General features: G+C 53.6%; 119 protein-coding genes, 2 tRNA genes, 1 pseudogene and 1 other annotated feature (2 of these 123 cut by a window edge). Of the genes and pseudogenes, 30 read left to right on the top strand and 92 right to left on the bottom strand.

Going from position 1 to position 114,872, the window contains the following annotated elements:
* From eptA to rnt, 5 genes are all read left to right on the top strand, one after another.
* Positions 1-1,448, top strand: the 3' portion of a protein-coding gene (gene eptA / locus A6U95_RS22625; RefSeq protein ID WP_065686114.1) for a phosphoethanolamine transferase EptA. Its footprint begins 187 nt before the window's first position; 1,448 of the gene's 1,635 nt are visible here — the last part of the coding sequence; the start codon falls outside the window, past its left edge; the stop codon is at positions 1,446-1,448.
* 229 nt (positions 1,449-1,677) lie between these two features.
* On the top strand, positions 1,678-2,283 hold the full coding sequence (locus A6U95_RS22620) for a TetR/AcrR family transcriptional regulator (protein ID WP_065686113.1): 606 nt from the start codon (positions 1,678-1,680) through the stop codon (positions 2,281-2,283).
* A gap of 81 nt (positions 2,284-2,364) precedes the next feature.
* On the top strand, positions 2,365-3,462 hold the full coding sequence (locus tag A6U95_RS22615) for an alkene reductase (protein ID WP_065686112.1): 1,098 nt from the start codon (positions 2,365-2,367) through the stop codon (positions 3,460-3,462).
* 329 nt (positions 3,463-3,791) lie between these two features.
* On the top strand, positions 3,792-4,199 hold the full coding sequence (gloA, locus tag A6U95_RS22610) for a lactoylglutathione lyase (RefSeq protein WP_021178093.1): 408 nt from the start codon (positions 3,792-3,794) through the stop codon (positions 4,197-4,199).
* Positions 4,200-4,268: 69 nt separating this feature from the next.
* Positions 4,269-4,949 (top strand): ribonuclease T, encoded by a 681-nt coding sequence (gene rnt, locus A6U95_RS22605; protein ID WP_021178094.1) that lies wholly within the window; start codon positions 4,269-4,271, stop codon positions 4,947-4,949.
* 85 nt (positions 4,950-5,034) lie between these two features.
* On the opposite strand, the gene A6U95_RS22600 is transcribed toward rnt, so the two are convergent.
* Positions 5,035-5,382 (bottom strand): Grx4 family monothiol glutaredoxin, encoded by a 348-nt coding sequence (locus A6U95_RS22600; RefSeq protein ID WP_172413932.1) that lies wholly within the window; start codon positions 5,380-5,382, stop codon positions 5,035-5,037.
* 409 nt (positions 5,383-5,791) lie between these two features.
* On the opposite strand from A6U95_RS22600, the gene A6U95_RS22595 reads away from it, so the two are divergent.
* Entirely contained in the window at positions 5,792-6,607 is an 816-nt protein-coding gene (locus A6U95_RS22595; RefSeq protein WP_065686111.1) for a C40 family peptidase, read from the top strand.
* 226 nt (positions 6,608-6,833) lie between these two features.
* Positions 6,834-7,412, top strand: coding sequence for a superoxide dismutase [Fe] (gene sodB / locus A6U95_RS22590; protein WP_021178097.1), 579 nt, complete (start codon positions 6,834-6,836; stop codon positions 7,410-7,412).
* 64 nt (positions 7,413-7,476) lie between these two features.
* Here sodB and A6U95_RS30850 read toward each other — a convergent pair whose 3' ends face one another.
* The gene (locus tag A6U95_RS30850) at positions 7,477-7,566 is read right to left on the bottom strand and encodes a YnhF family membrane protein (RefSeq protein ID WP_158006235.1); all 90 of its coding nucleotides are present in this window, start codon (positions 7,564-7,566) and stop codon (positions 7,477-7,479) included.
* Positions 7,567-7,890: 324 nt separating this feature from the next.
* Between A6U95_RS30850 and purR the strand changes: the two genes are divergently transcribed.
* Positions 7,891-8,916, top strand: coding sequence for an HTH-type transcriptional repressor PurR (purR, locus tag A6U95_RS22585; protein ID WP_024529899.1), 1,026 nt, complete (start codon positions 7,891-7,893; stop codon positions 8,914-8,916).
* Between the two features lie 57 nt (positions 8,917-8,973).
* Here the strand turns inward: purR and punR are convergent, their stop codons facing one another.
* Positions 8,974-9,894 (bottom strand): DNA-binding transcriptional activator PunR, encoded by a 921-nt coding sequence (gene punR / locus A6U95_RS22580; protein ID WP_065686110.1) that lies wholly within the window; start codon positions 9,892-9,894, stop codon positions 8,974-8,976.
* A 125-nt stretch (positions 9,895-10,019) separates the two neighbouring features.
* On the opposite strand from punR, the gene punC reads away from it, so the two are divergent.
* Both punC and cfa read left to right on the top strand, forming a co-directional pair.
* Entirely contained in the window at positions 10,020-11,225 is a 1,206-nt protein-coding gene (gene punC, locus A6U95_RS22575) for a purine nucleoside transporter PunC (protein ID WP_065686109.1), read from the top strand.
* A 340-nt stretch (positions 11,226-11,565) separates the two neighbouring features.
* Entirely contained in the window at positions 11,566-12,717 is a 1,152-nt protein-coding gene (cfa, locus tag A6U95_RS22570) for a cyclopropane fatty acyl phospholipid synthase (RefSeq protein ID WP_065686108.1), read from the top strand.
* 40 nt (positions 12,718-12,757) lie between these two features.
* On the opposite strand, the gene A6U95_RS22565 is transcribed toward cfa, so the two are convergent.
* A complete protein-coding gene (locus tag A6U95_RS22565; RefSeq protein WP_037374799.1) occupies positions 12,758-13,051 on the bottom strand; it encodes an I78 family peptidase inhibitor in 294 nt (97 codons plus the stop codon).
* A gap of 42 nt (positions 13,052-13,093) precedes the next feature.
* Positions 13,094-13,738, bottom strand: coding sequence for a riboflavin synthase (locus A6U95_RS22560; RefSeq protein ID WP_065686107.1), 645 nt, complete (start codon positions 13,736-13,738; stop codon positions 13,094-13,096).
* 335 nt (positions 13,739-14,073) lie between these two features.
* Between A6U95_RS22560 and A6U95_RS22555 the strand changes: the two genes are divergently transcribed.
* The 6 genes from A6U95_RS22555 (at position 14,074) to A6U95_RS22530 (ending at position 18,634) form a co-directional block, all read left to right on the top strand.
* Entirely contained in the window at positions 14,074-15,450 is a 1,377-nt protein-coding gene (locus tag A6U95_RS22555) for an MATE family efflux transporter (RefSeq protein WP_065686106.1), read from the top strand.
* 192 nt (positions 15,451-15,642) lie between these two features.
* Positions 15,643-15,719: transfer RNA gene (locus A6U95_RS22550), tRNA-Val, on the top strand.
* 21 nt (positions 15,720-15,740) lie between these two features.
* A tRNA-Val gene (locus A6U95_RS22545) sits at positions 15,741-15,817 on the top strand.
* Positions 15,818-15,944: 127 nt separating this feature from the next.
* Positions 15,945-16,250 (top strand): cupin, encoded by a 306-nt coding sequence (locus A6U95_RS22540; protein WP_065686105.1) that lies wholly within the window; start codon positions 15,945-15,947, stop codon positions 16,248-16,250.
* A 427-nt stretch (positions 16,251-16,677) separates the two neighbouring features.
* Entirely contained in the window at positions 16,678-18,090 is a 1,413-nt protein-coding gene (gene pykF, locus A6U95_RS22535) for a pyruvate kinase PykF (RefSeq protein WP_065686104.1), read from the top strand.
* 307 nt (positions 18,091-18,397) lie between these two features.
* Positions 18,398-18,634, top strand: coding sequence for a major outer membrane lipoprotein (locus A6U95_RS22530; protein ID WP_005165631.1), 237 nt, complete (start codon positions 18,398-18,400; stop codon positions 18,632-18,634).
* Positions 18,635-18,787: 153 nt separating this feature from the next.
* Here the strand turns inward: A6U95_RS22530 and A6U95_RS22525 are convergent, their stop codons facing one another.
* The 7 genes from A6U95_RS22525 to sufA form a co-directional block, all read right to left on the bottom strand.
* A complete protein-coding gene (locus A6U95_RS22525) occupies positions 18,788-19,807 on the bottom strand; it encodes a L,D-transpeptidase family protein (RefSeq protein WP_065686103.1) in 1,020 nt (339 codons plus the stop codon).
* Positions 19,808-20,087: 280 nt separating this feature from the next.
* A complete protein-coding gene (gene sufE / locus A6U95_RS22520; RefSeq protein ID WP_065686102.1) occupies positions 20,088-20,504 on the bottom strand; it encodes a cysteine desulfuration protein SufE in 417 nt (138 codons plus the stop codon).
* A gap of 17 nt (positions 20,505-20,521) precedes the next feature.
* On the bottom strand, positions 20,522-21,742 hold the full coding sequence (sufS, locus tag A6U95_RS22515; protein ID WP_065686101.1) for a cysteine desulfurase SufS: 1,221 nt from the start codon (positions 21,740-21,742) through the stop codon (positions 20,522-20,524).
* Positions 21,739-23,025: a Fe-S cluster assembly protein SufD gene (sufD, locus tag A6U95_RS22510; protein WP_065686100.1), complete on the bottom strand. Its 1,287-nt coding sequence runs from the start codon at positions 23,023-23,025 to the stop codon at positions 21,739-21,741. Before sufD ends, sufS begins: the two co-directional genes overlap by 4 nt.
* On the bottom strand, positions 23,000-23,746 hold the full coding sequence (sufC, locus tag A6U95_RS22505) for a Fe-S cluster assembly ATPase SufC (RefSeq protein WP_021804565.1): 747 nt from the start codon (positions 23,744-23,746) through the stop codon (positions 23,000-23,002). The genes sufD and sufC overlap by 26 nt, the downstream gene beginning before the upstream one ends.
* Positions 23,747-23,789: 43 nt before the next feature.
* Positions 23,790-25,289: a Fe-S cluster assembly protein SufB gene (sufB, locus tag A6U95_RS22500; RefSeq protein WP_065686099.1), complete on the bottom strand. Its 1,500-nt coding sequence runs from the start codon at positions 25,287-25,289 to the stop codon at positions 23,790-23,792.
* Positions 25,290-25,303: 14 nt separating this feature from the next.
* The gene (gene sufA, locus A6U95_RS22495; protein WP_021178114.1) at positions 25,304-25,675 is read right to left on the bottom strand and encodes a Fe-S cluster assembly scaffold SufA; all 372 of its coding nucleotides are present in this window, start codon (positions 25,673-25,675) and stop codon (positions 25,304-25,306) included.
* A gap of 475 nt (positions 25,676-26,150) precedes the next feature.
* On the opposite strand from sufA, the gene A6U95_RS22490 reads away from it, so the two are divergent.
* The gene (locus tag A6U95_RS22490; protein ID WP_065686098.1) at positions 26,151-26,555 is read left to right on the top strand and encodes a hypothetical protein; all 405 of its coding nucleotides are present in this window, start codon (positions 26,151-26,153) and stop codon (positions 26,553-26,555) included.
* Between the two features lie 171 nt (positions 26,556-26,726).
* Here the strand turns inward: A6U95_RS22490 and menI are convergent, their stop codons facing one another.
* Both menI and A6U95_RS22480 read right to left on the bottom strand, forming a co-directional pair.
* A complete protein-coding gene (menI, locus tag A6U95_RS22485) occupies positions 26,727-27,143 on the bottom strand; it encodes a 1,4-dihydroxy-2-naphthoyl-CoA hydrolase (protein WP_021178115.1) in 417 nt (138 codons plus the stop codon).
* The gene (locus A6U95_RS22480; protein ID WP_065686097.1) at positions 27,140-30,196 is read right to left on the bottom strand and encodes an FAD-binding and (Fe-S)-binding domain-containing protein; all 3,057 of its coding nucleotides are present in this window, start codon (positions 30,194-30,196) and stop codon (positions 27,140-27,142) included. The genes menI and A6U95_RS22480 overlap by 4 nt, the downstream gene beginning before the upstream one ends.
* Positions 30,197-30,572: 376 nt before the next feature.
* Between A6U95_RS22480 and ydiK the strand changes: the two genes are divergently transcribed.
* Positions 30,573-31,673, top strand: coding sequence for an AI-2E family transporter YdiK (ydiK, locus tag A6U95_RS22475; RefSeq protein ID WP_065686096.1), 1,101 nt, complete (start codon positions 30,573-30,575; stop codon positions 31,671-31,673).
* A gap of 419 nt (positions 31,674-32,092) precedes the next feature.
* On the opposite strand, the gene ppsA is transcribed toward ydiK, so the two are convergent.
* Positions 32,093-34,471, bottom strand: coding sequence for a phosphoenolpyruvate synthase (gene ppsA, locus A6U95_RS22470; RefSeq protein ID WP_065686095.1), 2,379 nt, complete (start codon positions 34,469-34,471; stop codon positions 32,093-32,095).
* 473 nt (positions 34,472-34,944) lie between these two features.
* Here ppsA and A6U95_RS22465 point away from each other — a divergent pair, with 473 nt between their 5' ends.
* The 9 genes from A6U95_RS22465 to A6U95_RS22425 all read left to right on the top strand — a co-directional run bounded on the left by A6U95_RS22465 (position 34,945) and on the right by A6U95_RS22425 (position 43,798).
* The gene (locus A6U95_RS22465) at positions 34,945-35,766 is read left to right on the top strand and encodes a pyruvate, water dikinase regulatory protein (protein WP_021804571.1); all 822 of its coding nucleotides are present in this window, start codon (positions 34,945-34,947) and stop codon (positions 35,764-35,766) included.
* Positions 35,767-35,935: 169 nt separating this feature from the next.
* Complete coding sequence (locus A6U95_RS22460; RefSeq protein ID WP_021178121.1) at positions 35,936-36,982, top strand: 3-deoxy-7-phosphoheptulonate synthase; 1,047 nt, start codon at positions 35,936-35,938, stop codon at positions 36,980-36,982.
* A 103-nt stretch (positions 36,983-37,085) separates the two neighbouring features.
* Positions 37,086-37,571, top strand: coding sequence for a glutathione peroxidase (locus A6U95_RS22455; RefSeq protein WP_065686094.1), 486 nt, complete (start codon positions 37,086-37,088; stop codon positions 37,569-37,571).
* Positions 37,572-37,726: 155 nt separating this feature from the next.
* Positions 37,727-37,921 carry a hemin uptake protein HemP gene (locus tag A6U95_RS22450; RefSeq protein WP_021804574.1) on the top strand — a complete coding sequence of 65 codons (195 nt, stop codon included), beginning with the start codon at positions 37,727-37,729 and terminating at the stop codon, positions 37,919-37,921.
* Positions 37,922-38,014: 93 nt separating this feature from the next.
* The gene (locus tag A6U95_RS22445; RefSeq protein ID WP_065686093.1) at positions 38,015-40,087 is read left to right on the top strand and encodes a TonB-dependent hemoglobin/transferrin/lactoferrin family receptor; all 2,073 of its coding nucleotides are present in this window, start codon (positions 38,015-38,017) and stop codon (positions 40,085-40,087) included.
* Between the two features lie 67 nt (positions 40,088-40,154).
* Positions 40,155-41,189, top strand: coding sequence for a ChuX/HutX family heme-like substrate-binding protein (locus tag A6U95_RS22440; RefSeq protein WP_065686092.1), 1,035 nt, complete (start codon positions 40,155-40,157; stop codon positions 41,187-41,189).
* Entirely contained in the window at positions 41,186-42,016 is an 831-nt protein-coding gene (locus A6U95_RS22435) for an ABC transporter substrate-binding protein (RefSeq protein WP_065686091.1), read from the top strand. Before A6U95_RS22440 ends, A6U95_RS22435 begins: the two co-directional genes overlap by 4 nt.
* The gene (locus A6U95_RS22430) at positions 42,016-43,020 is read left to right on the top strand and encodes an iron ABC transporter permease (RefSeq protein WP_065686090.1); all 1,005 of its coding nucleotides are present in this window, start codon (positions 42,016-42,018) and stop codon (positions 43,018-43,020) included. Before A6U95_RS22435 ends, A6U95_RS22430 begins: the two co-directional genes overlap by 1 nt.
* Positions 43,013-43,798, top strand: coding sequence for a heme ABC transporter ATP-binding protein (locus A6U95_RS22425; protein ID WP_065686089.1), 786 nt, complete (start codon positions 43,013-43,015; stop codon positions 43,796-43,798). The genes A6U95_RS22430 and A6U95_RS22425 overlap by 8 nt, the downstream gene beginning before the upstream one ends.
* 27 nt (positions 43,799-43,825) lie before the next feature.
* On the opposite strand, the gene A6U95_RS22420 is transcribed toward A6U95_RS22425, so the two are convergent.
* The 22 genes from A6U95_RS22420 to thrS form a co-directional block, all read right to left on the bottom strand.
* Positions 43,826-45,268, bottom strand: coding sequence for a YdiU family protein (locus tag A6U95_RS22420; RefSeq protein ID WP_065686088.1), 1,443 nt, complete (start codon positions 45,266-45,268; stop codon positions 43,826-43,828).
* 284 nt (positions 45,269-45,552) lie between these two features.
* Positions 45,553-46,290 (bottom strand): EAL domain-containing protein, encoded by a 738-nt coding sequence (locus A6U95_RS22415; RefSeq protein ID WP_065686087.1) that lies wholly within the window; start codon positions 46,288-46,290, stop codon positions 45,553-45,555.
* Between the two features lie 299 nt (positions 46,291-46,589).
* Complete coding sequence (locus A6U95_RS22410; protein ID WP_065686218.1) at positions 46,590-47,603, bottom strand: lipoate--protein ligase A; 1,014 nt, start codon at positions 47,601-47,603, stop codon at positions 46,590-46,592.
* A gap of 57 nt (positions 47,604-47,660) precedes the next feature.
* Positions 47,661-48,119, bottom strand: coding sequence for an NlpC/P60 family protein (locus tag A6U95_RS22405; protein WP_021178133.1), 459 nt, complete (start codon positions 48,117-48,119; stop codon positions 47,661-47,663).
* Between the two features lie 167 nt (positions 48,120-48,286).
* Entirely contained in the window at positions 48,287-48,676 is a 390-nt protein-coding gene (arnF, locus tag A6U95_RS22400) for a 4-amino-4-deoxy-L-arabinose-phosphoundecaprenol flippase subunit ArnF (protein ID WP_065686086.1), read from the bottom strand.
* Positions 48,673-49,017, bottom strand: a complete 345-nt coding sequence (arnE, locus tag A6U95_RS22395; RefSeq protein ID WP_065686085.1) for a 4-amino-4-deoxy-L-arabinose-phosphoundecaprenol flippase subunit ArnE — start codon at positions 49,015-49,017, stop codon at positions 48,673-48,675. Before arnE ends, arnF begins: the two co-directional genes overlap by 4 nt.
* On the bottom strand, positions 49,014-50,678 hold the full coding sequence (gene arnT, locus A6U95_RS22390) for a lipid IV(A) 4-amino-4-deoxy-L-arabinosyltransferase (protein WP_065686084.1): 1,665 nt from the start codon (positions 50,676-50,678) through the stop codon (positions 49,014-49,016). The genes arnE and arnT overlap by 4 nt, the downstream gene beginning before the upstream one ends.
* Positions 50,675-51,586, bottom strand: a complete 912-nt coding sequence (gene arnD / locus A6U95_RS22385) for a 4-deoxy-4-formamido-L-arabinose-phosphoundecaprenol deformylase (RefSeq protein WP_065686083.1) — start codon at positions 51,584-51,586, stop codon at positions 50,675-50,677. Before arnD ends, arnT begins: the two co-directional genes overlap by 4 nt.
* Complete coding sequence (arnA, locus tag A6U95_RS22380; RefSeq protein WP_065686217.1) at positions 51,583-53,565, bottom strand: bifunctional UDP-4-amino-4-deoxy-L-arabinose formyltransferase/UDP-glucuronic acid oxidase ArnA; 1,983 nt, start codon at positions 53,563-53,565, stop codon at positions 51,583-51,585. Before arnA ends, arnD begins: the two co-directional genes overlap by 4 nt.
* Positions 53,565-54,545 (bottom strand): undecaprenyl-phosphate 4-deoxy-4-formamido-L-arabinose transferase, encoded by a 981-nt coding sequence (arnC, locus tag A6U95_RS22375; RefSeq protein ID WP_065686082.1) that lies wholly within the window; start codon positions 54,543-54,545, stop codon positions 53,565-53,567. Before arnC ends, arnA begins: the two co-directional genes overlap by 1 nt.
* Positions 54,532-55,686 carry a UDP-4-amino-4-deoxy-L-arabinose aminotransferase gene (gene arnB, locus A6U95_RS22370; RefSeq protein ID WP_065686081.1) on the bottom strand — a complete coding sequence of 385 codons (1,155 nt, stop codon included), beginning with the start codon at positions 55,684-55,686 and terminating at the stop codon, positions 54,532-54,534. The genes arnC and arnB overlap by 14 nt, the downstream gene beginning before the upstream one ends.
* A 395-nt stretch (positions 55,687-56,081) precedes the next feature.
* The gene (gene btuD, locus A6U95_RS22365) at positions 56,082-56,837 is read right to left on the bottom strand and encodes a vitamin B12 ABC transporter ATP-binding protein BtuD (RefSeq protein WP_065686080.1); all 756 of its coding nucleotides are present in this window, start codon (positions 56,835-56,837) and stop codon (positions 56,082-56,084) included.
* Between the two features lie 16 nt (positions 56,838-56,853).
* A complete protein-coding gene (locus A6U95_RS22360) occupies positions 56,854-57,405 on the bottom strand; it encodes a glutathione peroxidase (protein WP_065686079.1) in 552 nt (183 codons plus the stop codon).
* Between the two features lie 70 nt (positions 57,406-57,475).
* The gene (btuC, locus tag A6U95_RS22355) at positions 57,476-58,483 is read right to left on the bottom strand and encodes a vitamin B12 ABC transporter permease BtuC (RefSeq protein ID WP_024485858.1); all 1,008 of its coding nucleotides are present in this window, start codon (positions 58,481-58,483) and stop codon (positions 57,476-57,478) included.
* 247 nt (positions 58,484-58,730) lie between these two features.
* Positions 58,731-59,027 (bottom strand): integration host factor subunit alpha, encoded by a 297-nt coding sequence (ihfA, locus tag A6U95_RS22350; RefSeq protein WP_004943604.1) that lies wholly within the window; start codon positions 59,025-59,027, stop codon positions 58,731-58,733.
* Positions 59,028-59,031: 4 nt separating this feature from the next.
* Entirely contained in the window at positions 59,032-61,419 is a 2,388-nt protein-coding gene (gene pheT / locus A6U95_RS22345) for a phenylalanine--tRNA ligase subunit beta (RefSeq protein WP_065686078.1), read from the bottom strand.
* A gap of 14 nt (positions 61,420-61,433) precedes the next feature.
* Entirely contained in the window at positions 61,434-62,417 is a 984-nt protein-coding gene (gene pheS / locus A6U95_RS22340) for a phenylalanine--tRNA ligase subunit alpha (protein WP_021804595.1), read from the bottom strand.
* Positions 62,418-62,556: 139 nt separating this feature from the next.
* Positions 62,557-62,681: a sequence feature (Phe leader region), on the bottom strand.
* Positions 62,631-62,675: a pheST operon leader peptide PheM gene (gene pheM / locus A6U95_RS31290; protein ID WP_121608962.1), complete on the bottom strand. Its 45-nt coding sequence runs from the start codon at positions 62,673-62,675 to the stop codon at positions 62,631-62,633. (Overlaps the previous feature by 45 nt.)
* 113 nt (positions 62,682-62,794) lie before the next feature.
* On the bottom strand, positions 62,795-63,151 hold the full coding sequence (gene rplT / locus A6U95_RS22335) for a 50S ribosomal protein L20 (protein ID WP_004963673.1): 357 nt from the start codon (positions 63,149-63,151) through the stop codon (positions 62,795-62,797).
* Between the two features lie 43 nt (positions 63,152-63,194).
* Entirely contained in the window at positions 63,195-63,392 is a 198-nt protein-coding gene (gene rpmI / locus A6U95_RS22330; RefSeq protein WP_024485856.1) for a 50S ribosomal protein L35, read from the bottom strand.
* A gap of 97 nt (positions 63,393-63,489) precedes the next feature.
* A complete protein-coding gene (infC, locus tag A6U95_RS30130; protein ID WP_071683678.1) occupies positions 63,490-64,041 on the bottom strand; it encodes a translation initiation factor IF-3 in 552 nt (183 codons plus the stop codon).
* A gap of 3 nt (positions 64,042-64,044) precedes the next feature.
* On the bottom strand, positions 64,045-65,973 hold the full coding sequence (thrS, locus tag A6U95_RS22320; RefSeq protein WP_021178149.1) for a threonine--tRNA ligase: 1,929 nt from the start codon (positions 65,971-65,973) through the stop codon (positions 64,045-64,047).
* Between the two features lie 304 nt (positions 65,974-66,277).
* On the opposite strand from thrS, the gene A6U95_RS22315 reads away from it, so the two are divergent.
* The 3 genes from A6U95_RS22315 (at position 66,278) to A6U95_RS22305 (ending at position 69,056) form a co-directional block, all read left to right on the top strand.
* Entirely contained in the window at positions 66,278-66,856 is a 579-nt protein-coding gene (locus A6U95_RS22315; protein WP_196062508.1) for a DUF2239 family protein, read from the top strand.
* 76 nt (positions 66,857-66,932) lie between these two features.
* Positions 66,933-68,297, top strand: a complete 1,365-nt coding sequence (locus A6U95_RS22310) for an MATE family efflux transporter (protein WP_065686077.1) — start codon at positions 66,933-66,935, stop codon at positions 68,295-68,297.
* Between the two features lie 72 nt (positions 68,298-68,369).
* Positions 68,370-69,056 (top strand): MarC family NAAT transporter, encoded by a 687-nt coding sequence (locus A6U95_RS22305; protein ID WP_065686076.1) that lies wholly within the window; start codon positions 68,370-68,372, stop codon positions 69,054-69,056.
* 37 nt (positions 69,057-69,093) lie between these two features.
* Here A6U95_RS22305 and A6U95_RS22300 read toward each other — a convergent pair whose 3' ends face one another.
* The 55 genes and pseudogenes from A6U95_RS22300 to A6U95_RS22040 all read right to left on the bottom strand — a co-directional run.
* Complete coding sequence (locus A6U95_RS22300) at positions 69,094-70,377, bottom strand: HAAAP family serine/threonine permease (RefSeq protein WP_065686075.1); 1,284 nt, start codon at positions 70,375-70,377, stop codon at positions 69,094-69,096.
* Positions 70,378-70,607: 230 nt separating this feature from the next.
* Positions 70,608-71,492, bottom strand: coding sequence for a PHP domain-containing protein (locus A6U95_RS22295; RefSeq protein ID WP_065686074.1), 885 nt, complete (start codon positions 71,490-71,492; stop codon positions 70,608-70,610).
* Positions 71,493-72,340: 848 nt separating this feature from the next.
* A complete protein-coding gene (locus tag A6U95_RS30125; protein ID WP_071683683.1) occupies positions 72,341-72,559 on the bottom strand; it encodes a DNA-binding transcriptional regulator in 219 nt (72 codons plus the stop codon).
* Positions 72,560-72,633: 74 nt separating this feature from the next.
* Complete coding sequence (locus tag A6U95_RS22290) at positions 72,634-73,812, bottom strand: phage late control D family protein (RefSeq protein WP_065686073.1); 1,179 nt, start codon at positions 73,810-73,812, stop codon at positions 72,634-72,636.
* Positions 73,809-74,294, bottom strand: a complete 486-nt coding sequence (locus A6U95_RS22285; RefSeq protein WP_065686072.1) for a phage tail protein — start codon at positions 74,292-74,294, stop codon at positions 73,809-73,811. Before A6U95_RS22285 ends, A6U95_RS22290 begins: the two co-directional genes overlap by 4 nt.
* A gap of 15 nt (positions 74,295-74,309) precedes the next feature.
* Positions 74,310-76,757, bottom strand: a complete 2,448-nt coding sequence (locus A6U95_RS22280) for a phage tail tape measure protein (RefSeq protein ID WP_065686071.1) — start codon at positions 76,755-76,757, stop codon at positions 74,310-74,312.
* Positions 76,750-76,887: a GpE family phage tail protein gene (locus A6U95_RS22275; RefSeq protein ID WP_065686070.1), complete on the bottom strand. Its 138-nt coding sequence runs from the start codon at positions 76,885-76,887 to the stop codon at positions 76,750-76,752. The genes A6U95_RS22280 and A6U95_RS22275 overlap by 8 nt, the downstream gene beginning before the upstream one ends.
* A 14-nt stretch (positions 76,888-76,901) precedes the next feature.
* Entirely contained in the window at positions 76,902-77,198 is a 297-nt protein-coding gene (locus A6U95_RS22270; RefSeq protein WP_065686069.1) for a phage tail assembly protein, read from the bottom strand.
* 63 nt (positions 77,199-77,261) lie between these two features.
* A complete protein-coding gene (locus A6U95_RS22265; protein WP_065686068.1) occupies positions 77,262-77,783 on the bottom strand; it encodes a phage major tail tube protein in 522 nt (173 codons plus the stop codon).
* Between the two features lie 14 nt (positions 77,784-77,797).
* Positions 77,798-78,967, bottom strand: coding sequence for a phage tail sheath protein (locus tag A6U95_RS22260; protein WP_065686067.1), 1,170 nt, complete (start codon positions 78,965-78,967; stop codon positions 77,798-77,800).
* 280 nt (positions 78,968-79,247) lie between these two features.
* Complete coding sequence (locus tag A6U95_RS22255; protein ID WP_065686066.1) at positions 79,248-79,673, bottom strand: tail fiber assembly protein; 426 nt, start codon at positions 79,671-79,673, stop codon at positions 79,248-79,250.
* A gap of 2 nt (positions 79,674-79,675) precedes the next feature.
* A complete protein-coding gene (locus A6U95_RS22250) occupies positions 79,676-81,922 on the bottom strand; it encodes a phage tail protein (protein WP_065686065.1) in 2,247 nt (748 codons plus the stop codon).
* Between the two features lie 13 nt (positions 81,923-81,935).
* A complete protein-coding gene (locus A6U95_RS22245) occupies positions 81,936-82,463 on the bottom strand; it encodes a phage tail protein I (protein ID WP_065686064.1) in 528 nt (175 codons plus the stop codon).
* Positions 82,456-83,364, bottom strand: a complete 909-nt coding sequence (locus A6U95_RS22240; protein ID WP_065686063.1) for a baseplate assembly protein — start codon at positions 83,362-83,364, stop codon at positions 82,456-82,458. The genes A6U95_RS22245 and A6U95_RS22240 overlap by 8 nt, the downstream gene beginning before the upstream one ends.
* 5 nt (positions 83,365-83,369) lie before the next feature.
* A complete protein-coding gene (locus tag A6U95_RS22235; RefSeq protein ID WP_065686062.1) occupies positions 83,370-83,717 on the bottom strand; it encodes a GPW/gp25 family protein in 348 nt (115 codons plus the stop codon).
* The gene (locus A6U95_RS22230) at positions 83,714-84,355 is read right to left on the bottom strand and encodes a phage baseplate assembly protein V (RefSeq protein WP_065686061.1); all 642 of its coding nucleotides are present in this window, start codon (positions 84,353-84,355) and stop codon (positions 83,714-83,716) included. The genes A6U95_RS22235 and A6U95_RS22230 overlap by 4 nt, the downstream gene beginning before the upstream one ends.
* 70 nt (positions 84,356-84,425) lie before the next feature.
* On the bottom strand, positions 84,426-85,910 hold the full coding sequence (locus A6U95_RS22225; protein ID WP_065686060.1) for a caspase family protein: 1,485 nt from the start codon (positions 85,908-85,910) through the stop codon (positions 84,426-84,428).
* A 56-nt stretch (positions 85,911-85,966) separates the two neighbouring features.
* Positions 85,967-86,419: a phage virion morphogenesis protein gene (locus tag A6U95_RS22220; RefSeq protein ID WP_065686059.1), complete on the bottom strand. Its 453-nt coding sequence runs from the start codon at positions 86,417-86,419 to the stop codon at positions 85,967-85,969.
* Complete coding sequence (locus A6U95_RS22215; RefSeq protein ID WP_065686058.1) at positions 86,412-86,879, bottom strand: phage tail protein; 468 nt, start codon at positions 86,877-86,879, stop codon at positions 86,412-86,414. Before A6U95_RS22215 ends, A6U95_RS22220 begins: the two co-directional genes overlap by 8 nt.
* Positions 86,842-87,132, bottom strand: coding sequence for an Rz1-like lysis system protein LysC (gene lysC / locus A6U95_RS31620; protein WP_241810711.1), 291 nt, complete (start codon positions 87,130-87,132; stop codon positions 86,842-86,844). The genes A6U95_RS22215 and lysC overlap by 38 nt, the downstream gene beginning before the upstream one ends.
* Positions 87,053-87,400, bottom strand: a pseudogene (lysB, locus tag A6U95_RS22210) (Rz-like lysis system protein LysB); the annotation flags it as partial. The gene lysC and the pseudogene lysB, both read right to left, overlap by 80 nt.
* Complete coding sequence (locus tag A6U95_RS22205) at positions 87,397-87,906, bottom strand: lysozyme (RefSeq protein WP_065686056.1); 510 nt, start codon at positions 87,904-87,906, stop codon at positions 87,397-87,399. The pseudogene lysB and the gene A6U95_RS22205, both read right to left, overlap by 4 nt.
* Positions 87,890-88,099 carry an HP1 family phage holin gene (locus A6U95_RS22200; protein ID WP_021178175.1) on the bottom strand — a complete coding sequence of 70 codons (210 nt, stop codon included), beginning with the start codon at positions 88,097-88,099 and terminating at the stop codon, positions 87,890-87,892. The genes A6U95_RS22205 and A6U95_RS22200 overlap by 17 nt, the downstream gene beginning before the upstream one ends.
* Positions 88,100-88,265: 166 nt before the next feature.
* The gene (locus A6U95_RS22195) at positions 88,266-90,521 is read right to left on the bottom strand and encodes a right-handed parallel beta-helix repeat-containing protein (protein ID WP_065686055.1); all 2,256 of its coding nucleotides are present in this window, start codon (positions 90,519-90,521) and stop codon (positions 88,266-88,268) included.
* A 12-nt stretch (positions 90,522-90,533) separates the two neighbouring features.
* A complete protein-coding gene (locus A6U95_RS22190; RefSeq protein WP_065686054.1) occupies positions 90,534-91,106 on the bottom strand; it encodes a tail fiber assembly protein in 573 nt (190 codons plus the stop codon).
* A complete protein-coding gene (locus A6U95_RS22185; protein WP_065686053.1) occupies positions 91,106-91,912 on the bottom strand; it encodes a phage tail protein in 807 nt (268 codons plus the stop codon). The genes A6U95_RS22190 and A6U95_RS22185 overlap by 1 nt, the downstream gene beginning before the upstream one ends.
* 16 nt (positions 91,913-91,928) lie before the next feature.
* Positions 91,929-92,555 (bottom strand): putative phage tail protein, encoded by a 627-nt coding sequence (locus A6U95_RS22180; RefSeq protein ID WP_065686052.1) that lies wholly within the window; start codon positions 92,553-92,555, stop codon positions 91,929-91,931.
* Entirely contained in the window at positions 92,552-93,613 is a 1,062-nt protein-coding gene (locus A6U95_RS22175) for a baseplate J/gp47 family protein (protein WP_065686051.1), read from the bottom strand. Before A6U95_RS22175 ends, A6U95_RS22180 begins: the two co-directional genes overlap by 4 nt.
* On the bottom strand, positions 93,613-93,957 hold the full coding sequence (locus A6U95_RS22170) for a phage GP46 family protein (RefSeq protein ID WP_065686050.1): 345 nt from the start codon (positions 93,955-93,957) through the stop codon (positions 93,613-93,615). The genes A6U95_RS22175 and A6U95_RS22170 overlap by 1 nt, the downstream gene beginning before the upstream one ends.
* Positions 93,958-94,011: 54 nt before the next feature.
* On the bottom strand, positions 94,012-94,665 hold the full coding sequence (locus A6U95_RS22165; RefSeq protein ID WP_065686049.1) for a phage baseplate assembly protein V: 654 nt from the start codon (positions 94,663-94,665) through the stop codon (positions 94,012-94,014).
* A complete protein-coding gene (locus A6U95_RS22160) occupies positions 94,655-95,869 on the bottom strand; it encodes a phage baseplate assembly protein (protein WP_065686048.1) in 1,215 nt (404 codons plus the stop codon). The genes A6U95_RS22165 and A6U95_RS22160 overlap by 11 nt, the downstream gene beginning before the upstream one ends.
* Complete coding sequence (locus tag A6U95_RS22155; RefSeq protein ID WP_065686047.1) at positions 95,853-97,172, bottom strand: DNA circularization N-terminal domain-containing protein; 1,320 nt, start codon at positions 97,170-97,172, stop codon at positions 95,853-95,855. Before A6U95_RS22155 ends, A6U95_RS22160 begins: the two co-directional genes overlap by 17 nt.
* Positions 97,169-99,367 carry a phage tail tape measure protein gene (locus tag A6U95_RS22150; RefSeq protein WP_065686046.1) on the bottom strand — a complete coding sequence of 733 codons (2,199 nt, stop codon included), beginning with the start codon at positions 99,365-99,367 and terminating at the stop codon, positions 97,169-97,171. Before A6U95_RS22150 ends, A6U95_RS22155 begins: the two co-directional genes overlap by 4 nt.
* Positions 99,368-99,500: 133 nt before the next feature.
* Entirely contained in the window at positions 99,501-99,887 is a 387-nt protein-coding gene (locus tag A6U95_RS22145; RefSeq protein ID WP_065686045.1) for a hypothetical protein, read from the bottom strand.
* The gene (locus A6U95_RS22140; protein WP_065686044.1) at positions 99,888-100,259 is read right to left on the bottom strand and encodes a phage tail protein; all 372 of its coding nucleotides are present in this window, start codon (positions 100,257-100,259) and stop codon (positions 99,888-99,890) included. It lies immediately after the preceding gene.
* A 13-nt stretch (positions 100,260-100,272) separates the two neighbouring features.
* Entirely contained in the window at positions 100,273-101,694 is a 1,422-nt protein-coding gene (locus tag A6U95_RS22135) for a phage tail sheath C-terminal domain-containing protein (RefSeq protein ID WP_065686043.1), read from the bottom strand.
* Positions 101,681-101,908 (bottom strand): hypothetical protein, encoded by a 228-nt coding sequence (locus A6U95_RS22130; RefSeq protein WP_083196444.1) that lies wholly within the window; start codon positions 101,906-101,908, stop codon positions 101,681-101,683. The genes A6U95_RS22135 and A6U95_RS22130 overlap by 14 nt, the downstream gene beginning before the upstream one ends.
* Positions 101,901-102,545 carry a DUF1834 family protein gene (locus A6U95_RS22125; RefSeq protein ID WP_065686042.1) on the bottom strand — a complete coding sequence of 215 codons (645 nt, stop codon included), beginning with the start codon at positions 102,543-102,545 and terminating at the stop codon, positions 101,901-101,903. Before A6U95_RS22125 ends, A6U95_RS22130 begins: the two co-directional genes overlap by 8 nt.
* Entirely contained in the window at positions 102,542-102,970 is a 429-nt protein-coding gene (locus A6U95_RS22120; protein ID WP_065686041.1) for a DUF1320 domain-containing protein, read from the bottom strand. Before A6U95_RS22120 ends, A6U95_RS22125 begins: the two co-directional genes overlap by 4 nt.
* Before the next feature lie 9 nt (positions 102,971-102,979).
* Positions 102,980-103,432 (bottom strand): HI1506-related protein, encoded by a 453-nt coding sequence (locus A6U95_RS22115; protein ID WP_065686040.1) that lies wholly within the window; start codon positions 103,430-103,432, stop codon positions 102,980-102,982.
* Positions 103,432-104,340 carry a Mu-like prophage major head subunit gpT family protein gene (locus A6U95_RS22110; protein WP_065686039.1) on the bottom strand — a complete coding sequence of 303 codons (909 nt, stop codon included), beginning with the start codon at positions 104,338-104,340 and terminating at the stop codon, positions 103,432-103,434. Before A6U95_RS22110 ends, A6U95_RS22115 begins: the two co-directional genes overlap by 1 nt.
* A 10-nt stretch (positions 104,341-104,350) precedes the next feature.
* Positions 104,351-104,734: a hypothetical protein gene (locus A6U95_RS22105; RefSeq protein ID WP_065686038.1), complete on the bottom strand. Its 384-nt coding sequence runs from the start codon at positions 104,732-104,734 to the stop codon at positions 104,351-104,353.
* Positions 104,727-105,869: a phage protease gene (locus A6U95_RS22100; RefSeq protein WP_065686037.1), complete on the bottom strand. Its 1,143-nt coding sequence runs from the start codon at positions 105,867-105,869 to the stop codon at positions 104,727-104,729. Before A6U95_RS22100 ends, A6U95_RS22105 begins: the two co-directional genes overlap by 8 nt.
* Before the next feature lie 222 nt (positions 105,870-106,091).
* Positions 106,092-106,643 carry a phage virion morphogenesis protein gene (locus A6U95_RS22095; RefSeq protein WP_065686036.1) on the bottom strand — a complete coding sequence of 184 codons (552 nt, stop codon included), beginning with the start codon at positions 106,641-106,643 and terminating at the stop codon, positions 106,092-106,094.
* On the bottom strand, positions 106,633-107,898 hold the full coding sequence (locus tag A6U95_RS22090; protein ID WP_065686035.1) for a phage minor head protein: 1,266 nt from the start codon (positions 107,896-107,898) through the stop codon (positions 106,633-106,635). Before A6U95_RS22090 ends, A6U95_RS22095 begins: the two co-directional genes overlap by 11 nt.
* Positions 107,885-109,459, bottom strand: coding sequence for a DUF935 domain-containing protein (locus A6U95_RS22085; protein WP_065686034.1), 1,575 nt, complete (start codon positions 109,457-109,459; stop codon positions 107,885-107,887). Before A6U95_RS22085 ends, A6U95_RS22090 begins: the two co-directional genes overlap by 14 nt.
* Positions 109,460-109,461: 2 nt before the next feature.
* Positions 109,462-111,120, bottom strand: coding sequence for a phage terminase large subunit (terL, locus tag A6U95_RS22080; RefSeq protein WP_065686033.1), 1,659 nt, complete (start codon positions 111,118-111,120; stop codon positions 109,462-109,464).
* A 43-nt stretch (positions 111,121-111,163) separates the two neighbouring features.
* Entirely contained in the window at positions 111,164-111,367 is a 204-nt protein-coding gene (locus A6U95_RS22075; protein WP_065686032.1) for a hypothetical protein, read from the bottom strand.
* Positions 111,360-111,860, bottom strand: a complete 501-nt coding sequence (locus tag A6U95_RS22070; protein ID WP_065686031.1) for a DUF1804 family protein — start codon at positions 111,858-111,860, stop codon at positions 111,360-111,362. The genes A6U95_RS22075 and A6U95_RS22070 overlap by 8 nt, the downstream gene beginning before the upstream one ends.
* Before the next feature lie 124 nt (positions 111,861-111,984).
* Complete coding sequence (locus A6U95_RS22065) at positions 111,985-112,287, bottom strand: phage holin family protein (RefSeq protein WP_065686030.1); 303 nt, start codon at positions 112,285-112,287, stop codon at positions 111,985-111,987.
* Positions 112,277-112,678: a putative holin gene (locus A6U95_RS22060; RefSeq protein WP_065686029.1), complete on the bottom strand. Its 402-nt coding sequence runs from the start codon at positions 112,676-112,678 to the stop codon at positions 112,277-112,279. Before A6U95_RS22060 ends, A6U95_RS22065 begins: the two co-directional genes overlap by 11 nt.
* Positions 112,675-113,298, bottom strand: a complete 624-nt coding sequence (locus tag A6U95_RS22055) for a hypothetical protein (RefSeq protein WP_083196443.1) — start codon at positions 113,296-113,298, stop codon at positions 112,675-112,677. The genes A6U95_RS22060 and A6U95_RS22055 overlap by 4 nt, the downstream gene beginning before the upstream one ends.
* A complete protein-coding gene (locus A6U95_RS22050) occupies positions 113,295-113,840 on the bottom strand; it encodes a glycosyl hydrolase 108 family protein (RefSeq protein ID WP_065686028.1) in 546 nt (181 codons plus the stop codon). The genes A6U95_RS22055 and A6U95_RS22050 overlap by 4 nt, the downstream gene beginning before the upstream one ends.
* Positions 113,841-113,927: 87 nt before the next feature.
* Positions 113,928-114,437 carry a hypothetical protein gene (locus tag A6U95_RS22045; RefSeq protein ID WP_065686027.1) on the bottom strand — a complete coding sequence of 170 codons (510 nt, stop codon included), beginning with the start codon at positions 114,435-114,437 and terminating at the stop codon, positions 113,928-113,930.
* 11 nt (positions 114,438-114,448) lie between these two features.
* Positions 114,449-114,872: the 3' portion of a Mor transcription activator family protein gene (locus A6U95_RS22040; protein WP_065686026.1), read on the bottom strand. The gene runs 11 nt beyond the window's last position; only the last 424 of its 435 coding nucleotides appear in the window; the start codon falls outside the window, past its right edge; its stop codon occupies positions 114,449-114,451.

Here is a 114,872-nt window from a genome sequence, read left to right as displayed (position 1 = left end):
TCTTCAGCGTATTAACCATTCCGTTCCTGCGTAAACCCCTGGTTATTCTGTTGCTGCTCGGTAGCGCGGCGGCCAACTATTTTATGTTCAGCTACGGCGTGGTGATTGATGGCAATATGATGCAGAACGCCTTCGAGACCAACCCGCAGGAAGCGACGGCGTTGCTCACCCCCCGTATGGGGCTATGGCTGCTATTGCTGGGCATCTTGCCTGCCGTTTTCGTGTGCTTTGTACGCATCAATAAAACCCGCCCTTGGTGGTATATGATTGGCCTGCGCGCGGCCAATGTGATGCTTTCCGTGGTGGTGATCCTGTTGGTTGCGGCGTTATTCTACAAAGATTACGCCTCGCTGATCCGCAACAATAAAAGCGTGGTGAAAATGCTCACCCCAAGCAATTTTGTGGCCGGCACCATCAAGTACGCTCAACACCGCTATTTCCACCAAAATCTGCCGCTGGTCAAGATTGGTGAAGATGCCCATTTAGGCCCGGTGATTAGCAGCCAGGCCAAGAAGACCCTGGTGATACTGGTGGTCGGCGAAACTGCGCGGGCAGAGAATTTTTCGCTAGGTGGTTACTCGCGCGAGACCAATCCCCGCTTAAAGCATGCCGATGTAGTTTATTTCAAAAATGCCAGTTCCTGCGGTACCGAAACGGCTATCTCCGTGCCCTGCATGTTCTCCAACATGCCACGCGGCGATTACGACGCCACCTTGGCCGCACACCAGGAAGGCATGCTGGACGTGATGGCACATGCCGGAGTCAACCTGCTGTGGCGCGAAAATGACGGCGGTTGTAAGGGGGCCTGCGATCGTATCCCACATATCGACATGACCAAGCTGAAGCTTTCACAGTATTGCGATGGCGATGTCTGCATGGATAACGTGCTGCTGCACAAACTGGACGATTATATCAACGGCCTGCAAGGGGACAGTGTGATCGTACTGCATCAGATGGGGAGCCACGGCCCGGCCTACTATCGCCGCAGTACGCCAGAACTACGTCAGTTCTCACCGACCTGTGACAGCAACCAGATCCAGGACTGTTCCCACGAGCAACTGGTGAATACCTACGACAATTCGCTACTGTACACCGACGCCATGCTGGACAGCACCATCAAGCTGTTGCAGCAATACAGCGGCAAATTCAATACGGCGATGGTCTATCTTTCCGATCACGGTGAATCGCTCGGGGAAAATGGTATGTACCTGCACGGTACGCCTTATATGTTCGCGCCCTCTCAGCAGACCCACGTGCCTTTTCTGATGTGGATGTCGGCCGATTATGAACGCAATTTCGGCATTAACCGCCAATGCCTGCAATCCTTGGCGGAGAACGATAAGGTTTCACAGGATAATCTGTTCCACACTCTGTTGGGCATGTTAAACGTGCAGACACGGCAATATCAGCCCAACCTGGATATTCTGCAGCGCTGTCGCAAGGCTTAACCTTAGCCGCTCCCTCTGGCACAATAGTTCTAAACGAACACCGCATGCGGCTAGACAAGCCGCTTTTCGGGCGCGGCATGCGGCGCCCCTACGGTGTTATGGAGCATGCAGCACCGCTACAGAGTGTAAGTTTGGCTGAAATGTTTACCTTCTGAGCCGGAATTTTTTCCCGGTTTTTTTTATCTGCGACTTGACCTAGACCAATCGGTCTATTATTCTCATTTTCATTATGACAAAACAGACGAATTGCAACGGGGATACCCGAGAACATCTGCTCGCTACCGGCGAAACGCTCAGCCTGCGCCTTGGTTTTACCGGCATGGGCCTCAGTGAGTTGCTCGCTACCGCTGGCGTGCCCAAAGGGTCGTTCTATCACTATTTTCGCTCGAAGGAAGCTTTTGGCGAAGCGATGTTGCAACGCTATTTTGCCCATTATGACGCTCAAATGCAGGCGCTGTTTGCCGACTCTCGTAGCGATGCGCGTAATCAGTTATTAAGTTATTACGCCCAGGCCATCAGCTTCCACTGCCGTAGTGAGTGCCATAACGCTTGCCTGGCAGTGAAACTCTCCGCAGAGGTCAGCGATCTTTCTGAACCTATGCGCCATGCGTTGGAAGCGGGCACCAGCCGCGTGATCGGTCATCTGCAAGACGCGATCGAACGCGGCATCCGTGAAGGTTCACTGGCTATCACCATGAGCCCGGCGGCCGCGGCAGAAACGCTGTACTCGTTGTGGTTGGGCGCATCGTTGCGGGCTAAAATCCGCCACTCGGTCGCTCCACTGACCTGTGCGCTGGAAAGTATCGAGTTGCTGTTGCGCCCAGCGCAGCCATAAACCCCCTTTTTTACCCGAAAGACATGTTAGCGATACTGTTTATCATCACTAGTCGACTGGTCTAATACTATAGGATGCACTATGAAGATTGAAAAATTGTTCTCTCCGCTCAAAGTTGGCCACACCACCCTCCCTAACCGTGTGTTCATGGCTCCGCTGACTCGTCTGCGCAGCATCGAGCCAGGTGACATCCCAACGCCGTTGATGGCGGAATACTATGCGCAGCGTGCCAGCGCAGGCCTGCTGATCACCGAAGCCACCCAGATTTCTTTCCAGGCGAAAGGTTATGCCGGGGCTCCCGGTCTGCATACCCCAGAACAAATCGCCGCGTGGAAAAAAATCACCCAGGCGGTACATGACAAACAGGGTCATATCGCTGTGCAGTTGTGGCACGTAGGGCGTATCTCCCACTCCAGCTTGCAGCCGGGCCAGCAGGCACCCGTCGCGCCTTCAGCGATCAATGCCGAAACCCGCACCACAGTGCGTGATGAAACCGGTGCCTGGGTTCGTGTACCAACCTCTACCCCACGTGCGTTGGAAACCGACGAAATCCCGGGGATCGTCAACGATTTCCGCCAGGCTGCTGCCAACTCGCGTGAAGCCGGTTTTGACTACATTGAATTGCACGCCGCGCACGGTTACCTGCTGCACCAGTTCATGTCTCCGGCATCCAACCAACGTACCGACCAATACGGTGGCAGCATTGAAAACCGTACCCGTCTGACGCTGGAAGTGGTCGATGCCAGCATTGCCGAAATCGGTGCCGATCGCGTTGGTATCCGTATCTCACCGTTGGGCCCGTTCAATGGCCTGGACAACGGCGAAGATCAGGAAGAAGCGGCGCTGTATTTGATCGAAGAGCTGAACAAGCGTGGTATCGCCTACCTGCATATTTCAGAGCCGGATTGGGCCGGTGGCAAGCCTTACTCAACCGCGTTCCGCGATGCAGTGAGAGCACATTTCCAAGGCGTGATTATTGGCGCAGGTGCCTACACGGCGGAGAAGGCAGAAGAGTTGATCGCCCAAGGCTTTATTGATGCAGTCGCCTTTGGCCGCAGCTATATCGCCAACCCAGATCTAGTGGAGCGCTTTAAACAACAGGCCCCACTCAACGAGCAGCGTGCCGATTTCTTCTACGGCGGCGGTGCCGAGGGTTATACCGATTACCCAACTCTGTAAGTGAATTAAATTGACTTTGCACTCAGCAAATTAGGTGCGCTAAATACCGCGACACCTCAGGCTGAGGTGGGTGGGAGCCATACAGGTTAGCCGACCGTTGAGCGCATGGACGCGCGATACGAGCCTCCATGGATGGGTCCACGGCGTGTCGGCGTTCTGCCTGGCTCCCGCCTGCCGCACTATTATCCGCCGTCATTTTTATTTGTGACAACGTCACCTATACCATCACCTACCACATGCGTTGAATTGCCTTATGCGACAAGGCTATACTGTCTGACGCTGTTCAAGTCATCTGCCGTCAGCCGCGGCATATCCAATCAGAGGAAATTATGCGCTTACTCCATACCATGCTCCGTGTCGGCGATCTGCAACGCTCCATCGACTTCTATACCAAGGTATTAGGCATGCGCTTACTGCGTACCAGCGAAAACACCGAGTACAAATACTCGCTGGCCTTCGTGGGTTATAGCGATGAAAGCGAAGGCTCGGTCATCGAACTGACCTATAACTGGGGCGTCGACAGCTACGACATGGGCTCCGCCTTTGGTCATCTGGCGCTGGGCGTCGATGATGTAGCCGCTACCTGCGACAACATCCGTCAGGCCGGTGGCAAAGTCACCCGCGAAGCCGGCCCAGTCAAGGGCGGTACCACCGTGATTGCCTTCGTCGAAGATCCGGACGGCTACAAGATTGAACTGATCGAGAACAAGCACGCAGGTCACGGCCTCGGTAACTGAGGTTTCTCCAGGGCGCACCCTGCGCCCTGCTTTCTATCTCCGCTGCACCAAGACAAGAAATTTGTCATAATGCGCGCTGAATTCGCTAAAGATAAGAAACTGATGGCCGAAAAAAGTGATCTTAACGCCCTGAGTGGCCGTTTCCGTGGGTTTTATCCCGTTGTTATTGATGTGGAAACCGCCGGGTTTCATGCTCAGACCGATGCGCTGCTAGAGATTGCCGCCGTCACGCTGAAAATGGATGAAAATGGTTGGTTGCAGCAGGATGAAACGCTGCATTTTCATGTAGAGCCGTTTGAAGGGGCGAACCTGCAACCGGAAGCGCTGGCCTTTAACGGTATCGATCCACATAACCCACTGCGTGGCGCAGTGAGTGAATATGATGCGCTGCATGCGATTTTCAAAGCCGTGCGTAAAGGCATTAAGGATCAGGGCTGTAACCGGGCAATCATCGTGGCGCATAATGCCAACTTTGATCACAGTTTCCTGATGGCCGCCGCCGAGCGCGCCAGCCTGAAGCGCAACCCGTTCCACCCGTTCGCCACCTTTGATACCGCAGCGCTTAGTGGGCTGGTATTGGGGCAGACGGTGCTGGCCAAAGCCTGTATTGCCGCTGGCATGCCGTTTGACAGCAGCCAGGCGCACTCAGCACTTTATGATACCCAGCAAACCGCCCAGCTGTTCTGTGAACTGGTCAACCGCTGGAAACGTCTCGGTGGCTGGCCGATTGCCAACGTTGAATCGCAATAGCTTGCAGGCAAACTGACAGACATAAAAAAAATCGGGCGGCACTGTTAAAGGTGCCGCCCGATTTTATTTGGAAAACCCTGTGCCATTAAGGCTGCTGGTCTTCCTGATCTTTATACTTCTCTGCCGTTTCTTTGATCAACGGCTGCAGTTCACCACGCTGGTACATCTCGATGATGATATCGCAGCCGCCAACCAGTTCGCCATCGACCCACAGCTGCGGGAAGGTTGGCCAGTTGGCGTACTTTGGCAGCTCGGCGCGGATGTCCGGGTTTTGCAGAATATCAACATAGGCAAAACGTTCGCCACAGGCTGAAAGCGCCTGCACGGCCTGAGCGGAGAAACCGCAGCTTGGCAATTTCGGTGAGCCTTTCATATACAGCAGGATCGGGTTGGCAGAAATTTGCTGCTGAATTTTTTCAATCGTCGTCATTATTGCTTCCTCAAGCCACATCATGGCTACAACATGCATCACACTGGCTATTGTAGCGGCAGGACCGGTGCCAAAAAACGCCATCTTTTGCAGGGACATTCTCTGATTGCCTCAGCAAAAGCGGCGGTCACAACGAACCGGTTAAAACATGGCCCCAGAATAACATTTTTAATCGGGACGTTTCACTATTATATTTGCGCTGCTCAATCCCGGAGAGCAATAAGCCAACCACATGATCTTTGTCGTTTTTTTAGGCACCAGGCGTTTGATTTTGCAACAATAAAAATGCCATTAACGTTTTCTCACAATATGGATTAGTATTTATGAGATCCACGCTGTTTTATAGGGTGAATTTCGGGAATACTGTGACTCATTCGATTTCTGTTTCGGAGCCAAGGTTGGTAACGTCGATATGCGGTTAATTATTACACTTTTTGTGCTGCTATTTACGCAGCTCTTCTTCAATTTGGCGCACGCTGCGCCACAGGCACGTGTTTCTGCCGAGCAGCGCAAGAGTCACGTTAATGAAGCACGGCCAGACGACCGCAAGAAAAAGAAAGCGGAGAAAGCCAATAAAAAAGTGAAGGCAGCCACCCCTCCGAAAACGCTAAAAACCAAACCAGCAACCTTAAAGACCGCCAAAAAAACCACCAGCGTTAAAACCAAAAGCCAGGCAACCAAAACGGCCAAGCTCAAAGTGACTCCGCCTAAAAAAGGCTATAAAAAAGGCTATGGTCGCCATCGTGAAGAAGGCAAAGCTACGGCAAAACTGGCAGGCCGCGAAAAACCGTTGAAACTTTCCGCCGCCCATAAAAAACGTTATCAGCACGCCAAGCAAACCGCCATGGCCAAGCTGATGGGGCAAATGGGTAAACCCTACCGCTGGGGTGGATCTTCACCTGGTACAGGATTCGACTGCAGCGGGCTGATTTATTACGCGTACAAAGACGTCGTGAAAATCAAAATGCCGCGTACCGCCAACGAAATGTACCACCTGCGTGATGCAGCGCCGATCAAACGTAATGAGCTGGAGAAAGGCGATCTGGTGTTCTTCCGCATCAACAACCGTGGCACCGCCGATCACGTTGGCGTCTATCTTGGTAACGGTAAGTTCATCCAGTCACCGCGCACCGGTGAAGAAATTCGCATCAGTCAGTTGGATAACGACTATTGGCAGAACCATTACATTGGCGCCCGCCGCGTAGTGACCCCGACCACCATTCGTTGACCTAGCACGGCTGAGCCAGCTGCTCAGCCGTGCCTTACTCCCCCAAAAATCAAAAACCGCTGCGACTTTAATCAATCAGCCACTTGGCACACTTTGGATGTTCTTTTCGCTCGGAAAGTTGTTAAGATTAATAACCATAACAAAAGTGGTGCAATTGCGTTTTTTCGCCCTCGGCCCCACGGCCCAAAGCGTCGGAGAGGCGTATTGTCTATAAAAGGAGAAAGCAATGTCGTTTGAATTACCTGCATTACCGTATGAGAAAAACGCTCTCGAACCGCACATTTCCGCAGAAACGCTGGAATACCACTATGGCAAGCACCATAACACCTATGTGGTTAACCTGAACAATCTGGTGAAAGGCAGCGAGTTCGAAGGCAAATCCCTGGTCGAGATCGTCAAGACCTCCACCGGCGGCGTGTTCAACAACGCCGCTCAGGTCTGGAACCACACCTTCTATTGGCACTGCTTATCACCGCAAGGTGGTGGCGAGCCAACGGGCGCAGTGGCAGAGGCCATCAATAAGTCATTCGGCTCCTTCGCCGCCTTTAAAGAGCAGTTCACCGATGCCGCCGTGAAAAACTTCGGCGCGGGCTGGACCTGGCTGGTGAAAAAAGCGGACGGTAGTCTGGCGATCGTCAGCACCTCGAATGCGGCAACCCCGCTGACCGGCGCAGACGTTCCGCTATTGACCGTTGACGTGTGGGAACATGCTTACTATATCGACTACCGCAATGCGCGGCCAAAGTACCTGGAAAACTTCTGGGCGTTGGTGAACTGGGCGTTCGTGGCAGAAAACCTGGCTTAACGGCGGGTGGCTAGCTAATAATAAGGCGCAGCATCAAGCTGCGCCTTTGTTTTTCTGCTGCGGATCAGTTCAATGCGGCAATAAAACTGAAAGCAATAATCATTGCCAAAGCACCCACGGTGGTGAGTAATGACATCTTCAAATTGGTATCCATATACAACTCCCTCTCAGATTGGCTTTTCCAGAGCATAAGCCACACAGTTTATACGTCAAATCATTTTCCCACAGTCCGTGATTAAAATCTTGTTTTGATTTCCCCGCTGATAATTACCGATTAGCTCTTCCACTTTTCTTCAATTTGCGACAAAATCCGCAGTTCACTACTGCGTACCGATAAACTGCCCCTCCCTGTTCAAGCGATTTACGACTTCAGCACTAAAAACTCAGTTTTCGCTTATCTGGGGAAGGATCTACGTAGGCAAACGATTAACATCATACTTACATGCTGTAACATGTGGGTTTAGGAGTCATTTTTTACATGGCAACGATTAAAGATGTGGCCAAACGCGCTGGCGTTTCTACCACTACCGTATCGCACGTTATCAATAAAACGCGTTTCGTCGCCGAAGATACCAAAACGGCCGTTTGGGCCGCCATCAAAGAGCTGCACTATTCACCCAGCGCCGTAGCCCGTAGTCTCAAGGTCAATCACACCAAATCGATCGGTTTGCTCGCCACCTCGAGCGAGGCCCCCTATTTTGCCGAAGTGATCGAAGCGGTTGAAAACAGCTGTTACAGCAAAGGCTATACCCTGATCTTGTGTAACTCGCACAATAATCTGGATAAACAGCAAGCCTATCTGGCGATGTTGGCGCAAAAGCGCGTCGATGGCCTGCTGGTGATGTGCTCAGAATATCCAGATCAGCTACTGGGCATGCTGGAAGATTACCGCAATATTCCCATGGTAGTGATGGATTGGGGTACCGCGCGCGGAGACTTCACCGATACCATTATCGACAATGCCTTCGAGGGCGGTTACCTGGCAGGCCGCTACCTGATCGAACGTGGCCACCGGGACATCGGTGCCATTCCTGGTCAACTGGCGCGTAATACCGGTGGGGGTCGCCACCAGGGCTTTCTGAAGGCCATGAAGGAAGCCAACATCGAAGTGCGCGAAGAATGGGTCGTGCAGGGGGATTTCGAGCCTGAATCTGGCTACAAAGCCATGCATCAGATCCTGTCGCAAAAGCATCGCCCAACCGCCGTTTTCTGTGGCGGCGATATTATGGCCATGGGGGCGATCTGCGCCGCCGATGAGCTGGGGTTGCGTGTACCGCAGGATATCTCGGTTATTGGTTACGACAACGTGCGTAATGCCCGCTACTTCACTCCCGCGCTGACCACCATTCACCAGCCTAAAGAGCGCCTGGGCGAGATGGCCTTTACCATGCTGTTAGATCGCATCATCAGCAAGCGTGAAGAGTCGCAGGTGATTGAAGTGCATCCAAAACTTATTGAGCGCCGCTCCGTGGCAGATGGTCCTTTTGTCGATTACCGCCGCTAAGTCCTGTTTCTTAACCCCATATTTCTCCGTAGGGGCGCCGCAATATGCCGCGCCCGATTAATCACCCGGCCCCTCTTCACTGAGCCATTCCTGATTCAGCGTTTCGCTGTCGCCAAGATAGTCCAACAGCCAGGCCATGGCCGGAGACTGGGCGTTTTGCTGCCAGGTCAGGCAGCAGGCGCTGGGCGGGAAAGGCTCATGCAGTGGTAACACCACCAGTTCGCCACTTTGTACCAACGGCAATACTCGATGCGCGGGCACCATGCCCACACACAGCCCGGCACGCAAACAATCTACCGCCGAAACCCAGTCCGGCACGGTCAGCCGCCGCTGGTTGTCCAGCGACCAGGTCACCCGCTTGGGTAAATTGCGCGAAGTATCCTCCAACAGCAACGAGGGATAAGGCCGTAGCTGATCGTCGCGCAGCTTTCCTTGCAAGGCGGCGAGCGGATGTTTAGCATGTACTACGCAGAGCCAATTCATAAAACCCATATCGCGAAAGGCAAAACCGCCGCCGACCGGCACCGCCCGCGTTGCACCAATGGCCATCTCAGCGCGACCATCGACCAGTGCATCCCACACGCCGTTGAATACTTCAGGCTGCACTATCAGTTCTACGTCGGGGAAATGGCGATAAAAATCCAGCACCAGTTGGCGGCTGCGCTGAGGTTTGACGATCAGATCAACCGCAATCCGCAATTGCCCGCGCCAACCGTTGGCCACCTGCTGACACTGTCGTCGGGTATCGAGCATTTTTTTGATAACAACCCGTGCTTCTTTAACAAACAGCGCCCCCGCTGGCGTGAGTTCCACATCGCGGTGACGGCGTTCAAACAGCGGCACCGCCAGCCATTGCTCCAGTTGGCGCACCGTATAGCTCACCGCCGAGGGAACGCGATGCAATTCCTGCGCCGCCGCGCTGAAACTACCGGTTCGCGCCACCGCATCTACCACATCGAGTGAATATTCAGACCACATAACTTTGCCTTCAAATTTTTTAACAGCACCTTGCAAATATTACCGTTTCACAAGCAGAGATCCAGCCGTATACACTTGCCGGCGCTTCAAAACCTGCGACAACATAATTTTAACGAGAAATAGCAATGCGAAATTTTGGATTTATGTTCTACCTGGCCGGCCTAAGTATGTTGGGCTATCTGGCTACCGATATGTACCTGCCCGCCTTTGGGGCCATGCAGCAGGATCTGCAAATCTCCGCTGGGGCGATCAGCGCCAGCCTGAGTATCTTCCTGGCAGGCTTTGCCTTCGCCCAGTTGCTGTGGGGGCCGCTGTCTGACCGCATTGGCCGTAAGCCCGTGTTATTGATTGGCCTGGCACTGTTCGCCGTCGGCTGTCTAGGTATGCTGTGGGTCGAAAACGTGGCACAACTGTGGTCACTGCGCTTTATCCAAGCCATTGGCGTGTGTTCCGCCGCCGTCACCTGGCAGGCGATCGTGGTCGATCGTTACCGCGATGGCAAAGCCAACCGCGTTTTCGCCTCCATTATGCCGCTGGTCGCACTCTCTCCGGCGCTGGCCCCGCTGCTAGGCGCCTGGTTGCTCAACCATATGGGATGGCGGGCCATCTTCGCCGTGCTGTTGGGGATTACCGCCCTGCTGCTGATCCCCACCTTACTGCTGAAAGACCGTAGCAGACTGGTACCTTCCGCCGATAAAAAGCCCAGCCTTGGCTTTATGCAGATCTTGAAATCCCCGGTCTTCAGCGGCAACGTGATGGTTTTTGCCGCCTGTTCTGCCGGCTTCTTCGCCTGGCTGACGGGCTCACCCTTTATCCTCGGCGATATGGGGTATAGCCCTAACGATATTGGCCTAAGCTATGTGCCACAAACGCTGGCTTTCTTATTGGGGGGTTACAGCTGCCGTAGCGCCTTAAATCGCATTTCTGGCAAAACCTTGTTGCCATGGCTGCTGGTAGCTTATGGCATCAGCATGGTAGCGCTGTATCTGATTGCCACCCTGAGCGAACCGACGTTGACCACACTGTTGATCCCGTTCTGCTTTATGGCATTAGTTAACGGTGCCAGCTATCCTATTTTAGTGGCCAATGCGTTGATGCCCTTCCCCAACAACAGTGGCAAAGCCGCTGCGCTGCAAAACACGCTACAGCTGGGATTATGTTTTATCGCCAGCCTGTTGGTTTCGGCATTTATCGCCCAACCGCTGTTAGCCACGGTTACCGTAATGGTTGCTACCGTATTTTTAGCAGCCTTGGGCTATCTGATGCAGCGTGGGAAAGGAACGGATGAAACGCAGGTAACACGGCAGGAGCGTGTCGACTCCGTGTCATAATTATCTCTGTAAATAGTCACTTAATGAAAATTCTTGCCGAGCGCGATTTGCAGTTGAGTCTACGCCTCGGCAAGCCTATACTCAAAAACGACCTTTTAGAATAACAGTTATACTAAGCTCTTATTGCAGCAACTGCTGCGTACGTGGATGGCATCACACTTTATTTAAGGTTGCATTTACCCGCGTCCTTTGACGCAGGGAGTCTCTTAAATTTCCTCTGTTCAAGTCGAATTTCAGACACCACGGTGAATTTTTACCGTAGGTATACGTATGTCCCTGTAGAAATTGGCTACATTAAATTCTGCAGGATCATAAGTCAGAAGAAGGTGATGGAGAAGCTATGAGTTCATCGTGTATAGAAGATCTGAGCATCCGGGATAACCATTGGTATCGTATCGCTCATGAAATGCTTAGCATGGCCGGTATTGAAATCAATGGTTCACGCCCTTTCGATATTCAGATCAATAATCCCAATTTCTTTAAACGCGTACTGCAAGACGGCTCTCTGGGGCTGGGCGAAAGCTATATGGACGGTTGGTGGGAGTGCGAACGGCTGGACATATTTTTTCAGCGGGTTGTCGCAGCTGGCCTGGAAAAGAAACTACCCCACCACCTTAAGGATATCTTGCGTATTGCCGCCGCCCGCCTGACCAATCTGCAATCCCAAAAACGCGCCTGGATCGTTGGCAAGGAGCATTACGACCTGGGTAACGATTTGTTTACCCAGATGCTGGATCCCTATATGCAATATTCCTGCGGCTATTGGCAACAGGCCACGACGTTGGAAGAAGCGCAAGAGGCCAAGCTACGGCTAATTTGCGAAAAACTGCACCTGCGGCCTGGTATGCGGGTATTGGATATCGGCTGTGGCTGGGGCGGCCTGTCTGCGTATGCGGCCAAGCACTACGGCGTTTCCATGGTGGGGGTCACCATCTCCGCAGAACAGCAGAAAATGGCGCAAGAGCGCTGTGCCGGTCTGGACGTGGAAATTCTACTGCAGGATTACCGTGATCTCCACCAGCAGTTTGACCGCATCGTCTCAGTCGGCATGTTCGAACACGTTGGGCCGAAGAACTACCGAACCTATTTCGAGGTGGTGGAACGCAATTTAAAACCCGATGGCATTTTCCTGTTGCATACCATTGGTTCCAACGAGACCGATATGAACGTTGATCCGTGGATCAATAAATATATCTTCCCCAACGGCTGTCTGCCGTCGGTGAAACATATTGCCCAGGCCAGCGAAGGCCGTTTCGTCATGGAAGATTGGCATAATATCGGCGCAGATTACGATCGCACCCTGATGGCCTGGTATGAACGTTTCAAACAGAGCTGGCCACTGCTGGCATCGCGCTATTCCGAACGTTTTGAAAGGATGTTCAGTTATTACCTTAATGCCTGCGCAGGAGCGTTCCGCGCTCGCGATATTCAACTTTGGCAGGTGGTATTCAGCCCTAAAGGCGTCGAAGGCGGTCTGCGAGTTCCCCGCTAAAATCCTTTACCCCAACCCACAGGGTTGGGGTAAAGGGTTATTAACCGCAATAAACGCGAATAATTTTGTCTTCACTGTCACCCAGGAAGTTCAAGCGCTTTAGATTGAAGTCCATGGTTACCATAGAGTTATAAGGAATAGTCCGTACCTGCTGGGGAATATTAACCCCGTCCAACGCAGACAACGGTTTACCCACATAATTCTGATACTGCGATGCACCGCAGGTATCATCTTCAGCCTCGGCAGACTGTGAGTTCGCCTGTTCTGGGGAGCTTGAACAGGCGGTCAGCGCCAACAGCGCCGCTAGCATCATCGTTTTCCCATAAAACTTCACGTTTGGCTCCTATGTAGGGTTATCGGTACAGGATTCTCAGGCTTAGGGTACTGGCGGCTTAGTGACAGCTAACGCAGCCTCACGATTGGCTAGCACACGCTCGACGGTATCCACCACCGCTTGAGTTTGCGGATCGATTTCTATATTGACCTTGTCGCCCAGGCGCTTTTTACCCAGCGTGGTGCGCTCAAGGGTTTCCGGGATCAAATGCACACAGAAACGGTTATTGACCACCTCGCCTATGGTCAGGCTAATGCCATCGATGCCGATGAAACCCTTATGCAGCACATATTTCATCAAATCGATATTCGGCATACGCAGCCAGATCTGGCGATTATTTTCCGAGGTATAAATCTTGGTGACTTCCGCGGTACAGATAATATGCCCGGACATCAGGTGCCCGCCGATTTCATCGTTAAACTTGGCGGCTCTTTCCAGATTGACCACATCACCCAGTTTAAGATCGCCAAGATTGGTCAGCCGCAGGGTCTCTTTGATCAGGTCAAAGCTGACGCGATTGCCTGCGATCTCCGTGACGGTCAGACAGCAGCCGTTGTGGGCCACCGAGGCCCCCAACTCCAGCCCTGGTAACAGCTCATCAGGCATTTCAACAACGTGGGTACGGAAGTTGGGTTTTTCATCAATGGCAACCAGCGGGGCGGTGCCTTGTACGATACCGGTAAACATGTTGGCCTCTTCTTTATGACTATGTTCAACGCGCTGTAAGCAGTTTGCCCCAGTTACGGCAGAAAACCAAACGCACAACGGCAAAAAAGCAGTGCTTGCCTAGTTTATATCCTGGGGTTAGCGTCCTCAGCCAACAACGCTGTAGTTTCAAGGCGACGGATAGATACTCGATGGATTTCAAGCTACAGCTTGAAAGACGGCCGGTATAACTATTTCGTTACAACCTTTGCTAAACCCCGGCTAGCAGGTACAATCTTTTTGGCATATTCCGCAGTTTTTAGTTGTTGCTGATGCAGCGACCCCCCTTCCCCATAAATAATTAGAAAGGTGTATACGTGCAGAAGTACTTTATTGAGGCGCGTAGTTTATTGGCCCTCGCAATTCCGGTCATCATCGCGCAAATATCCCAAACCGCAATGGGCGTGGTCGATACCATCATGGCTGGCTCTTACAGCGCCACGGATATGGCCGCCGTTGCCGTCGGGACCTCTATCTGGCTGCCGACCATTCTGTTCGGCCACGGTTTACTGCTGGCCTTGACCCCAGTAATCGCCCAACTCAACGGCGCGGGTCGCCGCGATCGTATCGCGTATCAGGTGCGCCAGGGCTTTTGGCTGGCATCAGGGGTTTCACTACTGATTATCGCCGTGATTTATAACAGCCAGTTGGTGATCGACATGATGCACAACATCGATCCGCTGCTGGCTGAAAAAGCCGTTGGTTTCCTGCATGCCATTATGTGGGGAGCTCCCGGCTATTTGTTCTTCCAGGTCGTCCGTGGCCAATGTGAAGGCTTATCCAAAACCAAGCCCGGCATGGTAATCGGCTTTTTGGGTCTGTTGATCAACATCCCGATCAACTACATATTGATTTTCGGCAAGTTTGGCATGCCGGAAATGGGCGGCGTCGGTTGTGGTGTCGCCACCGCCAGCGTGTATTGGATGATGTTCCTGATGATGCGCTGGTATGCCAAACGTGCGTCCTCGTTGCGGGATATCAAGCTGGAGCAAGGCGCACATCGTGGTCCGGACTGGCAGGCGTTAAAACGTCTGATCGGCATTGGCCTACCGGTTGCCTTGGCCTTGTTCTTTGAGGTGACGCTGTTTGCCGTGGTGGCATTACTGGTTTCACCGCTGGGTATCGTCGCGGTTGCCGGGCACCAGATTGCCCTGAACTTCAGCTCACTGATGTTTGTACTGCCGCTGTCGCTCGGCGTTGGGGCCACCATCCGCGTTGGGCACCGGCTGGGCGAGGGCTCGGTAGAGGGCGCTCGGATTGCCGCCTATGCGGCGATTGCCGTCGGCATCGCCATGGCCAGTTGCTCGGCGTTGTTCACCGCCGCATTCCGCGAGTCTATCGCCCTGCTGTATAACGATAACCCTGCGGTCGTGACCATGGCCTCCCATCTGATGCTGCTGGCGGCGATTTACCAGATATCCGACTCCATCCAGGTGATCGGTAGCGGTATTCTACGGGGCTATAAAGATACCCGGGCAATCTTCTACATCACCTTTGTGGCCTATTGGGTTCTCGGATTGCCAAGCGGCTATCTGCTGGCGCTGACGGACTACATCGTGCCGGCGATGGGGCCAAGCGGATTCTGGTTCGGCTTTATTATCGGCCTGACCTTCGCCGCCATCATGATGGTATTGAGGATGCGTTGGTTACAGCACCAACCCCCGGCGTTGATTTTGCAGCGTTCCACCCGTTAATAGCGTTCGCCGGTTTGTCACAGGCAAACCGGCGAGTTCCTCGCCAGCCATTGCAGAAAAAACCGCCTTACTGCACATAAGCTCAGCAATCGCGTGAAATACCAAATAAAATTGCGTTTTTCCCCTTGCCAGCGGCCGGGTTGCTCGTTAATATTCGTCCCCGCTGTCAGCCATGACAGAGAGGAAAAAGATGCGTCTGTAGCTCAGTTGGTTAGAGCACCACCTTGACATGGTGGGGGTCGATGGTTCGAGTCCATTCAGACGCACCAAATTCCTGAAAGTAGCACAGTGCGTCCGTAGCTCAGTTGGTTAGAGCACCACCTTGACATGGTGGGGGTCGATGGTTCGAGTCCATTCGGACGCACCACTTCTTGTTTTGTTTCGCTTCCCAGTATTATCTCTCGCCTAACGGTAACCCAATTTAACAGTAATACCGGACAGAGCGTCAGCCCGTCGCGTATCATCAGCGCAGTATCCTGATGGAGGTAATTTTGATGTCGGTTTTTAAATCACAGCTGCCGTTCGAACAACTCGACAATGGCCTCGCCCGCCGCCAAGGGCTAATGAGCGATGGGAGCACCGCCTGGGAAGTCAAGTTTGCCGCAGGCACCTTTGACCAACTGCAAAAACGCCCCTACCCCCAGCAAATCCGCATCCTTTCTGGGATCTTCGAGTTCACCGTCGGCAGCGACGTGCATACTCTGATGGCCCAGGAAACGTTGACGATCCCTGCCGCTACCGTATTTGGCTGTTTCTGTCTGGATGACGGAGTCCTGCTGGAAATCCAGCAAAGCGCTTGAAAGCGTGAAGTCCGTCACGTTATTTTTTCAAAACATAATCCGTTACAGTCATGCTATTTGCGCAACAAACCCGCTGCCAGGCGGCATATTTGCGCCACATTTGCTGGTTTTATGTACAAACCTGCCAGCGACTGCGGTTTTTTGTTTTGTTTCCAGCCGCATAGCCTTATAATGCGCAACGTCTTTCAGTTGAATGGTTTCAGCCCTTGATCTGCGAAAACGCAATTACAACAAATTCTCATCCTCGCTTTTTGCGCAGCCTACCCGCACCTGGGCATCGGCCGAATTTTTCCACCCCATTTCGACCAAGGTCACCTATCCTTAACTATGTTTTGCATTGCCAGGCACAGCCCAAATCCCTTACCGATGGCCTAGCCGCCGGTACCGTTAGTTTTATTATCCATCACAACTTGCAGAAAAAATCGTCATGAAAAAGACCAAAATTGTTTGTACTATCGGCCCGAAAACCGAGTCGGAAGAAATGCTGACCAGCCTGCTGAACGCGGGCATGAACGTAATGCGCCTTAACTTCTCCCACGGCGATTATGAAGAACACGGTAACCGCATCAAGAACATGCGTGCGGTCATTGCCAAAACCGGTAAAAACGCCGGTATCCTGCTCGATACCAAAGGCCCGGAAATCCGTACCATGAAGCTGGAAGGTGGCGTTGATGCAGCCCTGGTTGCTGGCCAGACCTTCACCTTCACCACCGACCAGAGCGTTATCGGCAACAAAGAGCGCGTTGCAGTGACCTACCCTGGCTTTGCTGCCGACCTGAAAATTGGCAACACCGTACTGGTGGATGATGGCCTGATCGGTATGGAAGTGACTGCGGTTACCGAAAGCGAAGTGGTTTGTAAGGTACTGAACAGCGGCGATCTGGGTGAAAACAAAGGCGTTAACCTGCCAGGCGTTTCCATTCAGCTGCCAGCGCTGGCCGAAAAAGACAAACGTGACCTGATCTTCGGTTGTGAGCAAGGCGTAGACTTCGTTGCGGCTTCCTTTATCCGTAAGCGTTCCGACGTGCTGGAAATCCGTGAGCACCTGAAAGCCCACGGCGGCGAAAACATTCAGATCATCTCCAAGATCGAAAACCAGGAAGGCCTGAACAACTTCGACGAGATCCTTGAAGCGTCTGACGGCATCATGGTAGCTCGTGGCGATCTGGGTGTTGAAATCCCGGTTGAAGAAGTGATCTTCGCGCAGAAGATGATGATCGAGAAGTGTAACCGTGCGCGCAAAGTCGTTATCACCGCGACCCAGATGCTGGATTCAATGATCAAGAACCCGCGCCCTACCCGTGCAGAAGCCGGTGACGTTGCCAACGCCATCCTGGACGGTACCGATGCGGTTATGCTGTCTGGTGAAAGCGCCAAGGGTAAATACCCGCTGGAAGCCGTTACCATCATGGCAACCATCTGCGAACGTACCGATCGCGTGATGCCTAGCCGTATCGACACCCTGAACGACAACCGTAAACTGCGTATCACCGAAGCGGTATGCCGCGGTGCGGTAGAAACTGCCGAAAAACTGGACGCGCCACTGATCGTGGTTGCCACCAGCGGCGGCAAGTCGGCCAAATCCGTGCGTAAGTACTTCCCTAACGCCGTAATCCTGGCCCTGACGACCAACGAAGTCACTGCCCGTCAGTTGATCCTGAGCAAAGGTATTACCACTCAGATGGTCAAAGAAATCGCTTCTACCGACGACTTCTACCGCATTGGTAAAGAAGTTGCTTTGGCGAGCGGCCTGGCACAGAAAGGCGACGTCGTAGTGATGGTTTCTGGTGCTCTGGTACCAAGCGGCACCACCAATACTGCCTCGGTTCACGTGCTGTAATAATAAACGTGACAACAAATCTGTGACCCAAACGCCGCTTAGCGGCGTTTTTTTTATCTGCAATACTGTACTTTCAGAAAAACGCAACCATTAAAGCGGTTTATTTCGCCAATTTCATTTGAGAGTTGTCCCATAGAATCAGGCTGTTTTCCTTCGATTTTTTAACTATTTTGCAAAACAAGATGCAAGTTTGAGCGAACGATCAAAATAAAGGGCCCTAATACAAAAAATTTATTCTCTTTCGAAAAAAGTTTGTGTAATACTTGTAACGCTACATGGAGATTAACTCAATCTAGAGGGTGTTATAATGAATCGTACTAAACTGGTACTGGGCGCGGTAATCCTGGCTTCTACTATGCTGGCTGGTTGCTCAAGCAACGCTAAAATCGATCAACTGTCTTCTGACGTTCAGACTCTGAACGCTAAAGTTGATCAGCTGAGCAACGACGTGAACGCAATCCGTTCTGACGTTCAAGCAGCTAAAGACGACGCAGCGCGCGCTAACCAGCGTCTGGACAACCAAGCACACGCTTACAAAAAGTAAGTTTGCTTCGGTTATTGAAAACGGTGCACATTGTGCACCGTTTTTTTTTGCCTCTCATTTCCCCCCCATGCAGGCAAAAAAAAGCCCGGCTCAACGCCAGGCTTCAGATTGGTGACACAAGGGGAATACCACGCCCTTGCACAATGCCGGAACTCAGTTCACCGAGCTAATCGGTGCCCCAGACTCGCCAGAGGTGACAGCTCCCTCACCAGGAAGCGCTGTAGACGGTGTAGCGACCTCAGAAGGCTCTTGCCCTACACTGACCAGCACTGGCATACCAGAACGCCGTACAATGGCGCTGTCGAGCATTGCCTTATCGGTTTGTGGATCGGCAGCAAAGGCTTTCTGATTTTTAGAAAGCGCGATCGGCATGGTCTGCGGATCGTCACTGGCCACTCTGGACAATGGCTGATGCACTTCTACATAGCGTTTGCCGTCTGGCTCAACGGAGACCTTCACCGGTTCATTGACGATTTGCACTCTGGTGCCTTGTGGCACCTGGTTGAACAGCGCTTCGATATCGTCCGGGCGCAGGCGGATACAGCCTGAGCTCACACGCATTCCGATACCAAAGTTGGCATTGGTGCCGTGGATCAGGTATTCACCGTGCCCCATGGCCAGACGCATGGCAAACAGCCCCATTGGATTCTCTGGCCCAGCCGGTATTACCGCTGGCAGGGTAACTCCCTGTGACTGGTAGCGCTTACGAATGTTGGCGGTGGGTGTCCAGGTTGGATTCGGGATCTTCTGGCTGACCGAGGTCACCTTCAGCGGCGTATTCATACCGGTCTGGCCAATACCGATCGGATAGACAATCACCTTATCTTCCCCTTTCGGGTAATAGTACAAGCGCAGTTCTGCCAGATTGACCACAATTCCTTCACGTGGAGTCTCCGGCAGTAGCATCTGTGTTGGGATCGTCAGCGCCGACCCCGGTTTAGGCAGATAGGGATCGGTACCCGGGTTGGCCTCCAGCATGCCCAACAGCCCAATCTTGTAGTCTGCCGCAATGGCTTCCAGCGAACGGCCATCGTTTGGCACGTTGTAAATTGTATTCTCACCAATCAGGCGGCTGCCTGGCGGCGGCAATGGGTATTCGTTCGCACTGGCGGCCTGGGTGCCGGTCAGTACGGTGGCGAATAACACGCCCATTAGAGTCAACGCACGTTTCATTCTGATCCCTATTGTTATTACGGTTCATTGCAAGGCTAGCGGTCGCTGGCCAGCAGGTAAATAAGACAAATACTCGTTCGATATTAGCAAGAACCTGTTTAAAGGCAATAAATTGTAAAAAATCAACATGTTATAACGTAATCAAACGCAGGAATTGTCAATACATCGTCAACGAGTAACTGACTGAAATAACTATGATTTGCGGAAAACCGGCGGAGTTTGGCAGGAATTGTAAAGGCTCATTGACATAACGTGCCGTCAATAAGCCTTGGGTGCCCGGTCAGGCGAGCTGGGCCGCTTTACTGCGAATAGCGCGGATCATCGCTTCCAAACCTTGAGAACGGGAAGGCGTCAGATGTTGGCTCAAGGCCAGTTCGCTGAAGAATGGGCGTACATCCAGATCGAGAATTTGCTGCGGCGTAAGCTGGTGATAAACAATAAACACCACCGCCAGCAGCCCCTTGACGATAGCAGCATCGCTATCACCATGAAACTCAACCTGCCCTTGCGCGTTGTTGCTCATCACGATCCAGACCTGGCTTTGGCAGCCAGAAATCAGGTTAGCCGCCTGCCGCTCGCTTTCATCCAGCGGTGGCAACTGGCTACCCAGTTCGATCACATACAGGTACTTCTCTTCCCAATTCAGGCAGCGGGAAAAATTACGCACCAATTTATCTTTGTCCGGCAAATGCGCCATGGGGCTCCCTTTAATGATTAGCCTAACAAGCTGTGGATGCGCTGCAAACCGGCGACCAGCCGATCCACTTCCTGGCGGGTATTGTACAACGCCAGCGAGGCACGGCACATACTTGGCACCCGGTAGAATTCCATCAGCGGCATGGCGCAGTGGTGTCCGGTGCGGATCGCAATGCCGTATTGATCCAGGAAACTGCCCACATCGTAGGCATGGTGTTCACCCAGGTTAAAGGCAATCACGCCGGCACGCTGTGCTGGGCCATAGATCTTCAACGTTGGCACCTGCTGCAATCCATCCAATGCGTAGCGCATTAAAGATTGCTCGTACTCGTGGATGTTTTCCAGCCCCAGAGCCTCGACATAGTCGATGGCCGCCCCCAGCCCCATCATACCTGCCGTATTAGGTGAACCGGCCTCAAAACGCCAGGGAGGCGCTGCAAAGGTAGTGCCTTGCGTCAGGCTTACCCGTTGGATCATCGCGCCGCCACCTTCCCACGGTGGCATCTGTTCCAGCAACGCTTGCTTACCATACAGAATGCCGATACCGCTAGGCCCATACAGCTTGTGGCCGGAGAACACATAGAAATCACAGTCAAGCGCCTGGACATCGATACGTTGATGCATCACCGCCTGAGCGCCATCCACCAGCACCTTCAGCCCAGCTGCTTTGGCCACGGGAACGATCTTATGCAGTGGGTTGACGGTTCCGAGCACGTTCGATACCTGGGTGATCGCCAACAGCTTGGTGGAGGCATCGATCAGGCCCGGCAGTTGCGCCAGATCCAAGGTGCCGTCTGGCTGCAATGGCCAAACACGCAGCGTGATGCCACGCTCTTGCGCCAACATTTGCCACGGCACAATGTTGGCGTGGTGCTCCATCTCGGTGATGATGAGGCTATCGCCCGCCGTCAGTAAATGGCGGCCAAAGCTGTTAGCCACCAGATTAATGCCTTCGGTAGTACCTTTGACGAACACGATTTCTTCTGCAGAATCCGCGTTGATAAAGCGCGCCACTTGCTCACGCACGCCCTCCATCTGCTGGGTAGCTTCGGCGCTCAACGTATGAATGCCGCGGTGAACCGCGGCATAACCGTGACGGTAGAAATCCAGTTCGCGGTCAATCACGCTCTGCGGTTTCTGCGCGCTCGCAGCACTGTCCAGATAAGCCAACGGTTGCCCATTGACCTCCCGAGCCAGCAAGGGAAAATCACTACGTACCCGTTCCAGGGGATAACTCATGCCGCCTCCTGGGGTAAACGATCGGCGATACGAGCCAGCACCAACTCCCGTATGACCGGGTCGGCAATGCCCTCCGTCAGTTCAGCGGCAAAGGCAAAGATGATCATCTGCTGCGCCGCGTGCTTATCAATACCACGCGATTGCAGATAGAACAGTTGCTCTTCATCGATCCGGCCCACGGTGGCACCGTGGCTACATTTGACATCATCGGCGTAGATTTCCAACTGCGGTTTGGTATCTACCTCCGCCACATTGCCCAACAACAGGTTGTGGTTGTTCATTTGTCCGTCGGTTTTGATCGCATGTTGCGCGACCTTGATCATGCCGTTAAACACCGCTTTGGCTCGATCGCTGACCACCGTTTTGTGCAGTTGGCGGCTTTCGCAGTAGCCTTTGTTGTGTTCCAGATAGGTACGGGTATCGCATACCTCTTTACCTACCGGCAGCACCAGGCTATTGATGACCAGATTGCTCCCCTCACCGTTTAACTGCGCACTGGTGTGGTGGCGTGTCAGCCCCGCCCCGAGCAGGAAGCTGTCGCTTTTAACCCGCGCATCGCGGCCAACCAACAGGTCGTTATGGGCAAAGTGATAACTGGCCTGGCTCTCAAACGCCAGTTTGCAATGATGCAGCTCGGCATTATCACCCACCATCACGGTCAAGCGCGCACCGGTGAAGTGAGCCGCAGCAGTGACGCTGGTGTAGTGTTCTATGACCGAAGCTCGTGCGCCACTGGCAATCTCCAGATGATGCCGGTGATGCAACGTATTCACTTCTCCGGGCTGCTCGCGACCGGTGCTGATATGCAACAGATAAAGGGGTTTAACCGGATCTTTGCCAGCCGCCAGGCTAATCACGCTGGTTTCCTGTGCCAGGCTTTCTGTCAAATGCAGGAAAATTTCAGGCTGGATCGGATCCGGCAGCGTGAGTGGCGCATCATAGGCCACCCTGGTCAACCGGTAGTCGCCAAGATCCTCATCGCTCAGTTGAGGACATAAGCGCCCATCGACAAACACCAGGCGATACGCATCGATTTTCAACGCCAACTTGTCACGCTGCTCCGCACTGAGCTCGTTGTCTATAGGCTCCAGAAACTGCTGCTCCAGCAAGCCTTCCAACGGAGTATATTTCCAGTTTTCCTGCTTGCGAGTCGGCCAGCCTTGGCGCAAAGCCTGCTGCCAATGGGCTAACGCATGCGCAGAACGCTCGCCGCCGCGCGCTTCGAACAGGCTGTACATCTGCTGTAGTGCCCGTGAATTACTGTTGGTCGGAAAGCCAGCCATAACCCTGCTCCTCCAGCTGTTTCACCAACGAGAAATCACCGGACTTCACTATGCGCCCCTGGGAAAGCACGTGAACGTAATCCGGTTTGATGTAATCGAGAATACGCTGATAGTGGGTGACAATAATAAAGGCGCGCTTGCCATCACGCAGCGAATTGACGCCGTTGGCGACGATCTTCAGGGCATCGATATCCAGCCCTGAGTCCGTTTCATCCAGAATGCACAGCTCCGGCTCCAGCGCGGCCATTTGCAGGATGTCGTTGCGCTTCTTCTCACCGCCGGAAAAACCGACGTTGACCGAACGGGTCAACAGATCCGCTGGCATATTCAGCAACTCGATCTTCTGTTCGATAAAGTCGGCAAAGTCGAAGCGATCCAGCGCCTCTTGGCCACGGTAATTACGTACCGCATTCACCGAAGTCTGCAGGAAGAAATGGTTGCTGACGCCGGGGATCTCTACCGGATACTGGAATGCCAGGAATACGCCCTCACCGGCCCGATCCTCAGGAGCCAGCTCCAGCAGATCTTTACCTTTAAACGTCACTTCCCCAGCGGTGACCTCATACTCTTCGCGGCCAGCCAACGTGGCGGAAAGCGTGCTTTTGCCAGAGCCGTTCGGCCCCATAATGGCGTGCACTTCACCCGGTTTGATGTCCAGGCTCAGCCCCTTGAGGATTTCATTACCTTCGGCGCTGACGTGCAAATTCTTGATACTTAACATGCTGTGTCCTCAGATCGCGCTGCTGCGCTATAAATACGGGTGCTTAACCGACGCTGTGTTCCAGGCTGATAGCCAGTAACTTCTGTGCCTCCACGGCAAACTCCAGCGGCAGCTCGGAGAACACGTCCTTACAGAAACCATTGACGATCATCGAGATAGCGTTATCTTCGCTGATGCCCCGTTGCAGGCAGTAGAACAGTTGATCGTCACCAATCTTCGAGGTGGTAGCCTCATGCTCAAGCTGGGCGCTGTTATTACGCGTTTCCACATAGGGGAAGGTATGCGCCCCGCTGTTGGGCCCGATCAGCATCGAATCGCACTGGGTAAAGTTACGGGCGTTTTCCGCCCCAGGCAGGATTTTCACCAGCCCACGATAGGTATTTTGGCTGTGCCCGGCGGAGATCCCTTTGGCAATAATGGTCGACCTGGTGTTTTTACCAATGTGGATCATCTTGGTGCCGGTATCCGCCTGTTGGTAGCCGCTGGTCAGCGCCACCGAGAAAAACTCACCGATCGAGTTGTCGCCCTGCAAGATCACGCTTGGGTATTTCCAGGTGATGGCCGAGCCGGTTTCCGACTGTGTCCACGACATTTTGGACCCTGAGCCTTCACACAGCGCACGCTTGGTGACGAAGTTAAGAATGCCGCCCTTGCTTTCGCCGCCGCCGGAGAACCAGTTTTGCACCGTGGAATACTTCACTTCGGCGTCTTTATGCAGGATCACTTCTACCACCGCCGCGTGCAGTTGATAGCTGTCACGTACCGGCGCTGAGCAGCCTTCGATATAGCTGACGTAGCTGCCTTCATCGGCAATCAGAATGGTACGTTCAAACTGGCCGGTTTTCGCAGCGTTAATACGGAAATAGGTGGAAAGCTCCATTGGGCAGCGTACGCCCTTCGGCACGTAGACGAAGGTGCCGTCGGAAGCCACAGCAGCGTTTAGTGCGGCAAAGAAGTTGTCGTTATGTGGCACCACTCGGCCCAGATACTTACGTACCAAGTCTGGGTGGTCGTGAATGGCCTCACCGAACGAGCAGAAGATCACCCCACTCTCCGCCAGCTTTTCACGGTAGGTGGTCGCGACGGAAACCGAGTCGAAAATGGCGTCTACCGCCACTTCGCTACCTTCACGCACAGGTACACCCAACTGATTAAACGCCAGTTCAACCTCGCTGGTCAGGTAGCCGTTTTCCGTACTGGCACCAGGCTGCTGCTCCGCCCCAGGCTGAGAACCGCAGGCATCATCACAGCTGCCGCAGGACGGCGCTGAATAGTAGCTGTAATCCTGATAGTTAAGCTTGTCATAGTGGGCTTTCAGCCAGTGTGGCTCTTCCATTTGCAGCCAGGCACGGTAAGCCTCCAGGCGGAATTCCAGCATCCACTCGGGTTCGTTACGCTTGGCCGAGATAGCGCGCACCACCTCTTCGTTGATACCTTTGGCCAACTCATCGGTGGCCAGTTGGGTAAAGAATCCTTCCTTGTAGCGACCTTCGCTGACCCAAGCCGGTACATCTTTCGCTGTTTCTACGTTGCTTCGTGTCATGTTGATTGCATCGCTTAAACGCCAAAGCTCTCACCGCACCCGCAGGCGTTCTGAGCTTTAGGGTTATTAAATTTGAACATCTGATTCAGCCCTTCCCGAACAAAATCTACCGTGGTGCCATCGATAAACGGCATCGCTTTGAGCGGCACGAACAGCTTGGCCCCGTCACGTTCGAACAACAGATCGTCGCTGGCCGGTTCGCGGGTCAAATCCAGTACATAGGCAAAGCCTGCGCAACCGGATTGTTTGACGCCGAGTTGCAGCCCTTTCACCTGAGCATCCTGCTGCATGAGTCTGATTATCTGCTTCACCGCGCTGTCGCTCAGCGAAATGCCTTGCCAGACGTTATCTGCCAAAGAAAAAGTACCAACATCTTCCGTATGCATATGGCCTACCTCACATTCGTGTTTTACTACAGCCGATCTGGCTTACCGCCCATGTTAGTGATAATGATTATCACTTCAACCGTTTGTTTTGCGGGGGTATTTGCCAAACGCCCGGATTTACGCTCGGCAACACGATAAATCGATGGCGCATCCAGGCAGAATAGACACGGGGATAATTTTTATCCATCTGAATTCATAGGAATTAATCATATCTCGTACGGCTTATCCCGCAGCCTCGACAAGGTTATAACACCGGATAAGTCGTCTGTTTTAAACATTCATAGAAAATACCTATTTCTGCATTTTGTCTGTCTGAAAAATGCCTTTCCCTGCTTTAAGTCTAGTCGCTCGCGTATTTTTAGCCCGTGGCGGTCAAAAGACCCACAACAGAAAAAAAACTGCGGGGAGCATTGATCATCGCCACAGCTGCAAATATGATAATGATTATCATTAAGCTTTAATTGGGCGTGGACCTATGGCTATCTCGATGAATGCGTGGCTGCTGAGCAAAATTGATGAATACAAGTTCAACATCCGTGATGCCACAGTGGATTTCTATATGGCGGAAGCGGCGTTACAGCGGCCGGAATGCAACATCAATCATCTGAAGCGTTACAACAGCGTCAGCCTTGGCATGGCGAATTTATGCCTGGAAAATGGCGATGACGAGAGTTACCTGCATGCGCTGAGCAAACTGCATAACCGGCTGATCGTCGAGATCAACAACCCACAGCGTTGTCAGCTGTTCCGCGTACAGTGCTATCATTTTGCCCGGCATACGCTAACGCTGATTTGCCAGAAATATTCGATGGAAGGCGGCTGGGACAAGGCTACCGCTTTTCAGAAGGATTTTGTGAAACGGGTCCCCTTCCAGTTATAAAGCTGGCCCCTCTCCCACAGGGCAAGAGGACCGATCGAGTGCAACTGAAATTCGGTGACGCACTTTGGATGAGGGGCATTCGCGTTTGCAGAGATAACCTCCTTACTTCCAAAAGAGCAGAGGCCAACAGCTCCCTCTCCCTGTGGGAGAGGGTTAGGGTGAGGGGGGCCTCTATTCCAATACCGCCGTGGTCAGCCGTGAGGTACAGCACAGGCGATCGCGATCGTCGAAGATCTCGATCTGCCAGACCTGATTGCGGCGGCCAGCGTGCAACGCACGACACACTCCGCGTACCTGCCCTTTAAATACCGCGCGCAGGTGGTTGGCGTTAATCTCCAACCCCACCACCTTTTGTTCCCCTTCGGTGCACAGATAACCCGCCATTGAGCCCATCGACTCAGCCAGCACCACCGAAGCCCCACCGTGTAACAGGCCAAACGGCTGGGTAGTACGGTGATCGACGGGCATCACCGCCTCTAAATAGTCATCTTCCAAACGGGTGAACTGAATGCCCACATGGGCAACCATGCATCCTTCGCCGCTTTGGTTGAGTTGTTCCAGCGTTGTTTCACGTTTCCACAGCTTCACGCAATCATCTCCAGAAGTGCCTGTAATGGATGCCGCACGCCATTGCCTTCAATGCGTTTTACCTGGCTGCGGCAAGAATAACCGGTCGCCAGACAGCGTTGCCTTGGCAAACGTTGTAGCGCCTGATGCCATGATAGCTCATAAATACCCAAGGAATTTTGCAGATTCTTGGCTTCGTGACCGTAAGTGCCCGCCATGCCACAGCAACCCACGCTGACGTTTTCCAACTTGGCGCCAAAACGGGCAAAGATGGCAGCCCACTGCTGGGTACTCGCCGGTAATGCGGTGGTTTCGGTACAGTGGCCAAACAGGTACCAGGCTTCCCCAGTAGCCGGCTGTTCCGCACGTTCTGCCAGCAACTTTTGCAACCATTCATGGACCAGTTGCACCTGGAAACTCCCCCGTTCGGCCCCGAGAATGTCTTGATACTCGTCGCGATAACACAGCACCAGCGCCGGATCGACACCCACCATCGGCATCCCCAGTTTGGCTACCCGGTTAAGGAAGTCCGCGGTCTTGCGCGCCGTTTTGGCAAAGCGCGTCAGGAAGCCTTTGATATGCTGTGCCTTACCGTTCGGTGAGAAAGGCAACAGTACCGGCTTGTAGCCCAGCTTTTCCACCAGCCGTACAAAGTCTGCCACGACCTGGGCATCGTAATAGCTGGTAAACGGATCCTGCACCACCAGCACATGCTGTTCGCGCTGGCTTTCGCTCAATGCTTCCAACTGTTCAAGCGTCATGCTGAACGCGCTATGGCCCGACAGTTGTTGGCGTAACGTTGGGCTGGATAGCAGCGGTAAATCCACCATACCGATGCTGCTGCGGCTCAGTTCGCGCACCCATGGCTGCTTGAAGAAGAAGTTGAACACCTTCGGCGCTTTGGCCATCAACGGGGTATAGCTCTCGACACCAGCGACCACGTAGTCACGCATTGGCCGCAAATAACGGGTGTGATAAAGCTGCAGGAAGCGTGAACGGAAGCCCGGCACGTCGATCTTGATCGGGCACTGGGTCGAACAGGCTTTACAGGCCAGGCAGCCAGACATCGCTTCTTTGACTTCATGGGAGAAGTCATATTCGCCCTTGCCTGCATGCCAGCTATTACGGGTTTTCTCAACCAGGGTGCGGAAGCTGAGGCGCTGCTGCGGCAACTGTTTTTCCAGCGCAACGGGGTCGACGCCCTGCTCTGCCAATAACCGTAACCATTCGCGCACCAGGGCCGCACGGCCTTTCGGCGAATGGATCCGATTCGCGGTGATCTTCATCGATGGGCACATCGGGCTGTGGACATCAAAGTTGAAACACAGTCCGTTGCCGTTACACTCCATCGCGCCACGGAACGAGGTGCGGACATCGATGGGAATGCGGCGATCGAAAGTACCTCGCTTTACCGCATCAACTTTCATCATCACGGCATCTACGCCCAGCGGCGGGCAGATTTTACCCGGATTGAGGCGATTGAGCGGGTCAAACGCAGCCTTGATGCGGCGCAGTTCTTCATAGAGCTCCTCGCCGAAGAACGCCGGGCTATACTCCGCCCGGAAGCCCTTCCCGTGTTCCCCCCATAGCAGGCCGCCATATTTCGCGGTTAACGCCACCACCTGGTCAGATATTTGCTTCATCAGCACTTCTTGCTGGGGATCGCACATATCTAACGCCGGGCGCACGTGCAGCACCCCGGCATCAACGTGGCCGAACATACCGTAACTCAGGTTATGGCTATCCAACAGTTGGCGAAACTCGGTGATGTAGTCGGCCAGGTGCTGCGGCGGCACGCAGGTATCTTCAGCAAACGGGATGGGTTTGGCCTGCCCTTTGGCGTTACCCAACAGCCCAACCGCCTTTTTGCGCATATTGTAGATGCGCTCAATGCCGGTCAAATCGCCGCAAATCTGATAACCGATCACCCCAGCCTGCTGCTCGGAGATCAGGTCATCCAGACGCTCGCACAACGCTTCCATCTGGCCGTCGATCAGTTCCTTATCGTCACCGGCAAACTCAACGATGTTCAACCCGAGCATCTCTTTATCCGGCACGTTGGTGATCAGCTCACTGACCGAGTGCCAGACGATATCTTCGCGGGCCAGATTCAGCACCTTGGAATCAATGGTTTCCACCGACAGCGCTTTGGCTTCCACCATAAAGGGCGCATTGCGCAGGGCCGAATCGAAAGAGTCATATTTGACGTTTACCAGCCGCCGTACCTTCGGCAACGGTGTGATATCCAGCCGCGCTTCGGTGATAAAGGCTAAGGTCCCTTCGGCACCGGTCAGAATGCGGGTCAGATCGAAGGTTTGCAGATCGTCGCTCAGCACGTGGCGCAGATCGTAGCCAGTTAGGAAGCGGTTAAGCTTGGGGAATTTTTCCAGGATCAGCGCCCGTTGCTCGCGGCAACGATTCAGCACGGTGTGGTAGATCCGCCCTTCAGGCGTATCTTCCTGGGCAATCGTTTCCGCCAGCGGCGTCGGCATGACGCGGGTATCGATCATTTCGCCCCCCAGCAACACCGCCCGCAGCCCCAGCACATGGTCTGAGGTTTTGCCGTATACCAGCGAGCCCTGACCAGACGCGTCGGTATTGATCATGCCACCTAGGGTAGCGCGGTTGCTGGTGGAAAGCTCCGGCGCGAAGAAATAGCCGAACGGCCGTAAATACTGGTTGAGCTGGTCTTTAATCACCCCGGCTTCTACCCGCACCCAACCCTGCTCGACGTTGATGTCCAGAATGCGGTTCATGTAACGCGACATATCAACCACAATGCCGGTGTTAAGTGCCTGTCCATTGGTGCCGGTGCCGCCACCGCGCGGGCTGAAGGTGAGCGCCTTGAAGCGGTCTTCGTCGGCCAGACGGGCGATCAGCGCCACATCAGCGGTTGAGCGAGGAAACACCACCGCATCGGGCAACAGTTGGTAAATGCTGTTGTCCGTCGCCATCGTCAGCCGATCGGCATAGCTAGTGGCGGTATCGCCGTTGAATCCGCTCTGTTTTAACGCGGCCAAAAAGTCCAGCACCCGTTGAACGAGGCCGGATGCCTGAGAAATTTGTGGGATCATTCGCTTGTTTGACTCTGTCTGCTCTTAATTGCTTAATCGGGCCCGGAACTGGCCCTCCCCTGTCTTTTATTATCACGATAACCGCAACGGCCGTAACCCTCCCCTGCATCATCGCTATCTACCTCATAATGGCGGGTGTTTTGCCGCTTGTACATCCTGAATTTGGCATTATTTGGCGGGGAAAATGATAGCGCAGCCGATGGCTGCGCTTTAGGAAGAGGAAACTCTGGCGGTTATTCCACTGCGCTTAATAGTGAAAGGCTGTACCGCAGATGACGTTCCACGGCAAAATGTGCTGCTGACTGTGAAAGTTGCCAAAAATGCTCCATGATAAAAGGGTACCAAGGAATTAACTCACTAGGATGAAAACGCATTCATGACACAACCGCAACGCCGCTACGATTTACCGACGATAATTTTTGGTGTGCTGTTTATCGCCATTATGATCGTCGCCAGTTTTTGGGTCATTCAACCCTTTATTCTGGGATTTGCCTGGGCATCCATGGTGGTGATCGCCACCTGGCCGGTATTGATTAAACTACAGAGCCTACTTTGGGGCCGCCGGTCGTTGGCCGTGCTGGTGATGACCATCCTGCTGCTCTTACTGTTTGTGCTGCCTATTGCCCTATTGATCAGCAGCGTGGTGGATAACAGCGCACCAATCGTAGCCTGGGTGAACTCGCCGGGCCAGCTCCACGTTCCACAGCTTGAGTGGCTACGCTCCATTCCGGTGATCGGGCACAAAGTCTACAACAGCTATCATCTGTTGGTGAACACCGGTGGTAACGCCCTGGTGGCCAAAATTCAACCTTACTTTGGCCAAACCGCCACCTGGTTTGTCACCCAGGCGGCACATATTGGCCGTTTCCTAATCCACTGTTCGCTAATGTTACTGTTCAGCGCCTTGCTGTACGCCCGCGGAGAGCAGGTTGGCATGGCGATCCGCCATTTTGCCGTGCGCCTTGCTTCCACTCGGGGCGACGCAGCCGTGTTACTAGCCGGGCAAGCGATCCGTGCTGTCGCATTAGGTGTGGTGGTGACGGCATTGGTGCAATCGATCCTGGGCGGTATTGGGCTGGCCGTTTCTGGCATTCCGGCGGCCACCTTGCTGACCGTAGTGATGTTCGTCTTTTGCCTCGCCCAACTGGGGCCATTGCTGATCTTGGTCCCGGCCATTATCTGGCTGTACTGGACCGGTGACACCACCTGGGGCACAGTGCTATTGGTGTGGAGCTGTGTGGTCGGAACTTTGGATAACTTCCTGCGCCCGGCGCTAATCCGCATGGGTGCCGACCTGCCGTTGATTCTGATCTTGTCAGGCGTTATCGGTGGCCTGCTGGCCTTCGGGATGATTGGCCTGTTTATCGGCCCAGTCGTGCTGGCAGTCTCTTATCGGTTGGTTAGCGCCTGGGTGAACGAAGCCCCGGAGCCCACCGCCGATCTGGAAGAAGTCGCCAAAGATTTAGAACAGCTGTGATCCCGGCATCGCCTGCTCATCCATTGGGCAGGCGATTAACCTAAATATTCTCTTTTCCCGCCGCATCGTCCCCGATAATTATTCTGCTGACTCACCTCTTGCCATAATAGATGCCATTCAAATACCTGTTCTTGCAATGAACCCGTACATTCCAAGCTGTTTTATTGGGACGATTCTTAGTGACGCGCGCCAGATAACTGCCTAGTATAAAACTCTATCTTGCTGAAAATCATTGCTTTCCATGCATCGTTTTCCAGCCAAGTCACCTAACAGAGTTACCCCGAATCACTGAATTGCTGTGTGTAGTCTTTGCCCGTCTTTTGATGGGCTTTTTTTTGTGCAAAATAACCCGCCAATATAAAAAAACCGCCAGGTTTAACCGGCGGTTTTATGTTTTCAACAGACGTTGTTATTCAGGTTTACTTTCTTTGTGACAAATTAACCCAGGTCTGCACCACGGTATCCGGGTTAAGCGACAGGCTATCAATCCCCTGATCCATCAGCCACTCGGCAAAGTCTGCATGGTCTGACGGGCCTTGCCCACAGATGCCGACATATTTGCCGTGACGCTTGGCCGCCTGGATCGCCATGGAAAGCAGCGCCTTGACCGCCTCATTGCGCTCGTCAAACAGTTCTGAAACCACACCGGAATCGCGATCCAGCCCCAGCGTGAGCTGCGTCATATCGTTGGAGCCGATAGAGAAGCCATCAAAGTGCTCAAGGAACTGATCGGCCAGCAAGGCGTTGGACGGGATCTCACACATCATGATCACTTTCAGCCCGTTTTCGCCGCGCTTGAGGCCCTGACGCCCCAACTCTGCCACCACGGCCTCCGCCTGAGCCACGGTACGCACAAACGGCACCATCACCTCAACGTTGGTCAGGCCCATTTCATTACGTACCCGCTTCATCGCGGCACATTCCATGGCGAAGCAGTCGCGGAAGCTGTCCGCCACGTAACGACCTGCGCCACGGAAACCTAGCATCGGGTTTTCTTCGTGCGGCTCATATTTCTCGCCGCCGACCAGGTTGGCGTATTCGTTAGATTTGAAATCGGAAAGGCGCACGATGACGCGCTTCGGCCAGAATGCCGCACCCAGCGTAGCGATCCCTTCGGTCAAACGACCGACATAGAACTCGACCGGATCGTCATAGCCTAACATCAGCGTCTTGATTTCTGCCTGCAGCTCTGGGGTCTGCTGATCGAACTCCAACAGGGCACGCGGGTGTACGCCGATCATGCGGTTGATAATAAACTCCAACCGGGCCAGCCCCACACCTTCATTTGGCAAGCGAGCGAAGTCGAAAGCGCGGTCTGGGTTGCCGACGTTCATCATGATCTTCAACGGGAGCTCTGGCAGTTCAGTGACTTCCGAGCTTTGCACGCTGAATTCCAGCATGTCGCTGTAGACAAAGCCGGTGTCGCCTTCGGCGCAGGAGACGGTGACTTTCTGCCCTTCTTTCAGCAGATCCGTTGCGTGGCCACACCCTACAACGGCAGGGATCCCCAGTTCACGGGCAATGATCGCCGCATGGCAGGTACGCCCGCCACGGTTGGTTACGATCGCAGCCGCCTTCTTCATGATCGGTTCCCAATCCGGGTCGGTCATATCGGTGACCAACACGTCACCCGGTTCAATGCGATCCATTTCGCTGATATTGTGGATGACCTTCACCGGGCCGGCCCCAATGCGATGACCTATGGCTCGGCCTTCCACCAGCACGGTGCTGTTACCGTTCAGTTGGTAGCGTTCCATCACCTGCTCATTGGAACGCACGGTTTCTGGCCGCGCCTGGACTATCAGCAGCTTGCCGGTATGGCCGTCTTTGGCCCACTCGATATCCATCGGGCGGCCATAGTGTTTTTCGATCAACAACGCCTGATGCGCCAGTGCCTGGACTTCATCATCGGTCAAAGAGAAACGATTGCGTTGCTCTTCTGGCACATCTTCGATACGTACCTGCTTGCCGTGATCCTGTGAAGGCGCGTACACCATACGGATTTTTTTCGAGCCAAGGTTGCGGCGCACAATGGCCGGATTGCCCTTTAGCAGCGTCGGTTTATGGACATAAAACTCATCCGGGTTGACCGCCCCTTGCACCACCATTTCCCCCAGGCCGAACGCCGAGGTAATAAACACCACCTGATCAAAGCCGGACTCGGTATCGATGGTAAACATGACACCAGAGGAAGCCAGGTCGGAGCGCACCATGCGCTGTACACCGGCGGAAAGCGCCACGCCACGGTGATCGTAACCCTGATGCACACGGTAAGAGATGGCACGGTCGTTAAACAGGGAGGCGAAGACGTGTTTGATCGCCACCATCACCGCATCAATGCCCTGAACGTTGAGGAAGGTTTCCTGCTGGCCGGCAAACGAGGCGTCTGGCATATCTTCGGCCGTGGCGGAAGAACGCACGGCAAAGGAGGCTTCGCTTTCGCCCTCGGACAGTTGTTGGTACGCCAGGGTAATTTCACGCTCAAATTCCGCGTGGAAAGGCGTATCGATCACCCATTGGCGAATTTGCGCACCGGCCTTGGACAGTTGAGCAATATCGTCAACGTCAGTCTGATCCAGCAGCTGATAAATGCGCTGGTTAACCCCACTTTGCTCAAGAAAATCGTTAAATGCCTGGGCGGTGGTGGCAAAACCGTTGGGTACGGCCACGCCCAAATCGGAGAGATTGGTGATCATTTCACCGAGGGAGGCATTTTTGCCACCGACACGGTCAACGTCGTGCATGCCAAGCTGGTTGTACCAAAGCACATTACGCAAGTCTGGGCCATTGTTAGACATCGAGACAATCCTTATTGCTATCAGTAGGGTATTGACGGATTTTTGACTCGTACCGCAAAAAACGGCACCCACCCACACTAGCACAATGATCCATAGACAATGGACAGGTGAATCGATCAAGCCAATGAAGAAAATAGCAATTAAGAGAATTCCATCGGGCACAACTTTATTAGGGATCGTTCCCTAACTGGCGAAAAGCTTACAATTCAACAAATTATGTATTATTTAAACTTTCGCTTAAATACCCGTATTTTTAGTAATTGATTTGACGAAAATAGCGCCAATTTGTGTCAGCGCAGCTAGTTAAAATAGCATCTGTCATTTTATTAAAAATGAAAATGGGTTTTATAAAATATATTCAATTACCGCGAATGATTCCCAGCGTCACAAAATTTCTGTCCCCCTCTTTACCCTATGTGGGTATGCAGACCATGATGTTGCTATCAGTCGTTTCAGGCATTAAGGAGTTATGGGTGGAAAGAAGCGTTTTTTATATCTCGGATGGCACGGCCATTACCGCCGAAGTATTGGGGCATGCGGTGCTGTCACAGTTTCCCGTCAAGGCCACCACTTTCACTCTGCCCTTTGTGGAAACCGAAGCGCGTGCGCGGGGCGTATGCCAGCAGATCAATGATATTTACCAACAGACCGGTGTGCGCCCACTGGTGTTCTATTCGATTATCTCGCCGGAAGTGCGCCAAGTGATCACCCAAAGTGAAGGATTCTGCCAGGATATCGTACAAGCCCTGGTCGGCCCGCTACAGGGGGAATTAGCGGTGGATCCAACACCAGTACCTAATCGCACCCACGGGCTGACCGAAAACAACCTGGGCAAGTATGACGCCCGGATCGCGGCCATTGAATACACCCTGGCCCATGATGATGGGATATCGCTGCGCAATCTCGATCAGGCGCAGGTGATCCTGCTCGGCGTATCCCGCTGTGGTAAAACCCCCACCAGCCTGTATCTGGCGATGCAATTTGGTATCCGCGCGGCCAACTATCCGTTTACCGCCGATGATATGGATAATTTGCAGCTACCCGCCGCGTTAAAACCGTTTCAACATAAGTTATTTGGGTTGACCATTAACCCTGAGCGGTTAACAGCGATCCGCGAAGAACGCCGCGAAAACAGCCGTTACTCTTCCCCGCGCCAATGCAGGATGGAAGTTGCCGAAGTGGAAGCGCTGTTTCGCAAAAACCAGATCCGCTATCTCAATACCACCAACTATTCGGTGGAGGAGATCTCCACCAAGATCCTCGATATCCTCGGGATGAGCCGGCGGATGTTCTGATAGTAGGGGCTGGCGGAGAGTCCTCTATGCCCCCTTTTTTGTGCTTTTTTATCGGTTTTAATCAGCCGATCACAATCTCTACGGTTGAATTCAGCGGTTTTTGCGTTATTGTGATCGCCATCACTTCCCGGTATTCCTGCCGTCGCGAAGAACAGTTTTAGAGACAATCATGCACAAAACAGATGAACTGCGGACCGCGCGCATCGACAGCTTGGTCACGCCTCAGGCGCTGGCAGAGAAGTTGCCGATCTCAGCATCGGTAGCCGATAACGTGACGGCGTCACGTAAACGTATCGAAAAAATCCTAACCGGCGAAGATAAGCGCCTGTTGGTAGTGATTGGCCCCTGCTCCATTCACGATCTGGATGCGGCTATGGACTATGCCACCCGCCTTAACGTACTGCGCGAGCGCTATCAGGACCGTCTGGAAATCGTGATGCGCACCTATTTTGAAAAACCGCGCACCGTGGTGGGCTGGAAAGGCTTGATTTCCGATCCCGACCTGGACGGCAGCTATCAGGTCAACCGTGGCATTGAGATGGCGCGCAAGCTGCTATTGTCAGTGAACCAGCTTGGCCTGCCAACGGCGACCGAGTTCCTGGATATGGTGATCGGCCAGTATATTGCCGACTTGATCAGCTGGGGCGCGATTGGCGCTCGCACCACCGAAAGCCAGATCCACCGTGAAATGGCCTCGGCGCTCTCTTGCCCGGTTGGTTTCAAAAATGGAACCGACGGCAATACCCGCATCGCCATTGATGCCATCCGTGCTGCACGCGCCGGTCATATGTTCCTGTCGCCAGACAAAACCGGCCAGATGACCATTTACCAGACCAGCGGCAACCCTTATGGCCATATCATCATGCGCGGCGGCAAGACGCCAAACTATCACGCGACCGATGTGGTAGCCGCCTGTGATAGCTTGCGCGAGTTTGATTTACCTGAACAGCTGGTGATCGACTTCAGCCACGGTAATTGTCAGAAATTGCATCGCCGCCAGTTGGAAGTGGCGGAAAACGTCTGCCAACAGATCCGTGCAGGCTCCGTGGCCGTCGCTGGCGTGATGGCCGAAAGCTTCCTGGTGGAAGGCACGCAGAAGATCGTGGCTGGCCAATCACTAACCTACGGCCAATCCATTACCGACCCTTGCCTGAGCTGGTCGGACAGCGAGCAGTTGCTGGCTATGCTGGCCGACGCGGTAGATACCCGTTTCTGATCTTGCTACTTAGCGGGTGCCGCACACTGCGCCCGCTTAACTATACTGCATACTATCACTCCCCATTCAGCGTCATTGCCACAGCGAGCAGGAGCCTTTGCGCATGAACCATTCACTGCTGTCCATTCCCTGTATCACCCTGCAAGGGGAACATAAAACGCTGGCCGACTTTCCGGCGCGGGCCTACCTGGTGGTCAATACCGCCAGCAAGTGTGGCTTTACTCCTCAGTATGCAGGCTTGGAAAAGCTATGGCAGTATTATCGCTCACGCGGGTTAATGGTGCTGGGCTTTCCCTGCAATCAGTTTGGCGGGCAAGAGCCGGGCGATCCGCTGGAGATTGCCAACTTCTGCACCCTCAACTATGGCGTCAGCTTTCCGCTGTTCAGCAAGATCGACGTCAACGGCGCGCAGGCGCATCCCCTGTTCAGCGAGTTAAAACGCCGTGCTCCCGGTCTGTTAGGCAGCCAACGTATCAAGTGGAACTTCACCAAATTCCTGCTCACCGCCGATGGCGAGCGCATCACACGCTTTGCCCCCATCACCAAACCTGAGCGCCTGTTCGGCCGTATCGAAACCCTGTTGAAATAGCCGTTTTATCAGCAAATTGATCGCAATCAATCTAGCTCCGGTAAGCATGACGACAAAAAGGTTCCATCGGTAAGAAAATTTCCCTTGATGTAACCTTTCGTTCACATGATAATGATTATCAATTTGATATTAATTACCATTTACCGGTTGAATTTATGGACAATCTCAATAATTGCCAACAGTCCAACAACGCTTTGGTTACTCCTGACGGCAGTGCTCCTGCCGCTTTACCGCCCTGCTTCGACAGTGCCGAACTACTGGGCACGGATGGCCTGGCGGTGATCATCCATCAAGGGCAACGCTATCAACTTCGCCAAACCAAAGCGGGAAAATTGATCTTAACCAAATAACGTCTTAGTTCCTTTTAACGCCAGCCACCCCGATCTTGCGATCCAGGCAGCCAGCAAATCTATTGATATGTTGAGTCATACGGAGAGTTGCACATGCCTGCCATTTTTACCTCCCGGCTGCGTTTATCCGCATTAAGCCTGGCCATTGCCTGCGCTTTGCCTACGGTGGTTTTTGCTCAGACCGACACCAGTGTTTCCGCTGCCACCAAGGCACAAGAAAAAAACAGAGATGAGGCCATGACCGTGGTCGCCACCGGTAATCAGCGCAGCAGTTTTGAAGCGCCGATGATGGTGACGGTGATCGACGGCAACAGCCCTCAGAGCCAAACCGCCACCACCGCCGGCGATATGTTGCGTCATGTACCTGGGGTTACCGTAACCGGTACTGGCCGGAGCAATGGGCAAGACATCATGATGCGGGGTTACGAGCGCCGTGGCGTGCTGATCCTGGTTGATGGTATTCGTCAGGGAACCGATACCGGCCATATCAATGGCACCTTCCTGGATCCTGGATTGGTAAAACGTATTGAAGTCGTGCGTGGCCCATCGGCACTGTTGTACGGCAGTGGCGCATTAGGTGGGGTTATCTCCTATGAAACGGTGGATGCCGCCGATCTGCTGTTGCCCGGCCATAACTCCGGCTACCGCGTCTTCGGCACTGCTGCTACCGGCGATCATAGCCTTGGCATGGGCGCCAGCGCTTACGGTAAAACTGACGATCTCGATGGTCTGATCTCTTTCGGTACCCGGGATATTGGCAATATTCGCCAGGGCGATGGCTTTAATGCGCCGAATGATGAAACCATCAGCAACATTTTGGCCAAAGGCACCTGGGCCATTGATGACAACCAGTCCCTGAGCGGTAATCTGCGCTATTACAACAACCGGGCACAAGAACCTAAGAACCCGCAAACGCCTGATGTTTCGAGCAGCAATGTGTTAACTGACCGTTCTACGATTCAGCGCGACGCACAACTCGGTTATAAGCTCAAACCTACAGGCCAAGATTGGCTGGATGCCGATGCCAAGATTTATTACTCCGAAGTAGAGATCAATGCGCATACGGACGGCAGCACGGATGAAGCTCGCAAACAAACCACCAAAGGTGGCAAGCTGGAAAACCGTACCCGCCTGTTCGCCGACAGCTTCGCTTCGCACCTGTTTACCTATGGTAGCGAAGCCTATCGGCAGGAACAGACGCCGGGGGGCGCAACAGAGAGCTTCCCGCAGGCCAAGATCAACTTCGCTTCCGGCTGGCTGCAAGATGAGATCACACTACGTGACCTGCCCGTCTCTTTCCTTGCCGGGACGCGTTATGACAATTTCAAAGGCTCTAGCGACGGTTATGACGACGTCAACGCTAACAAGTGGTCATCCCGTGGTGCGATGAGCGTTACCCCTACTGATTGGTTGATGATGTTCGCCTCTTATGCTCAGGCATTCCGCGCACCGACCATGGGTGAGATGTACAACGACTCCAAGCACTTCTCGATCCCGATGGGGCCAACCACGATCACCAACTATTGGGTACCTAACCCGAATCTGAAGCCAGAAACCAACGCCACGCAGGAATACGGCTTCGGCTTACGCTTTGACGATCTGTTAATGGCCGATGACACCCTGCAATTCAAGGCCAGCTACTTCGATACCAAAGCCAGAGATTATATTACTACCGGTGTCACCATGGAGTTAGGCCGTGGCCCACGCGGTATGTACTGCATCAGCTGTACCACCTTCTCAACCAATATCGATCGCGCCAAGATTTGGGGATGGGATACCTCGCTGAACTATAAAACCCGGTGGTTCGGTTTGGATCTGGCCTACAACCGCACACGTGGTAAAGATGAAACTACGGGTGACTGGCTCCCCAGTGTCAACCCGGATACGGTCACCAGCGTGTTGGATATTCCTATTGCCGAGACCGGTTTATCCACCGGCTGGGTCGGAACCTTTGCCCAGAGTGCGCATAACGTGGCTACCGGCTACACCAAACAGGCCGGGTATGGCGTGAACGATTTCTACCTAAGCTATAAAGGCCGCGAAGACCTGCAGGGCGTCACCACTACCGTGGTCCTGGGGAACGCCTTCGATAAAGAATATTACTCACCACAGGGCATTCCGCAGGATGGTCGTAACGCCAAACTGCTGGTCAGCTATCAGTGGTAACCCATTGAACCACAGCGGGCAGGCCGTTTTTGCCCGCTCCTCACCCACAAAAACAGGAAACAAATTAATGAGCGAGACCCTATACCAACGTTATGAGCAGGCGAAAATTGATCACCCAGGTAAATATGCCCGCGATCTGGCCGAGCTGTTGGGTATCAGCGAAGCCGAACTGACCCACGCCCGCGTAGGCCACGATGCTCGTCGCCTGCAGGCCGATGCCCGTACGCTGCTGACCGAACTGGAACAGGTCGGCGTCACCAAGTCCATCACGCGTAACAGCTATGCGGTACACGAACAGGTTGGGCGTTATCAGAATCAGCACCTCAATGGCCATGCCGGGCTGATCCTCAACCCGCGCGAGCTGGATCTGCGCCTGTTCCTCAACCAATGGGCCAGCGTTTTTGCCCTGAGTGAAACCAACAAGCGTGGCGTGCGCCACAGCATCCAGTTCTTTGATCATCAAGGTGACGCGCTGCATAAGGTCTACACCACCGACGAAACCGACCTCACCGCCTGGTTCGCCCTGGTCGAACGCCATCAGATTGCGGAAAACCCGGCACTGGAGCTGCAACCGGCCGAGATTAAAGAGAGTAACAGCGCGCCAGATACCGCCAAAATCGATGCCGACTGGCGGGCCATGACCGACGTCCACCAGTTCTTCCAACTACTGAGCCGCAATAATCTGACCCGCCAACAGGCCTTCCGTGCCGTGGGAAACGATCTGGCCTATCGCGTGGACAACAGCGCGCTGGCGGAGATCCTGGAAGCCGCCAAGTCTGCGCAAAACGAAATCATGATCTTCGTCGGCAACCGGGGCTGCGTGCAGATCTTTACCGGCCAGATCGAACGTCTGATGCCGCAGGACGGCTGGGTCAACATCTTCAACCGCCACTTTACGCTGCACCTGATTGAAGGGGCGATCGCCGAAAGCTGGATCACACGCAAACCAACCAAAGATGGCATGGTCACCAGCCTGGAGCTATTTGCCGCCGATGGCACCCAGATCGCCCAACTCTACGGGCAACGTACCGAAGGCCAACCGGAGCAGTTGCAGTGGCGTGAACAGGTTGCTGCACTTGAACCGAAGGAAGTCGCCGCATGAAAGCTTCATTGGCCCGTCGCCTGGCGCTGTGTGTTGCGCTGGCGTTTCCATTGGTTGCCGTTGCGGCCGAAAGGATTGTCTCTATAGGCGGTGACGTGACCGAAATTGCCTTCGCACTAGGCGCGGGCGATGAGGTTGTGGCACGAGACAGTACCAGTTTGCACCCTGCTGCGGTGCAGAAATTGCCCGACGTAGGCTATATGCGCCAGCTGAATGCCGAAGGTATTCTGGCGCTGAAACCCACGTTGATCCTGACTACCGAGTTGGCAGAGCCAGCGTTGGTGCTCAAGCAATTGGAGGACAGTGGCGTGAAGGTGGTGCGTATCCCTGGGGATACCACCGTGCAGGCGGTGCCTGAAAAAATCAGCGTGATAGCCGATGCCATCAATCGCAGTAGCCAAGGCAAGCAGTTGGCTGAACGTTATCAGCAACAGTTGGCAGCGGTAGCCAATACGCCGCTGCCGGTGAAAGTACTGTTCGTGATGAGTCACGGGGGTATTACCCCCATGGCCGCGGGCCAGCAAACCGCGGCAGATGCCATTATCAGAGCGGCTGGGTTGAAAAACGCGATGCAAGGTTTCAGCCGTTACCGCCCGCTCTCGCAAGAGGGCGTGATTGCCAGCGCACCAGACTTGCTGTTGGTGACTACCGATGGCGTTCGCTCCATCGGTGGCCAGGAAAACCTGTGGCTGTTGCCCGGCATGGCTCTGACACCGGCGGGGAAAAACCGCCGCGTGCTGATCGTTGATGATATGGCGCTGCTCGGTTTTGGTCTCGAAACGCCGCAGGCGCTGGGCCTGTTGCGTAAAGCGGCGGAGCAAAAGTAATGCGTTGCCGAACCTCACCCCGCCTGGCGATCGGCAGCCTGCTGATCCTGCTGACGATCCTGGTGCTTGGGGCCGCTAACCTGGGGGCGTTGACACTATCATTTCGCACCTTGTGGCAGGCTCCTCTCAGCGATGCCTCCTGGCATATCTGGCTGAATATACGCCTGCCTCGCGTGCTATTGGCCGTAGTGATCGGTTGCGCGTTGGCGGTTTCCGGCGCGGTGATGCAGGGGCTGTTCCGCAACCCCTTGGCCGATCCCAGCCTGTTGGGGATCAGCAGCGGCGGCGCACTGTTCGTCGCCCTGGTGATCGTCATGCCGCTGGCCCTGCCCCCGCTCATCGCGCTATACAGCCATATGCTGGCGGCGTTTCTTGGCAGCCTGCTGGTTTCGATACTGATCTACGGCATCAGCCGCAGCGGGCACGGCAGCCTGTCGCGGCTGTTGTTGGCGGGTATCGCCATCAATGCGCTGTGCATGGCGGCGATTGGCGTGCTGTCGTACCTCAGTAGCGACCAGCAATTACGTCAGTTTTCACTCTGGATGATGGGTAGCCTTAGCCAGTCACAGTGGCCTACCCTGGTGGTGTCCGCTTCGCTGATCCTGCCAGCCGCATTGCTGACGCTGTTACAGGCTCGTCGTTTGAATCTGCTACAGCTAGGTGATGAAGAAGCACATTACCTTGGAGTTAATGTGCAACGCGCCAAGCTGCAGTTGCTACTGTTGAGCGCTCTGCTGATTGGGGCTGCCGTAGCGATGAGTGGCGTGATCGGCTTTATTGGCCTGGTGGTACCCCACCTGGTGCGTATGCGGCTTGGGGGCGATCACCGCTGGTTGTTGCCAGCCTCTGCCCTCGGCGGTGCCTGCCTGCTGTTGGTGAGCGATACGCTGGCACGTACGCTGGTCGCTCCGGCAGAAATGCCGGTAGGCCTGATGACCAGCCTGATCGGTGGTCCCTATTTTCTGTGGCTGGTGATGCGCCAGCGGGAGCGCACCGGTGGATGATTCATCAAAGCTGACAGCACGGCAATTGCGTTACAACCTGGGGGATCGCAGGCTGATCACCGATGTCTCCCTCAGCATTGCCAGCGGTGAAATGGTGGCGATTATCGGCCCCAACGGCGCGGGGAAGTCGACCTTGCTTCGCTTACTTACCGGTTATCTGGCAGCAGACTGTGGCGAGTGCCGCCTGCAAGGTAAACCGCTTGAGCAATGGCAACCGCAGCAGTTGGCCAAGGTCCGGGCGGTAATGCGTCAACACAGCGAGCTGGCCTTTCCGTTTACCGTGGAGGAAGTGATCGCTATGGGGCGTTCTCCGCATAGCGGGCGCGATGCCAAACGGGCGATCCAACAGGTGATGGAGCAGACCGATTGCGCCAGCCTGGCCCAACGTGATTACCGCCAGCTTTCCGGCGGGGAACAGCAGCGGGTGCAACTGGCCAGAGTATTGGTGCAGTTGTGGCAACCGCAACACGCACCATCCTGGTTATTCCTTGATGAACCCACCTCGGCGCTCGATCTGTATCATCAACAGCATACCTTACGCCTGCTGCGCTCCCTGACGCGTCAGCAGCCGTTGGCGGTCTGTTGCGTATTGCACGATCTTAATCTGGCCGCGCTGTATGCCGATCGTATTCTGTTGTTGCATCAGGGCCGCCTGGTCGCTTCCGGTACCCCGCAGCAGGTATTGCAGACAGATATCCTGACACGTTGGTATCAGGCAGATCTCGGTGTCGCCACCCACCCGGAGACCGCACTGCCGCAGGTATTTTTACGTCAGTAACGGTAAGCCATGGAGGGCTTGCTGCCGTTAGCTCGAACAGGAAATTTCCAGATGCTTGCCCCAATCCGGTGGCAAGGCCGCCAGATCGTCATACTGAGCATCGTCGGCGAAAGGTTGCAGCAACGCCTGGTGCAAACGTGCCAGCTTGCTGACATCGTCCTGCTCTGCCGCTTCGATGGCCTGCTGCGCCAGATAATTACGCAAAATCAGTTTAGGATTTGCCCGCTTCATCGCTTGCTGGCGCTCGGCATCACTCACCTGCTCAAGCTGTAAGCGCTGGCGATATTTTTGATACCAGCCGTCAAACGCATCGCGATCGATAAATTCATCACGCAATGGCGTTTGCGACTGCTGCTGCTCAACGTCGCTCAATAAACGGAAGGTGCGAGTGTAGTCGCGTCCCTCTTGCGCCATCAGGCTCAATAAGCCGGTCAGCAGATCGTTATCCTGTTTTGACTGGGTAAACAAGCCCAGTTTGGCACGCATTTGATCGCCATAAGCTTGCATCAGCGCCGGTTCATAGGCGGCCAGTGCCTGCTGTAACTGCTCGGCACTCAGCAAACCGGATAGCGTTTGCGCCAATCGATGCAGGTTCCATAACCCCACGGCAGGTTGGTTATCGAACGCATAACGGCCCTGATGATCGGAATGATTGCAGATATAATCGGGCCGGTAGTCATCAAGGAAGCCATAAGGGCCATAATCCATCGTCAGGCCGAGGATCGACATATTGTCGGTATTCATCACGCCGTGGGCAAACCCCACGCACTGCCAGTGGGCAATCATACGTGCGGTACGTTCCACCACATCGGTAAACCACAGCAGATAGCGATCTTGTTCATCAACCCATTGCGACCAATGGCGCGCAATAACGAAGTCCGCCAGTTGCCTGACCTGCTCCGACTGTTTGCGATAATAGAAATGTTCGAAATGGCCAAAGCGAACATGGCTTTCCGCCACCCGCAGCAGCATTGCCCCGCGCTCCGGTTGTTCACGAAACACCGGATGTTCGCTGGTGACAATTGTCAGGGCCCGCGTCGTCGGGATCCCCAAATGGTATAGCGCCTCGGAGGCCAGGAATTCACGGATCACCGAGCGCAGCACTGCCCGCCCATCGCCCATGCGGGAATACGGCGTTAACCCAGCGCCTTTCAGATGCCAGTCCATACTGCGGCCGTCCGCGAGCCGCTGTTCGCCCAGCAGGATCCCCCGGCCATCTCCCAACTGCCCTGCCCAGGAACCAAACTGATGGCCGCTGTAAACCTGCGCCAAAGGCTGCATACCGGGTAACAGGGTTTCACCTGCCCAGATTGGCGTTTTCTCTGGGGTAAACCAGCTTGCGTCCAACCCCAGTTCCTGAGCCAGCGGCTGGCTGTAATACAGCAAACGGGCCGCTTTAAGCGGCGTCGGCTGCAGTGCGGTATAAAAACCGGGCAGCTGTTGGTAATAAGCATTTTCAAATTGCGGCATAGGCCCTCCGTAACGCTTAGTGTAGAGCCTGGAGGTGCAGATTAACACGGAGGATTTACAAGGGATTCGCCCCTTGCCGATAACCTGAAGGGGCGTGGTAGACTAAAAAGCGGCGGTGAGCCCTATTAGCTTGGTTATTTAACGCCGACGGCGTGAGTCTTTTAATGACCTACTACGCGCATGGCTAAAGTGCTTTATCAATGATAAAGCGACAATAATTATCAGTACTGGGATCACGGTAAAAATCATCCAGTCCACTATTTACCCCGGTGTGTAAGTAAAAATCAGCTATTATTATCGAACTCTTCAGCAATCCTGCGTAGAGACCGCAGATTATCCACACTGATGGCAGGCCATAAAAACCCCTGTAGCCCTAAAACACCGGTGTTGGTCAGTTTATTGAAATACTCATGTTTCTCAATGCCGCAAACAATAACTCCCTTACAAAGTTGATTGATATTCTTAAGCAGTGAATCGATAACCAGGTCATATCCCTGTTGGGTAACCAATTGCCAATAAAAGCGTTTGTCGATCTTCACAAAATCAAATAAACCATCGAACAACGCGGTCAACGTCGCTTTGCCAGAACCGAAACCATCGAGCCACAGCGAAAAGTAGTCACTTAACAAGCGTATTTTCCCATTGTCTTTCCCTGCGGAAAGGTTGGGGAAACTCTCATTGATTTCAAAAGCAATAAACGGCAACTGATGCACTCGTTGACGACGTGTTTCGCTGCCAAGCAGCCAATCGACAACCGTTTCTTCGATATTAATGGTCAATGTCACCCCGTTGGCAACAAACCATGACGCGTGCTTTTCAGCCAGCGTGAGTTGATCGTTGAATAACTCAATCCTTTGTTCTGGGGTTAATAACCGCAGGCCGATCTCCGTAGGCATCGCCAGGTTGTCGCCCGAGCCAGTAAAACGGGTGAGAAGTTCCACCGCCAGCAATCTTCCCGTCATGGCGTAAATCGGCAGGAAGACGTACTGACTAATAAAATCAACGTCAGATTGAATATTCATTTTAAGGCCAGAGGCTTAATGGCGTGCAAACCATCGTATAACAATAAGTTATACCGATCAATCCCTCAGGGATAGTTCATAAATAGTAATGTGATTAGCTAGGCGTTGCCAAGTAATTGATAGCTTTAACGATGTTTTTTTGCTCAGGCAGTCAGGTGCGATAATTATATTTGCGGCATCTATCGTTACAAATTAAAAGCTTTACGCAATGTGTGAATTATTTTTATGTTCAACGATCAGGTGATGCGGCGACCACCTGATTTCATTAATAAAATTCCTAACTTATTTACCACACAGCACTACTTAATGGTTTCCAACAACCAACGCTGCAACTCACTAAGCTCGTTCTCCTGCTGTGGATATTGCGCTACCAGCTGTGCACAACAGTCTGCCAACGCCTCGCTGCGATAGGCACATCCCACCAGCTTTTCGGCCAAAGTCTGTAATGGCGCAGGGTTGAGGCTGTCGGTGAATATCTGCGCGCGTACAATCGCGCCCTTCTCGACGTCAAAAAAGATATCTACCCCACCCCAGGTAAATCGTTCATTCAGCAAGTGGCTAAACGCTGGTGCTTTGCCAAAATTCCATTCCCAACTGCTCTGCTTGGCAAATTGCTGGGCAAAATCAGGCAGGTCCGGGAAGACATCCGGGGAGATCACTTCCGGCTGTGCCGTTTCACCATAATGGGCGAAGAAAGCCTGAATAACGGCGTCACAAACCTGCTGATGGACGATTTCGGGCACAAACTCGGCCAGGTTAGCGACCCTGGAACGTACAGAAGTGATGCCTTTCGCCTGCAGTTTTTTCGGATCGGGATTGAGATAATCCGCCAGGCGATTGAGATCGGCATTCAACAGCAGCGTACCGTGATGAAAGCCACGATCCTGGGTTTCGCGGTAGGCTGAACCGGAGATTTTGCGCACTCCGTTGGACGTTTCAACCACCAGATCGTTACGCCCGGAAGCCGAAGCATCAACACCTAGCTGTTTTAGCGCCGCCAGAATAATGCCGGTAGAAACGGTTTTATCGTAGCCGGGCTTACCGGCCATAAAGGTAAAGCAGGTATTGCCCAGATCGTGAAACACTGCCCCGCCGCCGCTGCTGCGCCGTGCCAGACGAATGCCATCCTGCTCCATCCGCCGGGTATTGCACTCTTTCCACGGGTTCTGCGACTGGCCAATCACCACGGTTTCGGCATTACGCCACAGGAAGAGGATTTTTTGCGTGGTCATTTCGCGGAAGATGCACTCTTCTACCGCCAGATTAAACCAGGGATCGTAGGAATCGGAAATCAATAAACGTAAGGAATTCATGGCAGTCACCTCATCATGCAGTGCTGCCATAATACACCAGATAGGGGGTTTGGGGCGTTAAATCCGGCGCGCCTGCCAGTACACCTTGCGCCAGTAAACGTTGTTGAGTGAGGAACGCGTCACGCCTTTGCTGGTAGAAGCATGAATAAACTCGTCGTTGGTATCGTAGATCCCCACATGCAGGCCATTCTCTCCGCTGCCGGTTTTAAAGAACACCAGATCGCCTGGCATCAGCTCGTCGCGCGAGACTTTGGTCCCCAGCCCGGTTTGCTGCGCCGTGGAGCGCGGTAATTGCATATCAAAACGATCGCTAAAGGTGCGATAGACAAAGCCGGAACAGTCGACACCGCCGCGATCTAGCCCGCCATAGCGATACGGGGTGCCATACCATTGACGCAGTTGCTCGTTCAATTGCGCTACCACCACGATGGAATCGGACAAACGGCCACTCGGCGGCGGCGCATGGCTGCTGCAACCGGCGAGAATTAAACTGGCTAATAGAAACCACACACGCATCGCATTTTACCTTTCACTTGAACACCGAAGCGGATCAACCGCCTGCGATATTTCACCACGCCACCCCAGGTAAGGAGAATGCTGTTTGGCATTAATTTATCGCTCAAGATAATAAAAAGGCAAGTTTTGTCCATGAGATATTCGAATCGACAGCGTTTTTTCCGCTATTAGCGGTTTTTTACCCCCCGATGGCTATTAATCAACCAGACGCCAAACAGAATAAACAGCGTCCCCAACGTTTTGAGCAAGGTGGCAGACTCATTAAACCAGGGCAGGATCACCGCCGCTAGGTAAACCAGCGCATAACTGACGCTCAACAACGGATAAGCCCGGTTCAGTGGCAGATAATTCAGCGCGAAGAACCAGCACAGCATTGATAATGCATAGCCGAAGATGCCAACGACCACCGCTATCAAGGCCATTCCATACTGGTTGAGTAACGGCCAGGTAACATCGGCAAAGGACAACAGCGGGATTTGTCCCATGCCCCATTTCATCAGCAACTGGGCCAACGTCACTAACAGAACGCTACCCGCGCCCCAAAGATAACCTTTCATGATTGCAGACTCATCAGCAGGATCCCCAGCATGATCGACGCCACGCCGCACCAGTGACGCACCGTGGTCGGCTCGTTAAACAACCAGCGCGCCGCCAACGTCACCAGGACAAAATTGAGGCTCAGCATCGGATAGGCCAGGCTGAGCGGCAAGCGCTGCAACACATTTAGCCACACCAGCATGCCCAGCCCCAATAGCAGCACCGCCAGCGCCAACCAGCGCAGCGTTAAAAACCGCCGCCGATCACTAACCTGTTGCCAGGTAAGGGCAGCCTGTTTCTGACACAGCTGCCCCGCACAGGTGAACAGGCTAACCAGGATCACCAATAAATACGCCATCATGGTTGCTGCTTATACCATACCAATGCCATACGATGCATCTCGACCACGCTGTCTGGCGGTGGCAAATCTGTCGGCACGTGCTCACCACGGGAGAGTTGCATTACCAGTGACACATCCCCCTGTTTACGAGCCTGAGCCAACCAACCAGCAAAATCTTCTTCGCCGATATAGTGGCCACGTGCATCGGGATACGCCAAGCCATAAGTGAGCTCGCCTTTTTCACCGTACATCAGCACATCGCTGCGTTTCAGTTCCCAGGCCAGGCCAGCGGCGATACCCACGCGATCGGCTAACACAAACTGGCTCTGGCTGAGCGTGGCGATATTGTCACGAATGAAGTTTTGCGGCTGCTTGGAGTCAATTACCTGCTGTGGAATAGCGTAGCCGATCAACAGACAAAGCAGCAGCGGGCAGGCGGCCGCCCAGGTCCAGCGTTTCGCGTTATCACGAGCGGAAATCACGGCAAACAGTAACCAACCACCAAAGGCAATCAGACCGAGTACGATTTTCGGCCACTCATCGGCGGTAAACAGATGCACTTTAGGTAACACACCGGAGCCGATGAGCAACAACGCGATAATGCCAATCAGACCAAACAGGCCATTTAGCACGGCATTCATCTTGAATACCCGAGTACGTAACTGCCCCGCGCAATCCTCGGCGTAAGCCGCCATCAGCAGTGCCAACGGCGCCATGCAAGGCAGAATATAGGTAGGCAGCTTGCCTTTGGCGATGCTGAAGAAGATCAGCGGCATCACCACCCAGCTCAACAGGAAAAACAGCTCCGGGCGCTGCACTCGCTCACGCCATCCCTTGAGCAGGGAACCTGGCAATAGCCCCAACCACGGCAGTACCGCAGCGATCAGGATCGGCAGGTAAAACCAGAAGGGGGCCTTATGCTGGGCATTGTCTTCGGCAAAGCGCTGAATATGCTCCACCCAGAAGAAGTAGTTCCAATAGTCCGGCTCGCGTTGGGCCACCGCCAGAGCCCACGGCAGGCTAAGCAGTACCGCAACCACGATCGCCACTGGCCCATAGCAGAACAGATCTTTGACCTTACGCTGCTGAATAACAATGGGAATAACGGCAATCACCGGCACCGCCAGCGCCAGAAATCCTTTGGTCATAAAGCCCATGCCACAGGCCAGCCCGAGCAACACATAGCCTCCCAGCTTACCTTTGGCGGTGGTGGCTTTCAGCGTCAGGTAATAGCTGACCATGGCTGCCGTCAGCCACAACGAGATCATCGGATCGAGCACGCTGTAAGTGCCAATACTGAATACCAGAACCATCGACAGGAAAATCAGCACTGCCAGGCTGGCACGACGCGCATTTTTCCACATCAGCCAGGCCAGAGCAAAGACCAGCAAGGCGGTCAGGCCAGTGCTGAATATCGAGCCAAAGCGCACGGCAAAGTTGCTATCGCCGAACAACCACTGGCTAATGTTGTTAAACCAGTAACCGGCAACCGGCTTTTCAAAATAGCGCAGGCCGAGCAGGTTAGGCACGACCCAATCTCCGCGTGCCAGCATTTCACGGCTAATTTCGGCGTAGCGGGTTTCATCCGGCTGCCACAGTAACCGCCCATTCACCGGCAACAGATACACCAGGGCAAAAAAAATGGCCAATACGATGGCCCAGGATCCTTTCAACGCTTTCATGAAACCTTTTCTCCCCCAACTTCGGTTTGATAACCCAACCAGCCTTCTCGGCCAGGAAATGGCGCGCGTGTAATGCGGCCTAGCGGCAATGATGACACGTCTTGGGGCAGCAATGCGCTCAACGGGCAGAACTCGATGCCTTGCTGTTTTGCACGCTGTAACAACTGTTCGAACATGGCCGACTGCGACATACCTTCCACCTCGGTATGTATGGTGTACACCGGCACCCCACGATCGTTTTCTATCGCTCGCAAAATATAATCATTGAAATCCGCCATGCTGGTTTCGCGGCCAATCACCTCGTCAAAAGTAGGGAGCGTAACGGGGATTTGCACCGTGCCCGGCTGGCCGTTCTCTAATAGCGGACGAAACGGATGGGTACCCCGGCAATCGCTGTTGTACTCGAAACCAAAATCTTGCTTAACCTCCACGACGCGCTGATCGGCACGCCACCCCGCCACCGCCGAAAATCGGACCGGTTGACCGATCGCGTTTTCCAGCGCATCAACACCCAACTGAACCTGGCGCATCAACTCGGGTTTGGACCACTTCCCCACCTTGGCCTGCCACCCTTGATGATCCCAGGCGTGCAAACCCACTTCGTGGCCCATCTCCAGCGTGCGCTTCATCAACGGCCCCAAAGATCGGGAAATATTCCTCCCAGGCCACGCGGTCCCCGCCAGCAGGATATCCCAGCCATACAAGGAGGCGGCCTTGGAACGCAGCATTTTCAGCAGGAATTGGGGTCGAAGCAGGCGCCACAAGTGGCGCCCCATGTTGTCCGGCCCGACGCTGAAGAAGAAGCTGGCCTGAATATCGTACTTGGCAAACAGCTCCAGCAGGCGCGGCACCCCTTCACGGGTACCGCTAAAGGTGTCTACATCAACTCGCAGGCCGACCTTCCTCATGCACCATCACCTTCCTTTACCGTGGTACGCAGGAAGTAGTCCAGCGTCTCGGCAACGGTTTGCTGCATGGCGATCGTCGGCTGCCAGCCCAGCAGGCGGCGCGCGTTCTTGATACTTGGCGTACGGTGCTCAACGTCCTGATACCCTTTACCATAGTAGCTGCTGCTTTCCACGTCCTTGAAACCGGCAAACGGCGGGAAATTGCCGCGCAGCGGATGCTCATTGAAGCTGGCCAGCAACATTTCCGCCAACTCACGAATACTGGCTTCGTTGGTCGGGTTGCCGATGTTGACGATCTGACCATCGCATTGGCCATCGCGGTTTTCAATAATGCGATACAGCGCTTCAATACCGTCGTTGATATCGGTAAAGCAACGCTTCTGCGCCCCACCGTCCACCAGCTTGATCGGTGAGCCTTCAACCAGGTTCAGGATCAACTGGGTGATCGCGCGCGATGAGCCGATACGCGCCGCATCCAGGTTGTCCAGGCGTGGCCCCATCCAGTTAAACGGACGGAACAGCGTGAACTTCAGGCCTTCTTTGGCCCCATACGCCCAGATAACGCGGTCCAACAGCTGTTTGGAAACCGAGTAGATCCAGCGCTGTTTATTGATTGGCCCGACAATCAGGCGCGAGGTGTCCTCATCAAACTCTTTATCGTCACACATGCCATAAACTTCTGAAGTGGACGGGAAGATGATGCGTTTGTTGTATTTCACACAGTCGCGAACGATTTTCAGGTTTTCTTCGAAATCCAGCTCGAACACGCGCAGTGGATTACGGGTGTATTCGATCGGTGTGGCGATCGCCACCAGCGGCAATACCACGTCGCACTTCTTGATGTGATATTCGATCCACTCGGAATGAATGCTGATATCCCCTTCCACAAAGTGGAAGCGCGGGTTATCCAGGAAACGGCTGATTGCATCAGAGCCGATATCCAGGCCATAGATATCGTAACGATCTTCGCGCAGCAGGCGTTCGGTGAGATGGTTGCCGATAAAGCCGTTAACTCCCAGGATCAGCACGCGGGTCCGGCGCTTCATCACCGAGCTTGGCTTGGCAGCCAGACGTACATCGCTCACCATGCCCATTTCCGCTGCCAGGCGGTTGCCTTGCACATACAAACCAGACTCGCTCTGGCCAGCCACGATTTCCAGCGCCCCTTCACCACAGGCAATCACCAGTGGGGTGGTGCTCAGCACCGTACCAGGCTGCTTATCATGCGCGGTATCCAGCACACGTGCGCGCCAAACAATCACCTTGCGCTGGCCCAGATAGCTGAAGGCGCCCGGATAAGGTTCGGTGACAGCACGCACCAGGTTGTTGATTTCACGGGCAGATTTGTGCCACTGGATCTCACCGTCGGCAGCGGTACGGCGGCCAAAATAGCTGGCATCCGCTTCGTTTTGTACCGTCAGGCTGGCCGTACCGTTTTTCAGTTTCGGCAGTTGTTCTTTCAAGACGATCTGCGCCGCTTCCAACACTTTTTTGTGCAGCGTCAGCGCAGTGTCCTGCTCGGAAATCGCCACTTTATGCTGACCAACGATATCGCCGGCATCCGGACGTTTGACCATCTTGTGCAGCGTGGCACCGGTTTCGGTTTCGCCGTTCACCAGCGCCCAGTTGATCGGCGCGCGGCCACGGTAGCGTGGCAACAGTGAACCATGCAGGTTAAAACCACCTTTTGGAGCCAGAGAAAGGATCTCATCGCTCAACATATTGCGGTAGTAGAAAGAGAAAATGATATCCGGCTGCAGCTCACGGATACGCTCCACCCACAGCGGATGATTGACATCTTCCGGCGCATACACCGGCAGCTCCAGTTCGGCACCCTGGCGAGCAACGGAAGAGAAGAAGTTGTTTTCACCTGGATCATCGGTATGGGTAAATACGGCCTGTACGTCATAGCCCGCTTCTGTCAGCGCTTTCAAGCCTGCGCAGCCGATGTCATGGTAAGCAAATACAATAGCTTTCATCATTCTTCTTCCTGATTATTTTGGGTTGGTTTTGCACCGACCACTTTCTGGACAAAATAGCGGGGACGAGCACGGACGTCGTTATAAATCCGGCCGATGTACTCCCCTAACAATCCCATACCGACAAACTGTGCACCGATAAAGGTGAATAACACCGCAAACAGCGTGAACACTCCGCCTGCCGCCCATTCCGGCCCCAGGACCAAGCGCAGCACGATCAACAACACCGCCAGCACGAAGCCTGACAGCGCAATCACGCTGCCTACCACGCTGAGCAGACGCAGCGGCGTAGTGGTCAGGCAGGTGATCAGGTCATACATCAGGTTGATCAGCTTCATCAGGCTATATTTGGAGTCACCGAACTCGCGTTCAGCGTGACGCACCTCGATCTCCGTGGTACGGCGAGCAAAGGTGTTGGCCAGGATCGGAATAAAGGTACTGCGCTCATGGCAGTGCAGCATCGCTTCGATGATATGGCGGCGATAGGCACGCAGCATGCATCCATAGTCACCCATGGATTTACCGGTCGCGCGCTGGATCATCATATTGATCATGCGGGAGGCCGTCTTGCGGAACCAGGAGTCCTGACGGTTGGCACGCACGGTACCCACCACGTCATAACCCTCTTCCGCGACGCTGACTAGGCGGGGGATTTCCTCCGGTGGGTTTTGCAGATCGGCATCCAGGGTGATCACCAGATCGCCGCTGACCTGATTGAAACCCGCCATGATGGCGGAATGCTGGCCGTAGTTACGGTTCAGCAGCACGGCAATAATGCAACTGCCTGGTTGTTCCGCCGCGGCGGTTAGCATGGCGGCAGAGTTGTCGCTGCTGCCATCGTCAATCAGAATAATTTCATAAGGTTGCAATAGTTGTTTACAGGCGGCAGTGGTGCGCTCCAACAAGGCAGGTAAACTTTCCTGCTCGTTGTACACCGGGATCACCACCGAAACTTTGCTAATAGGTTCAACGCGAGACACGGGAAGACTCCAATACGGAAGACAAGGCATTGATCACGCGATCGACATCAGCTTCGGTCATATCTGGGAACAGCGGTAAAGTGCACAGGCGTGCCGAGTTCCATTCGGTATTGGGCAGTGACAGCTGTGGGTAACGTTCACGGTAGAATTTTTGCGTATGGGCGGCGCGGAAATGCAGACCGGTACCGACCCCAACTTCTTTCAGCCGTTCCATCAGTTGATCTCGCCCAATGCCGCAACGTTGTTCATCAACGCGCACCATAAACAGGTGCCAGGCGTGATCGTGCGGATAATCTGGTAACCCCAACGGCTGGAAAGGTGAATCTTGCAGCGCGGCCAGGTAACGTTCCGCCAGCACCTTGCGCCGGGCGTTCAGTTCTGGCAAACGCGCCAACTGCACCACAGCGATCGCCGCATGAATATCTGACAGGTTGTATTTGTAGCCAGGTTCAACCACTTCTGCCTGCGGCTTACGCCCCTGGAGTTGGCGGTCAAAAGCGTCGACGCCCAAGCCGTGGAACTTCAGGCAGCGGACGCGATCGGCCAGTTGATCGTCATCGGTCGCGATCAGGCCACCTTCCGCACAGGTCAGGTTTTTGATGGCGTGGAAAGAGAAAATGGCAGTGCCCCGTGCGCCCACCCATTCACCATTGAAACGGGTGCCCACGGCGTGAGCTGCATCTTCAATCAGGGGAAGATTGTGGCGTTGAGCCACTGCACGCAGTTCATCCATCGGTAATGGTGCGCCCGCATAGTGAACGGGAATAATCGCTTTGGTACGTGGGGTGATGGCCGCCTCAACATCGGCTGCGCTGACCATTAGCGTGTCACGGTCAACATCGATCATCACCGGCGTAGCGCCAAGCAATTCGATCATATTAAGGGTGGAAACCCAGGTTTGAGAGGGGGTAATGACTTCATCCCCTGGCCCGATATCCAGAGCCATAAGGGTAATGTGCATCCCCGCCGTTGCAGAGCAGACGGCAACCGCATGCTTGCAGCCGAAGGTTCGGCAAAACTCACTTTCCAACTGCTGATTTTGCGGTCCGGTGGTGATCCAGCCGGAACGCAATACCTTTTCTACCGCCGCAATCTCTTCATCCCCAATTGCCGGGCGTGAAAAAGGCAGGAATTGATCCATAATTAAACCCCAAACGTCTCGATTTTCTTTAAGCCACTGTAAGACTTTTACATTTAACGAATAGTAAACGTCGCAAAGAATGATCACTGGTGGAATAACTGCCAATCTACGTGGGCAAGCTTAACTAAACCTTAAGGAAGAAATTATTATCAGGACACACTCTGTAAAACCTCCTCATCAAGGAAAAAATAATTAGAAGCATAATCATAAAGTTATGCAGTTATAATTTTTTACTTAATTTCTTTCAACCCGATTAGCCTAGCAGGTAATCGGGTGTTTACCATGTTATTTTGTGAGATTAGCCGCAGGATTTGTACCCTTATTGGGTAATTATATTGAGCGCGTTTACTTTCCGTTTAACTACATTTTGCCGGTTAAAAAACGTCGAAACCGCGCTAGGCCGTTTTAGTCATAATCCAGCGCTGTTCTCCCACCGCCTGCAGATGAAAATCCACGTCATAAACCTTGGATAATAACCCTGGCTCCATTACCTCGTGGGTGCCCCCCTCGGCGACCAACCGTCCGGATTGCAGCAACCAGACCCGATCGGCCTGTTGCAAGGTATGATTGAGATCGTGAGCACAGACCAGTGCGCTGCGGCCACTTTGGCAAAATTCACGCAACAGGCGATCCAGCGCCACCTTTTGCGCCACATCCAGGCTGTTGGTCGGTTCATCAAGCAGCAGTAATTGGCTTATTGGGTTAACCGTTGGCCAAACCTGTAACAACACTGCGGCCAGTCGCACCCGTTGCCATTCGCCCCCGGAGAGTTGAGTCAACATGCGGGATAATTTATCCGTCAGCTTTAGGCTACGTGCCAAATACAGGATGGTTTTTTCCAGCTCGCTTTCGTCCGCCCCCGCGGGCTGATGTAAGGCGAGATATTGAAATACCGGCATCAGCGCAACCGGAGGCTGCTGCTGGCACAGATAAGCCCGATGCCTTGCCAGTTCATTCCCCGTATACGCTTCCAGCAAACGCCCAGACAGCCGAACTTCGCCAAGCCCTGGCAGCATACCCGCCAATCTGGCCAACAACGTACTCTTACCCGCGCCGTTTGGGCCGATCAGGTGCACCTGCAACCCAGCGGCGATCTGCCCAGAAAACGGCACTAGTCGCCCTTCTACCCCCACCTCACTGAGTTGCAGCATGGTTTTGTTCGCTCCTTTACTTGGCCAAAGCCTGTTTGATGGCCTCGGACACCTGTGGATCTTCTGGCGTCATATCAGGCGAGAAGCGTTGGATCACCGTACCATCACGCCCAATCAAGAATTTCTCAAAGTTCCACAGGATATCGCCGGTGTGCTTCGGCGCACGGCCTTTGCTGCTCATCCGCTCCAGGAAACCACTGCCTTCTGGTGCGACGGCCTGTGGCTGTGCGGCAATCAGTTCCCGATACAGCGGATGACGGCCCTCACCATTGACTTCAATTTTGGCAAACATCGGGAATTGAACGCCAAAGGTGCCACGGCAAAACGCCAGGATCTCTTCATTACTGCCCGGCTCCTGACCAAGAAACTCATTGGAGGGGAAACCCAACACCGCAAAACCCTGCTCACGCCAGGTTTCATAAAGCTTTTCCAGACCTTCGTATTGCTTGGTCAGGCCGCATTCCGACGCTACGTTGACCACCAGCAGCACCTTGCCGGCATAGGCGTTCAGCGTGGTAGATTGGTTCTCAATGGTTTGCACGGGAATGGCATAAATGGGGTTGCTCATCAGATGTTTTCCTTTGGTTTTATTTGCAGGTGAGACAGAAGAACGCCGCCGGGCATTACCGGCAGCCGGTTTACCTTACGCTTTTTGTCCGCGCCAGTAACCAGATAAAAAGAGGGGCCCCCAGCGTAGCAGTGACCACGCCGATGGGTAACTCCGCCGAAAACAACGCAATCCGCGCCACCACATCCGCCACTAACAATACGCCCGCGCCTGCCAAGGCGCAGCCAGGCAGCAGGTAACGTTGGTTGGTCAAACCGCTGAGGCGCAAAATATGCGGGATCACCAGGCCGATAAAGCCTATCACGCCCGCCAGGGCCACGCTGGTGCCCACCAGCCAGCCGATGGCCAGCACCAGCAGATTACGCCATACGTGCAGGGAAAGACCCAACTGCCGGGCCTGCATTTCGCCAAGGGCCATCAAGTTCAGCACCTTGCCTTGCGCGCATAGCCACAGCAGCGCTGGCAACAGGGCTAACAGCAGCCATTTCTGCCGCCAATCCACCCCGCCGAAACCGCCCATCATCCAGTACATTAGCTGCCGCAGGTCGAGGCTCGAACTGAAATACACGGCCCAAGTCATAATCGCGCTGCACACAATCCCCAGCGCTACCCCCACCAGCAGCAAACGTGCGTTGCTCAACCGGCGACGGCGGGCAAAAATCAGCAACAGGAAGGTCATCACCAAGGCGCCAGCGATGGCGTTCATGCTCATCAGCGCCACCGGCAGCAGGCCGTTGCCAAACAGCACCGTCAGCACCAGCGCCACTCCGGCACCGTTGGATACGCCAAGTAGACCAGGCTCCGCCAACGGGTTCTCAAACAGAGCCTGCATCGCCGCCCCTGCCACCGCCAGGCTTGCCCCCACCAGCATCACCGCCAGCGCTCGTGGCAGGCGCAATTGCCAGACAAACAGCTGTGCAGGCTCACTCAACCACTGCGCAGGCCAGATCCACAGATCCCCGGCGCTTAGGCTGAAGGCAAACGCCAGTACGACGCCCAGCGTCAGCCAGGTCAAATAGCGTTTATCACGGCGGTGTTGATGCTGTTGTAACAAAGTGAAGGTCTGACTGCTCGGCATAACTACACAACTTCCCTACTGGCCAGGATAGCGGCCTGAAAATAACGTCTTGCAGCAAATAGTAGGAGGTTCGGGCGTTTAGGGGAAGGACTGAGTGAACGAATGGTGGTGAAAGCAGCGGCTGGCACCGCCGGTCATCGAGGCGATGATGGTTATAGACGGGAGCAGCATGCAGCGCCGACCCAGTGAGGTGGGTAAACCGCCAAAGAAAAAGGCCGCTTGCGCGGCCTTTTTGGCGTTGTGTAACCTACTCTTTCGGGCTGGCGTTCTCCACCCGGCTTTTCAGTTTCTGTCCCGGACGGAAAGTGACCACGCGGCGCGCCGTAATCGGAATGTCCTCACCGGTTTTCGGGTTGCGTCCCGGACGTTGGTTCTTGTCTCGCAAATCAAAATTGCCAAAACCAGACAGCTTGACCTGTTCTCCGTTCTCCAGAGCTCGACGGACCTCTTCAAAGAACAGTTCTACCAGGTCTTTGGCATCCCGTTTGCTAAGCCCTAGCTTCTCAAACAGGTGTTCTGACATTTCAGCTTTAGTAAGCGCCATAGGTTCAATCCCTCAAGGATGCTTGGAATCGCTGTTTTAGAGCCTCTACACATTTTGCAACGGTAGCGGCAATCTCCTCTTCTTCCAGTGTACGGGCGGTATCCTGCAACACCAGACTGATAGCCAGGCTCTTATAACCCTCAGCTACGCCCTTGCCACGGTACACATCAAACAAGTTTACGCCAACTACCTGATTTGCGCCAACTTTCTTACACTCTGCCAAAATATCTTCTGCGGCGACGTTTTCAGCCACTACAACGGCGATATCGCGGCGGTTTGCAGGGAAGCGAGAAACCTCACGGGCCTGAGGCACGGCGCGGCTTGCGAGCTTGTTCCACTCCAATTCGAATACCACAGTACGGCCGTTAAGATCCAGTTTACGTTCAAGTTCTGGGTGAACCACACCGATGAAACCGACACGTTCGCCGTGTAAATAAATGGCCGCACTTTGCCCAGGATGCAGGGCGGGGTTGGACTCTGCCTTGAACTGAATTTCGGATAATTTACCGGTCAGCTCCAATACCGATTCCAGATCCCCTTTCAAATCATAGAAGTCCACCGGCTTTCTTGCCAGATCCCAATGCTCATCATGGGTATGCCCGGCAATCACACCAGCCAGCATGACATCCTGACGGATACCCAGATTTGCCGCAGTATCAGGGACAAAGCGCAGGCCGCTTTCAAACAGGCGCACCCGAGTTTGCTGGCGATTCTGGTTATAAACCACCGCCGAAAGCAGGCCTGTCCACAGTGACAGACGCATCGCGGACATCTCTACCGAGATAGGGCTTGGCAGGATCAGGGCTTCTTCACCTGGGTGCAGCAACGCCTGCACTTTCGGGTCGACAAAACTGTAAGTAATTGCTTCCTGGTAGCCATGATCGACCAACATGGTCTTCACGCGCTTCAGGGTCAGATCGGATTCACGGTGTTTGGTCATCACCAGATCGGCGCGCACTGGCACGTCCGGGATGTTGTTGTAGCCATAGACACGGGCCACTTCTTCCACCAAATCTTCTTCGATCTCCATATCGAAACGCCAGCTTGGCGCCACCGCCAGCCAGTTGTCGCCCAGCTCGGTAACCTGGCAACCCAGGCGGCGCAGAATATCGCTCACCTGCTCGCTTGGCACCACATGGCCAATCAGACGGTCCAGTTTTTCACGGCGCAGCGCAATGGTGGCTCGCTTCGGTAAGGTGCTCTCATCGCTAACGTCAATGATTGGGCCAGCCTGACCACCGCAGATGTCAATCAGCAGGCGTGTGGCACGCTCCATCGCTTTATGTTGCAGTGCCGGGTCTACGCCACGCTCGTAACGATGTGAAGCATCGGTATGCAGGCCATGACGGCGAGCACGGCCAGTAATCGACAGCGGGCTGAAGAAAGCACACTCCAGCAGCACATCCTGGGTTTCGTCATTCACGCCAGAGTGCTCACCGCCAAAGATGCCACCCATGGCCAGCGCTTTTTGCTGATCGGCAATCACCAGGGTATCTGCCTGCAGTTTGGCTTCGTTGCCATCCAGCAGACGCAAGGTTTCACCTTCGTGAGCCATACGCACCACGATACCGCCCTCAATACGATTGAGGTCAAAAGCGTGCATCGGTTGGCCCAGCTCCATCAGCACGTAGTTGGTGACGTCGACCACGGCATCAATCGAGCGAATACCGGCACGGCGCAGCTTCTCACGCATCCACAGTGGTGAAGGTGCCTTCACGTTGATGCCTTTCACTACGCGGCCAAGGTAACGTGGGCACGCCTGAGGGGCTTCTACACGGATTGGCAGGATGTCGGTGATGGTGGCAGCAACCGGGCTCATATCCGGCTCGGTCAACGACAGTTGGTTCAGCACGGCAACGTCGCGCGCGACGCCAATGATGCCCAGGCAATCGGCACGGTTCGGCGTGACGCTGATTTCAATCGCGCTATCGTTCAGTTGCAGATAGTCACGGATATCGGTGCCGATCGGTGCATCTTGTGGCAGCTCAATGATGCCGTCATGATCGTCTGAAATCGCCAGTTCGGAGAACGAACACAGCATGCCTTCAGAAGGCTCGCCGCGCAGCTTGGCGGCTTTGATTTTAAAGTCGCCTGGCAGTACGGCACCGACGGTAGCAACGGCGACTTTCAGGCCAGCACGGCAGTTAGGCGCACCACAAACGATGTCTAACAGACGCTCACCGCCCACATCGACTTTGGTTACGCGCAGTTTGTCGGCGTTCGGGTGTTGACCGCACTCCACCACGTGGCCCACGACCACACCGTTGAATACGCCAGCCACCGGTTCAACACCGTCTACTTCCAGGCCAGCCATGGTGATTTGATCGGATAATGCTTCGCTGCTGATGGCCGGGTTTACCCACTCGCGCAACCAGAGTTCACTGAATTTCATGTGATATTCCCGCCTTACTTAAACTGTTTGAGGAAACGCAGATCGTTTTCGAAGAACGCACGCAGATCGGTGACGCCGTAACGCAGCATCGTCAGGCGCTCCATACCCATACCGAAGGCAAAACCGGAATAGATTTCCGGATCGATACCCACGTTGCGCAGTACGTTCGGGTGCACCATGCCGCAACCCAACACTTCCAGCCACTTACCGTTTTTGCCCATTACATCCACTTCGGCAGAAGGTTCGGTGAACGGGAAATAGGAAGGACGGAAACGAACCTGCAGGTCTTCTTCAAAGAAGTTGTTCAGGAAATCGTGCAGCGTCCCTTTCAGGTTGGTGAAGCTGATGTCCTTGTCGACGATCAGCCCTTCCATCTGGTGGAACATCGGGGTATGTGTCTGATCGTAGTCGTTACGATACACACGGCCCGGAGCGATAATGCGGATCGGTGGCTGCTGGTTCTTCATGGTGCGGATCTGCACGCCAGAGGTTTGGGTACGCAGCAGGCGCGTCGCGTCAAACCAGAAGGTATCGTGATCGGCACGGGCCGGGTGATGCCCTGGGATATTCAGCGCGTCGAAGTTATGGTAATCGTCTTCGATTTCCGGGCCGGTCTCTACCGAGAAGCCCAGTTCGCCAAAGAAGGTTTCGATACGATCGATGGTGCGAGTGACCGGGTGCAGGCCACCGTTCTCCAGGCGACGCCCCGGCAGCGAGACGTCGATGGTCTCCGCCGCCAGGCGGGCGTTCAGCACCGCTGACTCCAACGCGTTCTTACGCGCGTTCAGCGCATCCTGAACTTCCTGTTTTGCCTGGTTGATCACCGCCCCGGCTGCCGGGCGATCTTCCGCTGGCACTTCACGCAGGGACTGCATCTGTAAGGTAAAATGACCTTTCTTGCCAAAATATTCGACGCGTACCAAATCCAACGCGGCAACATCTTGGGCATCTTCTACGGCTGCCTTGGCGTTGGCAACCAGCTCTGCGAGATGTGACATTGCTTTCCTCTTCCTCTGGCCTTGTGGCCCTAAGTAATTGTTATCTATTATTCCAACACGCCTTTGGTTGATCTTCAAAGAATTTCAAGCCGTAGCCAAGCTAGTGCCGCAGGCCTGAAAGGCGCAGAAGGTGGCCAAAAACAAAAAAGCCTCCACTTGGGAGGCTTGGGCGCTACTTTCCGTTTCTTTTCTTACGCGCAAAGCCTCCTGAAGTCAGGCGCTAAAGTAAAAAAAGAAGCGGAAAATAACAGCGTGCATGTTGGTAGTACCTTGTCGATGGATGGGCAACCAGTGTGATAGCGCCAGCCGATAAAAGTCAATATCTGTATTGAGAACAAACAGTAAAAGAGGGAGCAAGCTCCCTCTTTTCAACCAGCTTACGCCAGTGCTGCTTTCGCTTTTTCAACCAGTGCGCCAAAGGCCACTTTGTCGAATACTGCGATGTCAGCCAGGATCTTACGGTCAATTTCAATAGAAGCTTTTTTCAAGCCGTTAATGAATTTGCTGTAAGACAAGCCGTTCTGACGAGCAGCTGCGTTGATACGTGCAATCCACAGCTGACGGAACTGACGCTTACGTTGACGACGGTCACGGTAAGCATACTGACCTGCTTTGATTACTGCCTGGAAGGCAACACGATAAACGCGCGAACGGGCACCGTAGTAACCTTTCGCTTGTTTCAGTATTTTCTTGTGACGTGCGCGTGCAATTACACCACGTTTTACGCGAGCCATATGCTCTCTCCTAAAGTCTTATTCTAGATTCAAAAAATGTGGCTTATGCGTACGGCAGGCACGCGATAACCAGGACCAGATCGTTTTTAGACACCATGCCTTTCGGACGCAGATGACGTTTACGCTTGGTTGCTTTTTTGGTCAGAATATGACGCAGGTTAGCATGTTTGCGCTTAAAACCACCGCTGCCGGTCTTTTTGAAGCGCTTGGCTGCACCACGTACAGTTTTAATCTTTGGCATGTTAATTAAATCCACTTCGCATTGTTAAACAACGAATCAGTGAGGCGAATAAAACCCACGCACGCTTGCACGGCGTGGGTTCGATTACTTGGAAGCCTTACTGTTTCTTCTTGGGTGCGAGCACCATAATCATCTGACGGCCTTCGATCCTTGTTGGGAAGGACTCGACCACTGCCAGATCAATATCTTCACACAGGTCTTTACGGACGCGGTTAAGCACTTCCATACCGATCTGCTGGTGCGCCATTTCACGCCCACGGAAACGCAGGGTGATCTTGGCTTTATCGCCGTCTTCCAGAAAGCGAATCAGGTTGCGTAGTTTGACCTGATAGTCGCCATCATCGGTGCCAGGACGGAATTTGATTTCCTTAACCTGGATAACTTTTTGCTTCTTCTTCTGTTCTTTGGTCGACTTGCTCTTCTCGTAGAGGAATTTGCCGTAATCCATGATCCGGCAAACTGGCGGTTCGGCATTTGGGCTGATCTCTACTAAATCAACACCCGCTTCCTCAGCTTTTTCAAGAGCTTCATTCAGACTGACAATACCAATCTGCTCGCCATCGACGCCGGTTAGGCGAACTTCTTGCGCGCGAATTTCTTTGTTAATGCGATTTGGACGCGCCGGTTGAACTCGTTTTCCGCCTTTAATACTTTATTCCTCCAGTTGATGAAGACTTCGGCTGCGTATCTCATGTAGCAGCTTGTCTACGACTTCTTGTACGTCCAGGCTCCCCAGGTCTTTGCCACGGCGGGTACGAACGGCAACTTTGCCTGATTCGACCTCTTTATCACCGCACACCAACATGTATGGAACCCGTCGTAAAGTATGTTCGCGAATTTTAAAGCCAATCTTCTCGTTTCTCAAGTCCGCTTTTGCCCGAATGCCTGCATCTTGCAGTTTTTTGGTCAATTGCTGGACGTAATCAGACTGGCTGTCGGTGATATTCATCACCACTACCTGCACTGGAGCAATCCAGGTTGGGTAGAAACCGGCATATTCTTCGGTAAGGATACCGATGAAGCGCTCCATGGAGCCAAGAATAGCACGGTGTATCATTACCGGGACCACGCGTTCGTTGTTTTCGCCAACATACGACGCGCCTAAACGGCCCGGTAAGAAGAAATCGAGTTGCACGGTACCACATTGCCATGCGCGATCCAAACAATCATGCAAGGTAAATTCAATTTTTGGTCCGTAGAAAGCGCCCTCACCCGGCTGATATTCAAACGGAATCCCGTTTTCAGTCAGCGCAGCGGCCAGATCGTTTTCGGCTCGAGTCCACATTTCGTCAGTCCCGATGCGCTTTTCTGGACGGGTGGACAGTTTCACCACAATCTTTTCAAAGCCAAAGACACCGTACATATCGTAGACCATTTTGATGCAGTCGTTCACTTCGGAACGCACCTGATCTTCGGTACAGAAGATATGGGCATCGTCCTGGGTGAAACCACGCACACGCATCAGGCCATGTAGCGAACCGGATGGCTCGTTACGGTGGCAGCTACCAAACTCGCCCATACGCAGCGGCAGGTCACGGTAAGACTTCAGGCCCTGGTTGAAGATCTGCACGTGGCCCGGGCAGTTCATCGGCTTGATGCAATATTCACGATTCTCTGAAGACGTGGTGAACATGGCGTCTTTGTAGTTTTCCCAGTGGCCGGTTTTTTCCCACAGCACACGGTCCATCATGAACGGCCCTTTCACCTCCTGATACTGGTGCTCTTTGAGCTTCATGCGCACAAAAGCTTCCAGTTCGCGGAAGATGGTCCAGCCGTCGTTATGCCAGAACACCATGCCAGGGGCTTCTTCCTGCATATGATACAGGTCGAGCTGCTTGCCGATCTTGCGGTGGTCACGCTTGGCCGCCTCTTCCAGGCGTTGCAGATAGGCGTTCAACTGCTTCTTGTCTGCCCAGGCGGTACCGTAGATACGTTGCAGCATTTTGTTTTTGCTGTCGCCACGCCAGTAGGCACCGGAGGTTTTCTGCAGTTTGAAATGGTGGCAGAAACGCATATTCGGCACGTGCGGGCCACGGCACATATCCACGTATTCTTCGTGATGATACAGGCCAGGGCGATCGTCATGGCTGATATTTTCATCCAGAATCGCCACCTTGTAGCTTTCGCCACGGGCTGCGAAGGTGTCGCGGGCTTCCTGCCAGCTCACGGTTTTCTTGATGACGTCATAATCTTTGTCGGCCAATTCATGCATCCGCTTCTCCAGCAGATCCAGATCTTCCTGCGTCAGGGTATGGTCGAGGTCAACATCATAGTAAAAACCGTTGTCGATCACCGGACCAATGGCCATTTTGGTATCTGGCCACAGCTGTTTGATCGCATGACCCAGCAGGTGCGCACAGGAGTGGCGCATGATTTCCAGGCCTTCGGCATCTTTGATGGTAATGATGGCCAATTGCGCATCGGCTTCGATGGCATCGTTGGCATCGACCAGTTCACCGTTAACGCGGCCGGCGATACAGGCTTTGGCAAGGCCAGGGCCAATATCACGGGCAACATCCATCGGGGAAACGGCATGGTCGTATTGACGCTGACTTCCGTCAGGAAGAGTAATAACAGGCATTCATAATTCCTTATCTACAGTGGTGACCCACACGACAGATCACATGCAGTACAGATATTTTGGTTAGTGTTGAGTCAGTTATGCTTCATATCTCGCCCACAATTGCCAGATTGACGCACAACTTGGTCCGTTGATAACACGCGAACCTCCAGTGGCTGTTCACAGCCTTGCGAATAGTAACATTAAAACTGTGGAGGATAAATAAAGCGCAGTTTACCCTGCTGCATAATTGATCGCGCTTGACTTACCACGATAACTCAGCCAAATTACCCGGGTAAAACAATTTAACCCGGGTATAAATAATATGAAAACCATCAATACGCCGAGCTGCACCGCCTTCTTGCAGCATCAACGAGTGGCTGCCGGGTCTTATGCCGATGTCGCTCAGGCGCTTGCTGCGATGGATCTTACTGCCGGTGGGCTGTTAGTGTTTGATGATGCCACCGGCTCCCAGGTGGATTACCCTTGGCCAGCAGGCTACGTTTGGCCTCAGCCTGGTGGCGATGCCGCTGAGCTTGACAGCGAACCGGCAGCTCAGCCCTCGGTCGGTCGGCCCAAGCTCGGCGTGGTAGCCCGCGAAGTGACCCTCCTGCCCCGTCATTGGGAATGGCTTGCACAACAACGTGGTGGAGCCTCTGCGGCACTACGTCGCCTGGTTGATGAAGCCCGGCGTACTACGATCGAGCAAGACAATGAGCGCCGCATCAAAGAGAACAGCTACCGCTTTATGAGCGCCATCGCCGGTGCTTTGCCAGGCTATGAAGAGGCCACGCGCGCGCTGTTTGGCCACGATGGTAAACTGTTTGCCGAGCGAATTGCGCACTGGCCTGCCGATATTCAGGTGCATCTGGCCTGGATGACTCGAGATGCCTTCCCCCAGTGATTGCGGTGCCCTACATATGAGTCTCAGTATCGCTGGAGCTCTTTACACGCCTTTAAAGCGCAGGAAAAACGATTAAATGCAAACTCGTCCGCAGCACAAGCAGCAGCCGCTTTGGCGCATCTATCTGATCTTTTTGGTGCCCATGGTGCTGTCCAATTTCCTGCAAGGATTTTCAGGCACGCTGAACGGTATCTATATCGGCCAGATGCTTGGCACCCATGCGCTGGCCGCCATCTCTGGTATGTTCCCGGTGGTGTTCTTCTTTATCTCACTGGTGATTGGCGTTGGTGCCGGTGCCTCGGTGCTGATTGGGCAGGCATGGGGCGCGAATGAACCAGAAAAAGTCAAAACCATCGCCGGTACAGCCTTGATGTTGGGCGTGACACTTGGCTTATTGGCGGCGGTATTTGGCAGCCTGTTTGCCCGCCAGGCGCTACAAGCGCTAGGCACGCCAGCGGACGTGCTGGAAGAGGCGGTCTCTTACGCCCGCATTATGATGCTGATTATGCCGTTGCTGCTGGTATTCGTGTTGTTCACCCAGTTGCTGCGCGGCGTCAGTGATACGGTCTCTCCACTCTTGGCCCTGCTGCTGTCAACCATCGTCGGCTTGCTGCTCACCCCGGCCCTGATCCGTGGCTGGCTGGGCTTTGCCCCCATGGGCATACAGAGCGCAGCTCTGGCGGGTATGGTCGGTAACGCACTGGCGATGATTTATCTGACATTACGCCTGCGCCGCAAAAAACACGTGCTGGCCCCCGATCGCGCCATGCTGGCCGCGCTCAAGCTGGATACGGTAGTGCTACGCAAAGTTTTGCGTATTGGCCTGCCCACCGGTTTGCAAATGGTGGTAATTTCAATCTCTGAATTGATCATCCTGACGCTGGTCAACCGCCACGGTTCGGATGCCACGGCAGCCTACGGCGCAGTGACACAGATCGTTAACTATGTGCAATTCCCTGCCCTGTCGATTGCCATCACTGCCTCTATTTTGGGCGCTCAAGCCATCGGTGCTGGCAAAACCGAACGCATTGCTCCCATCTTGCGTACCGGGTTGTATATCAACCTCTGGCTGACCGGTTCGTTAATTATTCTGGTCTACCTGCTGTCACATTGGCTGCTGGGTTTGTTCCTGACCAGCCCGGTAGTCTTGGCAGAAGCGGAGCATTTATTGCATATCATGCTGTGGAGCATGCTGGTATTTGGTTTCCAGGCGATTGTCGGCGGCATCATGCGCGCCAGCGGCGTGGTGTTGGTACCGGTGACGATCTCCATTCTCTGCATCGTGGCCGTCCAGTTGCCAGCAGCCTATCTGCTCAGCAATCACTTCGGATTAGAGGGGGTATGGATGGCATTCCCTATCGCCTATTTGACAATGCTGGCATTGCAGACAACGTTTTATAGGTTGGTATGGCGACACAGAAAAATTGAGCGTCTGGTCTGACGCTGATAGTCACAATATTTTTTGGGCGTAGTGACTGCGCCCCCATTTCATTCTCTTGCTGGGGTTTGTTTTATGTCGAGTATTCTGCAGTTGTTTCAGGCCATAGGGCTGGGGCTAGCCCTACTGTTACCACTGGCCAACCCGCTCACTACCGTGGCGTTGCTGCTTGGTCTGTCGGGAAATATGACCAACGAAGAGCGCAACCATCAGTCCCTGATGGCTTCGGTCTACGTGTTCTGCATCATGACGGTGGCGTTCTATGCCGGTCAGCTAGTGATGAGCACCTTTGGGATCTCCATCCCCGGGCTGCGGATCGCCGGGGGTTTGATTGTCGCCTTTATCGGTTTTCGCATGTTGTTCCCACAGCAAAGTGCCGATGAAGCACCAGAGGTAGAATCCAAAAGCAGAGAACTGCACAAGAAAACCTCGGCCAATATCGCCTTTGTCCCACTGGCCATGCCGAGTACCGCCGGGCCAGGGACTATCGCCATGATCATCAGCACCGCATCCAGCGTCCACGAAAATACGCTGGGCTTTGCCCACTGGGTGCTGCTGGCCGCACCAGTGGCCATTTTCCTGTCGATAGCGATCATTCTGTGGGTCTGTTTACGCAGTTCCACTGCGATCATGAAACTGGTTGGCGAAAGCGGTATCGAGGCCATTTCCCGCCTGATGGGCTTCCTGCTGGTGTGTATGGGCGTACAGTTTATTATCAACGGCGTGTTGGAGCTGGTCTCTACCTACGTACCAGTGACCTGACCCAACCGGCCCCGCAGTCGCGGGGCCAATTTGCTCTCTATGCCAAACCGTATACCAAAGCGGAAAGCGCAATTAGCCCCATCACCAGCACAAAACCATTACTCAAAGCACGATAACGGCGCATAGCCGGAACCGCTCGCACCGCATACATCGGCAGAATAAACAGGATCACCGCAATTAGCGGACCACTGATGGTTTCAATGATATGCAAGGCGCTCGGATTCCAGACGGTGGCCGCCCAGGTGAGCAAGAACAGCACCACGCCGGAGATACGATGGGTCGTGACGGCAGTCAGCGGCTTGCCAACGGCGCGGGTTAGCCCATCGATCAGGCTGGTTGCCCCTTCGGTTACCCCTAATGAAGTGCCAAGATAGGACTTCGCCATCGCCAACATCGCCATCACCGGCCCAAGATAGGCTATCAGCGGATTGGAAAACTTGTTGGCCAGAGTGGTCAACACCGTGATGTTCTGCGCTTTCGCCTGCTCCATCTCCTGGTGCGAAAGGCTCAGCACGCAGCTGAACACGAAGAACAACACGGTGACGCAAATCAGCAGGTAGCTGTAACGCATAATTCGCGCACAACGGCGCTCGGCCTTGTCACCGTATAAGCTTTTCTGGGTGGAAGCGAACGACGAAATGATCGGCGCGTGGCTAAAGGAAAATACCATGACCGGGACCGCCAACCACAGCGAATGCCACAGGTCGGGGCTGTCAAATTGGGTGTTGGCCAAACCACTGACAAAGTTCTCGGTCTGCCAGGTGGGTACCAGATACAGCGAAATCCCCATCAGAAACACCAGCAATGGGAAAACCAGAACACCCATTGCGGCCACGATCGTATCCTTTCCACGCAACAGCACCAGATTGAGCACCACCACCACCGCCAAACTCAACCAGATGCGGGGGACCGGGGCGAAGTGAAATTGGTGCGTCAGGAAGCTGTCCAACGCGTTGGTGATGGAAATACTGTAGACCAGCACGATGGGGAAAAACGCCATCAGGTACAGCACCATAATGATCTTGCCGGCTAACACGCCGAAATGCTCGACCACCACGTCCTGAATGTTGCCATCACGGCTGGAGCCGGAAAGGACAAAGCGGGTTAGCGCCAGATGGGGTAAATAGGTCAGAGGGAAAGCGAACAGTGCCATCAATAGCAGCACCAGCGGGCCATTCAGACCGGCATTGATCGGCAGAAACAGGGTGCCGGCACCCACGGCCGTGGCGTAAAGCCCGAACATCCAGACGGTGTCGGTCTTGTTCCATTTGGCAGCTTGGGCAATGGCCACCCTGCCATGTTCTGGAGAAATCGTACTCATGAGACAGCTTACCTTAATCTACAGCGCCAACGATTGCGCCCGACGGAAACTCCCTTCTCCGTAGAATGTTTATATAAAACAGGATATTAATGGCGAGAGAAATTCACCTACCTGATAAAAGGACGGCAAAGGATAAAGAAAATCTCAGGAATGGTCTATATTTCGGCGGTTAACTGCGCGCTTCGTGAGCAGCCGATGCCGCTCACAAACGCTATGGAATGAAACAATGCCTAGGCGCTGGCGGCGGCGACAAACCGGCGTATTTCGTCAATATGCTGCGGGCCGTAGGCACATTGCCCTACTTCTATTTTTGGCTTGTTACGCCCATGGAAGTCGCTGCCGCAGGTAACAAACGCCGAGCGACCCACGGTAAACTCATACAGTTTGCTGGCCAATTCGGGTGAATGATAGCTTGAGAACACCTCGACCCCCATCACACCAATCTTCAGCATTTCATCGATGACTTGGGTATGGTCCTGTTTAACGTTGGCACCGATATGCGCCAGGATCGGTATTCCCCCATTATGGCGGATCACTTCCACCATGCGGCTCATGGCGGGATAGGTGACCGGCATATAGCACACCTTCCCTGGGCCAAAGAAGTCCCAATAGAAGTTGATTAACGGCATATCGGCCCTTTCCCCTCCTGGGCGATAAGGCATCAGCAACGGATGCCCATCATTACGTGGATCTTCGAGTATCACCTCGCCCATCTGCTCTTCCTGCGGGATAGCGCCACCGCATACCTGCTCCAGGCGTTGCTCATCCAGATGGAATTTCAACCCGCGCAGCTTGGCAAACTTTTGCGGCGTCAGTTCCCGTTGAATGGCACTGAAATTGTTATAGATTTCGACAAAGTCATTGCTGGGGGTAAACCCATAGCCCAACAGGTGGAAGTTGCGCCCAGCGAAGGTGCAGTCGATCTCGATACCGGACAGGACATTGAGGCTGGACGATGCCAGCGCCTTGGCCTCCGGCACCGAATTGGCATTATTATGGTCGGTCACCGCCAACGTACTGATGCCGTTGGCCAGGCAGCGTGCAATCACCGTCTCAACCGGGAAATCTGCATCATCGCTGTAGTTGGAATGCATATGCAGGTCGATTTTTTCCATGGCAATGTCCTTTGGCGAATGCTCAAACCAAAACCATACTAAAGCCACCCCTGAATGCATACAGCGGATTTGACACTTTTTATCGTTAGGATCACAAAAGCGTGGGTCTGCTCACGGGTTTTAGATCGACATTTTGACGAGATCGATAACAGTGCAGACTGTTAACAGGCATTGACGGTGCCAAATAGCTGCGGCTACATGGTCATCCATCTAAAATGCCCCGCTTCTCCGGGGCATTTCACCTCATAAAATCTGCTTTTTTTGCCAAAGATGGCAAACCGCAACGCATCATGTTCGAAAAAGCAGCGTATCGATTAACCTCGCACACTTCCTTTTGAACTTGATGCGCTTTCTGTAGGTATATTTTCGACCAAGACTAATACAGATTCGCTTACGTCTTTCAACCTCAAAAGCGATGGAAACGTACACCACCATCAATAAAACTATTACCATCACGTCCATAGCCTCCCTTTGGTTTCAACGCTCCCTTGCGAGTAACATTAATAACATTAATGAAATTTTTATTCACCAATAAATGAAATCACAACAATTCAATTAATAACAGTGGTATAGCACAAATATGAAGTGCAATATCTCGTAGAGGGATAACAACCTCAGACCAAATAGTTTAAAACCCCAGGAATATGCCGCTAAAGGTGATTAAAAATCTCACACCGTGAAATGATTAACAACGCTAACTTATTTAAGGATAATTAAGATAATTAAAGGGCCTCGAACGAGGCCCCGGAATATGCAGTTATCATTATGAAATAAAAGGATTTATTTCATAGCGTGTCCACGCATTGACCACACTTCGAAAAAAGCCCCGGATTTCCGGGGCGATTCGCTTACATCAACATACTTTGCTGACCGTAGTGGTTAGGGTGTGGCAGCACCGGGTTCACCCTGCCGGGCGACATGATTGACCGCTCAACAGTCTCCATGGTGACAAACGTATGTCCGCAATTGACGTTCTGACACTGATGATAACGCTCCTTAGTATTCTCGCTCAGGTAACGACTAGAACGAGCATGTGCAGCAGTACCGCATAAGTTGCAATGGAACATATTTATCACCTTTGCCGGTCAGTTTCGATAAAGACATTTTAGTATATTTTCTTTATAAAACAACACATTAATAATTAATCATCACTTTGTTTTTCCTCTTCGTACTCAACATCAGAAAGCCTCACCTCAAGCTCTAACGCCGTCGTGTAGCCGCCATCACCCAGTGAGTGGGTTACCTTAGTGATAATCCACGCCTGCTCGTCTATGACGCGCTTAAAGCCTTTTACCGCCACCGGCGTTTCTGGATATAAATTCGCACGTCCCATGGCGAGATTGAGCGAGAACTCAGCCACGCCACGTTGCAGTTTGTCCCATTTGGCTTTTGCCGCCCGCATGGCCTGGGTCTTAGTCGCGTAAATGGTGGTCAATGCAAACACGTTGTCAGCTTCACCGGCCATATACTCGCCTTCGCGCTCCTCCTTTGGTTTTGTCGGTGCCATCTTGCTCGCCGTTGGCTTGGTGGCTTTAGGGTGTTGCAATGCGCGCAAGTGCTTCACCTTGGGCTTGCGCTTGAGTTTGACTTTCTTCTTTTGCGGTGCTTTCGGGTCTTTGGTGTGTAGCCATTTGGCCGTGACGCCGGTATAGGCTCCCCGGTCAGCAATAGCAAACTGATGTTGGTCACCGTCGCGGCGCTCAATGGTCACCTGCGGGATGGGTTTGCCGCTGGCAGTCACCCCGCTGCCGCCGTTGAGAAACAGCAATTTACCCGCCTTGACCGACACCTCCGCCCCGTTGCGCGTGGCAAGACGGGTCAGGAATTTGGCGTCAGACTCCTGAGACTGGTCAATGTGCGGGATGGCAATACCGGCCAGCCCCTCGGCAACACTGGCCGTCAGCTTATTGCGGGCGGCAATCTTCTCCAGCACAGCACCGAGGGTGGTGTCGTGATAAGACTCCTCCCGGCGGGAATTGAGCGTGCCACGAAAGTCCGCGCTACGGGCGCGCATGGTCAGCGTGTCGGGCGCGCCTCGGTGTTCCACCTCGTCCACGGTGAAAGTGCCCTTGTTGACCAACGGCTGCCCCTGCCAGCCCAACAACAGCGAGAGCACCGCACCACGCACCGGCATCATGACCTGTCCGTCAGCATCATCCAGTTCGATATCCAACTGGTCAGCCTCAAAGCCGCGGTTATCAACCAGCGAAAGTAACAGCAGGCGCGGGCTGATGTTCTGCGTGATGTCTTTGCCCTGCATCGTGAGCATAAAAGCCGGGGCGACTTTTGCCCCCGCATCCAGTGTTAAACCGGGCATCATGACAACAGCCCTCCCATTGCTGCACCCGCCTTATCTGCCAGCCCCTGAGCTTGGCCGAGCAAACCCTCAGCCTGTGCCCGCAAATCCCCATAAAGCGCCAACAGAGACTCATCCACGCGGGTCAGCGTGAGCGAAAACTCAATGCGCCGGGCGCTGCCGTCGGAAAAGAACTCGGTGCGGGTCTCGCTGACACTGTTGACCACAAACATTCCGTAGATCGTGCCGGTGCCCTCCAGCATCGGCCACGCTCGCCCCTCGGCGGCCATCGCATCAAGGAGCTGTAGCGAGACTTTGCCGCCGGTGATCTCCGGCATCAGTACCCCGGATAACGTGATTTTCTCCTCACCGACGCCGAGAAACTGCAACGCCGGACGCAAACCAATCCGGCTATTGGATGGCCAGCGATAATCGACATTGCGTTGCATGGTCTGATAGGGCAGCGTTTGAAGCCGAAACACAAACAACCCCAGGATTAACATCATGGTGACTTCCCCTCTTTAGTCGCTGGCCAATGTTGAACGCTGCGCCGCGCGGGCCTTGCGCTCGCGCTCCTCGACCACTTGCAACAACATCCGCTTGGTTTGCGCTTCGGTCATGCCGCCTGGGTGGCCACTTGCCACGTGGAAGTTATTGACGCTGTTGTCCGTGTAGGATTTCCCACCCCCGGCGCTGACCGGCACATACGTCCCCGGCATCGCGCCGCCCACAGGGTAGTAACCACCTCTACCGGCCCCGGCGGCGTAGTCGTTGGCTTTCTGCGCTTTCTTGTCAATATCGCTGGACTCGCTATTAATAACGCCGAGCTTCTCCAGCACCCACTTAATCCCCTCTCTAAGCTTGTTGAACGCCTTAAGCGGCAGCATCAGCGCATCGGCCAACTTACGACCAAACTCAACACCGGCATTCTTGCAGCTATCAAGGCTCTCCTGGCTGGACTTCACCGGCTTGAGCAAGTCAGTGAACCATTGCCACGCCTGCTTGAGCCAGCCGCCGAGAGCATCAAACATCGGCTTAAGCGGAGTAAACAGCGCAGCAATCGGGGCGAACGCCTCAGAAATGCCGATAATCACCCCACTGAAAAAGGCGCTGATGGGTTCCCAGTATTTACGGATAAGCAGCGCACCGGCGACAAACGCAGCCCCTATGGCCACAATCGGCCACGTCAGCGCCCCCAACACAGCCATGATGGCCCCACCGGCGGCGCTGAGGATTGTGCCCATCAGCCCCGCCGCTGCAACGATACCGTTAATCCCGGCAATCACTGGCCACGCGACCAACCCAATCCCACCCAGCACACCAATGACACCCAGGATGGCCGTGGTGACCATAAAGATTTTTTTTGTCAGCTCCGGGTTTGCCTTTGTCCATTTGCCAACAGTGGTTAGCCACTCAGTCGCCGAGCGTGTCAGTTGCCTCAGTGCCGAGTCCTGCTTTTCAAACACCTCAATCTGTACATCTTCCCAGGCCGACTGAAGGTTTTTTAAATCCCCGTCAAGGTTGTCGGTCTGGACTTTCGCCACCCTGTCCGTCGTCCCTTTCGACTCCTGGATTGCTGCGCGCTTCTCCGCTAACTTCCCGTTACCGGCGGCAGCCACGAGCTTAACGGCACCTTTCATGGCCTCCTCACCAAAGATAACTTTCAGGTATTCCGCTTGCTGCGCTGTACCAAGTTTGTTTTTCTTGAATGAGGCGTGAATGGATTTAAGGATTTTTTCAACGGGCAGCATGTTGCCTTTGCCGTCCCGCGTTTTGACACCCAACTCACCCAGGGCCGTCGGGGATTGCCCACGTGGAGCCTGTAAGCGACTAAAGATGGCGCTAGTGCCCGTCCCCGCCATGGAGGCTTTGATGCCGTTGTCCGCCAAAATACCCAGCATGGCGGTGGTATCTTCAATGCTAGCCCCGGCGGCCTCGGCAATTGGCGCGGCGTACTTCATTGCCTCACCCAGCTCGACGAGGTTGGTGTTTGACGACGTGAACCCCTTGGTCATCACATCAGCAACGCGTTCAATATCCGACATCGGCAGGTTAAAGGCCGATTGCATGTTGGTGATGATGTCAGCCGCCTGCGCGATATCCACATCGGCGGCCAGACTGAGATTTACCGTTGAACCGGTAGCCGCCAGCACCGCGTCGGCGTTATACCCCGACTTGGCCAGCGTCGTCTGTGTGCGCGCAACATCCATCGGCGAGAATGCTGTCGACCCACCAATGTCACGCGCCTGCTGCCGGATTTTGACGAGCTTCTCGTCACTTTTATCCACGCCAAGAATGGATTGCGTGGCCGACATCTGCTTATCAAAACCCACGCCGGGCGCAATAAATCGGCCTGCCGCATACAGGCCCGTCGTCGCAATCCCTACCCCGGCAGCACCCATCCCGGCCACATTGCCCGCCAGTTGCTTACCGGCCTGATAACGCCGCTGGACATTGCTTAATCGCGCCTGTTGCTGACTGACGCGGACAAGTGCCTCACGCTGCCGATTGAGCTGGTTGGTGGTGTCGCTGATGGAAGCCCTAAGCCTGCGCTCGTCATTGGCCAGCGTGCGAGTATTAATCCCTGCTTGCGTCAACTCCTGGCGCTGGCGATGCACTGACTGGCGCAGTCCGTTATGCTTGAGCTGCAACTCGGAGGCCGATCGCTTGGCTGCCTCCAACGCTTTTACTTGTGCATTGGTGGGGCTGACCGTACTTCTCATTGCAACCGCCAGCGCCTCGGCATTCTGCTTGGCTTTTTGCAGTGCTCGGCCCGTGACCGCAAGCTGCGCACTCGACTCGCGAAAAACCTCAACGCGCCGCGCTTGGGCATTCAGTTTTTTGAGGTCTTGCTGCGTCGTGCGGATGTTCGCAGACAGCGACCTGCTCGCTGTCTGGATATGCCTGAATGGGCGGCTGGCTTGGTCAACGGCTTTGAGTAGCACCTGCAATCTCACGTTGTTACTCATTCGCGTGTCCGCTTCGTTGGAGCGTTTTATCGCGCCAGTTGATAACCTCCATCAGGCTCATCGGGTAAAGCTCTGACGGCGGCCAGTGGAAAATCACCGCGATATCCGCTATCAGGTCATCAACCGACATCCCGGTGGGAAACGTTAGCGTTCCGCATTCGGCGACAAAAAACCAACGACCTGACCCGCCAGCGCCACAAGGTCAGCCCACTCCAACAAAGCGACCTCGCTTTCGGTCAGTGACGGGTAAGTCATGCGCGGCAAGACTTTGATAAGCGCATCGACATCCGACCCCGCCACCGCCGCCAGACTCACACCACGCAGGGTGCCCGCGTTAGGCTTAATCAGTGTTACCGACTCAATCAGGGTATCGCCACGCTTGACTGGCGTATCCAGGGTGACCACGTTCGGGTTTTGTGTTGCTTTATCTGCTTTGCTCATGGGGTTCTCTCACTTATTTAACAGGGGGAAAAGGTGCGGCCAGCCACGCTGACCGTCGGTGCATTACGACAGGCCGATATTGCGGCGATGGCGTTCCAACATATCGACACCGTTCACGCGCTCAATCATGTTGATGGTGTCGATTTCGATGCGCTCTTTGCCGTCAATCGTCAGCTTGTAATAGGTGCATTGGGTGGTGATTTTGGTCTCGGTATCCTCACCCTGTTTCTGCTCGCCAAAATCCATTTCTTTATGGCGACCACGCAGCACAATCTCGACGGCCACCACGTCGCCGGTGTCGTCACGCTGGTAAGAGCCGCAAAAGCGCAGCGGCACGGTGGCCGCACTGGCGGCAGCGTACTGCCCCCACAGGGCGTCATCAGGCAAACCGCCGATGGCCCATTCCACATTTAGCGCCTCATCGTCCAGGCCAAAATCCACCGGGGCGCTGCCGTTCATGCCGCCGCCGCGATAGTTCTCCAGCTTGCGGGTCAGTTTCGGCAAGGTCACCGAGCTGACAATACCCATGTAGCTCAGGCCGTCGTTAAACAGGTTGAGGTATTTCAGTTTGCGCGGGAGTGCCATTATTAAACGTCCTCTTAGCTGTTGACGGCGGCGGCCAGATTGGCCAGATACTTATCGGTGATACGCTGGCGCAGGGTTAAATCTTCCAGCGGCGGCACTGGCGTATAGTCATAATCAATAAACAGTTTCCCGCCTTTCAGCGACTCCTTATCGTTGGCGCTTTCGTCATACCAGCAATCCGCATCAATGATGTAACCATTGCTTTTCAGCTCGCGGAATTTGGCCTTGATGCCGTCAATGATGTCGCGAATAAGCGTGGCCGTGACCGGTTTATCCACCGCCCACATATGCGCTTCGGCCATGGTGTCAGCCAACACTTGCGCGGTGCGGGTGTAGTTTTCAAACAGGAAAAGCGGATCATCAGAACAAGTGCGGTTACCCCAGAAACGGAAACCATCTTTACGGATAAGGGTGGTGACCCCTGCCTTGTTGAGCAAGTCGGCATCGGTGCCGGGTGCCTGCAAATCCCAGAACACCGAGGCGCTGATACCGGTCACACCATTAACGCCGACGTTGGACAGGGTTTTGTGCCAGCCTTGCTCCTGGTCGATTTTGGCGCGCAAGCCAAGGGCGCGCGCGGTGGCGTAGGCTGTATTGCTGGCGTTCGCCGTGGTATCCCAGGCAAGGAAATCAGGCCAAATCAGCATCAGTTCGCGCTGGCCAAAGTTGTCGCGGTATTTGAGGGCATCAGAGATAGTTTTGCAGCCCCAGGCACTGATGTAGCCAAAGGCGCGCAAGGACTGGCAGACCGTGGCCAGTGCGGCGGCCACCTCTTTTGTATCCAACCCCGGCACGCCAAGGATGCGCGGCTTAACGCCGGTGACCGCCTGCGCCGTCAATAGCGCCTTGATGCCGGTATATTGGCCGGTAGCATTTGCGCCGCCGACAATATTGGTCGTGGTCTCGGCAGCGTCTTTACCTTCGGCCACACGCACCACCACCGTGACCGGCTTGCACTGGTCAGCGATGGCCTGCAACGCAGCAGCCAGCGTGCCTTTTTTACCGGCCTTGCCTACCGCCGCCTGCACATCGGTAATCAATACCGGGACATTGAGCGGGAACATGGCCGCATCAGCATCGCTAGCAGTACAGACCATGCCAACAATGGCGGTTGAAACAGTTGAAATCACGCGGGTGCCGTCGTTGACTTCAATGACTCGCACGCCGTGATGGTAGTCACTCATTGAGTTTACTCCGTGGTTGTTTGGTGTGGACAGCTTGCCGCCACGCGGGGTCGCGCGCACGTCAACAGCGTTGGAAGGCCCACCAAACAACGGCGCGCAGGGATTGGGAGGGGGATTACTTCATGACGATCGTTTTCGCCGATCAATATGACTGCATTGATCTATCTAATCGATTAGACAGGTTTTGGGCTAACGGGTTAGGGTTGACCTCGACGCGGCAACATCAGGGAAATACCGCGCTACAGAGAACAGCCCGCAAAATTTGCGGGCTGTTTTTCTATCAGGCATCCGGGATGGTTGGCCAGTCAATATCTGACGCGCTTTCAGTATCCACTCTGTTAATCAGCACCCGGTAACGCTTCCAGGCCAGTAAAAGCGCTTTTTCCTCTGCCGTCGCTACCCCTAAATCATCCGCATCCTGAAGAGGGGCGATCGCCTTACCCGCCATCTCCAACCGCGCGGCCTTTTCCCAGGACGCAATCTCTACTTGCTGCAAGGGTGTTAACTGGGGGGCATCAATCCAACAAGGTCGCCCCTGCGCATCCGCCCCACGGACTTTCCCCCTTTGCCCCTGTACGCGGTAGGTGTTCCATTCTTCATCGGTGATCGGCGTGACATCATCTGGCCACGTTCCGTTTGCCTGAAAATCATCCTTTTCCTCAATCACATAAAACGTATTCGTCGTTGCGCTGTATCCGTAACTCATCCTTACACCCCCACCGACTGCCAGAACACCACCTGCTCTTGACCATCCATCATTGCGTTAAACCCGTTGTTGTCCATATCGCGCGCCTGAATATTGACCCGACTATCACCGAACCAAGTTCCGGTGGAGCTGATAAGCGTCAGTTGCACACAGAAGCACTGCCGCGCATAGCCACGGGGGAACCCAACCCAGTTAGCATAATCAACACGATTAACCACACCGCCCTGGATAATGAACCCCGTCAATTCGTCCTTGTACCACCACGCATTGCGATCACCGGCCACATGGGTGCGATTGTTAAATGAGTTCCAGTCAACTCGACTATTGACCTGCTCAATCACCGCATCCCATAACCATTTATTACCCCAGCGGCTACCCAAAATATTGCCGTCAGCAGAGTGTGTTGCTTGTCCAACCTTAAGGTTGCCGCTAACACTGGCGTTATGGCCTAAAACCACATCACCATTTTTTACGTTGACTGCCAACGGGCGCAGTCCGTTGTATGCCCCGTACTGGTTTTTGGCATTAGTCATCAGCAAATACAGACTGTTGCCATCATTACGCCAGTACGTCCCATAATCGCCACCAATTAATCGGTAGTTATCTGAGGACGTGGATTGGATTTCCGCGCTGGTTTTCACTACCCCCGTTAACTGGCCGCCACTCTTCATCAAATAGCGGGAGTCCGACTCGGTCTTATTCCAGGCGTTAATGTCCGCCGCCACTAAATTCACATCAGCCGATAAGGGCTTGCCGTTCACCTTGATGGAGCGCAGTGCATATTTTTGTAACGCCTGGGCATCAGTCAACGCCCCTACATCTGCGGCAGTGGGTTTATTTTTAGTGTGATAAATTGTGGCATTGGCAGCCTGATTTGCTTCAGTGCCCCAACACAGATTATTTTTGTCATTAATGCCAAGTCGATACAGCGGCGCACCGCCACCGAGCTGAAAGCCAATGGATAAATTGGCGGTGGCAGTGCTACGCTTCAACACAAAGGGCGTATGCTCTACACCATCAATCAGCATCGCGATGTTTTCCGTGCCGGTGGAGCCGGTTTTGACTGTCAGCTTTTTTACCGTCCCTCCCGATAGCATCAGGTAACGGCCATCCGCCTCGCTTTTGTTCCAGGCATTGACATCCCCAGCCAGCAGATTGACATCGGCACTCAACGGCTTGCCATTCACCTTGATGGAACGCAGCGCATACTTGCCATCACTTTGCGCCGCTGTATAACCATTTCCAGTATGCAGTAACTCACTCCAGCCTAGAAAATCCCTATTGGATTCTTTGGTGCGAAAGGCCATGCGACCATCGCGCCACCCCACTTGCAATGTATAAGGATCTCCCGTAGTGGACGCACGCCAAGCATGATTGATGATGCCAGCAGTGCCGGTGAAGGGTGGTGCGTCTGGATCATCACTGTTTGTCCAGGTAAAACCGGTGAAAGCATTCGCCCCGGCCAAGTCGGTAAGCCGGTGTCTTAGGTTGGACTGCCCCAGGCCCAAGCCAAACGCCTTGTTGGCGGTTAACACCTGCCCGGCCGCCTCGCCAGTCTCACAAAGAGCGGCAGACTTTAGCCCCAGGCTGGCGCGTGCTTTGGCTTTATCCGGCAAATCAGCCAGATTTTGCGTCAGCTTCACCGCCGCATCACTCACCGCTTTGACCGCTTTGGGCGTGGCCGCCAGAGCTTCGCTGGCGCTGTTGGTGACGCTGCTCAGTTGCACAAACCCCTTGGCCGCCGTGGTAGCGTCGGGATGGTTGCGGGACCTGGCATGATCATCAATCGCCGCCGCCACAAAGTCGCGTGTGGCCGTCACCATATCGCCGCTGACAATCAGCGTGATGGCCTCGGTGTGGCTGACAATCAGCACCATTCGCAGGGTCTGCGTGCGCCCGCTGCCCTCCTCCAGCTTTGGCTTGTAGGACTCAGCCATATTACTGACCGCAATCAACACGCCATCCGCGTCATACAGGCCCATTTCTCGCAGCCAGAAGCCGCCCACGCTGGCCGGAATAATTAACTCGGCAATAAGCCGGTCTGGCGCGGCCTTATCAACGGTCAGCGAGTTAAGTGCTGCGCGGTAGCGCTCATTAATCAGCTTGGCTTGTGCCGGGCTAGGCGTGGGTAACTTGCCGTTACCGTCCCCGACAGCCAACCGGTCAATCTTCAACGGCTTGCCGCCTGCGCTGGCGGCTGCAATCTTTGCCGCCCCGGCGGTGGTCAGAATAGCTTTGTATTTGCTCATGATTTCTCGCTTGTTATCCGGGGTAAACGGTAATCGTGTCGCCATCGTAAATGCCGACGCCGGTGTAAATAGGACCGTTAACGTCCTGCACGATATTGAGGCCAATAAGGTGGCGACTGACCGGCTTGGCATCAGCAATCATCCGCTCCATCTCCAGATACATTTCCTCGGTGATACCGGTTTCCAGCACGCCGATATCCAGCCGAAAGGTGCCGGGCGGGTCATTGGTTTGCCACCACTCGTAGACTTTGATGAGATAGCCGAGCGGCTCCACGACCCGGCGAACGGCACCCATGGTGCCCTTGTGGCGGTGCAGGTAAAACGCCGAGGTCACCACGTTACGCTTGGCGGTCTCCGACCAACTCTCATCCCATCGGTCAACCGAGAACGCCCAGGCCAGATAAGGCAGCAGATTGAGCGGACAGGTTGCCGGGTTCCACAGGTCACGCAACGGCACCGGCACGCGCGCCAGTTCGGCGCAGGCCCTTTCGGCGGCCACCTCCAGCGGCGAGGAGCCAACCGGTAACAGGCGGTTACTCATCAGAACCCCCGACAGTGATGCGGTGCTGCTCGCAAAACGACGCCTGGGTATTATTCAGCACGATATCGGCCAGCGGCTTTTTCAACTCCACCCGCTGCACCCCCTCCGCGTGCAGTGCGGCATAGATGGCTGACAGGCGAATGTCACGCCCTAGCCGGTGCTGTGCGGTGATGTAGCGTTTGAGCTTGGCCTCGGCTGCGGCCTGTATGGGGGCCGCCTCCGGGCCTGGGTAGAGATAAAGCACCGCCTCAATGGCATACTTGACGATGGTCGCGGATTGCACGGTCACGCGGTCACCCACCGGGCGCACGTTCTCGTCATTCAAGGCGTGAGTGACCACGGCCAGCAAGTCAGCACTGGCCGTGCCGTTACCCTCCCGCGACAACACCGAAATAGTCACGCAGGCCGGACTCGGGCTGATTGCTTTCACGTCAGCTACCCGACCATCGGCAGCGCGGCCATGGTACTCATAGGCACCGGATGGCCCGGCAACGCTAATGCCTTCAAATGCCTGCGGGATGCGCACCCGATACTCGCTATCGGATTCCATGACCGCCGGTGTCGGGGGTAGCGTGGTGTCATCAGCAGGCGTAATTACCAATCGAGGGGTATCAACATTCGCGCCGAGTTGGTCGAGGTCGCTGCCGGTAGCAAAGGCCACCATCACCGCACGTGCCGCCTCATTCACCCGCTGGCGCAGCATCAGCTCGCGATAGGCGTTTTCCTGCAACAGCTTGACAATAGGGTCGGACTCCAACGCCAGGGTGCGCGCGATAGCCTCCTGCTGGTCTACCGGATACAAAGAAATCAGCGTTGCTTTGCGCTCGGCTAGCAGGCTTTCATAATCCAACGCCTCCACCACATCCGGGGCGGGGAGCTGGCTTAAATCGATGGTTGGCATAGTTATCAGCTCAAGGGGACGGTTAAGGAAAATGTGCCGCTGGCGTCGCGGCGCTCGCCGGTGATATCAACGACCATTTGGCCATTGAAATAGCTCTCGAACGTGATGGCCGTCAGGCTGATGCGCGGCTCCCATTTCAGGATTGCCACGTAGCAGGCGGCCATCACTTGCAGCTTGACCGCTGCGTTTTGCGGCTGGTCAATCAGGGCTGATAGCAAAGAGCCGTACTCACGGCGCATCACGCGCGATCCAATCGGTGTGATGAGAATGTCACGCACGCTTTGGCGAATGTGGTCAAGGTCGGTTAACTCGATGCCGGTGTCGCGGCTCATGCCGCTGTAGCGCGCCGTCATTTTGTGCCCTCCGTCCAGCCACCGCCGCTCTGCACGCCACCGTGGCCGTGGTTATCTATCTGCACGTTATTAGATTTGAAGGTGCCGCCGGAATGGCTGATATTCCCTTTCATCTCGCCGCCTTTCTGCACTTCCAGCGTGCCGGTGGTCAGCTTGTGGGTGCAGACCACCTCCGGCGTGGCCAGGGTGATTTTCTCGCTGGCGTTGATCGTCACCACCGGCACCGTAACGGTGACCGACTCGGAGGCGGTCACGTTCGCCGTTTTGATGCCGGTGACAGTGAGCGCGCCGGTTTCCGGCTCGTACTCAATCACAGCGCCATCAGGAAAACTGACGTGGAACGCATCGGCAGAGACCGACGGCGGCGGATTGTCATCGGAATAAATACCCGGCAGCACAAAAGCGGTATCCAGCTCACCACCGAGAGCCAACACAAGCACCTGCTCGCCAATGGACGGTGCCCACCATGTGCGCGAGCGCCCGGCGCGGCAGGTAAGCCAGTTCAACCAGTCGGTAGTATTGCCACCGGTTTGGATGCGGCAACGTGCCTCATCGATATCGACATCAACAACGACGCCGATGCGGATGAGGTTGCGCACTGCGCGAGCCAGTTCTGAGAGGGTTTCGAGTGTTTTCATAGGGAAAGGATGCCGCCAGAAAGATCCAGCGGCAATTAATATGGCAGGTATGGAAGCTCAGACAACAAGACTAACTATTTTCAGTACTCTCGTGACTTTGAGAGTTCAAAGGGCTGAAAGTATCCATTAATGGAGTAATAATGGAGTCTTCAAAAGATGTTACCAGTTCTGAGATATGTTCAGCGAGTTCTTCAGTCTTACATAATTCAATGTTTTTCGTGACCCACTTGCTACTTTCTGCCACTAGACTTTCCGCATCCCAATCTGACGACTTATAGTGCGCAACCGTCGAGAAAATAACCACCTTTGTTCTGGATAGCAATGGTAATATATACATCACCATACTATTCAGGTTTGGGTATTTAGACTTTGCAAACACCTCCATCACATTATAATCAACGTCAGTTGTAGCTTCTATACTAACGGGGACGCTAACCGTTTCATTTACAAGTCTATAATTATCCTCATCAGAATAGCCCATGGCCTGTATAGTGAGTGCTGAAAAAGAGTTGACTTTCCTTACTTTTCTAGTCACATTCTCCCTTCCCAAAATGACCTTAACAAACAATTCATCATTGTTTTTATTCACCCACCCAGCGATCATTTTTGGATTAGGCATCATATTATAATTAGAGTGTTTCATTACCTGCAAATCGAATAAGTCTTTTAACTCCCCACTCAAGGTGAATTTACTTAAAATCAAATTAGATATTTCATTATATACAACCATGGCTCTTTCCTTCGTGAAATACCTCCTAGCGTCTTGCTCAATAAGTTCCTTTAGTGATAACTTCTTGGACCCGAAGGCCATCTCAACCTCAGGTGAATAATTTAATAAAAGCTGTTCTATTTCCTTTTTAAAATCAGGCCTTATATTTAAAAAAACCTCAGTAAAGGGTGCTTGATTTATAAAAATAGGGGTTTGCCCATCATTACCATCAAACTTATCAGAAACGTAATCTATAATATCTTTATATCTAATTTTATCACTACTTACATTCAGTACAGCCTCACCAATCGCCCTAGTAAAATAACTGAGATTGTTGTCAGCGTAAGATGATTGCGTTCCTCCAGAGGAATGCATGAAGTAACATCTATCGAACCCCTGCTTAGAACTATCTATGTACTTTTCCAATGCTAGTGGATCTTTAATATAGGGCACACCAGAATTACAAGCATCTACTATCTTTATGGTAAGCGATGGTGACAATGATTTAATCATCACGTCAAGCTCTGAATTTTCAAGTGACGTCGCTTTCATTCTCTTTGCTTCAAAGTCTGACATTACATAATGAAACTCAGAGCCATTAAAATATCCATGCCCACTAAAATAAAAGAACAACTCATCAATTTCATTACCTATATTATCTTTAATGAATTCAGTCAACTTTCTTTTAACTTCTTGTGTATTTGTCTGGTCATCGATAAATAAAATTGAGTCATATAATCCGCCAGCCGTTAAAATCGCCCTCATCAGGAATACATCTTTTTTACTTGCTATAAGGTTATCCTGAGTTTTATAATCGCTTACACCTATCAATATCGCAATTTTCATAAGAGTTCCCACTCTATTATTAGACTCATACATAGTGTAGTAGGCCCAGAAAAACTTCAACACAAGCTTGCAATGTTATCCGCAATTATTTCTAAGATTTGATCTCGAGCATCAATTTGGAAGCCAAGCAGTTCACGTTTTTCATACCTCATTTTTTTACTATATTTAGTTGGTTTATCTATCAATCCCTCCTGATGCACCCGCGCAATGCGTTGCACCCGACCAACAAACTCAACTAACGCCTCGTTACTGCTGCTAGAGACTTTCATGTAGCGATTGGTACGCAGCTTGGCGAACATAGCCCGCTTAACCCGGCCCTTTTTACCACGCACCGGCTGGCGGCGACTGGCATACGGGGTGCCGTTGGGTGCCTGCTGGCGCTTGATGCGCTGCTGCTGACTGGCGCGGAGCTGCTTGGCAATCTCGGCTGCCATCTTGCGGCGGCTGGCCGGTGACAGACTGGCAATCAGTGCCGCCAGCTTGTCATCAAAGGGTTTAAGCTCACTCATCCCATTCGCTCACTAGCTCGCCGTGGATGTAGAGTTGCATAGGGCGCACCACCGGCACCGGCGGTGGTGGCTCTGGGGCGTGCGACACATGCAACGCCCGGTCAACCTCTTTGACAATCGTGCGCTCAGTCAGGCGCAGGCTGATACTCACGTCAACACTGTCGTTATTGTTGATGTCGGCGATGTAGGTAAAGCCCTGTTTTTTGCCCTCGTCAGTGGTCATGATGTCGGGTTGGTTTTCCCGTAACCATGCCCCCACTGGCACCAACAGCAAATCAAGGTCACGGGTGAAATCCGTTACCACCACGTTGAGCGTGTAGCGGTTTTCGAACGACAACGAGGCCGCCAATGTGGCCCCAATCGACCCGCTGTCGATAAAGATGCGCAGCATTTCGGGGTTGGCTTTCAGCACCGGCACTGCGTCATTCAGCGCTTTGCGCAGGCTTTTCGGCTTGAGCATCTAATTCCTCCTGGCAGTGTTTCACGGTCTCGACCTGCTGCGCGCAGCTCACCAAGGCGCGCTCAAGCTGGCGGACATCCTCACTTAACGCCCCGTTGGTGGTCGGTTGGCTTTCCGGTATCGGGCAACTGCTGACCCTCGGACATCCAGCGTAGATAATCGTCGGGGGTGGCAAATCTGGGGCGGCGGTGCAGCCTGATAACATCATCAGGCAGAGGAGAAACATACCAGCGGCGCAGAGCTTCATTCTCATTGAGGAGCCTCGTGATGGTTTGATTGCGGCGGTTAGCCAATGCCTCGGCGGTGTCACGCTGCTCACGCAACAGCACCTGCGCCCGCTCGTTGCTGCGAGTGCGGGCCTCCAGTTCTGTCAGCGCTTTCTGCGAGACTTGCAGCGCTTTTTTTTGCTTTCCGATGGTTTGGGTTGCGTCGGACAGTGAGCGGGTCAGTTCGCGGTTTTCCCGCCCTATCCACCACACCGCCACGACGGCCAGCACCAGCAACGTAATCAACGTTTTCATTGCGCCCCCGTCATGCACAGCGTGCGCTCACTGGCGCGCCGGTTGGCCAGCCCGGCAGACTTCACGCCATTGACATACACCCAACGCGGGAGCTGATTGCACGCCTGCGGCCATTGCTGCTGATTGATGAAATGCGCCAGCGTGGACTTGCACGCCGCCCCGGTGCCGACGTTAAAAGCAAAGCTGACCACCGCGTCGTAAACCGGCTGCGGCATGACCACCTGCATACATTGCGCAAGCCTGCGCTCAACCTGCATAACATCCGCCACCAGATTGACAGCAGCGTCGCGCTCGCTGATGACTTGCCCCGGCTTAACCCCGGCGGTGTGGCCAATGCCGCTAGTCCATACCCCGGCACTGCACTGGTATGGACTCAGGCGGCACCCTTCCAGGTTGGCAATCAGCTCCAGCCCACCTAGCGAGGTGCGCAGTTGCGAAAAGTCAGGCAACAGTACAGCCAACAGCAGCACCGCCGCCACGCTGCAACGCTTAACGATTGAGGACATCGATAACCTCCTTTTGAACACCGGCCCGCTTGAGCAACAGATAGCTTTTCCGGCGGTAATACCAGTTGATGGCAAAGGTGCCCACCCCCACCGTAGCACCGACAATCAGCGCAATATCCTGCGCAGAATACTTGCCCACCCAGGCCAACATCACGGCCACCGCATAGGCAAAGAACGAGGTAATTTTCTCCATGCTTAATCCCATAGCTGAACGGTTTCGGTTGCCGGGGCAGTCTCCATCACTGGCAGCGTGACGGCGGTTGTAGCGCGGCGTTTTTTTTTGCACTAATAGCTGCTAAATTTTGCACTATAGAATCACGGTTTTCTGGTAGTGCAAAATAAATCGCCTAAGCGTAAATTTAAATTACAGTCACCTTTAAATTTGTCGACGAATCATACAATAGCTTATACGAAACTCCCCCTTTGACTTCAAACTGAGTAACTCCATTAACTGTCCCCTGTCCTTGTAGAATCTTCACATAGGCCACTCCGGTTGTGATTGCTAGAGTGAAAGAAACCTGAGTATTTTTCTCTGTTGGCGCGGGGAAGAGCATGTCGGCAGGTGCTGTAAAACCAATTTCAATATGATCGTAAGTGTTTGGCATCCTCCAACCGCCAGCACCCTTGTTCATAACGTACATCTTCCGTCCTACGATGCGTCCATAAACGCTACTTAGACGTAAGTTCCCGTCGTTTTCTGGGAAGTTACCGGGATGACCGTCAAGAACATCAAATGTTGAAGAATTTTCGTCGGTAGTAATTCCTCTTGCGGAGCAAACCCCTCTAAAGTTGAACGCTTTTTGGTTGTACAATGCCGGATCATCATTATAAATTCTGATGTTTGAATATGACGACGCACCACCATTTATGCCGTATTTTTGTGATGTTGCTCCTTTACCATTGTTGTAGATAACCATGTTGCTTAGCGTCTGCAATCCATTCTCTTGCAATGTAATACCGTGCCCGCCATTTAGTCCAATTGTGCCCGATATATTCAGCCCTTTACTACCAGACAAATCTGTAAACCCATCATCACCATTATGTTCATACGTGTCACTAAACCAAGCATCGTGTTGCTTTTCTGGGAAACCAGCAGCAGTCAGTGAGCCGTTATTAAACGTAACCCCGCGACTTCCATTATTTGAGTATTTATTTCCATTCGAACGAAGGCTATGTGTCGCCCCTTCATACCTAGCACCATCTAAAACGTTATACTGGAAGTTGTTATCGTACACTCTTAAATTGTCAATAGCTGTATGCGCCATCAGGCCATGCATACGCGCATTGAATGAGTTACCATTGTAAATAGACACATTTCTTAAGAGGTTATTTAACCCGCCAGCCCCTGCAACACCTTCACAATGTATATTATGCCCAACTGTTGCCACTCGCCCGTTAGCATTTTGTGTAGAGCCAGAATACTGAACATCAAAGTCACGGACGCGAATAGTGTTACCTGTAATTAGAACAATACCAGACTGCCAGCAGTGGCGAATATCATTCGCAATAATAGTAATGTCATATGGAATTCCTTCATCTAGTGAAGAAATACCATCTTGCAAATAATGCCTCACGACAATGCCATGTCCAGGATAGTGATATATACCAGAGCCAACAATAGTCAAATGCTTGCATCCTGCTCCAACTCTGATTGCCCCATCATCAATATAATTAAAAGGCATAGTTGTGCCTTGCATATTACCAAATATTTTTGGAAGCACGATTGTTCCGCTGGAATTGGTAATGATAACGGCAGTTATTCGAGCAACTCCCTCAGGAAGGGATATGGTTGATTTGCTAAAATCTGAGTAACCGTGGTAGCCATCTAGCCGCAATGTATAATTATAGGTCATCCAGCTATCAAATCCGGCGGATGGCCGGTTGAAATTTTTAAGTGCGAAATCGCCTGTAACGGGCGCGATGTTTTCCTTCGAATCAAACATTAATTGAAGTGCGCGAGTATCGGCATCTTCATCACCACCGATAGCCCCAAAATCTCCTGGTAGATAGTCTGATTTTAACGCCTTCCAGCGAGCTCCTCCGCTAGTGACAATAATACTACCTCCATTATCCTCACTTTCCGTATCCATTGCGTCATAAGAATAATAGCCACCACCATGAAACCATCCCGACATATACTCTGCTACATCAATTAATTGCATTTCCTGGGTTGGTTCAGTCTGTCTCAATGTTGCAATGTCAGGGCAACGGCCTATATTTTTCAAACCATCGATTGCTGCTACCTGGGTACGCAACGTCAGATTGGCGATATCTTTCCACGCATGGTCACCGATGCCACCCGTAGTTTCCGGTGTGGAACCAGGTGGGACGACTTTATCAAACTGACCGTTCCACACATAAAACGTACTATCAGAATTGCGTAATGCCTGGTTTGCATTCGTTAATGTAAAACCCTCAGCAAACGAGCCAACAAATTGAACATCCTCACCAGATAAGGTCGTAACAAAATTCAGTCCGCCTTTTAATGCATCTGTACGCTGTGCCAATTGTATTGGTGCGGCGTTAATGACACCATTAGGCCCACCTTGTACTCTGTCAGTCGTTTTAATTTGATAGATTGAATCAACCCAACCAGGAGGATTTTTATTGCTCATCTTTTTACTCGCTTACACTGTTGGTAAATCAGGCCATACAACATCGTTACCTTTTGATAAGTCGATGGCATTAATAGCGTCAATATAATCAATCCATACGGAAAGTATTGACTTCTCATCTTCCTTGATGGTTCCGAGGAGCAACTTGGTTTGCCAATAACTAATTTTTAATGATGCATCAGAGAGTAAATTAGACCTTGTTTCCTCCGATTTTTTGATGTTAAATTCAATCTCTTTTTTCTCATTCTTAACCCACCCATTACCATTCCACTCGTCAAAAATACTATCAGGCTTGATGAGTGTAGTATTCTCAGGGAGGGGGCCGAGCTCAGAAATAGTAAATGAAAGACTATCAAGTATGCTGTAAACACTTTGGCCCCTATAGTCTTGTACAACCCCCCAGCTTGTCCCATTAAAGACAATGGCATAGCCTAATTTTGCAACTGGTGGAAGTAACCTTGTGCAATAAGCAGGTAATCCCGTCCCTGCTGGGATAAAAGCATCACTCTCACTAACGAACTCACCTGTATCAGCTCTGTAGTTATATACACGAACGGTTTGACTTTCATCATTAAATGTATTCATTATGCTAATCTCACAATATAGTTAAAAGCAATGTTTTTAACAGTGGTTTCAGTATTACCGACAGCTGCGACGGTGATATTGTGACCGTGCGACCCCAAATCAACAGAGTGGCTATGCGCACCAATTGGCACAAGGTGACTATGAGTTCCAGCAGCATCTGTGGAACCTTCATCATTGGGATGAAATTTAACAGTATTATTCCCTCCCAACTGGTAATTCCAAGTTTTTGCAGGAACACCACCATGAACGTGACTGCCATCCGCTGTCGTAGATTTCGTCCCATAATCAAACGTGCTGGTGTATTTAGTCCCCAAATTAACCGTGTCTGAACTGGCCGTGTGCGTATGTAATTTATTGCCATCTAGCTCCTGGGATAAAAGATTCCGACCACTTGACGGCTTTCCCTTTATCACCCAGCCACGCATATCTGGGATAATCCCTGTAGGGTACGCAAGGGCCAGTAACGGAAATTGATTTTTATCAAATGTTTGCCCAACCATTAATACAAAACCAGTAGGGATAGTGTCACTGGGCCACGGTATTGGCATCCCTGTAGGCGCAACAGACAATCCACCCGTCGCGATCAGTAGAGTTAATGCGGCTAGGAGTTGATCGTTTTTATTACTATCAGCCTGCAACCCTGCTTTATTTAATACAGAAATAATTTCATTTTGGGTGCTGATTGTTGCTCCTTGAACGTTATTCAAGAACTCGGCAGTGACGATAGTACCCAGTGCGCCTGTCATCGGGTTACCATCGTGAAACAGGCCATCTACAGAATCAATTGGGGGGATAGTATTCTTCATAAAGTATCCATTGATTTTAAAAGTCATGACTGCCGTCAAACGAGATAACGCCGTCGTAAAACAACAACCCTATTTCTGAATCAGAGTAAGTAAAGTAAACGAATGTATGCGCTGGCTTCAGGTCATTGAACATATTTTCAATAACTGGATCACCAAACATGGTCAAGCGTTCACCTGCAACAGATAATCCCGCCATGAATCTAAATGCCGGAATGACAAAGTTACGTAAGTTAACTCGCCATACCCATATAATATCCGCTGAGTAAATCGTATCACCGACTCTGTTAACACCAGCCCGAAATGGTTCAAACTCATCAATAGTAATGGTATAGCCCATATTCGCGGCAAGTTGCGTAAAATATGGAATGCTGAGCCCACCGACTTCTGACAGTTTGGCAAGTACATGCGCCAGACGAGATTGATACGACTCGTCAATTGCTGGAGTAAGGCCAACAACCCGTTCCCAATCGGCGAGCAAGTCACCAGCAAAAAAAGGCGTGACGCCATTTAATGCTTGTTTGGCATAAAACACCGTTTTATCCAGCGCATTACCTTCGGCATGTAATTCAGCCGCTAAATGAGGTTGCTCAACGCTGTAACTCTCCTGAGGCAGTAACAGAGATAACAACGTGCCGTAACTCATAGTAGGCTCACTGTGATTTCATCCAGTTTTAACCATTCCACTTTAAATGCATCAATAACGGGTACGACATTGGTGTGCGGAAAGGTAATCTCGCAATCAACAATACCGGCTATAAGTGAAATTTGTGTTCCTGCCTGGCTGCGAACAAAAGTTGCACCAGGTTCTAAACGGTTAACGAAATTTTCCAGCGTTTTTTTAATCTGTTCGGTGGCGTCTTCGACCGTTAATCCATTTAACGATACTTTAATGTCGATATTGAATATCTTAATTGATGGCGAAAGAACAATAAAATCTTTTGCGGTGACGGGACGTAATTCCTCGATGTATGCCCATGTTCGTTCTATGACCTCAGCAGACGGCAAGCCATCGGCTGAGGTGATCAGAACGTCCACAGTACCCAAGCCACGGCGTAAAGGATAAACATAAGCAGACGACACGCCTGCAACCTCCAGAGCCCAACGCTTGTAATCGTACTTGTTACCGCCTGCAGGGGGGCGGCGGATCACTTCCAGCAGGCGGGCCAGCAGTTCGCTGTCAGATTCTTGATCCGTACCCCCGCCCATAACACCAATTATCACCGTGCTATCGAAGCCATTCGGTGTTGTGGTCAACATCCCCGACATTACTGCAGCAGTATTCCCGCTTGCGCCGGGAACGCTGGCACGTGCTATGGCCGTACCGTTCCCGCTAGCGTCCAGGGTAACCGCTTCAATGGTTGACCAGGACGCGCTATCACGGGTAATCGTCAACCCGGCTGCTGCAGTAGCTCGTGGTTCGCCGGTTAATGAAATTGGCCCTGATGCCGTGTTAGCGGCTTTACGCGTGATATTACGTGTCCTGCAATGCAACTCCAGGTATTCGGTATCGGCCGTATCCGGGAAGATTTGCCGGACAATCCAACCCTGATCCTGATAGATCCCCTCGGCCACACTGGCCACCGAGGCAGCTCGAATAAAATAGTCGCTGTCCTCGCCGACGTTGGCATCGGGTAACTGGTTACGGATATCACGCAACAGCGCATCGCGGATGGCAGCAATATCGGGGGTAAAATGCGGCATTAGATGACCCTCACTGGATGCTTAAATGTTTCCTGGCCGCTGGCACTCTCTACGACGATCAACAAGACCATCCAACCTGGTTTAGGTCGTGATGCCGTTATCGTTATTTTCGTGGCCCGGCCATCATCAATAATGGGTTGCAGTGCCTGCTCGGAATATTGCACGGCCAACTTGTTCACACGTGAGACATCCTTCTCACGCTTGAGGGTATGTAGAAGCGATCCCAAAGAGGGAATAGCCCAATAGGAACCGAGCGGCGTCTTTAGGCGTAAATAAACAGCGTTTGCCAGCGTAGTAAGCTGGCCTGAGTAATCGCCTGAGAGTGGATCAATGTGCATTTCCATGCCGCCATAGTGGCGGCTGGAGGGGGAATAAATCAGGTGAAGGGGTTCAGTGCATTATTGAATTGGCTTGCCGGTTGGATTTCCGCCTTCGCCGTTAGGATGCTCATGGCCAACGAGGGAGACTGAACCTGCTTTCACATCGCCATCGGTATTAAAGCTGCCACTTTGCTGCTTGATATTACCCTCAAAGGTTGCACCATTACCACCCTTAATTGCCATACCCCCATTGCCGGTTATTTTTTCTTGCGCGGTCACTTCCTGGCTGGCATTGACCATCGGGGTATTAAAGTCTGCGTTATTCTCCGCGTTAACCTCATAGGTCTTACAATTAACGCGGTATATATCGCAATCCACTTCAATAATACGGCCTCGTTTAAGAACAACCTTTGCACCTTCATCGGTATATAATGCCACCTCACCTGGCCGCAATTCCTTGAGGCGATAAATACCATGCTCGGTAGCAATAACAATCGCGTGGGAGGTTAGGCCGCCCAGGGGGAGCACAATAGCAGTTGTCCCTGGCAAAGGATGAGAGGTGAACCCGTAATGCTGGAACAGTTCGTTGTCCTGCAGCTGTTCGCCAGCAAGTCCTTCCCCCTGCAGAGTCTGTACCTGGCCGCTGCTATTGACACGGGTTAACACCCCACGGAAGGCTTTTCGAATACCGTTTAAAGCACGGTTAATACGCTGTTCAACATTATTCCACATCGACAATCGCCAACTCTTTATTCATTTTGGATTTCCGTTTCTTGGTCTTGCGCTTTTTCGGATAGGCATCCGGTATCCAGATCCCATCTTCTTTGAGGCGCAAGGTGGTCACGGTGTTATCGGGGCGGCCGCCAGTGAACTCGCGGCCCATCAGGAAATAAACGCTATCAATGCCGTGTGGCTCGCTTTTGATGCGGATACGTTGGCCAGGCTTCCAGAGTTGGCCAGCCTCAGTGCGATGCCCTTTGACGATGGCCACCAGGTCATAGCCACTCAAGCGGGCATCCGCCATCGCTTTCCGGGCGCGGTAGCGTACCTGATCCAGGTTATCAGCATCACCGACCACCATCACTTGCGGCCGGTAATACGGCACAGTCGGATCACGCACAACGGCTTTCAGGCCATGGAAACCCGTTTCCGGGGAACCAATAGATGAGGCTGTATCTGGTTCATCCTCATCGCCTGCCTCATCTGTAGCCGCCATGGCAGAGAAGGTATCCACCTCAACGATGCCGAGCTCCGCTGAAGACTTGGAGCCCTGAGCATGGCCCTGGGCCAGGATAGTCAGCTCTGAGTACGTGCCATCGATAGAGGATGTATCGCTGAGGTCGAGGATGTTATTGCCCCGGCCGTCCAGGTTCATCACCAGTGTGGCCACCGGCTCTGTGGTGTAGTCTGGCCCACCGATCACCAGCGTGCCATCCGGTTCAAACCACGGCCACAGGCCACGACCAGCGGCAGCACGTACCAGCGTATCCCAGGCCCGTTCGCCAGGCTCAACGGCCACCTTATCGCTACGGATCGAACTCTCAGCATCGATGCGAATGTGGGTGATCCCCAGCGGCCGGACAACATTGGCGATCACTTCCTCCAGGCTCAACTGCCGGGAGGTGAATATGGGGGAGGCACAATCCACCAGGACTTTAGCGCCATCGCAGCCGGTAAGGCTGAGGCTCATCTGCTGGCGCGATACTCGGCGTTGTACCTTGGCTACACGGCCGACCATGACGGTATCAGTACCGATTTTTACCGTCACCGGCGCGCCCCGTTCGACGTAAGTCGGGAATGTGCCACCTGGTAGGCCGAGGGTTACACTCCAGGCATCGGAAGGGATCAGGAAATCGCTGTCTATCTGATAGCGGCTCCAGGCACTGTGCAAACGGCCTGCAATTACGATACTGACAGTATTATCTGGCGTAGGCATAGAGCATATCTCCAGGCTGTAGCGCGTTAGGATTGCGGATCTGTGGGTTAAGGCGTACCAGCTCCACGGCGCGGGCATAGTCCCCATACCACAAGTGTGCCAACAGATGCAGATTGCTTACACTCTCAACCTTGCGCTGTATCAGTGGAGGGCGAGTGGTGATGATAGCGGCCGCCAGTTGCTGGACGGATAGCGCGATCTCCTTTAGCTCATTGACTACCGGTTGCCAGGTGATCCCGACGTCGGTTGTGCTGGCACTGACCGCTTGTGTTGTCGCCTCATACAATTCGCGATGCTTGTCGATGGCGTTCTGCAGTGCCTGGCGGGTGTCATTGGCAACCAGCTCGATGTCAGCCGGTGATAAGGCGGCATTAACCGACTCGTCACCAAGCAGATCGGCAGCATCAAGCGCCAACTGCAGGGACATCTGCAAATAGGTCAACACCACCAGTTCGGCGATATCCCCCTCAGTGATGATGATAGGCATGGGTAACGGGGCGGTGCGTTCCCCCGAGGCCAGCGCGGCGGGCAGTTCGGCCACGGTGGCTAATTGGTTACGTCCTTCATTCCAATCCGCAACAATGATGTTGGCCACTTGCGGGCTGGCGTAGGTGCCGACATTGTTGCGAACGCTGGAGGCTGAGTTGCTAGACGTCAGACTGAGCGCACTCTGCAGGTCAGCCATATACGCCCCAGGGTAGTTGATAAAGTCCGTGGTGCTGCTGACAAAGCCGGTTATGTCACTGCGGAAGATGGTGATCATGTTGAGTGAGGTCGCCGCCAGTGCCTTCGCCTTGGCCATTAATCGTTGCGAGGTTCGCAACGGGGCCAGTGCGTTATCGAGCAATGTCTGCTCTTTATCCAGCGCTGACTGTACCTTGTTAAAGATGGCGTCTGCCTGGGCCGTAGGGTATTCCTGGCCAAAGAACGGCACGTTGGTCGCTGCCTCAATGAAGACCAGTTCAACCACGCAGTAATCGACGTTCTCTGCTTCGTGAGATACCTGGCACTCAATCAGCTGCATTTTCGGCATGGAGCCAAATACCGGATGGATCAGCTCACCGCTGCCTTTCTTGTCCAGTTCGACCAGGAACGCCTGCAGGCGACTCTCGTAATCATCCCCCCAGAACAGCGCGGTCATACGCAGGTTACGTGGCTTGCGGCCCAGGTCTTCAACGTCACCGCCATCAACAAACGGGTATTCATACTGCGCAACGTCCCTGGCGAACGTATCGCGGGTATTGATGACATCAAAGGTTATGCCCCGAAATGAGGCATCCAACATGCTTTCATTCCAGCTCATGGGTTCATTCCTGTTGGCCCGCGCCCAGCCTGATTGTTGTTGTATTCATTGACGGTTTCGGCCAGCACGCGTTCATCTAGCACCACTTTTGTCGTAACCTGAATAGGCTGCGGCTTCTGATTAACAGCCGGTGTCAAATAAGATGGGCTACCGAATGCGGCGACACCACCAGGCCCAGTGCCAATAGTGGTTGGTGGACTGAACCAGGAGGCCGGATCAATATCAAATAACGGTTTTTTTTCCTTTTGCATTTCTTGAATAAAGAGATCGCCAATTGATACTCCCTTGGATTCCGCTTCCTTTTTCTTGCTGTCTAACTCATCAGTAAGCGCTAATACAAATGATGCGCTGCCAGCAGCGGCCCCCACTGGCCCAGGTAAATTAGAGGCAGACTCAAGTAAGCCATTCTTCTCTTTACCACCATCTTGCCAGTTAGTGACATAAACAGGGATTGCGCCCCCTGTAGGAACTCCGCCACCTAATCCCCCTGGCATCCCTGGTATGCCAAGCCCACCACCGGATTTCCCACCACTGCCGGAAAAAAACTTGATACCTGCAAATACAACAGCAGCGTCCGTCATCGCTTTTATTGCTATTTCAGCCCCAGAGAGTGCGGTAGTTAATCCCGGATAACTTTTTGCGTAATCCGCCAATACAGATGACAGGCTACCCAAAGTATCAGAGAGCGGTTTAATTGCATCTATCTGACCAAAGTCACGCGCATTATCTAATTGCTCAACTTTAAACGCATTGGTGCCAGAAATTAGTTCATAGTTAAGGTCGCCCGCTGTTTGTCCTGCTGGCAACGTTCGTTGTTTATTTGCATCACCAATAACATCTTTTGCATACTTCTTATTACTGCGATAACCGATTAATGCCATAAGGGCTTGGCGGTCTGAAATCATTTCACCCACCGCTGAGCCCTCTAGAATTTTGGCCATTGACTCGATTGTTTCTTGACGTTCACCACCCTGTGCTGTGCTGAGTTTACCCTCGAGTTTTTTGTAGGCAGGATTACTACCAACAACTTTATCAATTATACCGACAAACGCATCGAGCGTATTAATCCCTTTACCGCGAGCAGCTGAAAGACTTCCTGGGAGGTCAATACCCTTACCATTTACTTTAATTTTTGCAGCCGCTTTTGCCGCATCTGAGCTCGATATTTTAGCCAACAGGTTTACGACGTTATTACCCGCTTCATCACTTGTCCCTGCAGTAATTGCTGCAGCCTGATTAGCACCAAGAAGAACAGAAAAATCGTCTAGCCCTTTCATGCCGATATTACTGGCGGCGGCAAGTTGTTGCGGTAACCACTTGGCCATGTCTGCTAATTCAAATGAGCCAGATTGGCCTGCGGAAATGGCCATATTAAAAGCCTTTCCCATATCACTGTCCTGGATACCGAAAGTTTGTTTCGCCCGGATAGCAATTTGCGCCAAGTCCGTGGGGGCTGCTCCTGTGGCAGTAGAGTAACGCTGAATAAGGGGCAATAACGTTTTCGCTGAATCCATGCTGACTGCACCGGAAGCAAGCAATGAGTCAAGCGTATCAGCAGCACCTTCCTTTGTACCCCCTCCATTCGTTACCGCTTGTCGAATTAACTGATCCATGCTTTGCATACCAGCCCTACGGCCAGTCACACCTTGTTCGGCGTAGGCTGTATTGGCCATGTTCGCCAGGCGCTGTTCATAGCTCATCTGGTTTTTGACTGGCTGAGCAACAACGGCACCCGCTGCAGCGACTCCACCCGCGATGGCCATGACGTTAGAGCCCCAGCCGCGAGCACGCTCCATGCGGCTCAATTCGTTGCCTGTCCCTTTGAGCTCATCACGCAGACGCCCGACGCGTTGCGTCATGGTAGAAAAGGCTCGGCTCTGCTCGTTGGCGGACATGACACCGCTCCGGGTCAAGCGCTGGTACGCCGCCTGAGTCTGTTGGATCTCACGCTGGATCTCCCGCTCGGAGCGGATGCCCAGCGTAGAGCGGGCGCTGGATGAGCGGCGATATTCATCTGCAAGGGTACGTGATGCCCGGACGCCGGTAGCCGCATTCTGTTGTTGCGACTTGGCCAGGTTATCACCGGCTTTCTCTGCGGCTTTGGTCTGCTTGATGCCATCCTGCATTGCCTGGCGCAGGACTTTAGAGGCGGCATCCTTGGCGGATAGAGTTAACGCCAGGGCAAGATTACGCATGGCTATCTCCTTTTCTGGCGCTTGGACTTAACGCGGCGGGTTTGGGTGGTTTTACCAGCTGCAGCGGGCTTCTTGCCATGCAGCCGGTAGAGGGCGTTGATGTAGCCGTCAAGCTCCGTGCGGGTCATCGCCCCTATGCGGTCTTCGGTGAGTCCGTATTTTCCGAGGGCGAGGACGGTGGCTCGGTAGCCGTGAAGGCTGGATTCAAGTTCATCCGCTTTTTTTTAATGGCGGATATCTGGGCATCGATGAGATCAAAGTCATCATCGGATAGTCCATCACACAGTAGCGTAGGTGTGATCTGCTCAACCGGGATATCTCCCAGTGAATCCAACGCTGAGGCCATGACCGCTGCGCGATAGAACATCCCCGCAACCGGGCCTTCCGTGGTGCCACATTCCGCCATCGTAGCTTCCAGGGCTTTCATGGTATCGCGCACCACCGGCAGGCGAACAGTGAAAGTGAAATGGTACTGTTCGCCAACCTGCACGCCGTACAGCAAAGAGCCTGATTCTTTCATTTATTCCTCCACTCGGCGCAGGGCGCTTACGGTGATGTCACGTTTTGCTTCGTTGTCCACGGTGTAGCTCGCGCCCACCTGGGTAGAGAAGCAGTCCAGGAAAGAAACACGCTTGCCACCACTGCCGCTAAGCGGGTACTGCGTGATTTTCGCGCCTTCCATGCCTTCCCAGTTCAGATCCCCGGTTAGTGGAACCACAACTGAAATGGTCAACTGGTACTCCGCAATCCCACGGCTGAACCCCTTGGCCCGGCCGGTCTTGTTCATGGTCTTCACCAGCTTACGGCCCGTAGTGGTATCTTCTTTGAGGTCGGTTACCTCAATTTCCTGGCCATCCATTTCCAGGACGATAGAGCCAACATACTCATCCATCGCTTATTACTCCTTACAACAGCAGGTCAATGCGAGCGGCGAAAATATGCAGGCCGTTCACAACGTCGGTGGGGATGGCCGCATTCAACCGGTTCACATCCTGCTCGTCACGCTCAACCAACAGGGCAGACTGGTTTTCAATGACGTTTTCCACAATCTCCAGTTCCTCCAGCTTGAGCAGAACATCCAGCAGTTCACTGCGCACCTTCGGGCCAGTGCGCCCACTCAGTTTGTCGCGAGGGAAACGCAACGCGATACGCTCACGGCAGGCTTTGCGCACGTAATCCAGGGTGCGGATGGTGGTGATATCCAGCAGTGCCACATCATCGACGCCTTGAGCATCCTGGGTGTAGGTACTGATAGCCCGCACAATCTGTACCCGGTCACCAGGGCCAACGACCAAAGGCGTCAACCCGTTGTGCAAGGCGTTCTCTTGCTCGTTACGACCAGGACGGCTGGCCAATGCGGTCACGTCCAGCGCGGTCAGTTGCAGGGTATTAAGCGGCCTGGCCGGGTCTTCCTCACTGGCGATCACCGCAGCGTAGGAGGCTGCTATCTCGGCGGGTAGCTTGACCGAACCGTTATGCCAGGCCATCGTGATACGCCCCGCATTGATATGGCCAGCCAGGGTTGTACCGGTTGACAGTGACTGACGCCAGCCAGCAACCCCGAGAGCACCGCGCATCTCAAGCGGGCCACCGGTATCATCCAGGTGGTTACGTAGCGCGGTGAGCGCTGTCTGCGTAGAGAACGGTGCCGCAATGATGTTGTGACCAGCGGCAAAGACCGCAGCCAACGCCGGGGCGATATCCGGATCGGTTTCACCGCCTGCCATGGCGGTGACGGTGGCCGTCGCACCCGCTGCAGTGGATTGCGCCTGGAGGATGATGTCATTACCTACCTGGCCCTTGTTACGTGCGGTCAACGTCACCACTGCTTCGGCAGCTTGGGCAGTTACGGGCAGTTGGGTCTGTTGGGTAATGGCTGTGGCCAGTGCTGACGCAATCAGTGTTGGCGTATCACCGGCATTCACAGCCACATCAACACGCGCTGCACCCACCCACACTGATAAAGTACCGCTGCCCGTTGCTGCACCTCCCACGGTGACCGTGCCGGTTGCTGCCTTGCCCGCCGTTGCATCCGGGATGCCAATCATCTGCAATTGCAAATAGCGATTGCTGCTGATAGCTGCCGTAGCCATCAGGTGAGCGACAGAGCCACGCCCAAAGGAGACCGCTGCCTGCTCATCGGAAAAGATATCGATGGCCACCAAAGGGGTAGCAGTACCGGTTTCCAGCATCTGGCCGATCAGCAGTACCTTTTGTGGGTTACCTGGTAAGGTGCGCACTGCCAACCGAGTATTAAACTCGATGTACTGGCCAGGCTTGCGAATGCTACCGGGGATCTCGTAAAACGAAATGTTAGGACTCGCCACGCTTCACCTCCGCTTTGGCTGTTTTACCCTGGGTAATGGTGGCAGCTTCCGTATCCTCATCACCAACAATCACCAGGTCACCGGCGACGATCTGCCGCTGGTAATAGGCTGAGTTCGGCACGGTTACCGCTTCTAGCTCGGTGATGTAGCGGCGGGCGTTGTCTTCCCTGGGAACACGAACCCCGGCCACTGCCTTAATCTTGATCTTATTCATGATCGATAATGTCCACGGCATCCGGCGACTGTGCCGATTGCGGTATGTCATAGTTCAAATGGGTGCGTAGCCACTGCGGATCATCAGCACTGGCAATACCGCCGAACCCGTTAAACAGGCTGTCAGGGTGATCAGCGGGTGCATCAACCAACGGAAAGCGGTTTTCCTCCAAGGCCATCTCTATCCAGGCTGTATCGAATTCGCAGGCGAAAACAGACAGTGCGGCTGCTTCTACCTGGGTATTGAACAGGGTACGTACTCGCCCTGGTATCAAGTGCTTGATGGGGAGCGCCATATCCTGCCCGGACAGCAGGCGACGAACGGCCGCGACCAGACGATAGGTGCCGACCTCGCCAATCCCTGGCCCACCGAGGCGGGCGGCGTTCTCACTGCGCAGGTTACGGTCACCGACAATCACCACAAAACGGCCATGCGTGGTGTATTTGCGCTTGGTGAGATTGGTATTGTCGGTCTTTAGAACACCACCAAACGTCACCCAGGCAGCAGGTAACTGGCGAACGATCTCAGCCGGTTCGCCATCCATCTCGCCCCCGTAAGACGCTACACCATGCACCATCTTGCCGAGCCCCTGACGCAGACGTTCTACAATGGCTTGTTCTGTCCTGGTGATAATCAAAACGCACCTCCATTCGTAGAGCCACGGTCAAACGCCCGGCCAGCGGATGAGAATGCAACTCGGGTTCCAGACTGGACGACCTCGCCGTTCGGCATCCGGCCCAGGGTGATCGTCCCGGCTGCAACGCGCTCGAAGTAGCGAGTCGCATCTTCGTAGCGCTCGCGGATTTCCTCGGTGCATTGCGTTCCCGCGCCGCACAGCAGATAACGCGCGATATCGCAGCAACGCCCCACCAACACGCCTGGCGTATCTGGCCAGGGCGTAGGGTAACGCCCAGACAGGTAGCTATCGATTTCGGCGCTGGCCTGGAGCAACTTGGCATTCAGCACCTCATCATCAATCTGGCCAGTGAATTCGCGGTCAGTCAGCGAGATACACTCCCGCTCACCGAACGCCAACACCATATCCTTCCGAGTTGCATACATAGCGCCGCCTTATTTCTTGGTTTTGGCCTGGCTGTTGGTGGCCTTATCATCACCTGCTGGATCACCAGTCTGTTTATCAGCCTGGTCATCAGGTGCAGGCACTGGTGGCACCTTCAGCGCCTCCAGTTCCTGCTGCAGCGATGTACCAAAGTCGAGCTCAATGGCCAACCGATCTGACAGTGCATCGATAACGGCGGTTTTATGACGCAGTTCGCCCAGTAGATTCAGGTGTTCGCCTTGCAATTTCAGGTGCTCTGCTACGACGTCCTCAAACTTTAGCCCGCTAGAGATAACAGCAGGCTGGCTGTCATCGATTCGGACGACGATCAACTGCGACTCTTTCTCCAACTCCTTCAGCTGTTTTTCAGTAAAAAAATCATCCGGGTAAGTCTTGGTTTTTTCGCTATGAGCGATACCACAACGGCGGAACCCCTCACGACGGGCAGTGATTTGAATCGGCATTATGCAGCCTCCCCGGTTGAGCCATACGCCATCTGCCAGAAGCCGTAACCGCCATTAGCGCGGGCTTCGGCACCGAAGCGGAACTTCTTACGCATAAAGACGTTGTCGTTGTTGTAGTCAGTCTGCTCAACAAACTCCGGCTTTTCACGCTCCTGATAAATCAGCGGCTTCATAGGATTGGTGGTATCAAACAGGAACCACGCGGTATCCGAGGTCAACTCAGCCACAACCAACACCTCAGCGGTGCCTTTATAGGTATTAGGCGTGCCGTCTGGGAATTTATCGGCTGTCATCAGGAAATTGGCGTCATCTTCCAGCGCAGGTGGAACAACCAGCAGAGTCGGGCGAATGCGGAGGCTTGCTCCCTCGTCATCTTTGAAGCTCCGCATGGCAGTACGTGCAGCCCCATAACTGGCCTGAGCAGCAGCGCGTGATGTAACGGACAGCTTTTTCGTTCCCTTGTTCGATACCGATGCCCCTGCAACAGGATGGTCGGTATCAAAGAACGGCTGCCCGTCAAAACAAAGGTTCACAAACCCTTTGTTAATCAACTCATAGACGATATCTGACGGCAACTCTGCAGCAGACTGACCGGCAGATTGAGCCTGAATGGCATACCCCAGCAGTTGATCATCACGAATATCATTGCGATCAACCTCAACGGTGGCCTCCCAATCCTTGTTGCGAATGGTGTAATTAAAGGCTTCCAATGCCCTGACTGTTTTATCCCCGATCCACTCTCGCATTTTCGGGAAACGTGACAGCCAGGAGTAGTCATTCTCCTTGCCTGTCGATGGCACCAGCATGGCGACTTTATTCCATTCCGTCGGCGTCTGATTAAACGCGTTTTGAAACGTCGCCTTCAGGTTGATAAACACATTTTTAACGTTCTTGACATTCACTAACACGGCGTTTCTCCTACTTGATTAAAACCCAGACGCCATCAACATCCACGCCCAACACAGTCCCCAGGGCTGTACCTGCCGCTGTTTTTTGCACCGTAGTGCTATCAGCGATGTAACAGGACTGACCGACCATCACCTGCGTGACGGGGTCGCTCGTACTATTGGCAAAATTGAACGAGCGGCCACGGGATACCAGCACCACTTCATCACCGGCGTTACCGGCGCTGTTGTCGGTATAGCCATCTGACACGCCGAGCGGCGTCAGCCCGTTAGCGCCTGGCACGGCATATCCAGCCGCATTGACGCAAACAATATGCCCGCCAAAAATCTCGGTATTCGCGGCCATTGGCACCGGGAATAACAGCCCGTCACGCCGCAGCGTATTGCGATCACTCATTTGATGTCCCCTTATGGAATTCAGCGACCATCTTCGGATCTGTACCCATCAGGGCGCATACAGCCAGATCCAGTTCCTCATCATCTTCGACAGATGAAAGCGGCTTGGCACCGCTGGGCGGTTTACCCCCGGTCTGGCTCATCGACAGGGCTGCAATGGGGGGCTGCTTCTCCAGAAAACCTTTCAGGCTATCCGGGTTCGACTTGGCCAGCCCTTTGGCCCAGGCTTCCTGCGCTGGCAACAGACGGCCGTCAGAAAGGGCTGCAGTGATCAAGCCGTCACATTCTTTTGCGGCCAGGTCGGCAACAGAGGTTGCCCCTACCTGGGCGACGGCCTGATTAATGGACTCTTGCATCACAGCAACAGATACCCATTTGGCCGGGTCTGGAGTTTCCACCTGGGCGCTCAATGCAGCCAACTGGCTCGCATCGGTAGTCAGGCGTTCAATCAGGTTGAAAGGTGTGGTTGACAGCGTTTGGAACGAGGCCGCTGCCGTACCCGCCTCACTGCCAGAAAGCTGATCAATCAACTTGTTCAGTTCGGCAATGATGTCGGCTTGCGTCGCGGTGATTGGCAGGTTCATCATCCAGCGAAGTCGCTCGAGGAGTTCATCCATTGTGGTAGTACCTTCTGTGGTTGAGGCAGTGGCCAGGAGCGAGGCGGCAGCAAGCACTACCTCCTCCATATCATCCAGGGCCGGGGTGTTGGTCAGCGCGGCATGAAGTATCTTCCGAACCTGACCGGATTTGTCATAGGCGAAAACAGGGGAGATGTACCGGTATTCGAGGTTGCCAATCATGGCTGCGGCGGCATCAGTCCAAACCACATCAACAGCAAACAGGCCAACGCCATCACGCCATTCCAGCTTTTTAAACCAGCCTGCAGCCGGTGCTGGTTGGCCATTGGTGACTGCACGTAAGGTCTGGTGCTCGTAATCGAGGACATAAGGCGTGGTGCGGGCATCCGCCGCCGCAATCAGCACTTGCGCCAGTTCGGCGGTCATTAACCAGTTGGCGCACTCGGTTGGACGACCATCTTGGGCCCGAAACTCCCCGGCCGGGAAAAGTTGGATTTCCCCAGAAGCGGTTTTATTGAGTTCGGTGGCCAGTGCGGCGACTAAAAGTTTTTGTTTCATGCCACCGAGAATACGGGGGTGGCAAGTCAAGGTTCAGCTGATGGGGTTCAGTGGTATATAAAGGAGGGATAACGCAGAAATCATCTTGCCACCATTGCGAGGGGGGAGCAATGCGGCTAATCGTTTTCAAACCGTTTTTAAAAACGTCTAACAGGGGCTAAGTCAGGCGTGAGTACCATAGCAGAAAATAAACGCGCTGTGGACGTTACAGCGCGTCTCTGGTCAATTGTCGATTATGCGCTTGAAATAGCTTTCAGCGGTGTTTTCCATGCCGTTAATGTCCTGCTCGGTGATATGCAGAAAAGGACGGGCGGGCATCTTGATGCTGTAGGCTCCGACCGCAACGGTCTGAACAAAGTTAGACTTTGATTTTTTCACAAACCGATTGCCGATTTCGCCGCTCTTGTCTTGCCGGAAGTGCAGATCCTGTTTACGCGCCTTGCGCTTGATGGTTCCCCCTTCCTGGTGAATGCGAGCATAGACAACGTTAGTCCCGACCGTAGCACCGTCATTATCACTGCTCTGCGCTACGCTGCTGGCCAGACGACCAGAGCGCTGCAGGATTTTACCACCTGCCCGTTTCTTGGCATAAGCGGGGCTCCAGCCCATCCAGGCGGGTCGACCCTCATTCTTAAAGTTCTCCTCCACCGCATCGCCCATCGCAGCGGCCATCTCACGCATCAGGGGTTCACGATGTTCCAGACGGTGGATCAACTCGCCCAGGCCACGTTCAAACTCGGTGATGTTGTATGTGATCTCAATATTACGGGACATTGATCCCCCCAGAAAGCACAGGCAACTTGTTGAGCGCCTGCAGGTTGTCAGCAGTTAATGCCGCGCCACGGTGCATCACATCAACCATCAACCCGTTAGGCGCAGGGGTAGCGGTGACACCATAGAGCTGCTCGCCCTGGCGGATGGCGTATACCAGGTTATCGCCATCGAGCAACGTCGCCTCGGCAGAGCGCAGCAATGCCGGTAACTCTCCCCAGAGCGGGCCTGGTGCCGCAAGTACAGACGTATCGACAGCGGAGAGAACAACCGATGCTGGTGCCTGGCCACGCTGTTCCAGGGCGCTCAACACCTGTGGCTCAATAGCTCCCACATGACGCACCGCGCCAGAGGGTTTAGCCTGGACAGCTACCTGGTTAACCCACTTTTTAACGTCATTTGAAACGGCCTTTAACAGGGTTTCATTACCGAGGGTTTCATTAACGGCCAGTGAGGCCAGCCGAGGGGTGGCAACGGCAGACTTATCCATCAACCGCTGCCCCAGTGCGGCAAGATTTCCCTGGGCGGGATTGTGACCAAAACCGGCATCTGGTGTATAGAGTTCGCCGTTGATGCGCAGAGCCTGGACTTGCCGCGTCTCGTTTGGCCCCCAGGCTTGCTGCACGGTTTCGATACGGCCTTCACTCGATTCGACTTTCAATCCCAGGCGTTCCACGTCTGCCTCTGTCCGGGCGCGAACACGACAGCGGCAGCGATAACCGTCTGGCGGGTACATGAATTGCCAGACTGGATCATCATAGCGGGCAGTGAAACCATTAAGGGCAGCATGACGGGGGCGAGTACGCGTATCCATGATGGCGATACGCTCCCAAATGGGGCGAAATTCGGCGTTCGCCATTTGTTCTTCATACCGGCCCGCGTTGTACGCTACCTGCATATTGGTTTCAAAGATGGTTTTCAACCGGCGCGGTGTCAGTTGTTTACCCTGCAGCACACCATCTTCATCGGCCACCAACCCGTTACCCATCCAGCCCTTTTGTTCAAGCACTGGCGTGAGCTGGCGCTTGAATTGATCAAAGGTTTTACCTTCCCGTAGGCTATCGCTGAGCGCCCCATGAATATCCTGCAGCACATCCTGCTTTAATACCCCGGCGACGGTGAACGCCGTGGCATGAGCGCGGGCCTCAACATCATGCCAGTTGAATCCTATCGTGTAGCCTTTCGACTCAAAGTAGCGAATGGCCTCCTCTGGCTGTAGGCCGATGGCATAGGCCAGATCGACATTAGCTGTCGGCATTCAAACGCCCCCAGATATCGGCCACAAATAATGCCTGGGCAAGCAGCTGCTGCAGCTGAGTGTCATCCAGCGTCGGATAACTGGCCGCGACAATATCCAGGGCATCATCGGGGCTGGTGCCATCACGCAGGGCGGTTACCAGGGGAGCAATCAGTTTTTGCATGGCAGCGTTGATGGCGTCTGGCACGGATTGCGCATTGTCCAGAGCAACCTGAGCAGGGTCGTCTATCTCGTCGGTTATGGTGCTGAGAGCCGCAAACGAACGATAGGGTGACAGCTGAGATAACCCCACCTGTGGCAAGGCTTGCTGGCGCTTCAAGACCGGCTCGCCGTTCTTCGGTTCGGGGATACCGGCCTTTTTATGCACCCAGGATACCGGGATCGTTTCGACGCCAGCCCGCTCGACCAGGGTCGCTACACCCTCGCTGAAATCCTTGAGGTTTTCCAACGCACGGGTATCAAATACCAGGCGTGGCTGACGGCGGGAACTGACGTTATAGCCGTTGATGCCGAGCAGCATACGGATAAAGCCTCGGTAGAATCCCTCTAGCTGGCGGGCATCCGCGACCAGGATATCGTGACGCACTTCGTTATGCACATTGCCCAGGGCATTGGTCGAGGTTTTGCCGTCCGCCTGGCTCGTTAACGTACCGCCCAGGATAACCTTGGATTGGGTGCGTTCCGCCCAGTCGATCATCGTTACAAACGGATCAGACTGCCCACTTGCTGCATCTTTAAAATCAATAGTGGTGCCTTCGGGAATAATACCGGCGGCATCATGGCCCATCGTGACTAACGCCTGAAGGAGCGCGTCACGCTCGTTATCTGTCGCGCCAGCCTGGTAGGTTCCCAAACGCATAGGCAGTCCGTAGATCTCCAGGAACTCAGCCAGATCACGTAGGGAAAAGTTCTTAAAGAGATACGGCCAGACAAGAACGCGATACAGCCCGGACTGTGCAATAAACCCGGACTTGGCGTTATGGGTATGTACCAGCCAGCCGAACGGCCAGAGTTCGGCCCCATTCATTGAGCCATCACTGAGCCGTATCTCGTCGTTCTCATCGGGGGTAGTAGAAAACCAGCGGTGCGGCCGCAACACAATCTTGGTTGGCAACCAGACTTTATCCTCCAACTCCCACCGCTCAATTTCCTGTGCCGAAAAACCGTGGCCAATGGCAGCGGCCGCATTGAGGGTGATGTCTTCGAATTCCGGCAACGCCTTCATCCATTCCGACACCATCTCCGCCAGTTTGCGTTCTTCCGCCGTGGCGTTCTCCGGGGGCTCAATGCTCCAGTCCAATGTGAGGAGAGCATTCTTGCGCTTGGCCATCTCTGAAAAGATATGGCCATCACGCTCTATCATGTCTTCGAACAGGTCAGCTTGCGCGGCCAGATCACCGCGTTCGGCCGCTTGCAGAATATGTGGCAACCGGCGCATGTTAAGCCCAAGAGAGGGATGGCTTGGCCATTGGCGTGTAAACTGCGCTACGCGTGCCGTCTGTGGACTCTTGAGCACTTCGCGATTAAGCGGGCGACCATACTGGTCAACGATTTGAACCATTGTTACCAACCTCCAGAACCGAACCGACCACCACGATCATCATCACGATCATCGCTACGGTTCGGAACGCGGGTGAAACTGAAATTACCAAAGCCAGACGAAGCCAACGCCCACAGCATATGCAGCGTATCCGGGCCATCGTCATGGTCGGCTTTCGGGAAATGACGCAACTGGTCAATCAAGGTTGTTTGCCCAGGGTGCAGACGGATCAGGCCATTGGCCATATGGGGCTGCAGCGACTCTATACGCAGCAGCTTGTCGGTATGCGGTGTTACTGCGCGAGCAGGAACGGGAACCCCCAACGCGGCCGAGCGCTTGACCATCTCGGTGCGCAGGAACTCCTGAAACTGGACAGCCTCAACGGCCCAGACCAGGCAACGATACTGGCGTTGTAACTCGATAACATCAGAGATGATCTTATCCGGTACGCGCTTACGAATGGCCGCTTCAACCACATCAAGAATGCCGGTGTGACGGTTAAACCCTCCCACCAGGAGCGCGGAAGGGTCACGACTGCCACCGGCTTTGCCTAGACTCGGGTCACATGCGCCGTAGAAGATCCACTCGTTGAGCCGATTCACCCAGAAATTAATACAGCCAGTGAATGGTGCATCCTCGCCGTTCACTGGGTCATTCTGATACTCCGCATCGAAGGTGTTATGACCATCACGCGCCCGGATCATCATCAAGGTGAGAATAGGCCGTGCCGACCAGGACACCACTGCACCCTCATCCATTTCAGCCTTGTGCTGCTGATAGAAGGCGTTGGCCAGCATTTCCCCATCAGCGCCATTATTGCGAAGGATCTCTTCCCATTTTTCCCACAGCGACATATTGATGGGCCACTGCAGCAACGCCTTGAACCGGGCAGAACGCCAAAGCGGATTTTTCAAGGTGCGAGATAGCACGCTGTCATAGTGCAGGATGGTGCCGATGTAGATCACGTCGAGCTTGCCGCCCGCAGTACCCAGCGGGAGCACGGTCTTTTTTAGCCAGGACTCCAGCTTGTCGCGCTGCTCGGGGTTACGCACTTGCTCGTCGTTCTCGATATCATCCAGCACCACCAGATCAGGACGGTACGGGCCATGACGCAAGCCGCGCAGTTTCTTACCTGAGCCCGCTACCTGCACCTTGATATCGTTACGCGTCAGGATGGTGCCCATCTGCCACACCCGACCAGCGCCGCATACGTCGGGGAAGTCCATCAGCAGCCGAGGGTTATATTCCAGTTCGGCCTTGATGGCTTCCAGCATCGGATATGCCTGGTCTATTGAGTCCATTACGATGACCGGGTAATGCTTGATCCCCCGGATAATGCACCAGATCACGAATAGCTGACTGACCAACGTCGATTTAGCTTCACCGCGTGGCGCGGCAATCGCGTCGTTCTCCCCTTTGGGGCTGGCGACGATCTCCGGCAAACGTGTGAACAGGTATTTATGCAGTTCGCTCTTGTCGATATGGCGGATGTAATGAGGGAAGTAATTGTTAACGAGATAGTCAAAGCCGGTCACCGGATCGTTCACCTGGCGACGGCGCTCGGTAACCGCAGCAGCAGACTGATCAAAGCCTACATCCTCGGCCTCAATCGTCCGCCGCAAGCTGGCAGCGAGTTCGGCCATTTCGGCGGCGAACTCGCGGGAAGAGAATTTTTTGGCCATAGGGTAAGTCTACAAATCGCCTGGTTAAATGGTATTTAAAGCCTTATTCATCGGATAAGGCTTTGTTGATTTCGTCCACAATGCGAGCAAGCCCCTGATAACTTCTTTCGTTGTAACCCAGCTCAAGGGTATATTTCCCCTTGGTAGTGGATATAAAGACGTCACCATGACACCCAACTTCAACATTGATAACCTGGCTGGCCATGACATACTGACCCTCCGCAATTTTGATTAACTTGTCAGCCATAATGTTTATTCAGTTCCTCACCAAACGGCCCCAACACCTCAAGAAATACACCGCGATGCTGCGGGTACTTCTCACTAATGAATTCACTCAGCTTCTTGATCACTTCACAAGCGGTCGCCAGTTCGTCAGTCTCTGGCAATATTTTCTTGCTGGCTGCCGTTGCCTTGTTAAAAGCATCTGCCAGGCTGGCCAGCAATTCGACTCGCTTTTGCGCAGTCAGTTTGGTGTCGATGGTCAGTGCTTCCAGCGTGCTCTGATACTGTGTGACCAGGCTGGTTAATACTGCGCGGCCAAGTTCTTCCAGGCTACCGCCTGCAATTACATGCGCAGCCCGCAATTTGTCCCAATCATCCCCGATATCCTGGGCATCCTTCTTCCAGCGGCGAGCCGTAACAAACGCCACGCCCGCTTGCGCCGAGGCAATCTCTAGCGACATTTGTCCGAAGATATAAGCCCTGCGCAATCCGTCTCGCTTTTCCTGGGAGTAGGCCATAGTTAAAGTTCCTGGCGCAAACGGGCTTTGATTAATAAAATACAGGTAGTGGTAAGCGCAGAATAATGGCATACAGGGTTGGCCACTGTTTTCACTCTGCGCGCCCGGCGCTTTTGCCTGGTATTCATTTACTGGTTTCCCTCCCGCCCAGGCGCTTTACCAATTGCACTACATTGCCTTTTGCGCTAAATACTGCAATACACAGCACGATATTTATCACTAGTTCCGAGATATCTGTTGTGGTGCTGTATTGCCCCATAAACACCCGAATGGAGACGGATGCAGTAGCGACGATTAACGCATATGCTAGGAATCCACCCCAATAACGATGCGTTGCTCCATTTCGTTTAAACGTCAGTAGGCGCACAGCAATAAGCGCACATATAACCGCATTGACATTGGTGCTTGTAATAATGTCATTTATCATTTCCACGCCCCCACCTGAAAGGGATGTACTTTAGTATCCCAGCCACGCCATTATTGCGGACATACATTAATGCAAAAATGGCGAATGAAGAAACAAGGAATGCCAATGCGGCCTCAACCCACTTTAATTCCCCGTTGTAATCATGCATAAAGCCTTGACTCATGACATAGTTTGTCAAGGGGCGAGAAAAAAGCAGGCCAATAATAAAACTAATTACGCCGAATCCTGTGCGCGATAGTGTTTTATATTCCGTTGCTGAAATCACAAAAAAGATAGCGCCGCCAAAAGCGCCGATAATCACACCAGCATCGAAGCCCGCAAACCAACTGCCGAAAGCAACGCCGGTTACCGTTCCCGTACTTATAACCGCTGTGCTTACTGGGTCTGTCATTTGTTTGTTCCATTATTATAAATGTGGTTGAGACTCTCCAACTGGGCCTTTAATGACTGGCACCATTCGCCGTAGTCGCTGGAGTGTGCGAGTAAGTCTTCCGGTAATAACCCGGTTCGGGGGGAGGTGGCATCGGCGGGATACGCAGCTGCTCCGCTGTGGGTTTCGGGCAGACGTTGATCACAGGGGTATCCAAGGGCTTGCCGGTAGAGACACAGCCCATCAGGGCCAAGGCCGGTATAGCCCACACCATCATTTTGAGTCGCATTGACAATATCCCTTTGGTACTTGGCTTTAGATTCCGCCAGTTGTTGCTTAGTCGTGGCCAACTGATTAGAAAGCAAGTTGGCTTTGTCCTGGTACTTTTGCTGCAGTGCAAGTGCGGCAGTCAGAGCGGCATTCTGGTCGCGAGCCGTCTGGGTCTTTTCATTGAGCCAGGCGGTTCGTTCGGCCCCGAACGCGGACGATTGATCGGTGAGTTTGTTGGTAAAGGCCAGTTCTTGTTGAGCGAGATCCTTTTCATTGCCATTGGTTGCAATGCTATAGCCACTGGCAAAGGCACAACCTGCCAGCAACAGCTGTGGCCAGTATGCCTTTAACAACGCCAGGAAAAGTTTCATAGCGATACGCGCTCTTTGAGCCAACCATAGAGGAAGGTTTCATTTGCCTGGCGCTGTTCTGTCAGTTCGAGATACCGAGCACCCTGGCTGCAATTGAGGGCTTTGAGCAACACCTCTTCGCCTTCCTTGCCACGCACCGCCAGGAACTCACTCAGTGCAGCGACAGTACGCGGGCCGATCTGACCGTCGGCAATCAGGTCGGGATAGAGTTTTTGCTGCTGATTAAAGGCATTAAGCCAACGTTGGAGCCACTTAGCCTGAACGCTTGGCCCCATATTGACACCGGTATCGCAGAGCTCTGCGGCAATGGAAGGAGAGAGGTTAGCAACGAGATCAAAGCGAGGGCCATGCCAATAGTCAGCCTCCAAGATGCGGCGGGCATCTTCACGGCTGAGATTGCGCATATCACCGGTATAGCCATTCGCTCTTGCTGTTTTCTGAGTTACGCCCCAACGGGTCGCACCACCGGCATCATCGGGGTTATTGACATAACCGCCTTCTTTGCCGAGGATATTTTCAATGATTTGGTCTTTGGTTAACATGACACCATCCTGTAAGTTGGGATGGTGTCAGTATTGCGAGAGGGGGATTACATAATCAGGTGAAGGGGTTCAGTGGCTAGATTAAAATCAGTCAAACTTAACTAGGAATTGGTCCTTATCTTCACTGTACCATTTAACAGTAAATGACCTGGGCGTGTCATTAATCATTAAGTTGCAATGCCTAACCTCATTAAACATTTCATAACTATACTGCGCTGGGTTGGAGATGCTATCACCATCGACGATTTTACTCAAAACCTCCGCGACCTCTTTGGATTCACACAGAGGAAGTTCACCCTTGGATAAGTTCCAGCTATAATAGCCAACTGAAAAAGCGATAACTAAAGCATATCCTACCCATGCAGGGGTCTGTCTTTTGTTTAGATGCCAAGCATTATCTTCCACACCTGACTCGTGAAAACCTGTGGCATTCACAATCATTTTCTTTCTTTTAAAAAGATAAACAGGTAATGCAATAAACCAAAGAAATAAAATTGAAAGCCCCCATGCCACAGGAGATTGAAGCTTATTTTTTGATGCATCATATATAACCCACAAGGCACTAAAACACACAATAATTGAAATGGCCAAGTTCATTATAATTTCCTTTAAAAAAGACTGCTTTGCGTGTTTAGTTTTCTGGCCTTATTGTCAGCCAAAAGCCCCCATGCAAACCGATCACTGAAACCATACTTGGGGCAAAGCTGAGTCATGACCATTAGCGCTGAAACCCCACTTTTGCAAAGCTCATCAAACTCGTTGAGGAACGCGCGATTACGCAGTTCACGCAACGCCCTATCACATCGCGGTACGTAGAGTACCTCACCAGCAAAGTGTTTAACAAGAATCCGCACATTTTCATCGCCGATAGCCTCGCGTAACAATGCGGCGCGAGCACTGTCGTGCTCGCTTAATCCCTTATAGAACGGGAACGTTACTCCACCGAGTTTTGCCAATAGAGCCGATGTTGCCGGGTATCCTATCAGTTCAACGATCTGCAGAATGGAGTCTGGCAAAAGCTCACGAACCTGT

The sequence above is a fragment of the Serratia sp. 14-2641 genome, from assembly GCF_001692375.1.
Taxonomy (GTDB): domain Bacteria; phylum Pseudomonadota; class Gammaproteobacteria; order Enterobacterales; family Enterobacteriaceae; genus Chania; species Chania fonticola_C.
The sequence above is the reverse complement of the archived record's forward strand: the minus strand, read 5'-3'. Positions and strand labels throughout refer to the sequence as shown.

Bases quoted from the DNA above. Each gene is read 5' to 3' on its own strand.
- arnF (WP_065686086.1), bottom strand. From the start codon at position 48,676: ATGAAAGGTTATCTTTGGGGCGCGGGTAGCGTTCTGTTAGTGACGTTG.
- A6U95_RS22410 (WP_065686218.1), bottom strand. From the start codon at position 47,603: ATGAATTCCTTACGTTTATTGATTTCCGATTCCTACGATCCCTGGTTT.
- cfa (WP_065686108.1), top strand. From the start codon at position 11,566: ATGAGTTCATCGTGTATAGAAGATCTGAGCATCCGGGATAACCATTGG.
- sodB (WP_021178097.1), top strand. From the start codon at position 6,834: ATGTCGTTTGAATTACCTGCATTACCGTATGAGAAAAACGCTCTCGAA.
- ihfA (WP_004943604.1), bottom strand. From the start codon at position 59,027: ATGGCGCTTACTAAAGCTGAAATGTCAGAACACCTGTTTGAGAAGCTA.
- A6U95_RS30850 (WP_158006235.1), bottom strand. From the start codon at position 7,566: ATGGATACCAATTTGAAGATGTCATTACTCACCACCGTGGGTGCTTTG.
- rnt (WP_021178094.1), top strand. From the start codon at position 4,269: ATGCGCGCTGAATTCGCTAAAGATAAGAAACTGATGGCCGAAAAAAGT.
- A6U95_RS22185 (WP_065686053.1), bottom strand. From the start codon at position 91,912: ATGAAGAATACTATCCCCCCAATTGATTCTGTAGATGGCCTGTTTCAC.
- A6U95_RS22315 (WP_196062508.1), top strand. From the start codon at position 66,278: ATGAAAACCATCAATACGCCGAGCTGCACCGCCTTCTTGCAGCATCAA.
- A6U95_RS22460 (WP_021178121.1), top strand. From the start codon at position 35,936: ATGCACAAAACAGATGAACTGCGGACCGCGCGCATCGACAGCTTGGTC.
- btuD (WP_065686080.1), bottom strand. From the start codon at position 56,837: ATGCTGCAACTCAGTGAGGTGGGGGTAGAAGGGCGACTAGTGCCGTTT.
- sufD (WP_065686100.1), bottom strand. From the start codon at position 23,025: ATGGCTGGCTTTCCGACCAACAGTAATTCACGGGCACTACAGCAGATG.
- arnD (WP_065686083.1), bottom strand. From the start codon at position 51,586: ATGAGGAAGGTCGGCCTGCGAGTTGATGTAGACACCTTTAGCGGTACC.
- A6U95_RS22615 (WP_065686112.1), top strand. From the start codon at position 2,365: ATGAAGATTGAAAAATTGTTCTCTCCGCTCAAAGTTGGCCACACCACC.
- A6U95_RS22055 (WP_083196443.1), bottom strand. From the start codon at position 113,298: ATGAAACTTTTCCTGGCGTTGTTAAAGGCATACTGGCCACAGCTGTTG.
- A6U95_RS22455 (WP_065686094.1), top strand. From the start codon at position 37,086: ATGAACCATTCACTGCTGTCCATTCCCTGTATCACCCTGCAAGGGGAA.
- A6U95_RS22075 (WP_065686032.1), bottom strand. From the start codon at position 111,367: ATGGCTGACAAGTTAATCAAAATTGCGGAGGGTCAGTATGTCATGGCC.
- A6U95_RS22405 (WP_021178133.1), bottom strand. From the start codon at position 48,119: ATGCGTGTGTGGTTTCTATTAGCCAGTTTAATTCTCGCCGGTTGCAGC.
- rplT (WP_004963673.1), bottom strand. From the start codon at position 63,151: ATGGCTCGCGTAAAACGTGGTGTAATTGCACGCGCACGTCACAAGAAA.
- A6U95_RS22230 (WP_065686061.1), bottom strand. From the start codon at position 84,355: ATGAAAACACTCGAAACCCTCTCAGAACTGGCTCGCGCAGTGCGCAAC.
- A6U95_RS22480 (WP_065686097.1), bottom strand. From the start codon at position 30,196: ATGATCCCACAAATTTCTCAGGCATCCGGCCTCGTTCAACGGGTGCTG.
- A6U95_RS22115 (WP_065686040.1), bottom strand. From the start codon at position 103,432: ATGCCGATTCAAATCACTGCCCGTCGTGAGGGGTTCCGCCGTTGTGGT.
- A6U95_RS22105 (WP_065686038.1), bottom strand. From the start codon at position 104,734: ATGAGTGATCGCAATACGCTGCGGCGTGACGGGCTGTTATTCCCGGTG.
- A6U95_RS22360 (WP_065686079.1), bottom strand. From the start codon at position 57,405: ATGAGCAACCCCATTTATGCCATTCCCGTGCAAACCATTGAGAACCAA.
- A6U95_RS22420 (WP_065686088.1), bottom strand. From the start codon at position 45,268: ATGCCGCAATTTGAAAATGCTTATTACCAACAGCTGCCCGGTTTTTAT.
- A6U95_RS22095 (WP_065686036.1), bottom strand. From the start codon at position 106,643: ATGTCCCGTAATATTGAGATCACATACAACATCACCGAGTTTGAACGT.
- punR (WP_065686110.1), bottom strand. From the start codon at position 9,894: ATGTGGTCTGAATATTCACTCGATGTGGTAGATGCGGTGGCGCGAACC.
- purR (WP_024529899.1), top strand. From the start codon at position 7,891: ATGGCAACGATTAAAGATGTGGCCAAACGCGCTGGCGTTTCTACCACT.
- A6U95_RS22120 (WP_065686041.1), bottom strand. From the start codon at position 102,970: ATGTATGCAACTCGGAAGGATATGGTGTTGGCGTTCGGTGAGCGGGAG.
- sufS (WP_065686101.1), bottom strand. From the start codon at position 21,742: ATGAGTTATCCCCTGGAACGGGTACGTAGTGATTTTCCCTTGCTGGCT.
- pheT (WP_065686078.1), bottom strand. From the start codon at position 61,419: ATGAAATTCAGTGAACTCTGGTTGCGCGAGTGGGTAAACCCGGCCATC.
- arnT (WP_065686084.1), bottom strand. From the start codon at position 50,678: ATGAAAGCGTTGAAAGGATCCTGGGCCATCGTATTGGCCATTTTTTTT.
- A6U95_RS22225 (WP_065686060.1), bottom strand. From the start codon at position 85,910: ATGAAAATTGCGATATTGATAGGTGTAAGCGATTATAAAACTCAGGAT.
- lysC (WP_241810711.1), bottom strand. From the start codon at position 87,132: ATGAGAATGAAGCTCTGCGCCGCTGGTATGTTTCTCCTCTGCCTGATG.
- A6U95_RS22195 (WP_065686055.1), bottom strand. From the start codon at position 90,521: ATGAGCAATAAAAATCCTCCTGGTTGGGTTGATTCAATCTATCAAATT.
- A6U95_RS22265 (WP_065686068.1), bottom strand. From the start codon at position 77,783: ATGGCACTCCCGCGCAAACTGAAATACCTCAACCTGTTTAACGACGGC.
- A6U95_RS22170 (WP_065686050.1), bottom strand. From the start codon at position 93,957: ATGGAAATGCACATTGATCCACTCTCAGGCGATTACTCAGGCCAGCTT.
- sufB (WP_065686099.1), bottom strand. From the start codon at position 25,289: ATGACACGAAGCAACGTAGAAACAGCGAAAGATGTACCGGCTTGGGTC.
- A6U95_RS22305 (WP_065686076.1), top strand. From the start codon at position 68,370: ATGTCGAGTATTCTGCAGTTGTTTCAGGCCATAGGGCTGGGGCTAGCC.
- A6U95_RS22100 (WP_065686037.1), bottom strand. From the start codon at position 105,869: ATGAAACAAAAACTTTTAGTCGCCGCACTGGCCACCGAACTCAATAAA.
- A6U95_RS22220 (WP_065686059.1), bottom strand. From the start codon at position 86,419: ATGAGTGAGCTTAAACCCTTTGATGACAAGCTGGCGGCACTGATTGCC.
- A6U95_RS22270 (WP_065686069.1), bottom strand. From the start codon at position 77,198: ATGAGCAAAGCAGATAAAGCAACACAAAACCCGAACGTGGTCACCCTG.
- A6U95_RS22310 (WP_065686077.1), top strand. From the start codon at position 66,933: ATGCAAACTCGTCCGCAGCACAAGCAGCAGCCGCTTTGGCGCATCTAT.
- A6U95_RS22090 (WP_065686035.1), bottom strand. From the start codon at position 107,898: ATGCCGACAGCTAATGTCGATCTGGCCTATGCCATCGGCCTACAGCCA.
- A6U95_RS22450 (WP_021804574.1), top strand. From the start codon at position 37,727: ATGGACAATCTCAATAATTGCCAACAGTCCAACAACGCTTTGGTTACT.
- arnE (WP_065686085.1), bottom strand. From the start codon at position 49,017: ATGATGGCGTATTTATTGGTGATCCTGGTTAGCCTGTTCACCTGTGCG.
- A6U95_RS22050 (WP_065686028.1), bottom strand. From the start codon at position 113,840: ATGTTAACCAAAGACCAAATCATTGAAAATATCCTCGGCAAAGAAGGC.
- A6U95_RS22240 (WP_065686063.1), bottom strand. From the start codon at position 83,364: ATGCCAACCATCGATTTAAGCCAGCTCCCCGCCCCGGATGTGGTGGAG.
- A6U95_RS22145 (WP_065686045.1), bottom strand. From the start codon at position 99,887: ATGAAAGAATCAGGCTCTTTGCTGTACGGCGTGCAGGTTGGCGAACAG.
- A6U95_RS22180 (WP_065686052.1), bottom strand. From the start codon at position 92,555: ATGAGTTACGGCACGTTGTTATCTCTGTTACTGCCTCAGGAGAGTTAC.
- A6U95_RS22440 (WP_065686092.1), top strand. From the start codon at position 40,155: ATGAGCGAGACCCTATACCAACGTTATGAGCAGGCGAAAATTGATCAC.
- A6U95_RS22530 (WP_005165631.1), top strand. From the start codon at position 18,398: ATGAATCGTACTAAACTGGTACTGGGCGCGGTAATCCTGGCTTCTACT.
- A6U95_RS22300 (WP_065686075.1), bottom strand. From the start codon at position 70,377: ATGAGTACGATTTCTCCAGAACATGGCAGGGTGGCCATTGCCCAAGCT.
- A6U95_RS22160 (WP_065686048.1), bottom strand. From the start codon at position 95,869: ATGCCTACGCCAGATAATACTGTCAGTATCGTAATTGCAGGCCGTTTG.
- A6U95_RS22540 (WP_065686105.1), top strand. From the start codon at position 15,945: ATGTCGGTTTTTAAATCACAGCTGCCGTTCGAACAACTCGACAATGGC.
- pheS (WP_021804595.1), bottom strand. From the start codon at position 62,417: ATGTCACATCTCGCAGAGCTGGTTGCCAACGCCAAGGCAGCCGTAGAA.
- A6U95_RS22215 (WP_065686058.1), bottom strand. From the start codon at position 86,879: ATGCTCAAGCCGAAAAGCCTGCGCAAAGCGCTGAATGACGCAGTGCCG.
- A6U95_RS22430 (WP_065686090.1), top strand. From the start codon at position 42,016: ATGCGTTGCCGAACCTCACCCCGCCTGGCGATCGGCAGCCTGCTGATC.
- A6U95_RS22070 (WP_065686031.1), bottom strand. From the start codon at position 111,860: ATGGCCTACTCCCAGGAAAAGCGAGACGGATTGCGCAGGGCTTATATC.
- A6U95_RS22260 (WP_065686067.1), bottom strand. From the start codon at position 78,967: ATGAGTGACTACCATCACGGCGTGCGAGTCATTGAAGTCAACGACGGC.
- A6U95_RS22560 (WP_065686107.1), bottom strand. From the start codon at position 13,738: ATGTTTACCGGTATCGTACAAGGCACCGCCCCGCTGGTTGCCATTGAT.
- A6U95_RS30125 (WP_071683683.1), bottom strand. From the start codon at position 72,559: ATGTTCCATTGCAACTTATGCGGTACTGCTGCACATGCTCGTTCTAGT.
- rpmI (WP_024485856.1), bottom strand. From the start codon at position 63,392: ATGCCAAAGATTAAAACTGTACGTGGTGCAGCCAAGCGCTTCAAAAAG.
- A6U95_RS22445 (WP_065686093.1), top strand. From the start codon at position 38,015: ATGCCTGCCATTTTTACCTCCCGGCTGCGTTTATCCGCATTAAGCCTG.
- A6U95_RS22275 (WP_065686070.1), bottom strand. From the start codon at position 76,887: ATGTCGGTTGATGACCTGATAGCGGATATCGCGGTGATTTTCCACTGG.
- sufA (WP_021178114.1), bottom strand. From the start codon at position 25,675: ATGCATACGGAAGATGTTGGTACTTTTTCTTTGGCAGATAACGTCTGG.
- A6U95_RS22255 (WP_065686066.1), bottom strand. From the start codon at position 79,673: ATGAGTTACGGATACAGCGCAACGACGAATACGTTTTATGTGATTGAG.
- A6U95_RS22130 (WP_083196444.1), bottom strand. From the start codon at position 101,908: ATGAATAAGATCAAGATTAAGGCAGTGGCCGGGGTTCGTGTTCCCAGG.
- A6U95_RS22250 (WP_065686065.1), bottom strand. From the start codon at position 81,922: ATGAGCAAATACAAAGCTATTCTGACCACCGCCGGGGCGGCAAAGATT.
- thrS (WP_021178149.1), bottom strand. From the start codon at position 65,973: ATGCCTGTTATTACTCTTCCTGACGGAAGTCAGCGTCAATACGACCAT.
- A6U95_RS22490 (WP_065686098.1), top strand. From the start codon at position 26,151: ATGGCTATCTCGATGAATGCGTGGCTGCTGAGCAAAATTGATGAATAC.
- A6U95_RS22525 (WP_065686103.1), bottom strand. From the start codon at position 19,807: ATGAAACGTGCGTTGACTCTAATGGGCGTGTTATTCGCCACCGTACTG.
- A6U95_RS22435 (WP_065686091.1), top strand. From the start codon at position 41,186: ATGAAAGCTTCATTGGCCCGTCGCCTGGCGCTGTGTGTTGCGCTGGCG.
- A6U95_RS22235 (WP_065686062.1), bottom strand. From the start codon at position 83,717: ATGACGGCGCGCTACAGCGGCATGAGCCGCGACACCGGCATCGAGTTA.
- punC (WP_065686109.1), top strand. From the start codon at position 10,020: ATGCGAAATTTTGGATTTATGTTCTACCTGGCCGGCCTAAGTATGTTG.
- arnA (WP_065686217.1), bottom strand. From the start codon at position 53,565: ATGAAAGCTATTGTATTTGCTTACCATGACATCGGCTGCGCAGGCTTG.
- A6U95_RS22620 (WP_065686113.1), top strand. From the start codon at position 1,678: ATGACAAAACAGACGAATTGCAACGGGGATACCCGAGAACATCTGCTC.
- A6U95_RS22200 (WP_021178175.1), bottom strand. From the start codon at position 88,099: ATGGAGAAAATTACCTCGTTCTTTGCCTATGCGGTGGCCGTGATGTTG.
- A6U95_RS22190 (WP_065686054.1), bottom strand. From the start codon at position 91,106: ATGAATACATTTAATGATGAAAGTCAAACCGTTCGTGTATATAACTAC.
- ydiK (WP_065686096.1), top strand. From the start codon at position 30,573: ATGACACAACCGCAACGCCGCTACGATTTACCGACGATAATTTTTGGT.
- A6U95_RS22165 (WP_065686049.1), bottom strand. From the start codon at position 94,665: ATGTGGAATAATGTTGAACAGCGTATTAACCGTGCTTTAAACGGTATT.
- btuC (WP_024485858.1), bottom strand. From the start codon at position 58,483: ATGCCGAGCAGTCAGACCTTCACTTTGTTACAACAGCATCAACACCGC.
- A6U95_RS22280 (WP_065686071.1), bottom strand. From the start codon at position 76,757: ATGAGTAACAACGTGAGATTGCAGGTGCTACTCAAAGCCGTTGACCAA.
- A6U95_RS22295 (WP_065686074.1), bottom strand. From the start codon at position 71,492: ATGGAAAAAATCGACCTGCATATGCATTCCAACTACAGCGATGATGCA.
- terL (WP_065686033.1), bottom strand. From the start codon at position 111,120: ATGGCCAAAAAATTCTCTTCCCGCGAGTTCGCCGCCGAAATGGCCGAA.
- A6U95_RS22245 (WP_065686064.1), bottom strand. From the start codon at position 82,463: ATGAGTAACCGCCTGTTACCGGTTGGCTCCTCGCCGCTGGAGGTGGCC.
- A6U95_RS22285 (WP_065686072.1), bottom strand. From the start codon at position 74,294: ATGATGTTAATCCTGGGGTTGTTTGTGTTTCGGCTTCAAACGCTGCCC.
- A6U95_RS22140 (WP_065686044.1), bottom strand. From the start codon at position 100,259: ATGGATGAGTATGTTGGCTCTATCGTCCTGGAAATGGATGGCCAGGAA.
- arnB (WP_065686081.1), bottom strand. From the start codon at position 55,686: ATGGATCAATTCCTGCCTTTTTCACGCCCGGCAATTGGGGATGAAGAG.
- A6U95_RS22595 (WP_065686111.1), top strand. From the start codon at position 5,792: ATGCGGTTAATTATTACACTTTTTGTGCTGCTATTTACGCAGCTCTTC.
- sufC (WP_021804565.1), bottom strand. From the start codon at position 23,746: ATGTTAAGTATCAAGAATTTGCACGTCAGCGCCGAAGGTAATGAAATC.
- A6U95_RS22060 (WP_065686029.1), bottom strand. From the start codon at position 112,678: ATGACAGACCCAGTAAGCACAGCGGTTATAAGTACGGGAACGGTAACC.
- A6U95_RS22155 (WP_065686047.1), bottom strand. From the start codon at position 97,172: ATGAGCTGGAATGAAAGCATGTTGGATGCCTCATTTCGGGGCATAACC.
- A6U95_RS22065 (WP_065686030.1), bottom strand. From the start codon at position 112,287: ATGATAAATGACATTATTACAAGCACCAATGTCAATGCGGTTATATGT.
- A6U95_RS22415 (WP_065686087.1), bottom strand. From the start codon at position 46,290: ATGAATATTCAATCTGACGTTGATTTTATTAGTCAGTACGTCTTCCTG.
- A6U95_RS22150 (WP_065686046.1), bottom strand. From the start codon at position 99,367: ATGCGTAATCTTGCCCTGGCGTTAACTCTATCCGCCAAGGATGCCGCC.
- ppsA (WP_065686095.1), bottom strand. From the start codon at position 34,471: ATGTCTAACAATGGCCCAGACTTGCGTAATGTGCTTTGGTACAACCAG.
- sufE (WP_065686102.1), bottom strand. From the start codon at position 20,504: ATGGCGCATTTGCCGGACAAAGATAAATTGGTGCGTAATTTTTCCCGC.
- A6U95_RS22205 (WP_065686056.1), bottom strand. From the start codon at position 87,906: ATGTCCTCAATCGTTAAGCGTTGCAGCGTGGCGGCGGTGCTGCTGTTG.
- pykF (WP_065686104.1), top strand. From the start codon at position 16,678: ATGAAAAAGACCAAAATTGTTTGTACTATCGGCCCGAAAACCGAGTCG.
- A6U95_RS22175 (WP_065686051.1), bottom strand. From the start codon at position 93,613: ATGCCGCATTTTACCCCCGATATTGCTGCCATCCGCGATGCGCTGTTG.
- gloA (WP_021178093.1), top strand. From the start codon at position 3,792: ATGCGCTTACTCCATACCATGCTCCGTGTCGGCGATCTGCAACGCTCC.
- A6U95_RS22045 (WP_065686027.1), bottom strand. From the start codon at position 114,437: ATGAACTTGGCCATTTCAATTATTGTGTGTTTTAGTGCCTTGTGGGTT.
- A6U95_RS22290 (WP_065686073.1), bottom strand. From the start codon at position 73,812: ATGATGCCCGGTTTAACACTGGATGCGGGGGCAAAAGTCGCCCCGGCT.
- A6U95_RS22085 (WP_065686034.1), bottom strand. From the start codon at position 109,459: ATGGTTCAAATCGTTGACCAGTATGGTCGCCCGCTTAATCGCGAAGTG.